The following is a 115,343-nucleotide window of genomic DNA, read 5'->3' on the forward strand; positions in this document are numbered from 1 at the left end:
CTGGAGAAAAACAAGACGAACAGCAGCATGCTCAAATCCGCCGTCAAATACTCCAGCACCAGCGCCAGCGTCCAATTGAAGCGGGGAAACGCCTGGGTCACGACCATTTCCCCGATCAGCGCCATGCGCAAGCAGAATACAAGGCAAAATAATCCGAAATAAAGCATAGCCAGCTCTTTGGTCCGTACGACAAACAGGCCGAGATGGTAAAGCCCCATGATCAGCAAGCAGCCGATCAGCAGCGTATCGAAGCCGACCGCCAGTTGCTTCGCTCTCGCCACCGATTCGAACAAGCCGAACTCGATCGGCTGCCGGATGCCGCCCTTCTCGTGCGAATAGTTCGATACTTGAAGAACCAGCACCAGTTCCTTCGTATGGGTGTGAGCTACGGCCAGCTGGGTTAAAAAATGAGGCTTCGATTCCAGCTCAGACTTGCTTGCGGTTCCGGCGGACGCGATTTCCTTTCCGTTCACCCAGAGCTTATAAGACGTATAGATCGGGGGCAGCCGCAGGGCGAGCACCCGCTCATCATCGGACAACAAAATCTCGAGGCGGTAGGTGGCGTAGCCTTCGCCCGTCAGCACCTTTCCGTCCTTCGTCGTGCCGTTCCATGAACCCGGAAGACTGGCGTAGCTTGGCGTACCGAAGCGTTCCGCCGCCAAGTCTTCGGGGGGCTTGAATTCGTTCCAGTAAAACTCCCACTCGCCGTTCAGCGGAAGATGCCCTTTCCGGTCCCAATCCCATCCCCGCAAATCCATTTCGCCCCGAACTGCCGTCGGCGAATTGCCGTAATTGAAGAACAATCGTTCTCCCGCAATCAGCCCCACGATCAAAAAAACGACAATGGTGAAAAATGCGGCAACCCGCCTCGATATTCGTTCCAGCGGCATGTGTTACCTCACGCTCCTCCGGCTTCGAGATACCGGCGGATGCCGCTTGCGATTCTTTCAGCCAATTTCGTTTGGTATTCTTGTTGACTTGATGATTGTTTAAAACTGATCGATTCGATCAATTGTGTATTCGCCCCTCAAGCGTTAAATCCTGCTTTTTCCAGACTCCGGTCTACCTATCTCTTCCCATTGTGCCTGAATTTGCCGAACTGAACAAGGGAGAAAATACTATAGTCTTTTCTGCCTATTCCAAGGTTGATCCTTGCCGCTTTCGATCCTATGTAAAACGGCCCGGCGTAATCCGCCAGGCCGGGTAACAGCTCGATGAAATGAAAATATGAAATATGATAGCTGACGCTCTGTCGTACATTCCATAGCTTGCTTATTTGGTTTGGTAAGATAAGGCGAAATCCAAGGTACCGCCGGAGCGGTCGATCAATATCAGGTCCGCTTTTCCATTGCCGTCGACATCCCGGACCATCAGATTAACACCTTTTCCCGGCGTCCCCCACGGCCCGAAGGTGGAAAGCAGCTTCCACTCCCGGTCCTCATCTCTAGCATAGACGGTGCAGCGCATCGTCTTCGGGTCCCAGCGAATCGCGTCTTCCCGGCCGTCCCCGTTGAAGTCCCCGAGCCGAATCAAGCCGTCTTCATTCGGGAGACCGAGGTCCACACGGGTCAGCTTCCATGTCATGTCGGCGGTATCCGGCTGAAGCTGAATGCCGCCCGAGGCGCCGTCTTTAGAGGCAAACAGCGCCGGGCCGCCCTCCATGCGCACCTGAAGCTCCTGATTCATTTCGCTTCGGAGCTTGTACGGTTTAATCGGCTTCATTTCCTTCCCTCGGATTCGCCAGCCGTAGAGCTGAAGCTTATCCTTCGTTAGTCCGGCAATAACCACTTCTCCGTTCGATAACGGGAGCGTGTATAAGGAACTCCAAGCTTTGGCTTCAATCTTCCAGCTCTGCGCCAGACGGAATTGCCGCCCGTCCGATACATAGCGGTCCAGGCGCCCGCTCGGATTCACCGTCCAGAAGCTGCACAGGCCTTCCGCATCTTTGCCGCTGACGGCGGCAACAGCCCCGTTCGCATATTCCGCCTGCCCCCATCGCACCGGAGCCGGCTGCGCCTCATTGCGCAGTCCCTTGAACCGGCCGGGAATTACGCTGATCTCCCCATTCGCGGTATTCCACTGCACTGTATCGGCTTGCCCGTCACCGTCAGCATCTTCGAGAAAAACGTTCTGTTTGCCGCCCGGCAGCAGCTTGACGCTCTGAGCAGGTGTGAACGGAACGTAGTCATGGATGGAGCGGAAGGCGTAGCCTTTCGCCCGAAGGCCGGTAATGAGCTTTTGCAGCACGCTCTTATTCTGCTCGGGGTATCGGAATTCCGGGACGCCGTCCCGCATAACCGGTTGCCCTTCCGGGTCCAGAACGGGGGTCAGGTATTTGAATTCGAGAAAAGGATGATAGAAAAAGGAAGCCACGTGATTCGATTGACCGACCCGGTCCACAATCATTTTCTCGTCTTTATTATAAGGGATGTAATCGTAAGGCGTCGGAACGTAAGCCGCGCCAAGCGTCGGACTGCCGTAGCCGGTATTGCGCTCATTCAGATAGAAGACCCCTTCGGCATTGCGGTGAGACTGCACCTCCGCCTGATAGTTCAGGCCGAAGTAAGAACGGAACACCCGATCCTGTTCGGGAGCGGTCCGGTAATGCGGCGCCTCCCAGAACTGCGGCTTCAGTCCCGCACGCTCGAATATCGCAATCCCCTCTTTTATACGCTGCTCCGCATACGATGTCTTCATCGTTTCTTCCACATCCGGCACTTGGAACTCGTTGCCGATTCCCGATTCGTGGTGGCCGTCATCGCGGCGCACGCTGCCGACTTGGTGCGTATAGCCGTGCATGCCGATGACCGCGCCGCTGTCCGAAGCCTGCTGGAGCACCTTGCGGAAAGCGGCCGTATACGGACTGCCCTCCTGGTCAAGCGGTACGTCGTACCGCGATCCGTCCGGCGGCAGATTGATCCAGCGTGGAATAACCGCGAGATGATACGCCACCTTCTGGTCGCGCAAATATTCCAGTACGGTTCTCAGCTTCCCAAGCTCCTCAAGCGAAGCATATTGTCCGCCGGGACCGATGTCCTCCAGACGCATCAAGACGAATTTGGACGTACGAGCCTCGCCTTCTACGGTAAAAATTCGATATGCCGATAGAAGCAGCGTAAGAGCGATTAAGGAAACAACAAAACGTAGCCATTTTGAATGGCGTAAATAGATCATCGGGTGTCAGGAGCTCCCTTCTGGCTGCGTAAAGCTACATCCGAATTGTACCAGATTTCCCGCCGGGCGAGTACGTTTTTTTTGTGGGAATAGGGATCAAAGCATGGCTTATTCACCATATTTTCCTTCCCTCCCTGCCGACGGACCTAAACGTATCTGCGCCACCCGAATCATATAAAAAATAAAAATTCCGAGAGAGGGGTGCTTTCGACGCATGGAAAATCAATTGAAAGCGATAACGAAAGAGCTGACGGACCTGCATAAGCGTTATGCCGGAATTTCCCTAAGCTTTGCTGCCCTTGAGCGGAAATTATCAGCCATGGAACACCGCATGACTACGCTCGAAACCGAGATTGCGAGCCAAGTCCCCTTTCTGCCGGAAGAATCCGGCGCGCCGGTCCATTAAAGGTCCTTAAAGCCGCTGTCTTCCATCCGTATCCTCATCCCGCCCATAAGCTCTTCACTCTATGTCGTCCGGAGGCTTGCGACTTAACCGCAAGCTTCCATGCGCGGCTCATCTCCCGGTTGCCTGTATACGTCGTTTCCCTCTGTAAAATCCGCTATCCAAGCCTTGGCATTTACTTCGCGTTTCGGCACGCTATATAATTGAATGGCCGCTTCTCCGCGCCTTGACCGGCCGGGAGATATCGTTTGGATGCCGGCTTGACGCTTACGCTCCGAAGCACCTGAACCCCGTTCGGATTACCTTTGGGCCTATTTTTAATCTGTTACGATGGGGGCAAGCATGGTATAATGAATCGAATGCGACAGGCAGGTGATATCAAAATATGCAAAAAATCCCAGTCATTCGTGACAAAAAAAGTTCTGACATCACCATCATCCCTTCCGATGAAGTCGTTAAAATCGAATGCGTACGGGATAAAGAATATATCATTCACACGGTTTCCGATAAATATTACTGGGCAGCGTCGCTGGAAGCTTTCGAAGAATGGCTGTATGAAGAAGGCTTTCGCCTGATCGACCAGATGAATGTGGTCAATATGAATCACGTAACGGAGTACGAGCCGCGCAAAGGAATCGTCACATTACAGCACGGTCCTACGCCCCATTATAAAACTGCTTCCGCTGCTTGGATTCACGGCGAGCACATTACAAACGTCATGAATCTTCTAGGAAAGATGAAGGATCTTGACAAAGGCATCATCGACGACGAAGCCGATCGAATTTTCGAGAACGTGTTAGCCCAGGAAGAGGACCATCGGTTCGCCCGTTCTTACGCAATGATCAAGGCGCTGTACGATAAGAAAAAGACCGAGCTGCTGCTTGAAGAAAGCGAGCTCCGCTATAAATCGCTGTTCGAGCACAATCCCGATCCGATCTGCTCGCTGAACCTGTCGGGCCTCATTACAAGCGTCAATCCTGCGATGTTCGACGTTACCGGCTATTCGGAAGCGGATTTGCTTCACCGCACGATCAATCCGTTGATTTTCCCGGAAGATTACACGCGGTGGCTCGATCACTTCGAGGAAACGCTCAACGGTATGACTCCTCATTATGAGATTACATTTGTGCGCAAGGACGGCAATCCGGTCGAGCTCAGCGTATTTAACTTTCCGATCTTCGTTAACAAACAAATCGCCGGCGTTTACATGATCGGCCAAGACATCAGCGAGCGCAAGCGGGCCGAGGAAATGATTCTCCGCTCCGAGAAGCTGTCGATCGTCGGTCAGTTGGCCGCCGGGGTCGCCCATGAAATCCGCAATCCGCTCACCTCGCTCAAAGGCTTCGTCCAACTGCTCCAGGGCAAGGTAAGCGGCTACGACAGTTACTTCGAAATTATGATCGACGAGCTGGAGCGGATCAACTTTATCGTCAGCGAATTTCTGGTCATCGCGAAGCCGCAGGTCGTCAAGTACCAGCCGAAGAACGCCTTCACCATTTTGGAAAATACGATTATGCTCCTCGGCTCTCAAGCGATGATCCATAACGTCGACATCGTTACGGAAGCGGACCCCGATCTTCCTGAAATCAATTGCGACGAAAATCAAATCAAGCAGGTATTTATCAACATTTTGAACAACTCTATCGATGCCATGCCGGAAGGCGGACAAATCCGCGCCGAATTCCGCAAAATGGAGGGTGGAAAGCTGCTGATGCGGTTTACCGATCAAGGCTGCGGCATTCCGGAAGACCGAATTCCCCGACTGGGGGAACCGTTCTATACGACGAAGGAGAAAGGTACCGGGCTCGGTCTGATGGTCACCTTTAAAATTATCGAAAATCACGGGGGCAGCATGAAGATAAGCAGCGAGCAGGGAAAAGGCACGACCGTAGACATCTATATGCAGGGCGTTCGAAAAATCCGGTCTTAGCAAGCGATACGGAAGCCCGATATAAGCAAACAGCCTTTCGAGTCCGATGTGGATTCGAAAGGCTGTTTTTTCGTTGTGCTGCGGCACCGCTTATTGTTTGAGCGTGGTAATGTATCGTTTGGCCAGCCCGCTTGGCGTATCGAACGCTTCATAAACACGAATGGTAAACGGATTTTCGAGCTGCTCCGTTTTGGCGTTGAAGGTCAAAATCTGCTTGCCCGTTGCCAGTTTATTCGGGCCGGTAAACGAGCCTTCTGCGGTGCCTAGAACGCGTCCTTTCGTATCTACCAGCTCCATATAAAGCTTGGAGAAATTTTGATCGACTACGACGTTGTCGCTCTGCTTTACTTCCAACGTAAACGAGATTTTATAGCTGTAAATCAACCCACCCATGCTGCCAGGAGTTGTAGCGGACAATGTCCAATCGACGATTTTCAGATCAAACGGGTACATGGCGAACGTATCCCCCTCCGCACCGCTGCTTGCGGCCGTCTGCAGGGATGCAATGGTGCTCGTGTAAGGAGCCGCGGATTGCGTATCCAAAAGCTTGATCGTCAGCTGCTTTCCGTCCTCCGTCTTCGGTACGTTGAACGAATAATTAACAATATAGCTCATGTTCGGGTTCAATGCAGCGGTGACCCCGGATTGCCGCGCTCCGGCATAAGCGGCTCCGTCGCTTCCGACAATCTCGGTCTGGAAAGCGGGTACTGGCACCGGCTTATCGCTCTTATTTGTGATCCGGAATTTGGCGACGACCGAATGAAAACCGTTGTCACTCTCATGAAGATGCATTTCCATCAGGGTTACTTCCGTATTGGCATCGATCATCTTATTCAACGGATCGAAGGCGATGGGGCTGCCGGTCCGGTAAGAAATCGCAGGCGCTGTATCCGTTTGCGCGCTACCCGGAACCGCAATCTGCACGCGGCCGACGTCGAACCCGGTTGCCGTAGTCGGCGCGCCCTGTCCTCCCCCCAAAACGAACGTTTCGGTCGTCGTCACGAATATGGAGGTCAACGTCACGTTGTTCTCGACCGGGACGGCGAAATGAATATATTTTTTCTCGCCGGCCTCGACCGTCACGGCACCTTGCTCCGTACGGCCGCCGGTATACGTCTTGCGGTCCGATTGGCCGTCGATGCGGAATTCGGGTATCGTCTCCCGCCCGACGCCCGGGTTTTCCACCAATAAGGTGACGAGCGCCACCGGCCCCGTTGCCGCTCCTGCCGCATTCGGCACCGCTGCCGGAGCCCCGGTGGGCGCGCCGGACGCTCCGCCAGGCGCAGCAGCGGCACCGTCCGGGGCTGCCACAGTCCCTCCCGCTTCCGGCGTGGATGCGCCACCGGAGGTTCCACCGGCCGCAGCTCCCGTGGAAGCCCCGCCGGACGCTCCCGCCGAAGCTCCGCCTGTCGCATACTGCACCTTGATCGCCGCAGGGGTATAGCGCAGGCTGGAATTTAAGCCCGGAATCGTAAACGCTTCTCCCCATCCCTTCGGCTCGGCGGCTTTATCCGCTCCTGCCGCCGATGCGTACCACACTTGCCTCCCGCCTAGCGGAATCGTTAGCAGGTTCGTTTCCTTTTTCGGATAAACATACTCATCCACATTGACGAAGGAGAGCTCCGACAGTTTAATCGACGGCGTGCCTTCGATGACGGTCATATAAACCAGCTCGCCGATTTCACCCGGCTCCAGCGCATTTTTGTTCGCAGCGCTCGCCTTCAGCGTATATTGAACTCCGTCCGTCGTGCGGACATGCAGCTGATGATCGGGAATCCGGGTCTTCTGCGTTCCCCCGTTATACAAACGAACGGATGCGCCTATGCGTGTGCCGCCGGCGGTCGTTTCTACCGCCAGACTTTTCACCGCGGCACGGATCGAATCCGTTAAGCCGAAGTTGCTCGGAGCGGCCACTGTCGCTGGGGCTGTATCGGCCGCCAGCGCCGGCAAGTTTGCCGGAAGGAGTGTCGTCCCGATTATGACGAAGGTCAGTGCTGTTTTCCAAGGTTGTTTCATCGATGATTCCTCCTTATGCCGTGGATCTTATTTTTTAGCCGGCTCTTGTGCCGCAGGAGAGGGCTGGCCTTGGGGGGCCGGTTTGGCCACCTCCACCTTCTGGCCGTCCTTCAGCTGATGCTGCCCGCTCGTTACGATTTGCTCTCCTTCTTTGACGCCCTCCAGTACTTCCTGATAAGCGTCGCTGATGCGTCCCAGCTTGATTTTACGCTTCTGGACCGTATCCCCCTGAAGCACGAACACGAACGAATTCGATTCTTCGCGGACAATGCTGAGCGTCGGAACGGCGGCAACCTGCTCCTCCGAATCGGTGGTGAGCTGAACTACGGCCCGGGTTCCCGGTTTCAGCTTTTGATCCGGATTCCGGACTTCCAACTCCAGAGAATACGACTTGGTCGCAGCGCTCATGACGTTCGATAAAAACGTAATTTTGGCCATTCCTTTCTCGGCCGGATTATCCGGGCTGTAGTAGGCAAGCTCCTGCTTGTTTCTGACCAGCTCATACGACGGCTCCGACAGCTCGACCTTCAGCTTGATCGGATCGATCTGCTGGACTTGCCCTATTTTGCCGTTAGGCGAAACGGTTCCGCCAAGCTCTATCGTATAATCCGTCAGCACCCCGCTGACAGGCGCTTTGACGTCATAATTCTCAAGCGACCGCTGCGCCTCCTCCAAGCTGATCCGCGAGGACTCCACCTCCGTCTGCTGGTCGGCCAGCGAATTCGTTTTGTCCAGAGCTGTCAGCTTGTTGCGCTGCGCCTGCACATCCATGCGGGCATTCTTCAGCGCCTGCTCGGCCTGTTCCACCTGGCGCTGCGTTGCTGCACCACCGTCAAAATCATTGCGCATTTTGTTGTAGTCTTTCTCAGCGTCGCTCGCCTTCTGCTCCGCCTTCGTAATCTCGTCCTGCAAATTGCGGCGGGAATTGGCGTTGTCCTCCACTGTTTTCGCAAGCGTCTGCTCCGAGCTCTTCACCTTGAGCTGGCTTTTTTTCAAGGACGATTCGGCCTCTCGATTATCGATTCGGAACAACACCTCGCCCGCCTGCACGACATCTCCGCGTTTCTTCAAGACTTGCGTAATCTGACCGCTCGCCTTCGGGATGACGTCCATGGCGGACATCCCCACCACCTCCGCCACCTGTTCGCGCGGATCGCTGATTTTGCGCTTAGCGACCGCCTCCGTCTTCACGGGACGGTTATCCATCTTGAGGTCAACCGTGGATTCTCCCTTGGCGCCCGGGGCCGAGCAGCCTGCCGCAAGCAGGGCGGCTGCTGCCAATAAGGCGAAGACCCGAAGCGTGAGGGCTTTCTTCATCGCAATGTCTTTTCTAACCTTTCTCATCTTTCCGTGCCTCCTCCTTCGTTACATCTCTATCGTCGCCGGTTTGGAACCGTCGTCTGGTTTTTTTCGGTTAAACCAACCGGAAATCCGGTTTTTCCAGCTTTCGATCATTTCATAGATGATCGGCACGACGACCAGCGTGAGAATGGTCGAAGTCGTCAAGCCGCCGATAACGACAACCGCAAGCCCTTTGGAAATCAAGGTGCCATGCGCAAATCCGAGCGCGAGCGGCAGCAGCGCCATGATCGTCGCCGCAGCGGTCATAATGATCGGACGCAAGCGGACCTTGCCCGCTTCCATCAGCGCGTGGCGCACCGTGTATCCTTCCTCCCGAAGCTGCTGCACCCGTTCAAGCAGCACGATAGCGTTCGTAACGACGATCCCGATCAGCATCATGAAGCCGATCATCGACGTAACGTTCAACGATTCCCTTGTCAGGAGCAGCGCCAGCAAACCGCCGATCGCTGCAAGCGGCAGCGAGAACAGAATGGCGAACGGCGCCGAGGCGTTGCCGAAGGCCAGCACCATGACCAGATATACGATAAATACCGCGACGGCCATCGCCATATACAGTTGGCCGAAGCTTTCGTCGGTGTCCCTGTTGACCCCTCCGAGCTCGCGTGTGACCCCCTCCGGAAGCTCTAGGGTCTTCAGAGCCTCGTTCACTTGGAGACTGACGCCGTTTTTATTCGGGCTATTGATTTTCGCCGTGATGGAAACCTCTTGCTTTTGGGTTTTCCGGGAGATGCTCGCCGGAGCGTCTACCTCGCGGATTTTAGCCACTTCGTTCAAGTAGACGGTACCCGTCTTCGTAGAAATCGGAAGCCGGCCAAGCTTCTCAAGCGTATCTTTATCCTTCTTGCTAAGAGAAACGGTCGTTTTGTACGTTACGTCGTCCAGCTTGATGTCGCCTAGCTGCTGCTTCTGAATCCAGCCCCGCGCCGTTTCGCGGATCGTGCTGACATCCAGGCCGTACGTACGCGCCTTTTTCTGGTCCACAACGATATCGACTACAGTTTTGGCGTCGCTTAACGCGTCCTTCACTTCGTAAAGCTCCGGGAATTCCGCCAGCTTCTTCTTGATAATCCCCGCTGCGGCAATCAAATCCTTCTGATTGTCTCCATACAGCGTATACCCGAAGTCGGTCGTAGACGGACCTCCGCCGCCGAGAGAAGAAGGAAGAACTTCGGAGCCTTTCGGCAGCTCGGCCAAAATCGCGTTCTTGAACTGATCCCTTACTTGATCGGGCTTCACGTTATCGTTCATTTCCACAAAGAGTTGGAACGCGTATGGCACCCGCTCGCTATTAGGCCCGTCTCCGCCGTTATACCCAACGAGCGCCTCCACGTAACGGAATACGGGATCGCCGTTGGAATCCTTACTCTCCATCAGCATTGCTTCCAGTTCCTTGGATTTGAGATCGGTCGCAGCGTAGGAGGTCTCGTAGGGAAGCTTCACGGTATAGTACATATTGCGCGGTTGAGCGCCGTCCGGAAAAAAGGCGATGGCCAAATTCGGCACGGTAATGACGATCGAAAGGATGAACAGAACGCCCGATATGAGCAACGACTTGATTCGGTGCGTCAAAGACCACTCCAGAATTGATTCGTACATCGAAGTGAATCGGCCGACTTTCGTTTCGTCGTGCGCTTTGAATTGCTTGCCCCGCAGCACCAGCAGCTTGGCGAGCATCGGAATGACGGTCAATGCCACCAATAATGAAGCCATCAAGGCAACGGCTATCGTAATGGCGAACGGCCGGAAAACTTCGCCGACGATTCCGCTGACCATCCCGATCGGAGCGAATACGGCCACGGTTGCAATCGTCGAGGACGTAATGGCCATGGCCACCTGTTTGGTCGCCATCAGGATGACCGATTCGTTGCGCTCCTGCGCTTTTTCCAGCGATGTGTAAATATTTTCGATTACGACGATCGAATCGTCCACGACCCGTCCGACGGCGATAAACATACCGCCTAGCGTCATCATGTTGAGCGTGATGTGTAAATACTGCAGCAGCATCAGCGTGATCAGCATGGACAACGGAATTGAGACGAGAACCACGAGCGTCATCCGGACATTGCGCAGGAAGATAAGAATCATGAGCGAAGCAAGCAGCGCGCCCATCACGCCTTCCCGCAGCATGCCGCTGATCGACTCCTTCACTTCGTCGGCCGTGTTAAAGATCGAGCGGAAGGTGACATTCGGCATCGTCGTCTTCCAATCGCTCATCAGCTTGTCGGCGGAATCCGAAAACTCCACCGCGTTCGCATCGCTTGTTTTAAACAAATGAATGCCGAGCGCTGCCTTGCCGTCGAGTCTGGCCATGTATTTGGAGTCCGTCACGGCGGAAACTTTCGCCACTTGAGACAAGAGGACCGTTCCGCCGGAGGTTGGGGTTAGCTCCAACTGCTCCAAAGCGTACAAGCTTTCCAAATCGCCGGATACGCGGGCCATCTTATCGTTACCGCTCAGCTCGACGGAGCCGATCGGGCCCTTGGACAGCGCGGATTCGATCGAAGCGGTCACCTGCGATGGCGTCAAGCCGAAGACGCTCAGCGCGTCGGCATTAAGCTGGATGTCCATCGTCGTTTCCCGGTTGCCGATGGCTGTGATATGGTCGATGCCTTTAATGCCTTCGAACCCCGGTTTGATCTTGTCCTTATACAGCTTGTCGAGCTCGGTTTGACTCACGCCTTCGTTCGCCGACACGACCAGATAATAGGCCGGCATCGACGAGAACCCGAACGTCATGGCCTTCGGCCTTTGCGCCGTAGAAGGCAAACTGACATCCTGGATCAAGTTTTCGACTTCCCGCTTTTTCTTGTCCAGGTCCACCCCATGCTTGAACATCACCGTGATGAAAGAATTGTTGTCGTTAGAGGTCGAAGTGAGCTGGTCAAGGTCCGGTATATTCGCCAGCTTATCTTCGATCGGCTTCGTCACGTTGTCCATCACATCTTTTGGCGATCCCGGGTAGGTGGTGCTGATGAAAACCGCAGGGAACGAGATGTTAGGGAAGTTCTCCTTCTTCAGCTTCATGGCCGAATACATCCCGCCGCCGAGCAGCATGGCGACGATGATGATAACTGCCGCGACGTTCTTCATCGAAAATTTAATCAGTCCGTTCATTCCACTCCTCGCTCCTTTATAAATGTCCATCCGATTCTGGAAAATACTTTACCTTGCAAATATGAACGGAGCGTGAACCGGACAAAAAAAAGATCAACCCGATTTGGATTGATCTTTCACGCTGTTATTTCTTGTCCGATGCGTGACGCTTGCCGGAGAAGCTGGGCAGCGTAACCGTAAAGACGGTGCCCTGCCCGGGCTTGCTGCGCACCTCGATCGTGCCGTGATGCAGATCGACGATTTTTTTCACGATGGCAAGTCCTAGTCCGCTGCCGCTTTTCTCCCGGTTCCTGGCCCGGTCAGCCTTATAAAACCGCTCAAAAATACGGGCCTGATCCTCCTCGGAGATCCCGATGCCCGTATCGCCGATCCGGACCTGAATCCGGTCGGTACCCGGAAGCAGCCGCACCCGCACCATGCCGCCCTCCGGCGTGAACTTCAAGCTGTTGGTGATCAGATTCATCCACACTTGACTGAGCTGATCCGCATCGGCATAAATTTTCGCCGCGGGCAGCGTTAAGTCGAGCTCCAGTTTTTTGGCCGACCAGATCGGTTCCGTGGCTACGATAACGCTGCGAAGCTGTTCGTCCAGCGCATACGTCGTCGGGTGAAACGGGTGATGTTCCGATTCAAGCGAAGCGAGCTTGAGCAAGTTCTCGCTGAGCCGGGACAACCGTTCCGCCTCCGTCTGAATGATCTCCAGGTATTGCCGGCGCTCCTCCTCCGACATCGCCTTTTCCCGCAGCAGCTTGGAAAATCCGGCGATCGACGTAAGCGGAGACTGAATCTCGTGCGAGACATTGGATACGAAATCCTGCCGCATCCGCTCCATCTGCTTCAGCTCTCCGGCCATCTCGGTGAAGCTTTGGGCAAGCTCGCCCAATTCGTCCTTACGAAACTTCCAATCGAAGCCGATATTGAAGTCGCCCTTGGCCATCCGCCTGGCCGCTCGGGTCATGCGCTTGATCGGTTTGACCAAATAACGGCCGGCCACCAGGATGAAGACGCTGCCGATAATCAGGGCGTTGATCAGCGAGATGTTCAAATAGCTGTTCAAGAGCCGGTCGGACTTGTTCGTGGCCGGCTGCAAGAACATGGCATACGAATGGCCTTGGATCTTCACCGGGTACCCCAGTACGCTGACGTCCATGCTCGATTCGTTCCAAAGCTGTTCCCCGCGCAGCACCTGAGCGATTTCCTGCGGAGTGATGGTCTTTCTCGTCTCGACATCGTTATATCCGTATATCGCTTCTTTGCCTGCCTCATCGTATACCCTGATGAAGAAAGGCTTGGCAAGCTTGCGGTTAAGCATATACGAGTCGAAATCGACGTTGTTCGTCGTCTCATAGGTTTCGATCAAATCTTGAGCTACCAGGGTCATGTCTTCCCGAAGCTGCGCGTTCAGCCTCTCCGAAAAAATAAGACCCATGATCACAAATGCCACGACCAATCCGAAGATGACCGCCGCCAAATAAACGAGCACCATCCGCGTGTAAAGCGTCTTGATCATCCGTTCACCTCAAGCTTGTAACCAAGTCCCCGGATGGTGCGGATGGAGAAGCTGTCCGTCTCGTCCGCAAACCGTTCCCGGAGCCGCTTAATATGTACGTCCACGGTACGGTCGTCCCCTTCGTAATCGTGCCCCCAGATTTGTTCGATGAGCTGGTTTCTTGTAAAAATTTGGTTCGGGTGGCTCGCCAGCTTGTAGAGCAGCTCGAATTCTTTGAGCGGAAGCATCAGCTTCTCGTCGCCTTTCAGAACCTCATGGCTTTTCTTATTCAGCTCGATCCGGCCGAATTGCACGGTATCCGACGCATAGATCCGGTACCGCTTCAGCAGCGCCTTCACCCGCATGACCAGCTCCAACGGATCGAACGGTTTGACCAAATAATCATCCGTTCCCAGTTCGAAGCCCTTGACCTTGTCTCCCGTTTCGCCCTTCGCGGTTACCATCAGCAGCGGAAGATCCACTTGCTGCATCCGAATATGACGACTCAGCTCCCAGCCGTCCATAAACGGCATCATAATGTCCAGGATGACCAGATCCACCCGGGTTTCCTGCAGCAGCTTCCAGGCGTCCTGCCCGTTCTCCGCCTCCAGCAGACGGTAGCCCTCCTCGCGCAGACTGACTCGGATCAGCTCCCGAATATGCCGGTCGTCATCCACGATCAATACGGTAATCATCTACAGTCCCCCCAAAAACCGATAAATCCGGTAAATCACAGTACCTTCATGATAATGGACCCGCAGGCCGTATTTCAAGCAAACTTACTTCTAAACAAAACTTAACAAATCGGCGGGACCGGCTAACGGTTTCTGGGGATAGCAAAAAAATCGTCCCTCCGGCCGCTGGGGACGGAGGAGGACGATCTTCAGGGTTAACGGGATTTACCGGTTCAACAAGCTGCCGACATAACGCAGCAGTTCATTGGCCGAGGCGGTCGTATAGCCATGCTCCTCAACAAGACGCTTGATGACCTCGTTGATTCGTTTCAGTTGATTCTCATCAGGGGTTTTCGTCGAAGTCGTAATTTTGACGATGTCCTTCAGATCGGCGAACAGCTTCTTCTCGATTGCTTCGCGCAGCCGCTCGTGGCTGCTGTAGTCGAACCGCTTCCCTTTGCGCGAATAGGAGGACATCCGGATCAATATTTCCTCGCGGAACGCTTTCTTCGCATTTTCCGAAATGCCGATCTGCTCTTCAATCGAACGCATCAGCCTCTCGTCCGGGTCCATCTCTTCGCCGGTCAGCGGGTCCTTGATTTTGGTCCAGTTGCAGTACGCCTCGATATTGTCGAGGTAGTTGTTGAACAGCGTCTTCGCCGACTCGTCGAACGAATAAACGAACGCTTTTTGCACCTCTTTCTTGGCCAGCTCGTCATACTCTTTGCGCGCGATGGAGATGAAGTTCAAGTACCGCTCCCGCTCCTCCTTCGTAATGGACGGGTGCTGGTCCAGACCGTCCTTGAGCGCTCGCAGCACATCCAACGCGTTGATAAATTCCAGACCTTGCCGGATCAGCGCGCTGGAAATCCGGTTGATGACATAGCGGGGATCGATTCCGCTCATGCCTTCCTCCAAATATTCGCTCTGCATCTCCTTCAAATCCGCTTCCTTATACCCTTCCACCTCTTCGCCGTCATACATGCGCATTTTTTTGACGAGATCCATCCCCTGCTTCTTGGATTCCTTCAACCGGGTCAAAATCGAGAAAATGGCCGCGGCCCTCAGCGAGTGAGGCGCAATGTGCACATGCTTCATGTCGCTTTGCTGAATCAGCTTGGCGTAAATCTTCTCTTCGTCCGACACCTTCAAATTGTATGGAATTGGCATAACGATCATCCGCGATTGGAGCGCCTCGTTCTTTTTATTGGCAATAAACGATTTATATTCGGATTCGTTCGTATGAGCAATAATGAGCTCGTCTGCCGAAATCAAAGCGAACCGTCCGGCTTTAAAATTGCCTTCCTGCGTGAGGGACAGCAGGTTCCACAGAAACTTCTCGTCGCATTTCAGCATTTCCTGAAACTCCATCAAGCCCCGGTTAGCCTTATTCAGCTCTCCGTCGAAACGGTAAGCCCGCGGATCGGATTCCGAGCCGTACTCGGTAATCGTGGAGAAATCGATACTCCCCGTCAGGTCGGCGATATCCTGCGATTTCGGATCGGACGGACTGAACGTCCCGATACCTACGCGGTTATCTTCGGACAGCAGCACGCGCTCTACCGGCACGTCTTCGATGCGTCCCTCGTAATCATCCCGCAGCCGGATTTGGCAGGAGGGGCACAGGTTGCCCTCGATCTTCACGCCGAATTCCTGCTCGACCTCGCTTCTCAGCTCATGTGGAATTAGATGCAAAGGCTCCTCGTGCATCGGGCAGCCTTTGATCGCATATACAGCGCCTTGATCCGTGCGCGAGAACTGCTCAAGCCCGCGCTTGAGTATTGTGACAATGGTCGATTTCCCGCCGCTGACCGGCCCCATCAAAAGCAAGATCCGCTTGCGGACATCCAACCGACGCGCCGCCGAATGGAAATATTCTTCCACCAGCTTCTCAATCGCAGAATCGAGCCCGAAAATCTCTTTTTCGAAAAAGTTATACTTTCGACGCCCATTTTCCTCCAGGATGCCGTGGGAGGCAATCATTTCGTACACCCGTGCATGCGCCGTCATAGCCAAATGCGGATGCCGGCGGAGCATCTCGATGTACTCGGCGAAGGTTCCCGTCCAGGCCAGCCTTTCGGTTTCCGTGCGATAGTCGGCGATTTTCTTGAATATATTCATGATCTTGACCTCCTACGTGTTTTGCGTTAAGCAAAACCGGCTTCGAAAGGATACGCGCTTCGAAACGATGCGTAACGCCGATAGCCGCCGCTTCCGGGCTTCGGCCCCGGCTTCTTCTTCGGATTTGAAGTGTAATAAATACCTATGCAGAAAGCAAAGGGAAGTTGACCGAAAATTTCTGACAAAATCGGAAAAGAAGCGCGTAGGCTTGTCCGGACGGAAAGACGAAAGGAAGGGCGTAACGGTGGGAATTTTTAGCGCAGCGGAGGCGCATACCGGGGTGCGGGAATATCCGGGGAGCCGTTACGGGCGCCCCTCGACTTGGAGGCGCCGGACAGCTTCTTTCCGCGCCCGATGCAATCTTGTTTTGATCGTCGTGAGCGGGAGCTTTAAATAGGAGGCGATTTCGCCGGGCTTCAGTTCGTATTTTGCCTTCAGCAGCAGCACATCCCGAAACGGCAAAGGCATCTCCAAAATTTTACCGAACATTTCGCGGCTGTCCTCACGCCTCAAATATTCCTCCTCCGCGGACGTATGGGCCTTCTCCGTCTCGATCCTGTCCACAACCGTAACTTTGCGAAAATAGGAGCTTCTCCGATAATCGAATACGGTATTGCGGGTGATCGTGAGCAGCCACGCCCGGACGGAGCCGTCGCCCCGAAACGAAGCGATTCGGCGGTAAGCCTTCAAAAATACATCCTGGGTAATATCGTCGGCCACATCGTGTTTACGCGTTAATCCATAGGCATAGCTCCATACCTCGCGGCGGTGCTGTTCCATCCATGATCTAAAGAGAGCCTCATCCTTGGAGGACGGGCGATTTTCCAAGTTACGACAATTGCTGATTTGTTCTAATTGTTGCGGCATCTCTATCCAAGCCTCCTCCGACAAACGAGCGCTTCCGGAGCGCTTTTTTTCTTTATTATGAACTCCATTACTTAACGATGAACTAAGAAAAGTTAACGAAATTCTTAAGATTTTCTATATAAAGACGAAAAAAAACGCGCCAACCCCTGCAGGCTCGACGCGTTTCATGAATATTTTCTTAAGAATTAGCCTTCTCTCCCAAGACATTCAGGCGCACCGTAAAGACGGTTCGCTCCTCGTCGCTGGATGCGGCAATGGTTCCTCCGTGCAGCTCGACGATACTTTTGGCGATCGCCAGGCCGATGCCGGAACCCCCGGTATACGTCGCACGGGATTTCTCCACGCGGTAAAACCGTTCGAAAATATGAGGCAGATCGGTTTGCGGGATCGTTTCGCCGTAATTGATGATCTGGATCACAGCTTCGTTCCCTTCCTTGAAGCCCAGCACCTCAAGATATTTCCCTTCGCTGCCGTACTTGATCGCATTGGAGATCAAATTCTCGAATACCCGCCGGAGCTTGTTGCCGTCGGCCATGACCAGCAGCTGCGGCTCGAAGAAGGTCATATGCTGCTCGATCCCGGCCTCCTGAAGCTGCAGCCGGAACTGCGCGAAAAGCTGACGCATCATTTCGACCAGATTGATCGGAGCCTTCTGGATTGTCGCCCCCGTAATATTGCTTAAGCGGGTATATTCGAACAAATCCTGAATCAATTGAAACATCCGTAGCGATTCCTCGTACGCCATGTTGACATAATAACGAAGTTCCACTTCGTCCCGGTAACGGTCCTGCTCGATCAGACCTAGATATCCGGTAATCGAAGTGAGCGGAGTCCGCAGATCGTGGGATACGTTTGTAATCAGTTCGTTCTTGGTGGACTCGGCCCGCCGTTCCTCGTCAATCGATGTCTTGAGCCGCTCGACGACCTGGTTGATGTTCCCCGCCAGTTGGCCCAGCTCGCCGATGGACTGCACAGGCACCTTATGATCGAAGTCGCCGTCGGCGATCCGCTGCACGTCCTCGATAATATGGATCAGGTATCTGTGGTAGCGGGCGTCTTTTTCCCGTTTGAAAAAATATAAAGCCGACAGCATAAACAGAGGCAGCGCCGTAAGATAGTAAATATCGGGGTAACCGATATAATAATTAATCCAAATAAACAGCGAAGTTAAAGACAGCTTGGAAAAATAAATCGACTTGGCGATCGTCGAAATGACCGCCAGCACGACCGCGGTCGTTAATACGCTCCAGAAGAGCGGCACCGCGACTCTCCAGTTAGTTCTCAATTTTATAGCCTACCCCCCACACGGTGTGAATCAGCTTTTCTCCCGCCATTTCCTTCTCCAGCTTCTCGCGCAGCCGGCTGATATGGACCGTGACGGAGTTGTTCGTCTCAAAATATTTTTCTTTCCAGATCAGCTCGAAAATTTCCTCCGATCCGAAAACCCGGCCCGGGTGGCTGGCAAGCAAAAATAAAATGCCAAATTCGATCGGCGTCAGCTTGATCGGGCGGTCGTCGATCGTAACGGCATGGTTGCGTTTATCGATTTGCATTGATTTGATCTTGATGATCCCCTCCGCATCCGGCTGAGCCGTCTGCGCACTGAAATACGACCGCCGCAGCAGCGACTTGACCCTTGCCACCAGCTCCAGCGGGTTGAAGGGCTTGCCCATATAATCATCGGCCCCCGTCATCAGGCCTAAAATTTTGTCCATATCCTCATCCTTGGCGCTCAGCATCAGGATCGGCGTCGTCTTGTCCTCGCGGATTTTGCGGCAAACCTCCATTCCGTCCAATTCGGGCATCATCACGTCCAAAATGACCAAATGGACGGTCTCCTCCTCAATCCGTCTTATGGCGTCGATTCCATTATGTTCCTTAATAACCTCGTAGCCTTCGTTTTTTAAATAAATTTCAAGCAAATTCGCGATTTTATGATCGTCGTCGACGATGAGGATGCGTTTGTTCATACAAGTCTACCTTCCTTAACCGGTTAGTTTAACGGCAGATTACCACGTTCCGGGAAGGAAATCAATGACTCGGCTTTCCTCGATGTCGTACGGCCATACATGTGTCTTCCCTTCAGCATGCTGCGGGCATATCGCTCCCCTCCCTCTCTGGCGGCAATAATCCGCTCGTCCCCGTCACGGTTAACAGATTCCATAGCAAAGCGCGCTTCTTTACTTTACCGCCTGTTCGTTAACCGAAAGCTAAGCAAAGCTTACGAAAAGGTTACGCTTCCTTGCTAAAATCTAACAATGCCCGACAGTCTTGATTCCTGAATCGTCCCGTTGTATGTTCATTCCTAAAGAACAAGAAAGCGATGTGATCGATTGGATGGGTTTTTCTATTAAAATCATTCGGCAAGAGGATCAAAAAACGGCGAACTGGTCGGGAGGGGCCACGACGCAAATGGCGATCTATCCGGAAGATGCGTCATACGAGCAGCGGAATTTCGACTGGCGAATCAGCAGGGCGGCGATTCATGCAGAGGAGTCCGTTTTCACGAGTCTGCCCGGTTACCAAAGATTGCTGATGGCAACGCAAGGTGAATTTGTGCTGGAGCACGAACAGTGGCATACGGCCGTGCTGAAGCCTTTTGATCAAGACCGCTTTGACGGGGCTTGGACGACCCGGTGCCGGGGAAAGGGGAACGACCTCAACGTAATGCTGGGGCCCGGCTACTCGGCCGAAATGCTGCCTGTTCTGGTCCGCGATAGTTACAGAGAAGACGTGCAGCGTTCGGGGCTAGCCGCGGATACGGTGAGCTACGAATGCATACATCCGGTTGACGGGGATGTGGAATTTTCATCAGGCGACGATTTGTCGATTGTATTGCGCCAGGGGGACTTGCTCATTTATAAAATCAACGGAAGGCCGGAGAAGCCGCTAGTATTCCGCTATGCGAAGGTTGGAGCTCCGGTTCATGTGGTGCGCATCACCATCTGCCAGGAAGCGGGCGGTGCAATATAAAAAACGACGGGGTCCCTGGTAAACAGGGACCTCCGCCATAAATTAACCCATTGCCGCAAACTTGATGCACACGGGCTTGGACACATCGAGTCTATTCCCTGTAGGAAGAAGCTTTCCGGTAGCCTCGTCCCGCGCGAACGTCACGATTTGATTCGAATCCCTGTTGGCTACGAGCAGGAAGCGTCCGTCCGGCGAGAGCGCGAAGTTCCGCGGATGTCCTCCAAGCGTCGAAGCATGCTCGACGAGCGTGAGTTTGCCGGTCGAGGAATCGATGGCATACACCGCGATGCTGTCATGTCCTCGATTGGAGCCGTACAGAAATTTGCCGTCCGGCGAGATATGAATATCGGCGCACGCACTATCCCCTTCATAAGAAGCGGGCAGCGTCGAAACGGTTTGGATTTCGCTGAGCTTACCATTCTCCTGATCGTAGGAGAATGCCGTGATCGTTGAGCTCAGCTCATTGATGACATAGCCGTAAGGCAGCGACGGATGAAAAACAAAATGCCGCGGTCCCGACCCGGGCGCTACCCGCACTTCGTCATGAAGAAGCAGTTGTCCGGGAGCGACGTCGAGCTTGTACGTAAAGACGCGATCCAGCCCCAGATCGCAGACGACGGCGTAACGGTTGGAACGGTCGACGAATACGGAATGCGCACGCGCCTGATTTTGCACAGGCAGGACGCTGGAGCCTTCGTGCCGGCGGATGTCCGCGGTCTTGCCGATGCGTCCGTCCTCTAGCAGCGGAGAAAGCCCAATCATGCCGCCGTGGTAGCTTGCCACCATAATGTATGTATGGGTGCGGTCCAAAGTAATATGACACGTAGTCGCCGGCACCGTCAGCTCCTTGCCGAGCAGCGACAGCTTGCCGGTTTCGGGATCGAATTCGTATGCCGCGGCAGCCCCGCAGCGTTTGCCTTCGGCATCGGTTCCCTCCGTTATGGCGTATAGCCTCGAGCGTTCAGCATTCACATCCAGAAACGTCGGATTCTGCAGCCCGGCCGCTTGATCGGTCAGCTCGAGACTTCCGGTATCGGGATCGAACCTGCAGGCGTACAAGCCCGGATCGGCCGCATCCGCATACGAGCCCAAAAAAGCGAAGATCTTCTTCTTGCTTTCCATCCAAACACCTCTCTATCTCATTCATGTCCTATAGGCATTATCGCAAATCCGCCGGTCTCAGGCAACCGGGCCGCATGTTAAAAAGGACCTCCGTAATGGAAGGTCCTGAGTTTGTTGAGAAACCCGCTTCGCGTAAAAATTCTCTGCATACGCCGGTGGGGTATATCCCTCCAGCCGCTCTTGAAACCCGTGAACTTGATTAGAATTGGCGGTATTTTCACGCATTTCAAAGGCGGACGTAAACTCTTACGGGATATACCCCACCTCTATTGGTCAGAGATTTTCTAATCCTAAGGCTTTTCAACAGCTTGAAGGACCTCCCATATTGGAAGGTCCTTGGAGTGTATACAAATGTCGCATCGTAGGGTGCATTGAGGCGCGCCCTGTCTTATAACGATTAATACTCGTTAGTACGCGCTGCTCGACTGCTCGCCTTTGACGATCGATACTCCGGAGCTGGAGCCAATCCGGGTAGCTCCCGCTTTAATCATCGCTTGGACATCCTCCAGGCTGCGCACGCCGCCGGACGCTTTTACTCCGATGTCCGGGCCAACCGTTTTGCGCATCAGCGCGATATCCTCTGCCGTAGCTCCGCCGGTCGAAAAGCCCGTCGACGTTTTCACGAAATCCGCGCCGGCCTTCACCGCCAAACGGCATGCCCGCTCCTTCTCTTCGTTGGTCAAGAGGCAGGTTTCGATGATGACCTTCGTCAGCGCCTTGCCTTTAGCCGCTTCGACGACGGCCCGGATGTCCTGTTCCACCAGGTCGTCCTGCTTATCCTTGAGTGCTCCGATATTGATTACCATGTCGACTTCCGTCGCTCCGGCAGCAATAGCTTCCCGGACTTCGAACGCCTTCACTTCCGGCATTGTCGCCCCTAGCGGAAAGCCGATGACCGTGCACACCTTCACGTCGGGCGTGTCCTTCAGAACTTCATAAGCTGTCTTCACCTGCGCCGGATTGACGCACACCGAGGCGAAACGATATTGCTTCGCTTCCTCCGCCAACCGAATCACCGCCTCACGGCTAGCATCGGCTTTTAATAAGGTATGGTCAATTAATCGGGCGATTTCGTTGTTTGTCATCTGCTTACTCCTCCGTTCGTTTTTCAACCCTCGAAACTACGTTTAATGAATTTCCGCGTGCACCAGAACCGGACGTTCCACTTTGCCGGAGGCGATAGTGTACGATTCGTAGATGCTCTCAATCACGTCATCTACCGTTTCGCGATTGCTGTGAATAGTAACAAGCGTATCTCCGGGCTTCACTTCGTCGCCGATTTTTTTGTGCAGCATCAGGCCGACGCTCAGATCGATCTCGGATTCCTTCGTTGCGCGTCCCGCGCCCAAGATCATCGCCGCGGTACCGATGCTGTCGGCGACGATCTCTGAGACATAGCCCGCTTCCTTCGCTTTCACCTCGATACGGTATGCGGCAGCCGGCAGCTTGGACGGGTCGTCTACAATCGACGCGTCTCCGCCCTGTGCGGCAATAAACGCTTTAAACGTCTCCAAGGCCCGGCCGCTGGAAATCGCTTCCTCCAGCTTGCTCCGCGCTTCGCTCACGCTAGAAGCCTGCTTTGCCAAATATACCATATGACTGCCGAGCGTCAAGCACAGTTCGTGCAAATCTTCGGGACCTTCACCGCGCAGCGTATCGATCGCTTCCTTCACTTCGAGCGCATTGCCGATCGCAAAGCCGAGCGGCTGATTCATATCGGAAATGACCGCCATCGTATTGCGTCCCACGTTGTTGCCGATGTCCACCATCGCCTTCGCCAGCTCCTTGGCGCTGTCCAAGTCTTTCATGAACGCACCGGCGCCCACTTTGACATCAAGTACGATAGCGTCGGAACCGGAGGCAATCTTTTTACTCATGATCGAGCTGGCCATCAGCGGGATGGAATTGACCGTCCCGGTCACATCGCGAAGCGCATAGATCTTTTTGTCCGCCGGGGTCAAGTTTCCTGTCGGTCCGGTCACCGCAACTTTCACTTCGTTCACTTGCTTGATAAACTGTTCGCTGCTGATTTCGGCCTGGAATCCCGGAATCGCTTCGAACTTGTCCACCGTGCCCCCGGTATGCCCAAGTCCGCGCCCGGACAGCTTTGCTACGGGAACGCCGACCGCGGCGACGAGCGGCGCAAGAACGATCGTCGTCGTATCGCCGACGCCTCCGGTGCTGTGCTTGTCCACCTTGATGCCTTCAATAGCGGACAGATCGATCGTATCCCCCGACGCCACCATAGCCATCGTCATATTCGCCGTCTCCATCGGAGTCATGCCGCGGAAGAAGGCTGTCATCAGAAACGAGGACATCTGGTAATCCGGGATCGTTCCGTTCGTATAGCCTTGCACAATGAAATCAATTTCCGTCTTGCTAAGCTCGTGACCATCACGCTTGCGGGCAATCAAATCAACCATTCTCATGTTTCTCGTCTCCCCGTGTTTAGTATAGTAATCGAATATTTTATAGGAACAGCCCGATGAGCGTGGCCGACAAAATCGAGGCCAGCGTCGAGCCGAGCAGCAGCTTCAAACCGAACTGCGCAGCCTCGTCTCCCCGTTTGTCGTTCAGCGCTTTCACCGCGCCGGTAATAATGCCGATAGAGCTGAAGTTCGCAAAGCTGACCAGGAATACCGAGACGATCCCGACCGTACGGGGCGACAATCCCGAAGCAATGTCTTTGAAGCTGAGCATCGCAACGAATTCGTTGGTCACAAGCTTCGTCGCCATGATGCCTCCCGCCTGTACGGCTTCGCTCCATGGAATGCCCATCAGGAACGCGACCGGTGCGAAAATATAGCCCAGCACGGATTGGAACGAAATGTGGAAGATCAGTTCGAATACATAGTTGATCATATTCATCAAAGCGATAAAACCGATCAGCATCGCACCCACGATAATCGCCACTTTGAAGCCGTCCATAATGCTTTCGCTGATCATCTGGAAGAACGATTCCTTCGGATGATGCTCCTCATCGGCCACAACCGTCGCCTGTTCTTCCTCCGGATCGAGCTTGTACGGGTTAATAATGTTGGCGATAATCAGTGCCGAGAAAATGTTCAGCACGATGGCGACCACGACGTACTTCGGTTCAAGCATCGTCATGTAGGCTCCGACGATCGAAATGCTGACCGCACTCATCGCTGATGTACAAAGTGTGTACAATCGCTGCTTCGTGACCTGGTTGAGCTGCTTCTTCGTTGTCAGAAACACTTCCGATTGACCAAGCAGCGCGGCGGAAACCGCCACATAGTTTTCCAGCCGGCCCATGCCGTTCAATTTGCTGAGCGCCAGCCCCACATATTTGATGACGAACGGCAGCACCTTCACATAGTTCAGGATGCCGATCAGAATCGAGATAAATATGATCGGCAGCAGCACGTTGATAAAGAAGGTCGAAGCGCCCTGATTTTCCAAGCCGCCGAATACGAAGTTGACACCGCCTACCCCGAATTCCATCAGCTTGCTGAACAGTCGGGAGACGAACGTGATCAGCTCCAGACCGATCTTCGTATTCAATATGATAAAGCTCAGCACAATTTGCGTAACGAGCATAGCCAGAATCGGTCTGCTGCGGATTCCTTTCCGGTTGTTGCTGAACAAATATCCCACCGCAAACACCAGCAGCAATCCGGCTACTACAAATAAAAATTTCATCGGAATTCCTCCAGCCTCGTCTAATTTGGCACTTTAAAGAGAAATGATTCGGTGATTGAAAGCGTTAGCAACGAATGCAAAAAAGCTTCAACATCGAACACGAAGATTAAACTACGGGTCTGTACGATGCTGTCATTTTAGCATTTCCTTTGCCATGAAGTTTTTATGTGCTTTAAATAGGATGTTGTTTCGAAGCGGCTTCGTTACAATTTAACTATAACAAGCGCTTGAACAAATGTAAATATATTATTGAACTTTTGTTCTTTCCAACAAAGCAATCTTGAACAATTTGTGGAATAACCTGTGTTTCCTATTGTTAGCCTTCTTGATTCCGGCTTAAAAGGTGCTGATTTCCCGATCATTTGTATAGTCAACCATTCACATTCGTTCTTCGTTCAGACAAAAAAAGAAACCATCAAGCTTGCGCCCGGATGGTTCCTTACCCTTTTATCAAGATGCCGAATCCGCTCAATTACGTTATCCTTCTTGCTCCAATAATATTTTGGCCGTGTACTGATCCGTTACCAGCACATTCGCATACTGTGCTTTCAATGCGCCGCGGATGCCCTCGACCTTTTTCAAGCCGCCTGCAATGAGAATCGATTGGTCTTTTGTCTTAAGCTCGTGCAGTTCGATCCCGATCGTGCGGGCATTCAGCGTCTCGTTGCAAATCTCGCCGTTTTTATCGAAGAACCGGGAAGCGATATCCCCTACCGCATGGTCGGCGATCAGCTGCATATCCTGTTCCGTGAAATAGCCGAGCTGGAACAGCAGCGAATCCGTCCGGGGCACGCCAACCGTGAACAAAGCGATATTCGCCTGCTTCCCCATGTCAAGCAGCTTCCGGATGTGGCGGTCCGCCTCAATCGCCTGTTTCACCACCACATGGTCGACGATAGCCGGCAGCGGTAGCTGGTAAGGCGTCGCATCGAATGCCATCCCGAACAAATGAAGCGTTTCCGAGGCGTATGTCTTCTTCTCGGAATGGCTGACGCCGCCTTTCAGTTGGACGATTCGGACGTCCTTCAGCGCTTTGTGCTCCAGATGCGTCGCCACCTGATAGATGGTCGTTCCCCAGATAGTGCCGATAATGTCGCCGTCCTGAACGATTTCCCTCAAATAGTCCGCCGTCATCTTGCCCAAATACTGCTTGATCACATGATCCTCGAACAACGGGATAGACGCGACCAGCGCCCGCTTCAGCCCGAACTTCTCTTCCAACTGCTCGCTCAGGATTTTCCGATCCTCGGTCGGGTCCGAGATGCGAATCTCAACGATTCCTTCCTCTTTCGCCTGCTGCAGTAGGCGGGAAACGGTCGGCCGCGAAACCTCCAGCTTGTTCGCGATATCCTGTTGACTGTAATCCAGCAAATAGTAAAGCTTGGCGGCCTCGATCATTTTTTTTAGCTTCTCTTGTTCCATAAAGACCCCGATCTCCATCCCTGAACACTTTACAATGTATTGTTACACAAATGTCCGCTGCACTGCAAGCGTTTTAGCTCAAAAATGCGGTATGATCCTTTCCTCCCTCCTCCCCTCCCAAGCTATGGTATAATAACCATACCATATCACCCCAAGAAAAAAGGAGGCGCGGCCCCTTGGCTATCAAAAGTGAAACGGAGCTGTACGCCCCCGTTAAAGCCTATTTGGAGCAGCTCGGTTACACGGTACGCGGCGAGGTGCGTCATTGCGATTTGGTCGCCATCCGCGGGGAGGAGCCTCCGGTCATCGTCGAATTGAAAAAAAGCTTCTCGATCCCGCTCCTGCTGCAAGCGATCGACCGTCTGCGGATCAGCCGCTTCGTATACGTCGCTTTCGAACGGCCAGCCAAAGGGCGCGCGCCGCACGGCGCTACCTGGCCGGAGCTCCGCAGGCTGTGCGGCATGCTTGGCCTCGGCATGATCGCCGTGCAATTCTATAAAACGCGCAAGCCGCGGGTCGAGGTCGAATGTCATCCGCTGGATGGTTCCGGGCTCGCCATGCCGCTTAAAATGCCAAGGCATAACAAATATGCAGCCGGCAAGCTGATGCAAGAATTTCAAGAACGCCGGGCCGATTATAACGTCGGCGGCAGCACCAAGCGAAAGCTCGTCACCGCTTACCGCGAAAAATCGCTTCATCTCGCGGCGCTGCTGCGCACCCATGGCCCCATGAGCCCCAAACAGCTGCGCGACCTGACGGGCAATGCTCAAGCCGCAGGCATGCTTCAGAAGAACGTGTACCTGTGGTTCGAACGCGTCGCCCGCGGCGTATACAAGCTCACCCCGCAGGGAGAAGCGGAGCTGCAAACTTTTGCTCATGTCGTAGAGGCTTACTTGCCGACCGCGGAGTCGGATACCGCCGAAGCTCCGCAAGTCCCAGTCCTACAAAATGCATAAATCGTTCAGGCAGCGGGTATGTATAGAGTGATACACTACCGTGCAGAAAGGACGTGCGCTATGAAACCGTTCGTTCGGGCTCTCTTCGCGTTATGTCTTGCTATGCTTGCTTGCATGTTATCACTTTTCACCCCTGCCCTATCATCGCCCGCGCAGGCCGCTTCTTCCATTCGCATCCCCGTGCTCAATTACCACAGCATTACCGTCGATCCCGGCAACCGGGCGACCATCGCCCCGGACAAATTCGAGGAACAGATGCGCTACTTGGCTGACGAAGGCTACACGACGCTTACGCTTCAGCAATTCACCGATATCCTCGAAGGCAAAGAAAAACCGCCGGAAAAACCGATCCTGCTCACGTTTGACGACGGCTATGCGGACAACTACGAACACGCTTATCCGCTGCTCAAAAAGTTAAAATTTAACGCCACATTATTCATGGTCCCGGGGTTTGTGGGCGACGGTTATTATTTGGATTGGGAGCAGGTCAAAGCGATGAAAGAAGCGGGTTGGGACATTCAGCCTCACAGCATGAGCCATCCGCACTTACCGAAGCTGAGCGCCAAGAAGCAAGCGGATGAAATTACCGAATCCAGGCGGTTGATCGAGGAACAGCTCGGCACGACAGCCGATATTTTTTGTTATCCGTATGGTGAGTTCAATCGTATGACTTTGAATCTTTTAAAAGAGAATAAGTTCCGGTATGCGTTCACCATCGATCAGGGGTGGGCTTCGTCCGAGCAGGACCCGCTAAAGCTGAAACGTCTGTTCGTCAACGGAGAAGCATCGATGAAAGCCTGGAAGCGGCTGCTGGAGGCGCCAAAATCCTAATATCTCCTTCATGATCGGGAAACAAACGCTAAGGACCAAAGCGATCCCCTTAACGGAGACGGCTTTGGTCCCTTTACTTATGCGGTGTGACTTAAACGAAGACTGCGGTATTCGTTTTCCTCTTCAAAAGCTCTTTATGAATCCAAATCGCCGCCTGCGAGCCCTCGCCCATCGCGATCGTGACCTGCTCCGAGTGCACTCCGATATCTCCTGCCGCCCAGACGCCGGGAACGTTCGTCATCTTGGTACGCGGGTCGGTGACGATATGACGGTTCTCTAGCCGCTCAATACCAAGCGCCACCGTCCATCCGGTATGCACTTCGTTGCCGCCAAAAGCGATAAATCCGCGCTCTCCCTCAATCGTCCGGCCATCCGACAAGCGTACCCCGTCGAACCGGGCATCCGGCCCGCCGAGCACCTCGGCGATTTCCGCTTCAACATGCGGTATGTCCGCTTCCTTCAACTTGTCCGCATGCCCGCTGCCCACCGCTTGCCGTTCGTGATTAACGTAAATAATCCGATCGGTCCAATAGCGCAAAGCAAGCGCCATTCCCGCTCCCGTATCCCCCGATCCCATCACAACGGTCCTCTTCCCGCCGACCTCGTAGCCGTCACAGTCGTGGCACACATACACGCTGATCCCAAGGCGTTCTTCCAGCCCGGGCAGAGGCGGGAAGCGGTCCAGTACGCCGGTTGCCGCGAGCAGCGTCTCGGTGTGGACGGCTCCGCCCCCATCGGCAAGCGCGATCTGAAAGCCGCGGCCGTTCCTTGCCGCCGCCACCACCTCATCACGGCGAAATTCCACCCCGAGCCGTTCGGCATGCGTCCGTCCGAGATGGCGGAGCTCTTGGCCGGAGACTCCATCGGGCCAACCGAGCACATTGTGGTAGCTTCGGCACAGCGTTGAGCGTCCTCGCCCTTTGTCGATCACCAGCACACGATGCCGGTACCGACCAAGCTGAATAGCCGCCTGCAAGCCGGCGATGCCCCCTCCGACGACGATGCAATCGTACATGATCTACGCCCCTTCGTTATTCGTTACCGTTAGCATCCCCCCACGGTCGCAGATTCCATTCCATCCGTTTCCTAAGCGGCACAAAAAAAGCTTCCCCTTCAATCAAGAGGAAGCTTTCATACCGGTGCGGGAGCCGCTTTCCGAGCCGGGACCGCGTACTGCCGGGACCTCACCCAGAGGCGGCTCTTCCTCCGCGCGTCGGCTCAGCAGCCAGACCAGCCCGATTTGCAGCACGGCCGCTGCCGCCAGCACCCAGGGAAGCACCTCGCTGCCTGCGGCGCTTGTAAGCCAGACAAGCAGGCCGATCGATACGACGCGGCCCGCATTCAAGAGCGTCTCGCGCATCACGACCGACTCGACGCGAAGCTGGCCTTTGAGCGGCAGCACGCCAATAAGGCGGTAATAGTACGAAGTAATCGTATTGCCCTGCAGCGGCGCACAGATAGAATAAATGATCATAAATGCGATAACGGTCCCAAGCGTCAGTTTCCACAAAATGAACGCCGTGCCGATTACGAACCCTATGGTCGAGATGAACATAAAGGCCTTCGCCTTGGATTCGGTGCCGTAACGGGAAATGAACATCCCCGTGCCGATGCCGAGACTGGCGTACAGTACCCCCAGATAGCCGACCAGATCCTCCCGGCCGACGATCTGGAAAAGCAAAATATTCGGCAAAAACAGCATCAGTCCCTGAAACAGCCCCATCACCAAAAAGGCGATTAGCGAATAAGTCCAATCCCGGTTTTTGCGCATCAGCAGGCCGACGTATTTCAGATAATACGCTTTATGGTGCGAAGCTTTCATCGGGATCTTGAAGCTGCCGAGCGCTGCCAGCAAAAACATGAGGAACGAGATGCCGAAAACGATCGTGTAGCCCTGCAAGCCCTCGAATTGCCGAATGAGAAATCCGGCCAAGGCCGGTCCGATCAGGCCGCCAAGCGTAAACGTTATCATATTAATCGCGAGAAAACGGATGCGGTTCCGGTCCGTCGTAACATCATACATCAAGGTCAAATAACCTACCCAATAAAACGAACTCGCGATGCCGTTCAGCACGGCAAAGAGCACATAATATCGAGCCACCAGTTCCCCGGAGAAGACAACGGACAAATAAAATAGCGCAATCATCGCAATGCCCAGCCGGTACGTCACCATGCGGTCCTTGCGCTTGATCATCCAGCCGCCGAGCGCGAATGCCAGCGGAGCCACCGCATAGTTAATCGCAAAGTATGCTCCATTAATTTCGAGGCTGTGGGTCAGCCGCCACAAGTACAGCGTCAAAAAGACGCCCGACATCGAAGCTCCGAACTGAAAGCAAAAATGAATAAAGAGCGAAGCGACGGCCTCGGCCGACAGCCTCTTTTCTTCCGGCACCGCTGTCTTCCGCGACTCCGCCCAATGCCTGACTGCTTCTCCGAGTCGTAACCCCATCCGAGCCTGGACCGCCTCTCCGGCAAACAGGAGGCGCCCATGTCCTCCGTTCGCTCAACATCGATTTTACGACCATTGTATCAGCGGGGACTACCGTTTGTGAAACCGCAAACAAGCGCGATTGCAAGCGTATACGGTCATTTTTCGCCAGCAGCGGAAGGAGGCCCCGGTCAACCTCCCGTTATTAGCCTTTTCCCCGTCCCTTGTCGGTTGGATGCACCGCTGTACCAGCCGCCGGTTTAATCCAGCTGAATTCCAAATCGCTCCGCCATGCCTTGCATTCCTTCCTGCGTGATTCGCACGGCCCGGCTTTGCTCCTCCCGGCGAAACCAATCCATCGCAAACATAAGCTCAGTTAGCCCTTGCCCAAGTGCACCGGCCAAATGGTGCTCGCGCTCCGTCCAATCGAGACAGCAGCGGGAGAAAGCCCGCCGCTTCTTGCGAAGCTGCGGCAAGTCCAAGCCAAGGTCCGCAAAAAAACGTTCGCCGGAAGCCGTAACGTGAAGCTGCAGCCCGTCTTTCTGCAAATGCCCTGCCCTTTGCAGCGATTCCGCAATACGTACCGCGGCTTCTCCTGCCAGATGGTCGTAGCACATCCGGGCGTGGCGCAGCTTTTTCATTTGGTCCGATTGCCGTAACGAGATGACTGGCACCGGCCCGGCAAACGAAAGCAGCTGCTCGATCATTTCCGCATCGCTCGCCTTCGCGATCCGGTAGTACCGGTGTCGACCGTGCTTTTCTACCGTTACAATTCCGAGCTCCGCCATTTTGGCCAAATGGAAGCTGGCGGTTTGCGGCGTAATTCCTGCTGCGGCTGCCAAGTCCCCAGCCGGATGGCAGCGGCCGTCCAACAAATGCAGCAGGATGGCCGCCCGGGACGGGTCGCTAATCAGCGAAGCGATGGATGATACATTCCGATTCAGACTCATCGTAGTCCTCCTTTTCATTGCATTCCACATTTCGATGATAATAGAAACGTCCATGAATTACAATGAGCTAGGAGCAGTTATCCCGAATTTCCTATCGGACTATGACAACCATCGGAGGTAATGAAGCATGAACACGAAAGGTTCCCCTACGGAAGCAAGCCATTTGAACATTCAGCCAAAAATTTTATACTACGGCATGCCCGTTATTCTCGCCACGACGCTGAACGAAGACGGTACGACCAACATCAGTCCCCTTTCCTCGTCTTGGGCGCTCGGACGATATCTGGTGCTCGGCATGGGCTTCGGCGGCCAAGGCATCGACAACCTGCAGCGGACACCGGAGCTGGTCGTCAACGTTCCTGACGCCGCGATGTGGCAGCAGGTCGAAAAGCTGGGCCCGCTCACCGGAAAACATCCGGTACCAGACTACAAAGCGCAGATGGGTTACCGCTACGAGCCGGATAAATTCACCGCCGCCGGGCTTACGCCGGTCGCTTCGCTCTCCGTTAAACCGCAGCGAATCGCGGAATGCCCGCTGCAAATCGAATGCACCGTCAAGAAGATCACGTTCCCGGATTATGCGCCGATGTTTGCCATCGTCGAAACCGAAGCGGTGCAAATCCACGCTCTCCCGGACATCGTGAAGAAGACGGGCAGCGATCATATCGACCCTTCGCGCTGGAACCCGCTGATCTACAACTTCCGCCATTACTTCGGGCTCGGCGATCGCCTGGGCAATAATTATCGCGCCGAAATATAGCACCAGCCATTCCGCCAAGCATACAAAAAAATCAAGGCACCACCCGCCAGGGCAGATGCCTTGATTTTTTAACCATCTTATTTCTTCAAGCTTTCCCAAGTTTGCTGGAATTCCGTCAGCATTTGATCCTTCGTTTTTTGCTTCGCGACATACGCCTGCATCGTGGAAGCAAACTTTTTGCTGGACGCTTCGCCGCCCGGGAATTTAAACCAGTTCCAGCTCAGCGTTTTGTTTTCTTTGCTGTATTTCATCAGATCGGCAGCCAATGGTCCAAGAATTTTCTCGTCGCCTTGAATGTTAGTGAAGGCCGGGATGAACTTGAATTCTTCCACCATGTACTTTTTGCCCATATCCGAAGTCACGAGCCAGTTCAGGAACTTCTTCGCTTCTTCTTTGTTCGGAGAATTTTTATTGATGACCCAGTTGTTCGGCACGCCGACCGGCAGCTTGTCGTTGGCTGCAGGATCGTCGGAGATCGGCATCGGCAGGAAGCCGACCTTCAGGTTCGGGTTCGTTTGCGTCAGCTGCAATTGCGTCCAGTTGCCCTGCTGCGTCATCGCCGCTTTGCCGGTAGCGAACTCGGTTACTTGCGTTTTATAGTCGGTTTGCAGCGGGTTCTTGTTGCCGTACTGGAGCTGCAGATCGAAAAGCTTCACCCAATTGTCGAACACCGGGTCGCCCGGAATTTTCGCCGTGCCTTTGTTCAGGCCGTCGATGAACGCGTTCGGGTCTTTCTGATAAGCGAACGGCAGGTTCACGAAGTGGTTGCCGAGCACCCACCATTCGGCGTAGCCGTTCACGAACGGCGTAACGCCTTTGGCTTGCAGCTTTTTCGCCGCGTCTTCAAGCTGCGTCAACGTTTTCGGCAGCTCGGTGATGCCGGCTTGGGCAAACAAGTCTTTGTTATACAGGAAGCCGTAGCCTTCCAGGTTAAGCGGCTGACCGTACAGCTTGCCGTCTTTGGTCATCGGCTCTTTGGAGACCGGCACCAGATCCTTCACCCAAGGCTGGTCGGACAGGTCTTCCAAATGCTCGATCCACTTGTCCAAATCGGAGAAGCCGCCGTTGTTGAAAATGTCCGGCTTGTCCCCGGAGTTGAATTTCGCCATCAGCGCCGCGCCGTAGTCCGCGCCGCCGCCGACCGTATCGATTTGGATTTTGACGCCCGGGTTTTGCTTCTCGTATTCGGCCGCCAGCTTGGCAAGCGGCTCCGCAATTTCGACCTTGAATTGGAACATTTTCAGTGTTACGGTTTTGCCTCCAGCGGCACCGCCGCCGGCGTTCGTTCCGCTTGGCGCTTCTTCTTTTTTCGCGCAGCCCGCGAGGAGCGACATCAGCATAATTGCTGCCATTCCGGCGCTCGCAACCTTGTTCATTTTCATGGTGTAACCTCCCTTATTTAATGCTGCTTTTTGTATCTGTTCGTTTCACTTGTATTGTATAAAATGCCCTGCCTTTCGAACACGTACTATATTGAACGAAAAGGTGGAACATTTTGAACAACCGCTTACATTACCATTTATTGTTAGCCTTTGACCGATCCGGCCGTAATCCCTTCGATAATAAACCGCTGCATCGCCAAGAAGAAGGCAACAATTGGAATGACGCCAAGTACGAGCGCGGCCAGCGCCATATCCCACTGCTTCGTATATTGGCCGAAGAACGAATACGTGGCCAGCGGAATCGTCCGCAGATCCGGGCTGTTCAGCACGAGCAGCGGCAGCAGGAAGTCGTTCCAAATCCACAAGCTGTTCAGCAGTATAATCGTGACGCTCATCGGCTTCAGAAGCGGAAAAATAATTTTCCAGAACACGCCGTAAGGCGTGCAGCCGTCCACGGTCGCGGATTCCTCGATTTCCCGGGGAATCGCCTTGACGAAGCCGTGATACAAGAATACGGTCATCGAAATCCCGAAGCCGAAGTAACAGAAGATCAGTCCGAGCTTGCTGTCCATCAAGCCGACCTCGCTTGCCACTTTGACGAGCGGGATCATGATCGATTGGAACGGGATAACCATCGCAGCCACGAAGGCGAGGAACAGCAGATTATTGAACTTCGACGGGAACCGCACCAGCCGGTAAGCGGCCATGGAGCCGATCACCACAAGCCCCAGGTTGCTGAAAACAGTAATAATCAGCGAGTTCGTAAATACTTTCGGAAATTTCATGATGCCCCATACTTTGACGTAGTTGTCGAAGTTGATCGATTTCGGCAAATTCGCCGAATTGACCAGCAGGTCGCCGAACGATTTCATCGAATTGACGATAACGAAATAGAACGGTACCAAGAAAAGCAGGGCAAGCACAATGGCTAACAGCTCCAGGGCGAAGGTACGCAGATTATAGCTTTTGGACGCTTCCATTATACTTCAACCTCCTTTTTCTTGGTGAGGGACACTTGAATGAGCGTAATCAACGCCACCACGATGAAGAAAATAAAGGCCTTCGCCGTTCCCAAGCCGTAGCGGTTGTTGCGGAACGCTTCTTCATAAATATTGAGCGCCACGGATTGCGTCGAGTTGAACGGTCCGCCCTGTGTCAAGGATACGTTCAGATCGTACATTTTGAACGCCCAGGAGATCGTCAGGAACAAGCACACGGTAACCGAAGGCATGATCATCGGGATCGTAATATGGCGCAGCGCCTGCCAGCGGGTGGCCCCGTCGATGGTCGCCGCTTCCGTCAGCTCCTTCGGCACGTTCGCCAAGCCGGCGATATAAATAACCATCAAGTAACCGGCCGTTTGCCATACGCTTACAATGATGAGTCCCCAGAATGCCGTCGGGGCATCTCCGAGCCACGGGAGCTGGAAGAAGGCGATTTGGGTCAGCTCGCCGATTGTCGAGAACCCTTTGATAAAAATAAACTGCCAGATGAACCCGAGCAGCAGTCCGCCGATGACGTTCGGCAGGAAGAAGACCGTCCGCAGCACGTTCCGCGTTTTGAGCGCCTGGGACAGCAGAAGCGCCAGCGAGAAGCCGAGCAGGTTCGCCAGAATGACGTTCGTCACGGTGAACCGCGTCGTAAACCAGAACGCTTTATGGAAATCTGTATCCGTCGTCAGGATTTGTTTGAAGTTGTCGAGGCCGATCCATTTGACGTTCGACGTGACCCCGTTCCATTCCGTGAACGAATAATACATGCTCATGAGAAACGGAACAAGGACAATGAGGCTGAAGAACAGAAAGGCCGGGCCGACAAAGACGGTTTGCTGGAGTATGCCGGATAGCCGCTGTTTCGCTTTCATGGATTTTCCCCCTTTATTTCTTACAATTCGCAGGCCAAGCTGAAAGTATACTCCCAGTATATAAGCCTCAAAAAGCAAAGGACACGCATTCTGGTGACGTATCAGGTGGAATTTATTGACCTCAACTGGTACAATAATGGCGCCGACATTTGCGTGGAGGGAATCGCGATGATCCGTAACAGCATCCGGAATAAACTGATTGTGTTTTTGCTTGCGGCCACCATACTGCCGATTTCCACTTCCATCGTCATGACGTACTATTTTACGAAGCAAAATATAACCCGGGAAACGATCCAGACGAATTCCAACTTGATCTATCAAGGCAAGACGAATATTATCAATTATTTGAACGGCATCAATCAGGCCTCGCTTACGGTGTATAACGACATTGATTTTTACGAGGCGATCGAAGCCGGGGCTGCCGATTACACGAGCCGCAACGAAATCGTCCGGGGTTTGCAGAGCATTGCCAACGCCGTGAAGGATATACAACAAGTATACTTGTATATCGCCGATACGGATAAATCGTACCTGTGGACGCAAGGGAATATCTACCGTAACGAAACGAGCGGGAAGAAATTCATTCCTCCGGTCAGCCAGACGGGGGATGTCACTTTGGAGCCGACGCACCCGAGCCATTTGTACGGAACGAGCGGCTTCGGTCCGGTGCCTCCGGCTCCCGCGATCAGCCTGCACCGGAAGGTTGTCAATGCCGTGACCATGAAAAACTTCGGCATTTTATCGATTGACTTTAACTTGAATATGCTCTCTTCCATCTGCGAGCAGCTTTATAAAAAAGGAGAAGAGCAGCTTTATATTTTGGACAAGCAAGGTCGGGTCGTGTACGGCCCCGGACCGGTCGGAATGCAGATCGACGAGCCTTGGGTGACCCATCTGCTCAGCTTATCCGAACCGAGCGGAAGCTTCGAAACGGACAGCAGCGAATTCAAGGGTATTCAAATGTACGAGCGCATGGCGACGCCTTATATGGAATGGACGCTCGTCAAGCGGATTCCGTACGACCGGCTGTACAGCAACGCCAGACAGCTGACCGAAATCAATACGCTGATTTTGATCGGATTCCTTGTGGTGGTCATTTCCGCCACGTTGTACATTTCGTTCCGCTTTACCGCGCCGATCAAAAAGCTGATCGGATATATCGGAAAAATTCAATCCGGCAACATGCAAGTCGATATTCACGTCAAAGGAAATGACGAGTTCGGCATTCTTGCGAATCGCTTCCGCATTATGATGCAGACGATCAACAACCTGATCACGCAGGAGTACAAGCTGGAGCTGGCCAACAAGACGAATCAGCTGAAGGCGCTGCAGGCGCAGATTAATCCGCACTTCCTGTACAACTCGCTGCAGTCGATTGGAACGCTTGCCCTGCAGCACGATGCGCCGCGGATTTATTCGCTTCTGTCGTCTCTGGCCAAAATGATGCGCTACAGCATGAATACCAGCGTCGCCATCGTTCCGTTTGACAGCGAGGTAAAGCATGTCCGCTCCTATATGGAGCTGCAGATGCAGCGCTTTGAACATCAATTAACCGTGGAGTACGACATTGACGCAGACACCCTTCAGGTCCCCGTGCCCAAGATGATCCTGCAGCCGATTGTGGAAAACTACTTTAAACACGGCTTCGATCCGGGACAAAACACGGGAAAATTGCTGATCGCAAGTAGCATCGCGGAAGACGGACGCATGGAAGTGACGGTGGCGGACAACGGGAAAGGGATGGCGGAGGAAGAGCTGCAGCGCCTGAAAGCGCGACTCGGTTCGCCGTCCGAGCATCTGCAGGAGGAAGACAGCATTGGTCTGATCAATGTGGTATCGCGTCTGCGGCTCTATTACAACCATGAAGCGGACATGAGGATCGAGCATCACAAGCCTTACGGAGTCAAGGTAACGATCCTTATGCCCATCCATATGAAGGAGAACGGGGAGCTATGAAAGCCATCATCGTCGATGATGAAAAGCACGTGCGGGAAGCGATCAAGCTGCTCGTCCGATGGAGCGACTTCGGCATCGATCAGGTGCTGGAAGCCCAGGACGGGCTGGACGCCGTCCGGCAAATCGAGGAGCATCGGCCGCAGCTTATCTTTACGGACATGATGATGCCCGTCAAGAGCGGCATGGAGCTGATGGAATGGCTGCAAAGCCAATACCCGTCCGGCAAAACGATCGTCATCAGCGGGCACGACGAATTCGAGCTTGTCCGGCACGCCGTTCAATACGGCGGCGTCGATTACATTCTAAAGCCCATCGATCACGAGCAATTGGCTGCCGCGGTGGAGAAGGCGGTATCCGCCATCCGGCGCGAAGAGTCGGATCGCCGCCTGCAGCAGGCGCGAAATATCGAGATGAATCAGCTGAAGCCGGTCTATTGGGACAAAATATTGTCCAACCTGCTGACCGAGCCGAAGCTGTATTCCCAGCACGCCAAAGCGCTGGACGCGGAATTCGGGCTCGTGCCTTCGGTAAAAGAGTGCCGGATCGCCATCTTGAGCCTGGATACGATGAGCCTCAGCTTCAAGGACAGGTTTATGGCCGATTACGAGCTGCTCTTTTTCTCGCTCACGAACATCTGCAACGAGCTGCTGGCCGCGCGCGCGTCCGGAGGCCCCCGGCAAGGCATCGCCTATCGGTATTGGAACAGCGACAGCGAAGCGATCCTGCTGCTCTATGGCGGGCTGGACCAGACGCAAGCATTGCTCGAACGCATTCGGGAAGGTATCCGGGACACGGTCCGCAACTGCTTCGATACCGGCGTCAGCCGGGTGCATCCGTTCCCCGAAGGACTGACGGCCGCGTATCTTGAAGCCAGGCAGGTGCTTCGCAGACGGAATCTGCTGATCCGGGAGAAGCGCACGCTGATCGCCGGACCCGCTGCGGCGGCGCCAAGCAGTCGACAGCTTTCGTTTACGGATTACGCCGAACCGATCCGGCTCTCGGTGCAGAGCGGCAGCGAGGAGCAGATCCGCCGCGCGGTCGCCGCGTGGTTCGCGGACGTGCGCAAGCTGGAGTATATCGACATGGAACAGTTGGAGCATTGGTGGCATGAATACAATGTCGTGCGCAGCCGCTGGCTGGCCGAGCTATTCGAGGGCGACGGACTCCGCGGCGAGGAGGAACACAGCGCGCCGTTCGTCGTTCCGCTGGACGAGGAAGGGTTTCTGTCCCTCGATCGCTGGGAGCAGCAGCTCGTCCGCAGCTTGTCCGAGCTCTCGCGGCTGCTTCTGTCGCATCAGCGGCAGGACAGCAACGTTATTTTTGAAATTGCCAAGTTTATTCAGAATCATTACCATCAGGACATTACATTGCAGGAAATCGCCAACCATTTTTATTTGAGCCGTGAATATATTTCCCGTAAGTTCAAGCAGGAATTTCATGTGAATTTATCCGATTACATCAGCGGCATCCGCATCGATAAAGCCAAGCTGCTGCTTTTGAACCCGAATCTTCGCATTTCCCAGATCGCCGCCATGGTCGGCTACGACGACGAGAAATATTTCAGCAAAGTGTTCAAGAAAACGGTTGGCGTCTCCCCTAACGAGTACAGGAAGGTGAACCAGCCATGAGTATGCAGATCGAGCCGGCGGGACAACCGTCCGCTCCGCGCAACGTCAAGCCGAGAAAACCGACGAAAAAAACGTATCTGATTCTGGCCCTGGTCTGGGCCGTGCTTGTCGGCTCGGGCGCATGGGGCGGCAAGCTTTATACCGATCATTTGAAGCGGCAGCTGAAAGAAGAGCTTGCCGTCCAAACGAATGAACAGCTTACCGCCGTGCAGGAGCAATACCAGAAGCAAATCGCTGAGCTCAAAGACAACATGACAGGCGAAATGGCCAAGCTGCAGACGAAGGTCGATGCGGTGAACGAGCTGCTCGCCTTTACCAAAGACAGCGCCAGCAGCAAGACGGACAACAGCAACCAGCTCTATACACAGCTCGCCGAAGTAAAGAAGAAGCTTGAAGACCTGAAAAAGCAGCTGGATGCGCTGCAATAGATTGCACGGACGAAAGGACAGTGAACTCCGAAAGCCATGATTCCGATTCAACATATTAACCGGACGATGCTGCTGGTGTGCGCGCCGTTTGTCGGATTGCTGCTGTTTCTGCTTATCACGGGCGTATCGGTCGAGCTTCCCTCATTCGCCGGAGCCCCCGACACTTCATGGAAGGTCGGCAATGACTGGCAGAACGTCCTTGCCAAGCTGGACAAAACAAAGGCCGACGCGGCGCAGACTCGTTCGACGATTGAGAAATACTACGAGCTATACTCCAAAAGCACGGCCGAAGCTGCTGCAATGACGCAAACGGCCGAATCGGCGGCTGCACGCCCGGCAGCCATCTTCGACTCGCGGATCGGCGCCAAGCTCGGCGGCAACGTCAACCGTGCCACGACAACGTCCAACGTCGATCTGAAATTATATACGTTTACGGAACCAAGATATAAAGGCTACGCGCTCAAAGTGGATCTGAAAACGGACAAAGGTATGAAGATGGTGCTGGGAAAAGATAAGGTCGGGGGCAGCGAAACGACGCTGGAAGCGGTACGCCGCTATGGCGCCGTCGCCGGGATCAACGCTGGAGGCTTCGCCGACGATGACAAAACCGGCAAGCGGTTCCCGCTGAGCACAACGGTGCTCGGAGGCAAGTACGTCTACGGCTTCGAGCCGACGTTCGAGGACTTGGCATTCATCGGGATTAGCACCGACCGGAAGCTGATCGGCGGCAAATTTTCGCGTCAGGAAGATTTGGACAAGCTGAAGCCGTCCTTCGGGGCGACGTTCGTGCCGATCCTGCTCCAGGACGGGAAGAAGCAGAACATACCGAATCAATGGCTGACCTCCCCGGCCCGCGCGCCGCGGACGATAGTCGGCAGCTTTAAGAACGATCAGCTGCTCTTTATGGTGACGGACGGCAACGACGAAAACGGCCGTTCCGGCGCTACGCTGCCGGAGCTTCAGGACAAGCTGGTCGCGCTCGGCGTCAAAGACGCCTACAATCTGGACGGGGGCGGATCGTCAAGCTTGATCTTTGACGGACAAGTGATCAACCGGCCGTCCGATTCCGGTGGTCGCCTGCGGCCGCTGGCGACGCACTTCTTGTTTTTCAAGTAAAATTCACATATTTAGCGTTTTCTTTTACCAATGGGTTGGTTATAATATAGGCGGGAGGTGCTGAGTAAATGTCAGTCACATTTTGGATCGTTATCACGGTTTTTCTTCTGTTCATTGTCTCGATGCTTACAGCCGCTTACAATGATGACAAAACCAAGGGACTTTAATCATACGCTTCCCTTCGCCTGCGGGTTGAGAGACGCGGCTTCCGGATCAATCAAGGTTACGTTACAGCACCTGATTGCATCTGCGGCCGGCACCTTTCAACCCGTTTTCATGCTACGCGGATACAATTTGTATCTCTCATTATAAAAAAATAGAACCATAGGTTAACGCGTGTCTTCGTTCTCCGCATCAGACTGCGAAGTCTGGTCAAGGGGGATCGGACTGCTGCCGAACTTTTGCCAATCGAGCGGATTGAGCCCAAGCTGCCTCATTACTTCACGGATCTCCAAATGTATAACGGTTTCATCTCCAGTAGTCATTGCGATTCGCTCCATCCTGACAAGTCCACCTTCTATATGGTTTTAGTATGATTTTGTATGAGCTTGACCGAAGAGTGTAACAATCCCTTACAGGCATTCTAGCACAGCAAGCGTTACAGAATGGTTACAAAATCAAAAGAATTCTTAATTTTTCTCCTAGCTTTATTAAATTTTGGCTAAACATTTGATATAATATCCAAAGACCTAGTCCTATTAGACTAATTTAAATGAAAATTTGAATCCCATAGGGGGACTTTGGACTTATGTCTTTTTTCATTTCCGCCGATTCTCTGATGTATTATGAACATTACGAGTGCCCCGCAAAGGGCGCGAAAACTTTGGTGATGATCCACGGCGCCGGATTGAACTCCACCTTCTGGCAGTCCATTGTCCCGCTTCTCGAATGGCGTTATTCGATCCTCTTGTACGATTTAAGCGGCCACGGACAAAGCAGTGAAGGACACGCGGACATTTCTTGGGAGCTGCTGACCGGAGAACTCCATGCCCTGCTGCGCTCACTGAGAGTGGACCGTGTCACCCTGCTGGGTCACGACTTCGGGGCGCACCTCGCCGTCCAGTTCGCATTGTCGTACGGCTCGATGGTTGAAAGCCTCATCCTGATTTCGCCATTCGCTCACCTGCCGCTTACTTCGCTTCATAAAGAATACAAGCTGCGAGCCTCTCTTGCCAAAAAAGCATCCCGTCAAACGCTCGGGGAAGCGATGGTGAAGCGTATGTCCGTCAAGCACCAGGATGCGGTCTTGACGCAGCGAATCGTGCAAGCCTTCGAACGGGTCCATTTCCCCACCTATGCTCAAATGGTGGAATTGGCGATCAAGCCCGTATTTCCGAAAGATTATCTCCTCCTCCAAAAGCCTGTACTGCTGCTCTCCGGCGAGCAGGACCCTGTCTTCACGCCGGCGCTGGCCGGTCTGACGCATGCGCAGTTGGAGACGACGGGCTTCTTGGTCGTCCCCGACGCCTCAAGCCTGGTGTTCGTCGATCAGCCGATTTATTCGGCCGACTGGATCGATGCCTTTAGCCGCAAGCCGCTTCCCGGACAACGGAATAACGCCATCAACCGCGAGCTGAGGCAGCACGTGCAGCAATTGACAAAGCAGGGCTACGAGCATTGGGGCGGCAATCGGATTCGCATCCGCTGCTTGGGCAAATTCGAGGTTTGCCTGAACGACCGGATTGTGCCGGGCGGCTGGAATACCCGGTACGCCAAAAGCCTGATGATCTATCTGGCCTTTCATCCGACCGCTACGCGGGAGCAGCTGTGCGAAGCTCTCTTCCCTGAAGTCGAGCACCCGAATGCGATGCGGAATTTGCGCGTCTACTTAAGCCATTTCTCCAAGCTGCTGGAGGCGAATGATGCGGAGAAGCCGTGCCTGACGATCGGAAGAGATGTCGTCAAGCTTCATTATCTTGTCGATTGCGATTTAATGGAGTTTTTGAACGATCTGCAGCAGGTCGCTGCAGAGCAGGATAGCGAGGTAAAATACGGGCTGTGCGAAGATTTGCTTAGCCGGCTCAGCGGCAAGCTCATGCCGGGGTGCTACGATCCTTTTGCCTTATCGTTGAAAGAAAAAGTCGAGCAGCTATGGGAGGGCATCACCTTGTGGGCAGCCGATTACTGTATGCAGACCGGAAAAGGCGGCCAAGCCGTTCCTTTTCTACTCAGCGGATTGCAGCACGGCTATGCGGATGAAACCTTGTATTATGACCGGTTGATCGCTATTTATCAGCAAAGCGGCAACACCAAAGAGCTGCGCAAATGGGTCCGTAAAAAAAGAAACAGCCTATCCACGCCCCCGGCGGAGGAAAAGCTTTAAACGGCTTCCAGCAGACGAAAAAGCACGGCCGGCGTCCCTTACGGAACGATCCGACCGTGCTCCTCCATTTGCGGGCTATATCTGCGCAGCCGCGCGGATTACCCTTTCAATTGATGCATCTCGCCGAGACATTCGGCGCAAATGTGTCTTTCCTTAAAATCGCTCACTTGCTCCATAGAGCCACAAAATACGCAGCGAGGACGATACCTCTCCAGAATGATATGATCACCGCTTACCAATATTTCAACAGGATCGCCTTCGTTCATTTGGTATCTTTTGCGCAGCGATTTCGGGAGTACAATTCTGCCGAGTTGGTCGACTTTTCTTACTACTCCTGCCGGTTTCATCATCAATTCACCTCACTTTCGCACGATTACACTTGCCCTCCATATAGTTCGACGCTGATGTTAAAATTCCTTCCCATAATTGCGAGTTTTCTCCGTTGATTTCTATGAGTGTCGCATTTTTGTAACGAATGGACCGCTTTTAGGACAATTCTGGAAATCCGGTCTGCCGTAGCGCTTCGAACAGGACGATCGCCGCGGCGTTGGACAAGTTCAGCGAACGAACGGCGTCCGTCATCGGCAGCCGCATAAGCGAGTCCGGATGCTCGGCCAAAATCTCCGGGGCAAGCCCTTTCGTCTCTTTACCGAATACCAGAAAATCGCCATCTTGAAATGTTAAATCCGTGTAAACTTTAGAGGCCTTCGTCGTGGCAAAAAAGAAACGGCCATCCTTGTATTTGTCCTTCACTTCCTGAAACGAATCGTGATACTCCAGTTTGACGGCGTGCCAATAGTCCAGCCCGGCCCGCTTGAGGGTCCGGTCGTCGGTATTGAAGCCGAGCGGACGAACCAAGTGCAGCCAAGTGCCGGTTGCGGCGCACGTTCTGGAGATATTCCCCGTATTGGCCGGAATTTCCGGCTCTACCAGTACGATATGAAAAGCCATGCTGCTCCGTTTTCCTCCTGTATGCCTCATTAATTTTACATACGTTTTACTTTTTTTTAATACGAAGATGATAGTGGCCTGAGATAATGGATTCATCCAAGCGACTACAAAGGAGACTATCCGAAATGATGAAGAAGAAAATTCTTGTCGTTGACGACGAACCTTCAATTTCGATGCTCATAGAATTCAACCTGAAGCTGGTCGGCTTCGAAGTGCATTGCGTCTATGACGGTGAAGCGGTATTCCAGGCGATCCAGCATTTCCGCCCCGATCTGATCGTACTCGACCTGATGCTGCCCAAGATGGACGGCATTCAAGTGTGCCGCAAGCTGCGCGGCCAAAACAATCTCGTGCCGATCATTATGCTGACGGCGATGCAGGACTTGTCCGACAAAATCGCCGGGCTCGATAACGGCGCCGATGATTATATGACGAAGCCTTTCAGCCCGCAAGAGCTGATCTCGCGGATTCAAGCGATCCTGCGCCGCATCCAGACCCTGCCTTCCACCAGTCCCAACACGCCGGTCTCCATCGGCCAGATCGTCATTCAGCCCGATCAGCGGGAAGTGAAGGTCAAGGGCCAGCCGATCGAGCTGACGCCCAAAGAATTCGATCTGCTGCTCTTCCTGTGCAAGCACCGCGGCAAAGTGCTCAGCCGCCAGCAGCTGCTGCACGGCGTCTGGGATTATCATTTCCTTGGCGATACGCGGATCGTCGATGTGCATATCAGCCATTTGCGCGACAAGATCGAGACCAACGCCCGCAACCCTGAATATATCGTAACCATTCGCAATGTCGGTTACAAGTTGGCCGAGCCTGCCATGAAAGAATCTTACGCTTAATATCCGATACAACGAGCGCCGCGCAAACCTGCTGCGGCGTTTGTGTTATATTCGCTCCTCACAAAAAGCAGCCTTCGCTCGGCTTCATGCCGTGGCGAAAGCTGCCGGACGGGTCCATTACCCGTTGCGTTTTTGGAAATCAACCATAAATTCGGCCAGCGCTGCGCAAGCCTCGTAAGGAACCGCATTGTAAGCGGAAGCGCGAATGCCTCCCACGCTGCGGTGACCGGCCAGACCGACGAAGTTGTTCTTCTCCGATTCCTTGACGAAGGCTTTCTCCAGCTCTTCGCTCGGCAGGCGGAACGTCACGTTCATGATCGAACGGCTGTCCGGGGCGATGTTTCCGGTATAGAATCCGCCCGATGCATCGATGACATCGTAGAGCAGCTTCGTTTTGGCGACGTTCTGCTTCTCCATCGCCTCTACCCCGCCGTTCTCCTTCACCCATTTCAGCATTAGGTTAACGACATAGATCGAATGTACGGGAGGCGTGTTATACAGCGACTGATTTTTGGCATGCGTCGTATAGCGCAGCATCACGGGAACATGCTTCGGCTCTTCCTGGAGCAGATCGTCGCGGATGACCGCAACGGTTACGCCGGCAGGGCCAAGGTTTTTTTGCGCCCCGGCATAGATCATTGCAAATTTATGGGCATCGATCGGACGGCTCAAAATGCCGCTGGTCATATCACCGATCAGCGGAATGTTTCCGGTTTCCGGAATGTCGGACCATTGCGAGCCTTCGATCGTATTGTTCGTAGTCATATGGACGTAAGCGGAATTCGGATCGATCCGAATATCTCCTGCTTTCGGCAAGCTTCTCCAGCTCGTTTCTTTGTTGGAGGCGGCGATGACCGCTTCCCCGACAATTTTGGCATCCTGATACGCCTTCTCGGAAAAGCTGCCCGTAACGAGGTAGCTCCCGACCTTGCCAGGCTTCAGGAAGTTGAGCGGAATCATTGAAAATTGCATGCTGGCGCCGCCGCCCAGAAACAACACTTGATAACCGGACGACAAACCGAGCAGTTCGAGCATCAGCTCTTGGGTTTCACGGTTCAGCGCTTCGTATTCCTTGCTGCGGTGGGAGATCTCCGTCAGCGACATGCCGATGCCGTTATAATCGACGAACGTTTCTTGGGCTTTCTGCAGCACTTCGAGCGGGAGCGCAGCCGGGCCGGGATTGAAGTTGTAAGCGCGCTTGGACATGTTTAAAACCCCTTCGCTTTTCATATGATATGGTTTATGATAGCAAAGGTTGCATTGCCGCATCAAGTGTAAGTTTCATGAACATCCGAAAGGAGAGAAGTCTCATATGGAATCGTCCGACCGCCTGTTCATTGCCGTCCCCGCTCCGCAACCCGTGATCGCCTCCGCCGAGGCTTGGGTCCTGCGACTGAAGGACCGGTTCGCCTTCGCCAGATGGGTCCATCCTCAGGATTTGCATCTTACTTTACAGTTTCTGGGCGACGTTGCCCGGGACCGGACCGATCGAATCGCGGAAGCGATCGGACAAGCGGCTGCGGGCACGGCTCCCTTCTCGCTTCATTTTCAAGGCTTGGGAGTGTTCGGCAAACCGAACGCCCCGTCAGTGCTATGGGTCGGGGTGCAGGGAGAAATGGAGAAATTAGGACAGCTTCAACGCCGGATCGAGGACGCGATGAAAACGCTGGGGTTCGCCGCGGAAAACCGTCCGTATAAACCGCATTTGACGCTGGCAAGAAAATTTACAGGTCCGGCGGGAAGTCATACCGATATGCTGGACGTTGCGCTGCCGGACGAATGGCAGACGCCGTGGCAGGTCAAGGAAACCGTGCTTTATCGCAGCCGCTTGGGCAGCCGTCCGATGTACGAGCGGATCGCCTCGTTTCCTCTAGGCTGAAAGAACGCGAACAATCGGTGAGCATGGCAGAGGCAAGGCAGCAGGACATCGTACCCTGAGGCGGGGCTAATCGCCGGTCAAGAGAGCGGCCTCGCCCGGCGGGACCGTCCCTTCGGGCGGAAGGATGATCTCCTCAATGGTCAAAAACTCCATGGCTTTCATCGGATTCATGCCTAGCTGACGCATCATATCTCGAATATCGAGCAATATGGTTTTGTCCATAGCTACCTCTCTCTCCAATGGTTATCCTCCGGGTCTCCCTTGTTCTATTTCTGTATTGTAACGGAATGTTCATCATTTTTGATAGTCTAAAATGGCTATTTTATCGACTCTAAAGAATTTTTTAGCGGGTCTGTCAAATCACGACAATAGGCGCACTTACGGAATATTTTGTCACTGGGCCTGGTCGTAAGTCACCGGTTGTCTCATCTTCAGCTGTACGACGATTTTGCGAAGCGACTCTTTGTTCAGGCCGAGCTCGTTCAGCTCCTGAATCAATTGAACCCATTCCTGGTCCAGCGTCTCGGGCTTGTCCCCCTGATCGTGCAAAATAAGCGTTTGTACGTTTACGCCGAGTACTGGCGCGAGCTTCCGTAGAAACTGGATGGATGGATTCGATTGCAAATCCCTTTCGATCGAACTCAAATAAGACTTGGCGACGCCGGCGCGGGCGGCAAGCTCCGTAAGCGACATGCGTTTTTGATGCCGAAGGGACTGAATTCGTGCCCCGATCATGATTAATTCCTCCTTAGTTTTCCCGAAGGCCGAGTTTTATAGTTCTAGTTCTAAATTCATACTAATTGTATCATATTTTGATACGATTTGTATCTTTATTTAAAAAATTTTATTATTTTTTGCCTATTGACCGCAACTTTTTTTTGAAATATGGTTCTTCACAAACTTTGCTACGTAATGTATAATCTAGTCAAGCTTGAATTCAACAGATTTCGACAAATGTGATACTGAGACTAGTACATCGGCAATGTTTTGGAGGGAAATGGAAATGGTCAGAATCGGGGACAAAATCGCTCTGCTCCGCGAAAAGCATGCGCTCACTCAGGAAGAGCTCTCCAGTAAAATCAACATTTCGCGCGCTTCGCTCTCGCATTACGAGAAAAACCGCAGGGAACCAGACTACGAAACCGTGGTCAAAATTGCAGATTTTTTCAAGGTATCCATCGATTACTTATTGGGAAGAACCGAGGACCCAAGAGTCGTACTGGAGCCGGAAGTACGGGCTTTCGTAGATAGTCTGGAGCTGTCCGACGAAAAGATTATCGACCGATTCTCCCTAACCGTAGACGGCACGAAACTGACTTTTGACGAGGCGAAGCGGTTCATCGCCTTCGTACGGGCCGAAAGATCGCTCAGATAACGCTGCGAGCCTCCCCTCCTGTTAAGCAAGCAGCCTAGCTCGATCCTCATTTCCATACAATCAGGTATACATGCGCCCCGCATTGGAAATAATGGGCAATTGGGCGTCCCACACGGTTCGCGGCGGCTCTTTTATCATGGCTGCGTGCGGCTGGGCGGTGCGGACGTTTGGACTGAGGGCAGCTCCCGGGCCGGATGATCACGCTCCGGACAACCCTTAAGCTCGTCCAAAAAACGGCTGATTTTATCAGGTCGAATCCCAAGCTGCTTCATGGTGATGCGAATATCAAGGGCAACGTTTCTGCTCATGACTCCAAATCTCTCCTGTACAAGGTTTGGGTATGAAAGCACCCTGCTTCAAATAGTATTTGGAAAATCAGGGATAAGTTGCAATGGCATCTTGTATACTTATTGTATCATAAAACGGATACAAAATGTAACCCGTTTTTTCGCTTTTCCTTGTCATTTGGTAACAAAATTCACCCAAAACAAGGAAGAACTATCCTTCACAAATGTCGATACGTAATGTATAATTTAATTACTTCCTAACACAGTCTGGGAGCTTGACCCTCCGTTACGGCCGTTCTTTATAGAAAACAGGGTCCGCTGTGACAAAAGAAGCAAACGCATTCAATATGGTCTGGGAAGTTTGCTCCTGAAACGGTTTTCTCCGGGTTGTTTTTTCGTTATCGTTTAGGTACAACGGCTCATTCGCGACAAATGAAAAGACCTAGCAACGAAACATTTCGTCCTATCCGGAGGACTATCGTATACTTAAGATGATCGGGGTGAGAACAGTTGGGGCAAATTGGAAACCGCATCGCTGCATTAAGGGAAAAGCAAGGATTGACTCAAGAAGAGCTGTCCTTGAAACTCGATATTTCCCGCGCCTCCCTCTCTCATTATGAGAAGAACCGCCGGGAACCCGACTACGATACCCTGGTGAAAATCGCCAATCATTTCAAAGTATCGATCGACTATTTGCTTGGCCGGACTCAGGACCCGGAGATGGTGCTGGATCAGCAGGTCAGACAATTCGTCGACAGTCTGGAGCTGTCGGACGAACGAATTTTGCAGCATTTTACGCTTACGATTGACGGAAAGCAGCTCACGCCGGAGGAAGCCAAGCGGTTCATCGCTTTTGTCCGCGCAGAGCGGTCCTTTTAAGCATTTTAAATAACGCCCCAGGCTAATGCCTGGGGCTCCGCTATGTTCCGCACGGCTATTCGTTCCCCCGCTTCGGACCCTTTAAAAAATATTCAATCACACTATTGGCCCATAGGTCGTAACCTTCATCGTTAGGATGCGTGGCATCGCTCAGCACTTGGTCGAGATTCATGTTCTTTTTAGCGAGAGTCTCGTTCATTTCCTTATAAATATCGATATATTCCCAGCCGTTTTGTTCGATAAACGCTTTGGTGCCTAGAATGTAATCCTCGTACGTATGCCCCGCCTTATTCTTCACTTCCCCGTGTCTTCTGGGGTTAGGAGACAATAAAACTATTCTGCTTCCCGGCAAGCCCTGCGTTAGCTGGTTCATAATCGTTGCAATATTTTTATTTGTCGTTTCGATCGGTATATTTTGCAGGTAATCGTTCAGCAAGCATGTCTCAAAAAGAACAACGGCTGGCTTTTGGCGAATAATACGGTCGGGAATTTGACGATCGATCATATTTTGGGTGGAAAAACCGTTAATTCCTCCGTTGCTGACTTGCAAGTCGCTTAGCCCCGGCTGTTTTTTCAAAGCCTGCGCCAGCTGACTGACCCAATTCTTCTCTTTCTGCGAGGCTCCCATGCCCCCTGTGACGCTGCTCCCCATCGTAGCTATCGACAAGGCTTTGTTTTGTGCCGCCTCGTATTCCAGCGTCTTGACCACGGGAGAAATTTGACGACAAGCGGTTCGATGGGCCAAAAAATAATCAGGATTGGTGCAGCCCGAGGAGTTATTCGTGTCTAACGGGGATATTCCGGCAAGCCATACGATGATTATACCTTTAATGAAATCCAGTAGATTCATTCTCCGACCTCCACTTCTCCTGTTGTTCTTTGGATCATTGTGGTTCCAGCTCTATACTAACATTAGCGATTATATGCGAATTTGTATATTCTCCCGTGCTTGCGCTGAAGCCGATCGCTCGTAATGGGTCCGTCCCATCGACCGATTCGGAAAGCACCTTCACCCGGTCCAGCAAGACGACCAGCTTTTCTCCGGTAAATTTTATTTCGACGTCGTGCCAATTGTAATCTTCCGTCTTCACCGTTTCAAACGAAGCTACTTTATTGGTAATGTTTCCTTTCACCAGGGCGATATAATTACTCGCCGGATCATTTAATTCGGGATTGTAAAAATTATCAAAAATAACCGCGTAGCCTTCCGCCGGCTCAAAGCCCAAATATCCTCCGGAAGGCACCGCTTCCGACGGTCCCGCCACCCATACAAAAGCAAGACCGTCCCCTCCCGTACCTCCACCAACCTTATAGCGGAAGGAGACCTTCCAATGGCCGGCCACATTCGCCTTCAACCACGCGGCTCCCGCCGAATTCGGATTGGGGGTCGTTAAAACCATCGTCCCTTCTCCCCGGAAGGCCGTTCCCCGATAGCTCCATAACCCGCTATCTTCCTTAAACGTATCCGTAATCAATCGAACAGGCGTCCCCGTATTCCTTGCTCCGGGCGAAACCGGCGTATCGTCGTATTTTAAGAGCGGTACATTCTGTCCTGACTCTTTCTGCGCAAATAATCCCATCATTAAAATCGTAATCGGGAACAAAAGGATCAGTTTTCGTCTCAAGTAGGTTTGCTCCATTCTGGTTGACGATGGCTTTATTTTTCAGTAGCCATATGCTTGCTCAAAATGTTCTCCCCGGCTTCCTCCGGAATATTTAATAGCTGCAATAAGCGCTTGGACTCCAGATAGAGTTTATGATTGTCCTTGGAAATTCGTAAGCAGGAGCAGACGAGCTCGTAATCGATATTCAAATATTCCGCAAGCCGCTTGTATATTTTCACATCGTAGGTTTTACTATCCTGGCATTCCGTGCAGACAAAGCTTACCGCGTAATTGGTCCCTTTCCCCGATTCCTCGTCCGTTTCAAAGAAAAACACTTTCTTGATCTGATTGCCGCAGGTACAAATCATATTCCATATCTCCTATGTACAACAGTATGCATTGATGTTCACTTAAATGCATAGCCGGACGATTTCCGTCCAGGTCGTACACAGCTCGACTGTGTTTTCTTCAAAAGCTCCGGTGCCGTTCTGGATTTCGATCAACTCAAGATCGGTCAGCGCGCGAATACTGTGTCTCGTTCCGGCCGGAATCCGAATGACGTCGCCTGCCTGAATCGGCTGAAGCCGCTCATCGAGAATCATTTCGCCCATACCGGAAAGCACGGTCAGCACTTCGTCATGCATGCGATGAACCTGATAGCTGTGATGCTTACCGGCCAAGATGCACAGCCTTCGGGTTACTGCCTTATGGTCGTTCTCGCCAAGAACGCAATCCAGGACTCTGTATTTTCCCCAGACCCTTTCCTCATACATGGGGGGCTGCTCAATCGATTTGATGATATCTTTGATCTTCGGAGTCGATTCCTTGCTCGCCACAAGAATTCCGTCCGGACTTGCGGCAACGACTACATCCGGCACATCCAGTACGGTAATGGGAATGTTCAGCTCGTTAACCAAGTGCGTATTTTGACTGGCGTCCGTCATGATTCCCGTGCCGATAATCGGCGTACTCATCTCTTCCGTCAGCGTATTCCAGGTACCCAGGTCCTTCCATACCCCGTCGTAGGACAGCATTGCGATATTTTTCGTTTTCTCGACAACTTCATAATCGAAGCTGATTTTGTCCATTTTCCCGTACTGCCGGGCCAATTCCTCATACTGGATAGGCAGGCCTTTTTTAATCAACAGCGTGATGAGGAAGTCGAGCTTAAACGCAAAGATCCCGCAATTCCAAAGAGCGGATTGGGCAATCAGCTCCTCCGCTTTGCTTTGCGTCGGCTTTTCTTGAAAGTTGGCCACTCTCATGAACGATTCGCTGCTGTCCGGGCTCGGCTCCGGTACGATATATCCGTATTTTTCAGACGGAAAAGTTGGCTTTACCCCCATAAGCGCCAAGTCCGCCTTCGATTCCCGCAGCACATGCTCCAGCTTTTTGATGTGCTCGAAGAACGGATCTTCCACATATGGATCGACAGGAAGAATCGCCACGCATTCCTCGAGACTTACGCTTTCCACGGAGTACAAGTAGACGGCAGCCAGGGCGATTGCCGGAAACGTATCGCGTCTCTCCGGCTCGATGATCAACGGAACCTGCTCGCCAATCTGGCTTTGCAAAATTTCCCGCTGCACCTTTCCCGTTGCTACGTAGGCGGACTGATCGATATCGGCGTTTTTCAGCTGCCGCCATACCCGCTCAACCATCGATTCGAGCTGCCCTTCGTCGTTGCGCAGTACCTTCAGAAATTGCTTCGATCTCGTATCGTTCGATAATGGCCACAGACGCTTGCCGGAGCCGCCGGACAATAAAATATATTTCATGAGATACACATCCTTTTCATGATATCGTTTTGTTCGCCCGCGGTTCGCAGCAATACCTCGTTCACGTGATTCGCCGCATGGCTCCACGTATATTTGGATAGCACAAAGTCGCGGCAGACCTCCGAAGTAGGCCATGTCTCCCGCTCCCGGTACAGACGAACCAGCCCTTCAGCAATGGCATCGGCGCTCGTATCCTTGAATAAAAACCGGGAATCGAACGGCGTCAAAATCTCCTTGTTCCCTCCGATGGGAGTCGCTACTACCGGTACTCCGCTGGCGAGAGCCTCTATGGTGATCAAGCCGAAGCCTTCCAGCGCCTGGGTGGGAACAACGAACAAATCCGAGGATTGATAATACAAGGGGAGCTGATCCTCCGGCACATACCCTAGCAAACGAACATGATCCTCAAGGCCGTATTCGCGGATTTTCTCCTTCAATTCGTCGGCAAGCGGCCCCCTTCCGCCGATGAGCAGGAGACTGTTCGGCTCCTCAAGCACAACCGTTTTCCAGGCTTCCAGCAAGTTGAGCAATCCCATCCGCTTGACCAAGCGTCTCACGGTCAATACGACAAAGCGGTCGGAAGGAATGTTCAGCTCGGCCCTTGTCTTCTGCCGATCGGAGGCCGGCTTGAAGTTATCGATATTGGTCGCTCCGGGTACAATTTCGATTTTATCCAGCGGAATACCGTACGACTCGTGTAAAATGTCCTTAAAAAATTGGCTCAATACAATAAAGCGGTCGCCAAGCCGGTATGTGCTCATCTCGATCTTCCGGGCCACCGAGTTTCTCAGCCGGTTGACCAAATCAAGCTTTTCCACGCCCAATTCGTTCGCCCATGGGCCGTGAAAGCTCATCACCACAGGAATATTCCGCTTCTTCGCTTCCAGAGCCGGGCCCAGAGCATACGGCGAGAAATGCGTGTAAAGCACATCGATCGGACGGCTGTTCATAATGGCCGCCGCTTTTTTTCGGAAGGCCCATTGCCGCATCAGCATCATCTTATGGGGCTGCGTGGCCTGGATGATTTTGATTCCTTGATGCACCGGCTGCTCCGGGCTGCTCACCATGGCTTCCAGATCGTGGATTTCGGAAAGCTTCTCGCATATCGAACGAAAATAAGTGTTTAGTCCTCCTGGCTGATACACGGGCCATCCCATTCCCGTTGCCAATATTCGTAATATTGACATGCTGATCCCCCTACCTTTATTCGGCAACTCCGCTATTTTGAACCCTTTTTAATTCATACAGCTTGATTTGCGTCAAATATTCGTAATAAGCCCACAGGGTCGCAACCGTGAGACCGGCCAGCCCTTTCTTGAACAGTCCGTGAACAAAATATTTTTGCCCGAAGCGCAGAACCGGGCGGAACAGCAGCCGCATCAGACTGAAACTTTGGTTGGCAGAAAGAGCTTTTTGCGCTTCCAAGGCGGTGTATTTATTAAACCGGATCACATGGTCATCGATGCTGCGGTAGCCGTCATGCCATAGGATTCCCGGCATAAATCCGATCTTGCGCCCTTCCGGTTCCGGTCCTTCGTGAACCTCCGTCTCTTTAATGGAGGTCACTTTCCGGTTATACATCCGCGGAAGATTCTCCCCTTTATCGAGCCATTTGCCCATAAAATTGCCGATCCGGTAGATGTTGTAAATATCGGCGTCGGCCGTTTTCCCTGCTTTCCATTGCTTAATGGAATTTTTCAGTTCCTCGTTCGCAAATTCATCCGTATCGATGAAAAAGATCCAGTCGTGGGTCGCCTTCTCCGCGGCAAAATTACGTTGTTTGGCAAAGCCGGGCCATGGATTGAAAAATACTTTGCAGCCTAAGCTTTCGGCGATTTCCACCGTCGCATCCTTGCTTCCCCCATCGACAACAACAATCTCATCCGCAAAATCCTGACATGAAACAACGGCTTTGGCGATTCGTTGCTCCTCGTTTTGAGCGATAATCGTAACCGATATGCGCTTGGCCTCGGAGTGGTCCATCTCCTGATTGACTCCTTTCTATTTAGGTAGCATTTGATTTGAGCCGTTGCGTGATTTTCTGCTTAAACCATAATAAATCGCCCTGTGTCGGGACAGGACGCGGCATCGGCACCTTCAAGCTGAGCGGGAATTGAAACATGATGAAGCAGAATCGGACAAAGGTTGCCGTTAACAGCGCACAAGCCGCTCCCGTCAAGCCGAAGCGCGGAACCAGGAAGATAAGCAGCGGAATGCTGATGGAGAGACCTATAGCTTGGAGAAGGGATACTTTGCCGGGTTTTCCCAAAGCCATGAAGGTTTGCGCCAATACCCAGACCGCACCGCTTAATGCCGTCTCAAGAAGCAAAATCCAAATAATACCGGTCGCTTCCCTATATTTCTCGCCATACAACAAGATGAGCGCCGTCGGCGAAATGACCATTAAAACCAAGGCAATGATGCAGGTGCCCGTCGAAGCGATCCGGAATACTTTCATCGTGAGCGAAATGGTCTCGTCCCTGCTCATGCCAGCAGCTTTAGGCAGCAGGACAATCGCAATGGCATTTTGAAAAATGCCGACCATCCGCGCAAGGCTTAAAGCAACCAAATAGAGCCCCAGGTCGGTCGGTGTCATTAACCGCACCATAACCACCTGGTCCATAAACAAAGTGAGCGTCGCCACAATATCGATCAAGTAGGAAGAAAGACCATACGTGATCAGTCTCTTGACCGACGAGACGATGCCTTTCAGCGAAGTTTTGTACATGCGAAACAGCTGATATACGGTATAAATCCCAACCGGCACATTGGGAAGAAAATACGATAAGGCCGAAGTGAACGGCGTCAGATGGCCCGTGAGCGCCAGCCCCAACAGCATGATCAGCGTCGCGACAACAGGCAAATATCGTCTTCGGTTAAATCCCTTGAAATCTTCGCGCCCCTGCATGACGGCGTTTAAATAGTTCGTAAAAAGTACGCTTGGCGCAAAAAACATCAAGATTTGTGCCAAAACCACCGTTTCATGCGAATAGGAGCTCAGCCAGACCGGAACAAACCAGATGCCTGCCGCCGTAATGAAGACGCTGGTTCCCAGATGAATCAGGCACGCGGTAAAAATAAAGTTTCCGGATTCCTGCGGATTTTTCTTCATGTTGTAGATCACGGAGGTTTGCAGGCCGAGCGTAAACAGTTGCCCGAGCAGCGACGGCCAGAGCATGATCGCCGATTGCTCCCCTCTCCCGACCGGGCCCAGGAAACGGGCGCAAATGATCCCCGTTCCGAGGTTTAGAAGAACGATAAACATGCTGGTCATGATGGTTCTTATCGTATTGGCCGCGCTTGATTTTTTACTCAACTTGTTCTGAAGACCGGTCCATATAGGGATGAACCTTTTCAACGCTTTTTCGGGTAATATAGACATGAGCCGCGACATCCTTTAATCTCCTTTAGTTGATGGTTCGGAGCCATTCCAGCCCATAGCAACGCAAAACCATATCAATACGCCTAGAATGGAATTGTAGCTGTTGGAGAAAAACAAATTGGTGAATGAGGCGGTCATGACGGCAATGCCGAATCGCGTATAGCTTCTCTCCCTTAAGCTCAACCCCTGTTGACTGCACAAACTTTTGAACAAGCTCCAAAGCCCATAGCAAAAAGCGGCAGTTCCAATCAGACCGTAGGTCATCATAATACTGCCTATCCCGCTATCGAATACGCCGGTTTCTTGGCTAAGCTCGCCGCCGTTCTGCAATCGCGTCGCCGTCCCTATGCCGCCCAATCCCAAGCCCTGCGGATTGCTAAGTAACATCGGCAGCAGTTGGTTGGTCAAATCCATCCTTTCGTTAAACGAATGATCGTTCTCCATATCGCCAAACGTGGCAAACCGGTTCATCAGCTCCTGTCCTTGCGGCACAACCAGCAAGCAGGCGTAAACGAACAGGACGAAGCCGGCGAGAATGCTAAACGATTTCAAGCGGTTCATTTCTTTCGAAATCGCGATAAAGACGATTAAGGCGACAGCCGCCAGTACCCAACCCGAACGCACCAAGGTCACAATCGAGCCCATCGCTACCAGCATGACGCCGAACCATCCGAAAGCCCCCCGCCATTTTTTGACCAGCAGCATCGCGGCAAGGGCCAACGAAAGATAGCTGCCTGCGGGACCCGGCGAGTTGAGCGTCGAAAATACCCGGATTTCAAATGGATTGGGCTTGCCGATCGACGTCATTCCCGAATAATCCATCCAAAACGCATCCCATGGCGGAACCGCAACAAATTGGATCAGCCCGTAGCAGGCGATGAAGATGGCGAGATGGACGAAGCTGATCATCCAGGCATCGCGATCTTGAACCGTCGGGCGGTAAGCTACGATATATGGCAGCCACAGCAAAGGCACAAGCGTATTGGCCAGGTCAAACAGACTGGCCGATCCGTTACGCGCAAGCCCGATGAGCAGCGCATATCCCATTGCCCCAAGCAGCCACAGCAGGCCCTTGCCCGCTTGCCCGGGAAAATCGCCCAGGGCGCGGACGATCGGGATGACCATAAGCAGGCTGACGAGGAGAGGAAGGACGCTGATCATCGACATCGAGTGGTAAGAGTCCGTCAGCCAATCGTAGATTCTTCGCATTTCGGGCGCCGTGACCCAGACAAACAGATTGTAAGGAAGAAACCACAGCGAATTATGCCATGCCAGCAGCAAAGCCGGAAAGACGACGAGCATGACGACAACCAGCTGCATCATGGAATCGCCGCTTTTTAATCCGATGGCATAGCCTAAATAACCTGCAAGCAACCAAGACAGAATGATTTTACCTATCCAATGGCCGTATAATTTGCCGCTTATTTTTAAGTATCCTGTTTTAAGCAATTGGCCGTTCCTCCTACAGTGTCTTTAAGACAGCGAAACGCCAACGGACTTTCTTTGGTTCGTGCTTTCGAGGAATGCGCGGTATTTCGTTTGGAGATGCTTGTCGAACTCGCTTTTAAACCGGTCGACGTTGAATTTGTCCGCGTGTGCCCGAATCAGCTCCGGGTTCCAGGTCATGCTCTCGCACTGCCTGACGGCATCAGCCAACGAAGCCGCATTCGGCTGCTCGAAATAGACGCCGTTGAGCGGCGGCCGAATCGTATCGAGCGCTCCGCCTCCCTTGTAGGCAATGACCGGTCGGCCCGCGGCATTGACTTCAAGCGGCGTAATGCCGAAGTCCTCTTCCCCGGGAAAAATAAACGCCCGGCACTGCGACATCAGCTTGGCGACTTCCTCGTCCTCCAACCGGCCCAAAAATTGTACGTTGCTTTTGGCCATGCCGCGAAGCCGCTCCAGATCGGGCCCACCGCCGACCACGTACAGCTTGGCGCCGAGTTGATTGAACGCCTCCACCGCCAGATCGATTCTTTTGTAAGGGATCAGTCGCGAAACGATCAAATAAAAATCTTCCACCTGCTCCGAGATCCGGTAACGCTCCGTTTCGACCGGGGGGAAAATAACGCTGGACTCTCTGTTGTAGCAGTGCTGAATTCGTTCTTTCACGACCGTGGAGTTCGCGATGTACTCGTTCACCCGGCCGGCCGTTTTTCGGTCCCAGTATTTCAAATATTTCACATAGAACCGCAGCCCGTTTTTGATGATAGGCGAATAGGATTCCCGCGAGATGTACGTTTCAAAATCCCACGCAAACCTCATCGGGGTATGGCAGTAGCAGAGATGGAACGTTTCTTTCGGAACCTTGATTCCTTTCACAAAAGCAAAGCTGGACGAGATGACGACATCGTATTCGCGAAAATCCATCTGCTGAAGAGCAATGGGATAGATGGGCAGCAGCTTCTTGAAATTGGCTTCGATCCCGGGAATCTTCTGGGCCCATGTTGTCCGAATGTCGGCGCCCTTCAAGTCGTGCATCATTTTGTCAAAATTGCTGGCTAACGTGTAGATCGGAGCTTCGGGATACATCTGATGCAAAACGGCAAGAACCCGCTCGGCTCCGCCCATCTGCGTCAACAGATCGTGAACAAGCGCTACTTTCAACTCCGAAGGCCTCCTTTATATTTTTATTCTTCCGCTGATGACTTGAGGATAGAACGACGTAATTTTTTGAACCGTATGTTCGATCAAGAAAAGCTCCTTCACCCGGCTCATGGCCTTCTCGCCCATTTCCTTGCGCTCTTCCGGGTGCTCGATCATCCATTGAATGGCTTCAATTAACCGCTCTGCTTTTCCCGGCGGAATGAGCAATCCCGTTTCTTCGTTCAGCACGATCTCCCTCGGCCCTCCCGCATTGGAAGCGATGACCGGGAGCCCGACCGCCATTCCTTCGACAATCACCTGACCGAAAGGCTCCGGTATGACGGACGTGTGAACCAGCAAATCCGCTTGACTCATCAATTGGGAAATATCGTTCACATGTCCCAGCATCTTGACGTTAAACAAGCCATGTTCACGTATATATTGGATGAGCTGCTGCTTGTAGACCGCATCCGCTTCAAAAAGCGCGTCGCCGGCGATCCAAAACTCGACATTCCGCTTGGCAAAGGACTTGGCGGCTTCCAGCAAAATATGCTGTCCTTTCCAATCGGCCAGCCTTCCGACCAGCAGAACGATAAAGCGGTCGTCCTTATCCTCAAGCTGCGGCTCGTTCATCCGCCCGATTTGACCGAAGTAAGAAGGGTAGGCAATGGTTTTTTTCTTGGTCGTCGCTTGCGACAAATTTAAGGTAGCCATCGTTGCATTGGAGTTGGCGATGACGCCGTCCGGCAAATATTTCACCAGCAGCTTCATAAAAAAAGCGACGATTTTTCGCAAATACGGCGCTTCGATGATGTCATGAATATGCCAAATGAGCGGTATTCCGGCCGACTTTGCGGCTACGGCACCATAGATGGCGGATTTAAGAGAATTCGTATGAACGCAGACCACTTTTTCTTCCCTAAGCACTCTGCCAACGGCTTTTCCGTATAAATAAGTTTTAATCGCAGAGCTGAATACTTGGAAATTAATTGTATTGCGATTTCTGTTTCTAACCTTCTCGTCCAAATGGATAATTCGAACGTCCATTCCTTTTTCTCTTAAACGTTCAGCGAGCGGTCCGTCCTCTGCCAACACGACTAACGGTTCTACGGTTTGATCAAGATTGGTTAGCAGATTAAACAGCGCCACTTCACCGCCACTCCATCTGGCAGTATGATCCAAGTAAGCTACGCGGTACATGCGACACATTAACCTCCCTTCTTACCTATAAAATTAGAATGAAAGACGACCCCACATCACTGAACCTTCTGCTCCCGGATGACCATCGGATAAAATTCGGTAATCCGTTTAACGGTAGATTCGATCAAGAAATGTTCCCGCACACGCGTCATGCCCAGTTCTCCCATATGCCTTCGTTCCTCAGGATGATCGATCATCCATTGAATGGCCTCGCTCAGCAGATCCGGCTGACCCGGCTGAATGAGCAGCCCGGTGACGTGCGGCACGACGATCTCGCGCGGCCCCCCTAAATCTGAGGCGATGACCGGCAGCCCGTTCGCCATTCCTTCCACAATGACCTGCCCGAACGGCTCCGGCATGATGGAAGTGTGGACCAACAGATCGGCTTGCTGCAGCAAAGACGGGATATGCTCGACGTGCCCAAGCATCATCACATTCGTTAAACCGTGATCCTCAATAAACTGCTGCAGCCGCTTTTTGTATCCGTCGTTGCCGAACAGGGCGTCGCCAGCCAGCCAAAACTGGACCTCCGGCTGTTCCTTAAACCGCTTCGCGGCATCGAGCAGGACATGCTGTCCTTTCCATTCGTCCAGCCGGCCTACGAGCAAAATGACAAACTGCTTCCGGTTCGGGGATTGACCGAGCATCGATCCGATCGGGCCGTTGTACGAAGAATAGGCAACCAGCGTTTTGACGCTTTGCGCTTCGGACAGATGCAGGGAAGACATGGTCGATTTGGAGTTGGCAATAATTCCGTTCGGCAGCAGCTTTGCCATGATGCGGATAAATTTGGCGATGATAGGGCGCAGGTACGGCTCCGCAATGTTATCCCGAATGTGCCAGACGAGAGGAATCATCGCGCTTTTGGCCGCGATTGCCCCATAGATGGCCGATTTCAACGAGTTCGTGTGCACGCACGATACTTTTTCCTTTTTCAGCAATTTGCCGATTTTCAACCCATACTGGAAAAATTCAAGAACGGAGACGAATAAGTGCATGTCCAGTTTGTTCCGATTCCGGTTCCTCGTTTTGTCTTTGAGCAGTATGACTCTAACGTCGATACCTTTTTCCCGCAGCTTTTCGGCCAGCGGTCCTTCCTCGGCAAGAATGACCAAAGGATGGACCGTTGAGTCCATATTCGTAAGAAGGTTGTACAGCGCGACTTCTCCTCCACTCCATCTGGCCGTATGATCCAAATAGGCAACCCGAAGCATGGCGATTTTTCCATCCTTTCTCCAGTAATACCACTCCACTTGAGACCTTCACGCATCATTTGTTTGTTTCGTTACGTGGCTTCCCAGATTCACTTGGCGCAACAACCATTGGATATCGTCACGAGTGATGAGCAGGCGTGGAATTGTAGTTTTTAATGTAAACTTGTATTGACTCAGTATGAAGACAAAGCGAATGCAGGTTGCGGTCAGCAGCGATATTCCGGTAAACAGCAAGCCATATCTGGGAACAAGCAACACCATAAGCACAATGCTCACGGAAAGACCGATCACTTGTTGAATCGAGCAAATGCCGGGTTTTCCGACAGACATAAAAGCTTGCGACAAGATTAGCGTCCCGCCTCCGATGACAACCTCCAGCAGCAGAATCCGAAATATGCTGACCGCTTCGTGATACTGCGAGCCGTACAACAAATTCAATACCAAAGGTCCGACAAACATAAAAAGAAGCGCCACGATCAAGGTGACGAATACGCTGATGCGGAACACTCTTTTGACGAGCTCAATCGCTTCCTCCTTTGGAAGGCCCGACGCTTTGGGGAATACGACTAAGGCCAACGAGGTTTGAATCACATTGACCACCTTGGCCAGACTGACCGCGACCAGATACAGCCCCAGATTAGAGGGGGACAGAAGCATGATGACGACGACCTGATCCATATACATGATCAACGTGCCCATCACATCTACGCCGGAAGACCGGAGGCTGTAGGAAACAAGATGGCTGACGGACTGCCTCATCTGTTTCAAGCGAGGAAGATACCGCCATAACAACCGCACCGTCAGCCCCAAGGTAATGGGAATGGTCGGCAGCGCATAAGCAACGGCTCCGCTGAAGGGCGTCAGCGTATTCGTGAAAATTAATACGAGAAGGATCAGCACGGTCCCGATATGGGGTAAAATACGCAATTTATTAAAAAGTGTAAATTCCCCCCTAGCCTGCAACACCGAGTTATTGATATATTCTAAAAGCAATACGGGCGAAGCCAACATAAACCATTGTGCGTATCGAACCACTTCCGGAGAATAGCCGTGCAGCCAATAAGGGATACCGATGAAGCCTATCAGCAAAGCCGCGCAGCCGGCCGCCAGACATAACAGCACTCCCGCTACGTACAGCCCGGGGGAATCCTCCTGGCGCTTCTTTAAATTGAACAACAGCGCGGAAGGAAGCCCCAGCATAAGCATACCGGCCAAAAAAATAAACCAGAGCGTCATCGCGGAAAGCTCGCCCTTGCCGACCGGACCGAGATATCTGGCCGTCAGAATGCCGGTGATCAAGTTCAACAGAAAGATCAGCATGGTCACAGTCACCGTGCTGATCGAGCTGGCCGTACTATCTTTTCTGGTAAACAGGCTTTTGACTAAGCCATATACGTTGGAAATATCCAATCCCTTGCGAAACAAGGACATGAAACTGTTCATTTTCTCTCCTCAATTCGTTCGATAGCCGGAAGAGGCTTCATCCCTAAAGCGGCGACAAACCATACAATGGCTGCTCCAATCCCTGACATTCTATTTTCGAATGTTAAGTAGCATACGGCACTGACCAAGACGCAAAGCGCCAGTCGAACGTATTTTTGATCGGCTTGACCGGCTGTTTTGTGCCATAGGAACAACTGTTTCGCATACAGCCAGATGGCTCTAAAAAACACAATGGCGCCAAAAATTCCGAAGGTCAAAAACAAAGCGAAAAAGCCGTTGTCGAAGTTTCCATACTGCCCCAATTGACCGCCATTTTCCAATTTCGTCCCTGTCCCTACGCTGCCCAGTCCTTCGCCGAACGGATTCCCAAGCAGCTTGGGAATCATATTGGCCGTGAATTCCATCCGGTCGTTATACGAATAGTCGTCATTGATATTGCCGAGCGATTGGAACCGTTCGACCAATTTGTCCCCGCCTGGAACGACCGGGATAAGACCAACGCCCAATATGGCAATCGCACAGATCAGCAACAAGCCTTGCGCGCGTCGTTTGGCATTGCTCAGCATCAGGTAGAGCAAGAGCGCCACCACCATCGTCACCCAGGACGCTCTAACCAACGTAATGATTAATCCCAAAGCCATCACAGGCACGCCAAGCCACCCCATAAAGCCCCGCCACTCTTTCTCGACCAGCATGGCCAGCAAAGCGACGGACATAAACATGCCCGCCGGACCCGGCGAGTTCAAGGAAGAAAAGACGCGGATTTCGTAAGGCAGAGGCAGCCCGTTCGTCGACATTTCCACTTCGTTCATCCAAAAAGCGTCCCAAGGCGGAACGACAAAAAATTGAATGATGCCGTAAACGGCCACCAGCAAAGCGATGTTCACAAACGATTTCATCCACAATCGGCGCTCCGCATATCCGTGGGAGCGGAGCTCGGCATACACCAAAAACAGCAGAGGGACAATATAATTCGCAAAATCGAACAGGCTGGCAAACCCGTTCCGTATCATCCCGATCGCAAGCCCGTAAATTAAGGCGATTAAAAACAAGATCAGTACGTTTCGGATCACGGGCGTCATCGCCCAGCGTCTCCGCAGAATCGGGATGACGACCGACAACGTGACCAGCAGCGGCAATACGCTAAACAAAGAAACCGGATGATATTCGTTGTGGTACCACTCGAACAACCTGCGTATTTCCGGGTTAACCGCCCATACGAACAAGATATAAGGGATTAGCCACTTCGAATCGGTCTCCGCCAAAATCAGGGCCGGAAAAAACACGGATAGGATGATCGTTAATTGAACGGCCAGTTGCTTCTCAAGGATCGAGCAAAAAAAGCCGACACCTACCGAAACGATGAAGGCAAGCCACATCCACACCGGAATATGCAACCATCCCGCGTTCTTTTGCAAAGGTATCTTCATACTGCTCCTTTTAAAACGTATCTACGTTTCTGATTCCATAAACACAAATCCGATTAAACGAGCGTTCACTTGCTCGTGATTTTTCTTCCATTTTCGCACTTCGTCCAATTTTACAGTTTTATGCCTTACGGCAAGCACCACGCCGTCGCACTGGGCCGCCAGCATCAAGCTGTCCGTCGTCCACTCCGCAGCGGGCGAATCGATAAATACGAGGTCGTATTCGCCGGCGAGCTGACGCAAGGTCAGCCCCAACGTTTCCGAGGCCAGCAGCTCCGTCGGGTGCAGTCCCGTAACTTCTCCCGCCGGAAGAATGCTTAGCCCCTCGATATGGGTACGCACGACGGCGTTTTTTAACGGAAGTTGTCCCGTCAAAAGGTTGGAAAGCCCTTCTTCGTTAGAGATGTGAAAATAGTGGTGCTGAACCGGTTCGCGAAGGTTGGCGTCGATCAGCAGAACCTGCTTGCCCGCTTGGGCGAAGGAGACGGCCAAGTTAGCCGTCAACTGCGATTTCCCTTCCCTGGGCTTGATTGAAGAAATCAAGATGATGTTCTTGGCTTCATTCGTGCGAAACGAATATTCCAGCTTCGTACGAATGGACTTGTAATCTTCGGAGGCTTGCGCCTTCGGATTCGTCAGCGTAATTAAAGCGGTATTAACTGAGCTTGGCATACGTCGGATCACCAACTTTTCGATTCATTGTTTTCGCTTCCCGCCGTTTCCAATCTTTCTTGGTCGTGACGGATACGTTGCCTAAGGGGATCAAGCCGAGCTCGGCTTCCAAGACAGCCGGGTTTTTGATCGTATCGTCAAGCGTTTCTCTTGCAATAATAAAACCTACCGACAGCAGCAGCGATACCACAAACGCTAACAGAACGTTGATCAGCAGCTTCGAAGCCGCCTTCGGCGCTTCGCCGTCCGCCGGCCCGTCCGGGAGAATGTAAATGTTGTGCACCTGCATAATGTTCGCAACCTGCGATTGGAACACTTTGGCGACGGCATTTACAATCTGATTGCCGTACTCATAAGAGTTTTGCGTAATGGAAATGGTCAGCAGCTGAGAGTCCTTGGATGAAGTCACCTTCAGCTTCTTGGACAAATCCTCGGAGGATAGCTTCAGATCGGGGTATTCGGATACCGTTTTGTTAAGCACCGTAGGAGATTTAATCAATTCCTTGAACGTGTTAATTAACAAGATGTTGGTATTGACCGCACCCAAGTCCAGCTTGTCTCCGCTGTTTACGATGAGCCTGACGGACGACTCGTAAGAAGGGGGAAGAACTTTATACGTGACATAGAACGAAGTCAAGCAAGCAATAAGCACAAATGAGACGATCCACAGCAGTTTCTTTCTCACTGCCTGGATATAATAAACAAAATCCATACCCTACCTCCGAATGTTAGCTCTTATATGACCTCGGACAAGGCTCGGAACTGATGGTTTTCTTGAGAATTTCCGATACCGATGCCCTCGTAATGATAACCAAGCTGGTTCATCATTCCGGCCGACAGGAAGTTTCTGGTATCGAGTACATATTTATGATTCATACGGTTACCCATATCGCTCCACTGCAGCAGAGCGTAATCTTCCCAATGCGTCAGCAGCACAATGGCATCCGACTGGTCGGCCACCTCTTCCGCGGCATGGCAATACGTTACTGCCAAGTTCGGGTTGAAGACATGGAACATCTCCATTCCCTGCGGATCATGCACCTTGACGCTCGCCCCTTGGTTGATCATGCCTCTGATGATGAAGCTTGCTTGCGTATGGCGCGTATCGTCTGTGTTGGGCTTGAATGTAAGGCCCAGAACGCCGATCGTCTTGCCGTAAAGCGTCCCTAACTTCTGCTTCACTTTTTCAACAATATACGCATGCATTTCCAAGTTCGATTCCATGGCGGCTTTCACCACATTGAGCTCGCGCCCGTGCTTCCGGCTGGCAGCCAAAAACTCCGCCGTATCTTTCGGGAAGCAGCTTCCGCTCCACCCGCTGGATACTTGCAAAAATTTGTTGCCGATCCGCGAATCCAAGCCCATGCCTTTGGATACCTCCAGCACGTTGGCCTGCATGGCCTCGCATAGACGGGCAACTTCGTTGATATAGCTGATTTTGACGGCCAAAAAGGCATTGGACGCGTATTTGATCATTTCGGCGCTGCGGGTATCCGTCTCAAAATAAACGGGCAGACCGCTCTCCCGCTGCGGGTTGAAGCCCAACTGGCGAATAATTTCGTAAGGCTGCTCCAGGTCGATGAGCTTGCTGTACAGCTCTCTCATGATCGTTCTTGCCCGTTCGTTCAAAGTCCCGATCACGATCCGGTCCGGCAAAAATACGTCTTCTACCGCATAGCCTTCTCTTAAAAATTCAGGATTGCTGATGACGCTGAAGTGGACGTTGCTTTTCAGCCCCGAATGCTCTTCGACGATGGCACTGACATGCTCGGCCGTTCCGACGGGAACAGTCGATTTATTGACAATGACCGTATAACCGTCAGGCTTTATGGTTTTGGCAATATTGATAGCCGCTCCTTCGATATATTTCAGATCGGCGCTCCCGTCCGGCCTTGACGGCGTACCTACGCCAATAAACACGACATCCGCTTCCGATACCGCATCGTACTCGACCGAAGCGTTCAGTGTAGTTCCGGCATACGTTTTAATCAAGGTGTCCAAGCCAGGCTCGAAGATCGGGCTCTTGCCTTCGTTAATCGCCTGCACCTTGGATTGATCGATATCGATGACGGTCGTCTGATAACCAAGCGCAGCAAAAGCCGCTCCGGTAACGCTGCCGACATAACCTGCTCCTATGCAAACAACTCTCATGGTTTGCCTCCTTATACGACGTTTTGTTTCATGTCAGCTTCATGCTTCGCCCGATAAGCGTCAATCGTTCGTAATAACCCCTCTTCCAATTCAATGATCGGTTCCCAATTCAGCAATCGCTTTGCTTTTTCGATGTTGGGACGGCGAACCTTCGGATCGTCTACGGGTAGCTGGTGGAACGTAATGTTACTGTCGGTATTGGCTAATTTCTTTATCAACTGGGCCACTTCGAGAATTTGGTACTCTTTCGGATTGCCGATGTTAATAATTTCGCCTGTAGCCAGATCGCTCTCCATCATCATTTGCAGACCGCGAATATTATCGTCTACATAACAAAAAGACCGGGTCTGCGTTCCGTCGCCATATACGGTCAAGTCTTCCCCGCGAATGGCCTGGGATACGAAATTCGAAATGACTCTTCCGTCATCGTTCCGCAAGCCGGCGGAATACGTATTGAAAATTCTCGCTACCTTCACTTCCACGCCATAGCGTTTATGGTATTCGTAGCAGTAAACCTCGCCGAGTCTCTTCGCTTCGTCATAGCAAGCGCGAGGGCCCCAAGTGTTCACATTGCCCCGGTATTCCTCAGGCTGAGGATGCACCTCCGGATCGCCGTAGGCTTCGCTGGTGCTCGTATACAGCATTTTCGCTTTCGTAGCCTTGGCCAGCTCCAGCATATTTTGAGTTCCCAGCGTATTCACCCGCATTGTGCCAATAGGATCGTTTTGGTAGAATTTGGGTGATGCAGGGGACGCTAAATGATAAATTTCGTCAACATGTCCGATTTTCCCAAGCTCTGCCGATACGTCTGCCGAAATATCCATTAATAAAAACTCAAAATTCGGATGGGTCAATTCCTGATGCAAATTCGAGATTAATCCGGTAGACAGCACATCGATGCCGATGACATGGTGGTTTTGCTCAAGCAAGCTCCGCGTAAGATGAGAGCCGAGAAAGCCGGCCGCCCCGGTGATGACAATTCTTTTCATGACAATTCTCCTATTCTTAATGAGTATTGCTCTTGATCATGACACGCAGCGTGCCGAAAATGATTTTGATATCCAACCAAAACGAAGCGCGTTTAATATAATACAGGTCATGGTGCAAATTTTCGTGAATCGGCGCTTTGCGGTCCTCGCTAATTTGCCAGAGCCCCGTAATTCCCGGTTTGACGGAGAAACGTCCGTTTTCTTTGTCCGTATAGTATTGTTCGACGATAGACTTCTGCTCGGGACGAGGACCGATAAAGCTCATATCCCCTTTTAAAATGTTAAACAGCTGCGGCAGCTCGTCGAGGCTTGTTTTGCGGATGAATCTTCCGACCTTGGTTATCCGGGGGTCCTGATCGTTCTCGGGAGACCTTCCTTCGCGGGCAACATGCGTATACATGGATCGGAACTTGTAAATGACAAAAGGCTTGCCGCCTTTCCCGATGCGGTTCTGCTTGAAAACGACCGGGCCCTCCGACTCTAGCTTGATGAGAATGGCAACCATGATCAAAACTGGGAGCAGAAATAGGATAAGGGCAATGCTTAAAATCAGATCGATCGCTGTCTTTACATACTTTACATACAAGTCGGACGACTTGGTTATATCGTCTTCCACCGAGTCTTGATAAGTCGCGGAGTCCAAGTAAAACCCTCCCTCCTTACTTAAACAACAATCTTTTCAATTTTTAAATCTTTGGCGATGTCCTGCAAATAGATCCCGAACTCTTCCTTCAGCTCCCGGTTTCTTAGCGCGTATTCGACGGTGGCTTTCAAAAAGCCAAGCTTGCTTCCTACGTCGTAAAGCGTTCCTTCATATATATAGCTGTAAATGGATTCCCGCACACTCAACTCTTTTAAAGCGTCTGTAAGTTGGATTTCCCCGCCAACGCCAGGCGCTGTATGTTCCAAAATATCAAAAATGGCCGGACTCAAAATATATCTTCCCGAAATCGCCAGATTCGAAGGCGGATCTTGCTTCGGCTTCTCGACGAGATTATGGACCAAATGCACGCGGTCCTCGATACGTTCCGAGACAACTACCCCGTAATTTTGTACTTCGCTCCAAGGCACTGGCTCGACGGCAATGACCGAACCGCCCGTTTCATTATACACATCTATCATTTGTTTCAAGCAAGGCACGCTATGATCGATAATCATATCGCCGAGCAGCACCGCAAAAGGCTCATCCGCAATAAACTTTCTTGCGCTCCAGATCGCATGGCCAAGGCCTAAAGCTTCTTTTTGCCTTACATAGTGAATATCTACCATATTCGTGATTTCTTTCACGATATGAAGAAGATCGTTCTTTTGTTTGCCTTCGAGAGTGATTTCAAGTTCAAAGTTTTTGTCAAAATGATCCTCGATCGACTTTTTGCTGCGTCCGGTCACGATGATGATATCTTCGATTCCCGACTGGATCGCTTCTTCTACGATATATTGAATGGTAGGTTTGTCGACGATAGGCAGCATTTCTTTGGGCATGGCTTTCGTTGCCGGTAAAAAACGGGTACCTAGGCCGGCAGCCGGAATAACAGCCTTTCTAACTTTTTTCATGAAATCCACTCCATTATTTTTATATTGAAAAAATGTTGCCCGAGGCATCTAACCTCTCCTCACGTCACACTCTCGACGATCTACGTCTAAGGTTGAGCCAACCCACAGCATGACCGAGTACCTCCGTTGATAACGGTAAGGAGATATCACCGAAAAATGAAAGCCGTTGAAAATGTTGATACGTATTGTAACATTTATGGTTCTAATTTATAATACATTTTGTATCAAGTCAATTGTTATTTTTTCACCATTTTCATGTTTTTATTTTGTTGAGGAGTGATTTCGATGCAATATGACACCAGGATTGCGGCTTTGCGGGATAAGAGCGGCTTCACGCAAGAGGAGCTGGCGGATCTGCTTGGAATATCGCGGGCGTCCTTGTCACACTATGAAAAAAACCGCAGAAAACCGGACTTTCAAACCTTGACAAGACTAGCGGATTTTTTTAAAGTAACAATAGATTACTTAATTGGGCGGCCTCCCCAGTGGTTTTTTCAAACCGAAATTCGGGAATTCGTCGATTGGAATCAGCTGGATAACGAAGAGATGTTTCGCTTGTTCGACCTGCGTTGGGATGGTCATCTTTTAACCGAAGCCGAGACCAAAAGAATGATTGACCTCGCGCTGCAACCGCGAGTCTTGAAGCAATGATACCGGCCATTCTGTTACACTTGTCGTCCATGTCCAACTCCATAAAAAAAAGGACGGGGAATATGTATCTACTAGCCGCTAAGACGATGATTCCGTTCTTGTTGCTCACTGGTCTGGTTACGAATTCTGAATTAAGCTCTCCTTCGATTATCGAAAAGCCGGCGCCCGAGCGAAAGGTCGCGTCCCTCTTGGGGGGCGGCAATTTCACCAACGAAGCGGCGCATTCTACGAACGACCTGACTTACATGCGCAAATTAAATATAAGCTGGGCACGGCTTAATCTATACCCGCAGTACTATTACAGCAAGCAGTCCCCTAAGACCGACTCGATTGAGAAAGTCATATCGGACATGTACAGCCATAAGATCACGCCCATGATTTTGTTCGAATATTACGGAAGCTACGAGAAAAAAGGCATTCCCATCGGAGATTATTCGAAATGGTTTTCCATTGGACAAGCCTATGCGGAAACTTATCGGCCGGGGGGAACGTGGGCTGCGGAGCGTGGCATCAAGGATTGGGGAGTTACGGTATTTTCTGCTTTTAACGAGCCCGATGTCGAAAGAACCATTCCTTACGAGAAATACTATCAGGCTTTAAAGGGATTAGCCGACGGCGTACATTCCGTCGATCCCGATCTCAAGGTCATTCCGGGCGGGTTCAGCTCTCAGAACGCTTTCTCCGACTGGTCCTTGAAAGGCTATGGTCCTGCCATCGCCGAGCTATTGAATAACGGGACCTTGGACGGACTAGACCTGCATACGTATTATGACGATAAATACGCTCCGATTTTGGGAACTTACAAGAACTCGGCGCAGAACAATTTTGACCAAATCAAAAAAAGGCTCGGCCTGACCCGGGATATTCATTTCTATTCGACGGAGTTCAATGTCAAGCAAAGCAAGCCGCCGCACAGCGCGCAAACGGAAGAATATTTGGCCAAGCAGTTTTTAACCGCCATTTGGGACAATCTTGGGGTTGTGAAGAACGACGGCCATACTCCCGCCACTCAATTCGCTATGCCGTGGAGTCTGCTGCAGACCGGACAAGAAGACAAGCTCTACGGGATGCGTACGGAGCACGAAGGGAGCGCTTCTCAGACCGTTTCCCGGACAAAGGTGCTGCAGCTGGTGACGGAAGTGACGGCAGACGCCTCGTTTGAATATCTCGATCCGAAGAAAAAGGGAGAATATGTTTTGACAAGCCCCGGCAAGAAAATATGGGTCTGGCAAAACGTTAAAGGCTGGAGCAACCGTACGGGACCTACTTATCAAATCGATAATATCCCTAGCGGAGCCAAAGAACTGGCCGTCTACCGGTGGAACGGGTTGAACGAAGTCATCCCTCTTGATGATGGCAAGCGCACGGTCACGTTGAACAATTTGAATCAAGACGAAACCTATATGTTTGTTGCGCGATAACCGCTTCATGAAGAAAACAGACGTCCTGAAAATCACTTTCATCATTTCAGAACGTCTGTTTTTACTTTTTTTGCTCACTCGCCCGGCTTCCGGTTCAGAATAGTTTGCACCGAGTCTCCGGCGGGTAAATTCACCTGAAATTCGGCCCAGGGCGAAGCTTTAACGTTCACCTGCTGAACGGCGTCGCGGTACGTCTCTCCCGGACCGATCCGTTCTCCGTGATAGTCACCTTTCGAGGGCATTTTCACCCGGACACGCACCGATTGCGGCGAATCTTCGAAATTGACGAAATTGACAAGCAGCTTATCGGAGGTTGCTCCGGAGCCGGGAAGCGGTGCCAAATAACTGGTGTCTACCGCACGTACATACACTTTTTTATCCTTGACTTCCGAATGGTTCATGATTTCAAAGCTGAGCGGTTTACCGTGGGTCGCATAAGCCAAGGCCAAACGTCTGAAGATCTTCACCCTGCTGTCCTGATTGCCGGGAAACGAATAACTGCTCGTAGCTGCCGGATCGTGTGATTTGAAGTCAAAATCATGGCGGAACAGTTCGTAGTTTTTATAGAATGCCGCGTGCTGGATAAAAATATCGCTGAAGCCGATATGGGCTCTTAAAATACGGTCGAATACGGCCGCTTGCTTCTGGCTGGCGCCATATGCGGGAGGGTCCAGATGGGTGTTGGTCGTTCCGACTTCCGTGTTAAGCATTTTTTTGGGAAGTCCGTCCTCATCCGAGCCTAATGTCCGCAGGTTTTCAACAAAGCTTCCTCCTTCGTTATCCGCATAAGACGTCCCATATGCATGACCGTTCGTAAGATCCGTAAGATCCTCCAGCTCTTTTCTTTGCAGCGAGTCCCGCTCCCAGCCGTACGGTTCGCCTCCCGTAGATTTATAAGACCATCCCGGTGAAACGATCTGCAGATGGGGACTGTAAATCGACCGGTGCTCGGACAGCCATTGGGCCACGGCGACATTGACAGCTTTGGAACGCTCAAACAAGCCGGGCTCATTATCCACCTCGTAATATTGAATGTACCGGCCATACTGCTTGAGAAAGTCCGTCAGCTTCGCTCCGGCGTCAGCCGGCAAGCCTCCGTCCGGGTCGAGCGTTATATTTTTGGTGTAGAGGTACAGCGCAACGGCACCTGTGTTGTACTCCTTTAACGTAGCATAGTAATTTTTCATGTCCGAACAAGAATTTCCGACATTCGAAAAGCATCCTGCGCGAACGATATTTCCACTATATGCGATACCGAGCCATTTTAGAACATAAGGCAAATGCCGCGTGGCCCCCGTATCGAAGTAATAATCGTTCGAAGCGACTCCGGTCCCCATTTGGATATAGCGGCCGTGCACCGGTTCATTGGCAGGCTCCGTCAGCGACTCCAGCTCCAAGTAGTCCCACGACCAATATAAGTGAGGGTCTTCTTTATTGGAACAATAAAGGCAGCGCTCGGCCCCCAGCCTAAGCTCGTTCTGCCCCTGCTTCAGCTGCTCCTTGGGAATATACAGCTCATAAAGCTTTTTATACTTATAAGGGCTCTTCTCGCCGATTCCGGCAATTTGGATCATACCGGACAACGTCCCGTTTGAGAAAACCGACATTTGAGGCACGGCTTTGGAGGCGGACAAAACCCTGAACTTAAAATTCACGCCATGCTCGGGAATTTGATTTAACGTATAACGAATGGATAAATTGCGTGTAATCGAGGCGTCCAACCCTGCGGGAAAATCGCTCCACACCGCTTGAGACGATCCTTGGTTCACCTGATACTGGAGCTTATCCACGGTCAGATTAGCGGCGAACTCCTGCTTCGAGTCGTCCTCCACCCCGATTCTCCAAATGCGGGGGTCTTGCTCGGGCCATTGCAGCGTAAATCCGGACAGCAGCAGCAATCCTGCAAGAATAAGCATGATGCCTGCTTTTTTTAACATGAATCCCTCCGTACGGTCCAAATTCGATTATAACTGAATATCAATATGCGCCGAGCCCATCGGGGCTTCGAAGAGATGATAGCTCTCGCGAACCTTCCGGCAGTCCGCCACATGCTTGATCAGCCATTTCCATGCGGATTCGGTTTCGGGCTCCAGATGAAGCTCCACATTATAGACAAGCTCCGAATCGTTCATTCGGTTCACGCCGTCAACCCGGCCTTCCAAAGCAACCACCTGATCCGATGTCGAAAGCTCGATTCCGATCACCAGCTCCGTTTGCAGCGGCAGCAGCAAGGCCGAAGCGAACGAAATTCGGTGTTCCTCCATCACAATAATACGAATAGGAGCAAATTTGGTAATAACCGGCGTGCGGTTTAATTGTTTAATGGTCATTAAAGCGTGGCCTGCAAATGACGGATCATCCATTTCAACAGCAGGATCGGCAAGTTCATCATTGGTAATCAATTCGGGCCCTCCTTCGCTTCTTGTGTTCACCTGATACAATTCGGATGAAGTTTTCCAGGTAACTGCTTATATAATTTAATTTATGTTACAATATGTATCGTTGTCAAGTTGATTATGAAAAAAGCCGCCGAAGAGTTTCCCGGCAGCTCGCAGCCTATAACGTTTGCACGACTTTCCACGTTTTTCCCCAATCCGTTGAAATTTGCAATTGATTGTTCAGCGAACGAAGCAATACATTTCCCAGTACAATTTTGGAAGCGTAATTGGATCGGCCGATGCCGGTCCCCAGTTTGATTTGAGACACCTCCAGCATGGTCAAGCTGGTATCCAGGGACGGATAATTTAAGAACGAGGCGCGGTTCATTTCGGTGCCCAGCTCGTAGATGGAAAAAGCGCTGTACTCTCCTTCAATCACAATCGGCGGCCCGGAATGCGGCCCGCGAACGGTATTATTTTCGAATGTAAATTGACTGGACTGGGCTCTTTGCTGCTTCAAGATCCCAAGCGCATCCGTGCCTGAATTGGCAAGAAACGAGCAGCCTCTGACCGCCATGTTTGTTTTATCGAAGGCCCGGAGTGCCCACACATGTTTATAGCCCTCAAAGTCAATTCCATCGAAGATGATATTCGCCGTTCCGCCGATCGCGCCGGTTACCAGATCTTTGCCTATCACCACGATTCCCAAATTATCGTCGGGCGCGGTCAGCCCGAAGCCGGCCGATAATTGTCCGCCCCAAAAGTGGAACCCGCCCGAAGCCGGAGAAATATGGACAGCCGCCTTCGTTCCGCCTAACCAACAGTTATAAAATTGAAGATCGTTGCCGCTTTGAAAGCCCGATCTCAAGTTCAAAGCAACCGTGTTCCAGTTATACTGCGCCCGCAGATTGAAAAAGACCGAGCCAAAGCAATTGTTGATCAAATCAAAGGCGATGGGAAATCCGTCCGACTGTACATTGCGCACCTCAAATTGGCGGATGCCGTTTAATTTCACGCCGGCGGTTACCCCCTGCGGCTGCTTCACAGGCCCAAGAAAATAAATGTCCCGGAGAAAACCTCCCAAACTTTGGTTATTCATATTGGCTCCGGGTCCTATCAAAATGCAGTCGTAGTCCGTGCTTAACGTTTTAATGACGGTATTGGTCCCCCCGGCTCCATAGATCATGACGTTGCTTCCCTTCGCGATCAACGGCCCCGAGGTCTGATAAGTTCCCGGAGGAACATAGCAGGGGAGCTTTTTCTGAATGGCTGCCGCAAACGCCGCATTGAGCGCGTTGGTCGAATCGTATTTCGCATTTTCTTCTATTGGAATTGCACCATAATCTCTCGCATTCACGATCATTGTCGTTACATCGCCCACCGTATGTTCCACTCCTTTTTTTCTGCTATTTTCATTCCGGTTCATTTTATTCTCGCTCTGGTCTTTTGGCTTGGACGATGCACTAGACTTGGCCGTATCCCACGACAAAAAGGAGCTGATCCAAAGTCTTTGCAGACCTTGAGGAACAGCCCCTGAAGGGTGATTACTTATAAACATTGAACTCATGAATAGACCAGAAAACGCCGGCTTGTCCGGTTTGAACGATTCTCACATATCTCGCGGTTTGCGGCGGGAAGCGAACCGTTGTCACAATGCTGCCTGCACCGGAGGCTATAGGCGCTCCCCACTGCTCTCCATCATTGGACACGTACACCTGATAGCCTCTGGGGAAGTCAAGCACGGAATTCCCCGCATCCAGCACGATTTTGGAAAATGTTTTCCGGGCCCCCATATCCACTTGGAAACTTTCGCCGCCTGCCTGACGCGCTCCCGTATCCCATCGGGTGAACATCTTATTGTCGATCGCAAATTGATGATTCGTGCCGCTTCCCGAGCTTTTCCAGCCATCCTTATCCAGCGAATCGCAAAATACGTAAAGATCATCCACGCTCCACGGGCTTCCGCCCGTATTGACGATTTTGATATACCTGGCCTTTTGTTGAGGCATCGTTATGGTCGTGATTGGGCCGCCTGTGCCCGATTGAACAGGATTCCCCCAAGCGGCGCCATCCGTCGATACGTACAAGCTGTAATTTTGCGGGTAAGCATTCGGCCCGCGGGAAGCGTCCAGCACGATTCGGTCAAACTTTTGCAGCTCTCCCATGTCTGCCACAATCGCTTGCGTTCCGGCGAATTCCAGGCTGTCGCTTTGCTCATGCAAGCCGGCCAACGATCTTCGTCCGGCATTTACCCCCGAGATGGTCCAGCCCGTTCGGTCTAACGAACTGCTGTACACATTCAATTCATGCACGGACCAGAACGTGGGACCTCTGCCGGTTTGGACGATTTTCAGATATCTGGCTGTCTGCGGAAAAGGAAGCTCCATCGTTGTTACAACGTTTCCCTCCCCTTGGGATACGGGCTCCCCCCAATTCCTGCCATCGCTCGAAACATACATTTCGTATTGGCGCGGGTAATCATGAGGCGAGGCTTCGGTGTCCAGCACCACTTTATCGAATGTCCGGTTCGACTGCATATCGATAATGAAGTATTGTCCCGCTTCCTGAGGAGCTCCCGTATCAAACCGCGTCACAGGCGAACCGTCCAGCATCTCCTGCCCGGTTGGCTTCCCCATCGAAGTCGTAACCGTCCAGTCGCTCCGGTCCAAAGCCACCGAAGACGAAGGAATGATTTCCATTGGCTGAGGGTGTCCGCCGGCCCCGTTCGTTCCGACAGCTTGAACGGCATAATAATATACGGTATCGTTTTTCACCGTTGTATCCTTGAAGGAATTGGCAGCCAGCCGGGCTGCGACAGCATCATAAGGTCCTTCCTGGGCCGTCGAACGCAGCACGTTGTAAGAAACGGCCCCTTCCGACTCCAGCCAAGTTAGCTCGACGCTTTTGTAGCCGACCGATTGGTTTAAAATCACGGGCGCCTCAGGAAGCGCGCTTCCTTTTTCATCCAATATATATTGCACCGATTCGCCGGGACCTAAATTGACCGATAAGCTTATGGCGGGGTTCGCAGCTAGGCCGGTGACATAAGTTCTGGCGGCTTCATATGTATCCCCTGCACCGATGCGGTCGCCCTCGTATACGGCTTGCTTAGGCATCACAATTCGGGCGCTGACGGTCTGCGGCGACGATTCGAAGTTCACAAAATTAACCAATATTTTGTTTGATGCTGCGCCGCTTCCGGGGAGCGGTTTTAACGTTGACGTATCGACTGCCCTGACATACACTTTTTTTCCTAAGAGCGAATCTCGGTTGTTGAGCGTATATGACAGCGGCTTTCCGTGCGTAGCGTAGGCGAGCGCAATTCTCCGCATCGTTTTCACACGGGAATCCTGCCCTTCGTCGTGGTAAAAAATTTCCGTCTTCGCCGGGTTATGCGTCTTCATGCTCGAAAAGTCCGTTTTGAATAAGGAGTAATCCTGAAAAAACGCCGCATGCTGCGTGAAATAGTCGGCGAATCCGACATGGGCTCTCGCATTGCGGTCAAACACGGCAGCTTTGCTGGCCGCGCCTTCTCCGACCACAGGGTCGGTCAAATCGTCCTTCGTGCCAAATTCGGTAGCGAACATCGGCTTCGCAAGACCGCTGGCTCCGACGCCCACCGATTTTATATTTTCCACGAGACTGCCGCCCGCGTTATTGGCATAGGAAGTCCCGTAGGCATGCCCGTTTGTGAAGTCCGTCAAGTCTTCGACGGCTTTTCTTTGCTTCGGGTCCCGCTCCCATCCGGCGGGAATGCCGCGTTTATCGTCGTAGGCCCATCCGGGAGAGACGATTTTCAGATGCGGGGCGAGCGCAGCGCGATGATTTTTCAACCACCGGGCAATTGCGATATCGACATCTCTGGAGCGGTTGAACAACCCCGGCTCGTTGTCGACCTCGTAAAACTGGATTTTCGAGCCGTAGCTTTTGAGATAGTCGGAAAGGACGTTTTGCGCCTCCGACGGAAGACTGCCGTCCGGATTGAGCGTAATGTTGCCGGTATAGAGATGCAGCGCAATCGCGCCGGTATTCAACTGGCGGAGCTTGTCCAAATAAGCGGACATGGCCGAACAGGAATTACCGACGTTCGAGGCGCATACCGTTCGAACGTAGTTGCCGCTATAAGCGATTCCTAGCCACTTGAGAATATAAGGCAGGTGATTGACCGCTCCCTCATCGTAATAAGCCTGATTATTTTTCACATTCGTACCGAGATGAACGTATGAGCCGTGAATCGGCTCCGCAGCCGGCTCTTCCAGCGCTTCCAGCTTCATGTAATCCCATACCCACCACAAATAAGGATCTTCGCTGGCCGAGCAGTACAGACACCGGCTGGCCTCCAAGGTAATCGTATTTTGCCCCGGCTGAAGCATCTCCTTGGGGATATACAATTCATAGACTTTATTGTAGGAGACAGCGCTTGTCGTCCCTCCTACCCCTGCAATTTGAATCATTCCCGCAAACATTTGATTGGAGTAAACAGCCAACTGCGGAACATACTTATGGGCGTCCAAAATGTTGAAGGAAAATTTAACGCCGTTGGGAGGAATTTGGGCTAGTGGATAAGCCAGCGTCATGACGGGGTTTTGGCTGCGGTTCAAGCCTTTCGGTATGTCGCTCCAATCCGTTCTGCTCCGCCAGTCTTCCGGAACCGGAACTTCCTTGGCGCTGCCTGCCGGATAGCCGGCAAATTCGGCGCTGGATTGATCCGCCTTTCCAATCATCCATAAGACTGAGTCAGCCGCACGGGCGACACTGCTTTCATGGGGCCCGAGGTACAAAAGAAACAGTGCAAGAAACAACAGAATCGGGAATTTAATCCGGTAAAAGTCCACCCCAAATTACCTCATTCCGATGTCATATTTTGTCGGTTTTTGCCTCCAATGGTTTCCATTTTACCATGTGGCTGGCAGCTGTCAACATCCGACAAAATGCATAGGAACAAGCTGCAAATGCACGACTTTACTCCTATCCGTTCGGTAACAAAGTGCGGCTTACAGCATATAAGCGCCGATAAAAAAAATCCTCGGATTCTCCAAATTCGGAAAATCCGAGGAAGGGATTACAAATGCCAATCGACATCGGTTTTAACGACCTTCGCCGGTACGCCGGCTACGACTGTACGCGGAGGTACATCGTGAGCCACGACGGAACCGGCGGCTACAATCGCGCCGTCGCCGATCGTAACGCCTTTCAAGATCGTGGCTTTGCACCCGATCCATACATGATCGCCGATGATGACCGGCTTCGTATTCGGCCGCCCGTCCATAATCGTATGGTAATCCGTGTCCATGATCGAAACGTCCCAGGAGATCGCGCAATGACTGCCGACACGGATATGTTGTTTGCACATGAATTCGGTTCTCCGGTTGATAAACGTTTTGTCACCAATTTCAACCGTCGCTCCGGGAGCGTCCAGGTAAAAGCCGACCCCCGCATGCAGCAGCACATGATTGCCTATGACGAGATTCGTATTTTTTAATTCCGAGCGGTGCACCTTTCCGCATACCCTGAACATTTTCCCGCATTTTTGCACATGTCTGCGAAACAATAATCCTAGAAAAAGTCTGTAAGCATATCGTACATACTCATAAAATGCCCGTTTTTCCTTGACATTCCCCATTGAATCAGTTCCCCGTATTATAAAATTTGTTTTGCTGTATAATGATACTTTTTGTATATTATATTATATTTTTGTTCCAAATTGTAGAGTTAATTTCGCCACACTTTGGCAGCACAAAAAAGGACCGGCTACGTTCATAGCGGTCCCTTGTTCCTATTCTATACCATGCAAGTTACACAAACCCGAGCCGTTCGTACGTTTTTCCAAGCACGCCCGCCGCATCGCCTTTGAGCCATTGATCAATGACAGTATAGTACACGGAGCGGAAATCGACCTGGTATTTCAGATCGCCGTTATCGAGATTCGTCAAGCTCGGCATTACGCCGTACAGTCCTCCCTTGATTTTGCCGCCGAGGATGAAGACAGGTGCCGCGGTTCCGTGGTCCGTGCCTCCGTTGCCGTTCTCTTTCACCCGTCGACCGAATTCCGAAAAAGCCATCGTCGCGACGCGATTCTCAAGACCTTGCGCTTCCAGATCCTCATAGAAGGCGCCGAGCGCTTCGTCCAGTTGCTTTAGCAGCCGCGCATGCAGCTCTTTCTCCTGAACGTGATCGTCGAAGCCGCCGAGCTGCAAATAAAAGACGCGCGTGCCGGAGTTGCCTGCGAGCATTTTGACGACAAGCTGAAGGTCTCTGGCAATGGCCGACTTCGGATATTCCACCTTAGCCTGGTATCCGCCCCCAAGCTGGTGCACCGCTTCGACGCTGTCATAAGCGTCCCGGCCGCGCTCGCAGGTTACGCGGATGACGGTACCTTGCCGCTTCGGGTCGTACATATCGAGGAACGCCTTGGCTAGCCGATTTTGCTCGGTCTTCGGCATTTTCGGGTCCAGGAAGGAGTACGTCTCCAGCGACTGGATCACCGGCACATTGACCGTTTCCGCTTGGAACGCCAACCCGCCCGCGCCGCTGCCGATCTGCAGCGCCTTCAGCGGATTGCCGTTCCGGCTTAACGACGTTGCCGCATACCGGCCGAGCCAGCCGGTGCGTCCCATCTTCTCCGGCTCCGCCGTCTGCCATATTTCCATGGAGCGAAAATGGGAATGGTCCGGCTTCGGGTAACCCACGCCCTGGACGATCGCGAGCTTGCCCCTTTGGTACAAACCGTGCAGCCGGGTCAGACTCGGGTGCAGCCCGACCTGATTGTCGATAGCCAGCACTTCGCTCTGCGTCAATCTCAGCGTCGGCCGTGCGTCGAAATAGCCGCCCACCCCGTAAGGGATAAGCGTATTGAGCCCGTCGTTGCCGCCCGACAGTTGAATGACGACGAGCACGGACGAATCGGAGCCGCCGTTATCCGCCTCTTGCGACCGGAGCGGCGAGCCGTTCTCGGCGAAGATCATCGGTCCCCCGAGTCCGAGCGTTGCCAGCAGAGCTGTGCCCTTGATTAGAAAATCTCTTCTCGTCAGCTTCATCGGCGTCACCCCTCCTATTTCATCTGCGCTTCCGGGCTGATCAGCACAAGCTGGAGCAGGCCCCGCATCCCGTTCGTCTTCTGGGCGGCATGGATGAACGTTTCATCCGCATAATTCGCCAGCACCGCAGACGTCTGCTCTCCCAGCTCCCGGACCCCGACGTTCAACCCGAACCGCTTCACCCACTGCTGCGGGGATGCGGAAGCCTCCAGCATGTAATCCTTCGCGCTAAAGTGGCCCTGGTTCAGCCGCTTGACGGCCGATTCCGCAAACTGGCAGCGCGCGAGCAGGTTGGCGGTTGTTAGCCAAGCCGTCCCGCCGCGCCAGCCGGCGACATTGGGCGGAAGATACAGCTCCTGTCCCATCTTGCGCAGCGCCTGCGCGTAGCCTCTGGCGATCGGCAGCTCCAGCGCTTTGGCGATGCCGGCAACGTATTCCGCCGGCGACTTGACCAGACCCCCTCGCAGCTCCGGCGCGTAGAAAGCATCGGAGAGAAAAAGCGACCGCAGCGTCTCGCCAATGTGGAAGCTTTTCGCGAACACCGCCGCCAGCCCGCTCACCCACTCATCCGACGGCTCGGCCGCCGCGAACCAAGTGAGCAGCTTTCGCGCTACCCAACGCGGGAGCGCTTGCTGCTCGAACAGCACCTCAACGAAGCCGTCCGCATCGAGAGGGCCGGTATGTCCGAGCACCGTCTTGGTCCCGCCATCATGCTGCTTGGCGTTGAAGTTGACTTGGTCTGTCTTTTTATCGTAGCTCCATCCGGTCAGCGCCCGCGCCGCTTCCTTCACGTCCTCTTCCGTATAATTTCCGATCCCGAGCGTGAACAGCTCCATCGCCTCTCGGGCGTAGTTTTCGTTCGGCTTGCCCTTGCGGCTGTAATTCGTATCCAAATACACCATCATCGCCGGATCTTTGCCAATCTCCCGCACCAGATCGCGAAAGCTGCCTAGCGCGTGACTGCGCAGCAGCTCGTTCTGCCGCACAATTAACGGCATCTCTCGGACCTTCTGGTATGAGGTGGTAAAATGGCCATGCCAGAACAGCGTCATTTTTTCGATTAAAGGAGCTTGCGTGTTGATCATCCGGTACAGCCAATAGGTCTGCTGATCGACGATCTGCTCTTGGTCCAGCGCTTTGCCGTCAGCGGTGATCCGCCCGATCGGCTCCGGCGAGAACATCCGGCCTGTCAGCGATTCTCCGGCGACGAGCCGCCGCACGGTCTCATCCTTCCCGAGCTGGACCGCCGCATTCACTTCGTCCCTCCCGGGAAAAAACGTCGCCCGGCTGAGCAAATGCGCCGCTTCCTTTTCCGTCCATTCTGCACTCATCTGTAGCACCGCCCTGCATGTCTTTATTCCTAATAATTGTTATTATATAGGACAAATGTTACAAAAGTATTTGCCTGATCATTCCAAATAAGAAAAAGCGCAAATAAAAAAACGCTTCAAATCGAAGCGTCCGTTCGGTACAATATAATGAAGTTTCGAATCCGCTTCGAATGCAAAGCGACTCGTCGGATTCGGCCGCAGCCAAGAGGTGATTCGCATGCGCTCTGATCTGATCATACGGGAACTGCCCATTGTCAAACAAGTGTTCCCTTATAAAGTACTGCCGCAAAAAAGTCCTTCCCAGTTTTATTCCCACTATCACGATGACGTGTTCGAGATTCTTCTGGTGCAGCAGGGGAGCGCCGAATTCCGCATAGGCGGGCAGCGGCTGACAGCCGTGCCCGGCGATATTTTCCTGATCAACGAGGGAGAAATTCACGAAGGCGGCACGCTGGACGACGGGGCGGAATACTGCGCGTTTCTGTTCGACCGGACCCGGATCGTTCATTCGCACGTCGCCCAATCGGATTACGCCGCCTCCTTAACCGAGCCGTTGTCCGTACCGGTGCATCTGCGCCCTGCCGACGCGCATTACGAACCCGTCGCAGCCCTGCTTCATCGCATTGCGGACGAGTACGACCGCAAGGAGACCGGCTTCGAGGTCGTCATCCAATCGTACATCACCGTGCTGATTACCGTGCTGACCCGTCTCTACGCAAGCCCCGGCCGCAGCGTTCAAGGAGAGGCCGCAGGCAAACGTAAGCTGGAGAAGCTGAAGGAAGTGCTCACCTTCGTCGAAACACATTACCGGGAAAAATTAACGATCGAGCGCGCCGCGCAAGTGGCCAACATGAGCAGCCATCACTTCTGCCGCGTATTCCGTGCAGCCGTCGGCAGAACGTTCATGGAATATGTCCACCTGCTGCGCATCAACAAGGCGGAAGAGCTCATCCGCGATACGGACTGGCCCATGACGACGATTGCCGAGGAAGTCGGCATTTGCGATGTGAATTATTTCGGGCGGCTATTTCGCAAATACAAGCGCTGCAGTCCGGCCCAGCTCCGCAAACACCGTTACGCCGGTCAGCCCCCGGGTTGACCGGCCTAAGCCTTCCGCTTTCCCCTATGTCACGATAAACGAAACTGCTCCAAGTCAGCGATATAGCCGGGAATACGCTCCTCCACCGCAGCTTTGTCGCCATAGCGCAGCATTGCTTCCTCCGTCATCTCGCGCTCCAGCAGCCCGATATGGTCGCAGGTCAGGTCCAGCAGCATCAGATATTGTTCCACGCGCAGCGCGTAGACCATCTCAGGATCGCCTTGCGCATACCCTTCGAGAACCCCGTCGGCGAACGCCCCGAGTAAAGGCCGGTACCGGTCGAACCGGTGACGCTCATACCGCGGAGAGCGGTGAAACGACGGAAACAACGTGTTGAAATTGTTCAACACGTTGCCGGTAAACGCGAAGCCGTCATAGACGATCGGCACCGGGTCGATTAAGCGAACCCCCGCTTCGCAAATAATGAGGTTTTCCGGCGAGACATCCCGGTTCGTCAAGCTTAATCTAGGCGTACGCCGCAAGCGGAACGGGACGATTTCTTCCAGCATTCGCTTCACGTCCACAGCTTCAATGCCATATCCCGCACGCTCCAGCCGTTCCCACGAGCCCAGATAACCCTCCGTATCCTCTACCCAATACGCGCGAAAATCCTGCTGATGATCGCCGGCCAATTTTCCGGCCTTCCAGTCCAGAAACCCGAATCCTTCCAGCTCAACGCTCACCTGATCCATATTCCGGAAAAATCGTCCGCACTGCGCTCCCCACCGGGCCGCTTCGGCTTCGTTCGCTGCTGCGAGCGACATGACGGGCCCGCTGTAGGTTTCGATCGTAAAGCTAAGCTCCGGACTTACATAATATGTATAATACTGAGGGCAAATGCCCTCGCTCACCCCGTTCGCCAACCGGTAGTATAATCCTCGGCCGCCATATTCGGCTCTCAGCTCCCGTTCGTTATACACAAACGGCTTCCCGTAGGAAAAAGGCTTCGGAAACCGCACCACCAAAGGTCCGGTTTCCGTCGTAGAGATCAGGTAAGCCTCATGCCATGCACCTTCCGCCAAATACGAGACCTGCAGCCCGTTTTTTCCGAGTCCGGCCAGTTGAAGCGCAGCTTCGATTCTTGCCTTGATTCCTACTTCCACTTTAGTTCCTCTCCTTACAGCCGGACCGGCTGCCCTTGCGCTGCGGATTCGTAGGCGGCAAGGGCAACGGCCGCGGCTTTCATCCCGTCTTCGCCCGTAATCGGGACCGGCTTGCCGTGACGCAGCGCCTCCACGAACGATTGCACCAAATACTCGTCCATATTGTCTCCCCAATAGCTCCACTCGCCTTTGCCTGCCTGAACGCTGTACACATCGTTTTTCTGGGCAAACGCATCGACGGAGAGCACTCCGCGCGTACCGACGATTTCCATCGTCACATCCCCCCACGTCGGGAAGCTCCGGTTGCGCGACCAGCTTGGGTCCAGAACGGCGAAAACGCCGTTATCGAACTTGACGTGCACCATACCGGCATCGTCGATATTTTGCTCCTGAAACACCGTCGTCGCATAGGCGTATACTTCCTGCACTTCCGCACCGAGAAACCAATGCATCAAGTCCATGACATGCACCGTATGGTCCAGCACTGCGCCACCGCCGGACAGCGCCTTATCGGCGAACCATCCGCCCGGAAAGCTGCCGCGGTTCGTGCCCTTGATCGCCACGATCTCACCGATCTCGCCGCGCTCGACCGCTTGCTTCGCTTGCATCACCGCAGGCAAATAGCGGCATGGAAAGGCGGTCATCAGTTGCACGCCGTTTTCCTTGCAGGCGGCAATCATCTCTTCCATCTCCCGCTTGGAGATGCCCAGCGGCTTCTCGCACAGGACGTGCTTCCCGGCTTGCGCCGCAGCGATGGTCAGTTCGGCATGCCGGACATTCTCCGAGCAGATGACGACGGCATCGAGATCCTTCGAAAGCAGCTCCCGGTAATCTTCAAAATAAGGGATACCGTGCTTCTCCGCCACGGCCTCCACGCGGGATTTCACTTCGTCTGCGATTCCTGCCACTTCGACCTCCGGCATGGAAACGAGCGAGTTCAAGTAGCTGAACGCATGACCGTGCGCGAAGCTGATCATTCCTATTTTTAATTTGTTCATCGTAGCGTTCCTCCTCACGTGGAATTAGAGATGCACGGCAGCGCCCGTTTTAGCGGATTCAATGGCGGCAAGCGCAATTTCAACCGCCTTGTACGCATCGTTCGGCGTCACGATCGACTCGCAGTTTTCGCGGATGCACCGGACGAAATGGCGCAACTCGTAATAATACGGATCGTGATAGCCCGGGCTGCCCGGCACTTCCACGGCGGCAGGGCCGTCCTGGCCCTCGGACGTCCGGACCATTTGCAGCGACTGCGCCTCCAGGCTGCTGTTGCGCACAATGCCATCCGCTCCGGCGATTTCCGCCTTTGTATGGAACGGTCCGGGATACCCCCAGAACGCTTCCAGATTGGCGACGGCCCCTTGCTCGAACACAAGCGTCGCCAGCGCATAATCCATCTCTTGATCGCGCCGGTTAAGCGCATACACGGACTTCACTTCGCCGAGCGCCCAGCGCATAAAGTCGATATCGTGAACCATCAGGTCGAGGATCACGCCGCCGCTTTGCTCGAAATTGCCGAACCATTCTTTCACCTTGGCCGGATGGCTGCCGGACCGTTTCGCATGCGCTACCCCGAGCTTGCCCAATTCTCCGGCCTCGACCTTCCGTTTGATGTCGGCATACTCCGGGAAGAAGCGGACGACATGGCCGACGAACAAACGGACGCCCGCCTGCTCGCAGGAGCGGATCATCTCCGCCGCATCCTCCAGCGTCAAAGCCATCGGCTTCTCGCACACGACATGCGCGCCAAGCGCCGCCGTTTTCACCGTATATTCTTTATGTAAATAAGTAGGCAGCGCAATGCTGACCAGATCGGGCTTAACGGCGGACATCATTTCTTCATAAGAAGCAAAAGCGCGGCAATTCGTTTCATCCGCCAACCGCTCGGCAAGATGAACCACGATATCGCATACTCCGACCAGCTCAACTTCAGGCATGGACGCATAATGGATAGCGTGAATCCGCCCCATTCCCCCGCAACCAACGACGACGACTTTCATGAATAACCCTCCTTGACGGTATTCCGAAGCTGTTCGGATGCTTCCGATTATACCCTACGGGAAGGGTGCCGTCTCGGCATGGAATTGCTCATTTTTAGCACGATATTGATCGTTTCTCTCAAAACGGCGAAAGAACGGGTCAAAAGCTTAAGGCTTCGTTCTTATATACGTCGGCGGGTGAACCTTGTCGATCAGCAGCAAACCGTCGAATTGTTCCCGTGGAATCATACTTTCCGGCATCATCCCCCAATCGAGCGAGACGCGGGGCTGGAACATCCATGAGGTGCCCTTCTTGTTTTTCCAATATTTCATGTCGACAAACGTATACGGATGTCCGGCTTGCTTCAAAATGTGCTCCATGCTGCCGGGCTCGTGCGTACCGATCTTGTACGCTTGTCCCATATTGTTGGCGGCCTCACCTTCATACATGTACAGGCCGATCACATAGCTTTGCTTCTTCAGCCTGTCGGGCATGAGCTCACCCATGAGCTTTACTCCGGAGTATGGAGAGTTCATGACCTGCGAATTGTTTTTGCGGATGTGGTCGTTATGCCCCCAGACGATGATTTTCTTGTTCGGGTATATATGATCTGCGAGCCAAGTCAAATTGTCTGCCATCATTTCGTCGCGAATGCGCATCGTTTGCAGAAAAGGCTCGTAATCCCCTTGCTCCGTAGCGGTGTTGCTGCGAATAACGGCCTCCGTGTACTCGTTCACAACACGAATCCGGTCGTCCATGACCCGCTGCGTCATTTCGAGTAAATGGCTGTTTTTCGGATACTGCGCTTGCAGCTCGGCCGCATGGTTCCCCAGAAAAGCTTTCATGTCCTCATACGTCTTGAGCAGTTGAGGCTTCGCTTGGGCGTAAGCGGCGGCATCCTTGCTCTCGCTCCAGTCGGCAAGCTCTTCCTCGGCTTTGACAAACGCATCGGCCAGCCCGGCATCCTTCGTTCCGATCCATTCCTTCATAAACGAAGCGTAAGGGAATTGAATCTGCATATCAAAGCCGCTGACCGCAAGCGGACGCTCCGTAGCCGTGCTTTGCTTAATATAGTCGAATAAAGGCAGCGTCTCCTTGCTCCACCATACCCCAAAGATCGCATCCTTCATCAGCTCTTCCGGCGTGCGGGCCTCGACTCGGGCATAAGCGCCTGCCGCATTCCCCATCCCCGATTCAAAGGCGATCACCTCAAAGCCTAGCTCCTCGTGCAAATATTGAATCAGCCTGGTTTTCACCTGATTGTACTCCGCGACGCCGTGGGAATTTTCCCCCAAATAAACGATCCGCTTATCCATCAATAAAGGCTTTAGAAAGGCTAAATCTTTCAATTGCCCTTTCTCAATCGAACCGTTCGATACCGTTTCCGGCTCAATCGATTCGAGCGCGTACGCATGAGACTTCACCCAATTCCCCCACGCGAGATTATAGTCTTCTACCGAGCCCCTAAGCGGAGCTTTCGCTTCCGTCGTTTCCTTGACTTCGGCATACGCTGCCTGAGGAATCAGGCAGGCGGCTGCCACCGCAGCAATAACGGCTTGCTTCATTGTCCATTTCAGCTTGTGCATCTTCGTTCTCCTTCTGTCCGGTACATTGTTGTAGAAACCGCCATTCGCCCTATGCGGTCACCCGGCTTCCATCCTATCAACCATAGGTTAAATTCGGAGAACGATTTTGTTTAAATTTTGGTTAAAAACTTATGCAAAAAAAGAAGCGCCTGCCTGGGGCAAGAAGCTTCTCCAAAGTATTGATAAAGCGGGGGTTTACAAAAATAATTCAATGGTTTTGGACCTGTTCATTCCTTCCTTCACTATACAATCTCACCTAAAATTTTTATGGGGAGTTCATTTTAAATATTCCTTGACACGAATATTCCCATTCAGGTATATTTGAATCACAGAATGAAAATTACCCTGAATAACGGAGAAGATTAAACAAGAAACTGTTACTACAGAGGTGAGCAGCATGTCATGCATAAGTCCGTAATGGACATAACGACGCTGAGCGCTTTAGCTGAACCGAATCGTATGAATATCGTTCAATTGTTGCGCGACGGTCCTTTGACCGTTGGCGAAATCGCCGATCGGCTAGGGCTTCGCCAACCGCAAGCGTCGAAGCATTTAAAAGTGCTTAGCGATAGCGGGATTGTGGAAGTACGCGTTGATGCGAATCGTCGGATCTACAAGCTCCGGTCCGAGCCCTTCCAAGCGATGGATTATTGGGTGCAGTCCTTCCGGCACATTATGGAAGATCGCTTTGATAACTTGGACAATTACTTGCGTGAACTGCAGAATAAGGAAAAACCATAACATCATTTAATTAGGAGGAGCAATTCCATGTCCAAAAACGAAATAATTTCGAGCGTAGAGAACGATCGCATCCTGGTGCTGGAGCGCGTATTCGATGCGCCGCGCGATCTCGTATTCCGGATGTTCAAGGAACCTGAGCACCTCAAGCGTTGGTGGGGACCGAAAGGCTGGGAGGTCCCGGTTTGTAACATCGATTTCCGTCCGGGAGGCGTGTGGCACTACTGCATGAAGTGCGTTGATCAGAATCAAGGCCAATTTTACGGCATGGAATCATGGGGGAAAGGCGTTTATAAGGAAATTGCCGAGCCGGAGACGATCGTCTACAACGATTACTTCTCGGATGCCGAAGGCAATATTAACGAGTCCATGCCAGCGACCCTAATCACGATGGAATTTATCGATCTGGGCGGTAAGACCAAATTGGTAAACCGTTCTGAATATGCGTCGGCAGAGGCCCTTAAAACCGTTATGGACATGGGTATGCTGCAAGGAATCACCGAAACCTGGAATCGTTTGGGCGAGCTGTTGGAGTCGCTTAAATAAAAGGCTTGTCCCGTATTCCATATGAGGAGTGTATAAATTATGATTAACAAAATTGGCCAAGTTATGCTGTATGTGAATAACCAAGACGCATCCAGAGATTTTTGGACAGAAAAGCTAGGTTTCGAGGTCATCGCGGAAGAAACCAATGGCCCGATGAGATGGATCGAAGTCGCTCCTAAGGGTGCAGCAACTAGCATTGTTCTTCATAGTAAAGAGTTCGTTGCCAAAATGAACCCTGACATGAATCTCGGAGCACCATCTATCATGTATTACACGGACAATTTCGATGCGTTGTACAGCGATTTGAAGAACAAAAACATCAAGGTCGGAAATATCGTGGAACTTCCCTTCGGCAGAGTCTTTAACTTTGCAGATAATGAAGAAAATTACTTTGCGGTATCGGAAAAGAAATAAGCTAGTTATAGCGCCTCCCTCGTAACCTCTATACCTCTTTCTCAACGCGAAGAAGCTCCCTGCCTGAGGCAAGGAGCTTCTTCGTTCGAATCTATACAATGAGGCCGAGGCTTACAGATCGAAGTACAAGGAGTACTCGTGCGGATGAATGCGGATCGATACCGCTTTAGCTTCATCGCGTTTCAGTGCAACGTAGTTGTCGATGAAGTCTTTGGAGAACACGCCGCCTTCGGTCAGGAACTCGCAGTCCGCTTCCAGAGCGTCGAGCGCTTCGTCCAGTGTACCCGGTACGCTACGGATTTCTTTCTTCTCTTCTTCCGGCAGCTCGTAGATGTTCTTGTCGAGCGGGCCGTAGCCGAGTGCGCTCGGATCGATTTTTTTCTTGATGCCGTCCAGACCTGCGAGCAGCATCGCTGCGAAAGACAGGTACGGGTTAGCCGTGGAGTCCGGCGTACGGAACTCGATACGGCAGCCTTTCGGCGTTACGGCAGCAACCGGAATACGAACGGCTGCGGAACGGTTGCCTTTGGAGAACACGAGGTTAACCGGCGCTTCGTAGCCAGGAACGAGACGTTTGAACGAGTTCGTGCTCGGGTTGGTCAAAGCGATCAGCGCCGGAGCATGGTACAGAATACCGCCGATGTAGTGCAGCGCCATTTCGCTCAGGTTAGCATAGCCGCCTTTTTCATAGAACAGCGGAGTGTCGCCGTTGAAAATCGATTGGTGAACGTGCATTCCGCTACCGTTGTCGCCGAACAGCGGCTTCGGCATGAAGGTTGCCACTTTACCGTATTGACGAGCGGTGTTTTGCACGATGTATTTATATTTCATCAAGTTGTCAGCTGTTTTGGTCAGCGTGTCGAAACGGAAGTTGATCTCGCCTTGACCCGCGGTAGCCACCTCATGGTGATGGCGCTCGATGCGGAGGCCGGATTCGATCAGCAGTCGGCACATTTCGCTGCGGATATCTTGCTGCGTATCTGTCGGACCAACCGGCACATAGCCGCCTTTGTGGCCGACTTTGAAGCCCAGGTTGCCGCCTTCTTCCTTGCGGTTCGTGTTCCAGTGCGCTTCTTCGGAATCTACGAAGTACGAGGAAGAGTTTTGCTTGCTTTCGAAGCGAACTTCGTCGAAGATAAAAAATTCGGATTCCGGTGCGAAAAATGCAGTCGTACCTACGCCGGATTTTTGCAGATATTCTTCAGCCTTCTGGGCGATGCTGCGCGGATCGCGCTCGTAGCGTTCGCCGTCAGGCGTATGGATGTTGCTCATGATAACCAGCGTCGGATGAGCGGTGAACGGATCAATGTAGCTGGTCTCCGGATCCGGCATCATAACCATGTCGGACTCCTCAATGCCTCTGAAACCGGGGATCGAAGAACCGTCGAACGCTACGCCGTTCACGAAAGTTTCTTCTTCTACCTCGGATGCCGGTAAAGAAATGTGATGTGCTCTGCCGTTCAGATCGACAAAACGGAAATCTACCCACTCGATGCCTTTTTCCTTGATGGTGTTTAATACGTTTTGTACTGACATTGACTCGCCAACCTCCTAATTTCCGAACATTCTCATCATTATGTTCGCTCATTGTTCAAGTTTTCGTTGATCATGGACTTATTATAAATCGGCATCGCAAGTATCGTCAATACTTATGTCAGGTATTTTTTACGAGAGTGTAAGGTATGCTTACACAAGGTCAAATTTCGTCACAAATTGGACAATAAAAAGGCTTGATTTCCTGTAAAACAGGAGAATCAAGCCTCTTCCGTTAAAGAACCTACCTTAAAAATACGATCATTACCGCGCCAGAGCCGCTTCTTTCTTCGTATCGAACCGTTTTCCGCAAAGCGGCGCCAATTGCTCCAAATCTAACATGAGTTTGGCGAATTGGTCCGGGAACAACGATTGCACGCCGTCTCCGGTCATCGAGTTGTCGGGGTCCGTATGCATTTCGACGATCAGGCCGTTCGCTCCGGCAGCGACGGAAGCTTTACACATCGGTTCCACCAGCTCACGGCGCCCCGTGCCGTGGCTCGGATCGGAAATGACCGGCAAATGGCTGAGCGTTTGCAGCGCAGGAATGGCCGCCAGGTCGAGCGTGTTTCTCGTGTAAGGTTCGAATGTTCGGATTCCGCGTTCGCAGAGCATGACGTTCGGATTGCCGCCCGCCAAGATGTACTCCGCCGCATTCAAAAATTCGTCGTACGTTGAACTGAAGCCGCGCTTGAGGAGCACCGGCGTTTGGATCGTACCCAGCTTGCGGAGCAGATCGAAGTTCTGCATGTTCCGGGTCCCGACCTGCAAAATATCGGCGTACTCGGCGCACACGTCAACGTACTCTGGAGTCATCACTTCCGTGATGGTCAGCAGTCCGTGCTTTTTGCCGGCTTCCGCCATCATCACCAGTCCCTCGACACCGACGCCCTGGAAGCTGTAAGGACCGGTTCTCGGCTTGAAGGCGCCGCCGCGCAGCACCTGGGCGCCGGAAGCTTTGACCAAGCGGGCGATTTCGTCAATTTGCTCCGGCGACTCGACCGCGCAAGGTCCGCCCATAATGACCAGCTCGTCGCCGCCAATCGATACGTCGCCGATTCGGATTACCGTATTGTCCGGGTGAAAATCGCGGCTTGCCAGCTTATACGATTTGGAGATTTTGACGACCTGCTCTACGCCGGACAACTGGCGAAGCTGCTCGGCCAGCGCCGGGGTCGCTTTGCCGATAATGCCGACGACCGTGCGGTCTACACCTTTGGACACATGGGCTGCTACCTCGTGCTTCTCGATATGATGAACGATTTCGGCAATGCGCTCTTCGGTAATTTTGTTGGATAAAATAACGATCATGACAATCCACGCTCCTCAAGGACATGTTCATACTTATACACTCATTTACTTAGACGCTTCGACGCTTATACGCTTTTAAGCATTAAAGTAACTATACAACGAGGAGCTGCTCCCCGTCAAGATCGAAGCAAAGAATATTTCTTCAGCCTTCGGACCCTGAGGAGAGCAGCGTCTCTTCCTTGCGCTTTCTACGCTTTTCCTTGCGATTGCCGTCATACCATTCCAGCAGCCATTTAATCGGATAAAAAACGATAAGCCCCAAGACGGCTCCGTCAATAACTCCGCCGACAAACAGCTTCAAGTTGAATTTGATAAACGTATCGAGCCAATCCGGCAGCACGGACAATAAATGCCCCTTGATGCCGCGCGGAAGCACCCAGCCTCCCACTTGCCGGTTCAGGAAGGACATCGGAATGTAGATCACTTTACCGAATACGAATCCGATCAAAGCCGCGGCCATGCTGGCCCGGAATACGTAGACCAAAGGAAAGATAAGAAAAAAAGCAAGCCCCGCCGTAGGCAGGGTAAACATTTCTACAAACAGACCAACGGAGAAGCCGAGCGCGACGATGGCCGGCCCTCCTTTGGCTCTGGTCAGCTGCAAATACTTGTATTTAAACCAACGGCCTACATTGCGAAGTTGAAAAGGTTTTTTGCCGGTTGCCTGTTTAGCCATGACTGTATGTCCCTTTCCTTCCGTGAGCAGCCTACTCCGCGCTTGCTTTTTGCTTGGCGACCGGGATTAAGCGGTCCATATTGACCGTGCGCCGCAGCTCCCAGGTCGCGGGATTGGCAGCATCGTATTGTTCCAGATACGCGATGACTTCCTTGGTGATTGGCGTGGGCGTCGAGGCCCCGGAGGTGACGCCTACGCGGCGTACCGGCTTCAGCCACTCGGGATTCAGCTCGGATAGGTCCGCGATGCGGTACGCCTTGACTCCCGCGATCTCCTCGGACACCTGCGCGAGACGGTTCGAATTGTTGCTTCGCGGGTCGCCGACGACGATGACGAGATCGGCTTCCTTCGCCTGCTCCGCGACCGCTTCCTGCCTGACTTGGGTGGCTAGACAAATCTCGTTATGAATCTCCGCGCGCGGGAACTTTTCCAGCAGCCGGTTCATAATGTGCTTGATATCCCACTGACTCATCGTCGTCTGGTTCGTAATCAGAATACGCTCCGACGCGACGTCAAGCTTGTCGATTTCTTCCGTATTCTCGATCAGATGCACGCGGTCCGGCGCGACACCCACGGCGCCTTCCGGCTCGGGGTGGCCTTTTTTGCCGATATAAATGATCGTATAGCCCTCGGCCGTCTTCTCGCGGATCAAATCATGCGTCTTCGTCACATCAGGGCATGTCGCGTCCACGACGGTCAAGCCCTTGTCGCGCGCTTTGCGGCGAACCTCGGGAGATACCCCGTGGGCGGTAAAAATAACCGTGCCCTTGTCCACCTGCTCCAAAATTTCCAGACGGTTCGGGCCGTCGAGCGTAATGACGCCTTCTTTTTCAAAATAGTCGGTGACATGCGCATTGTGCACGATCATGCCCAATATATATATGGGTCTCGGCAGATCCAAATTTTTGGCGGTCTGCATCGCCAGCGCCATCGCGTCGACGACGCCGTAGCAATAGCCGCGGGGAGATATTTTGATAACGTCCATGCTGCACCTGCCTGTCGAATTTTCCTTATTCCTTCATTATACCTGATTCCTCGGCCGGAGGGAATTGTCCCGGACCTGCGGCGTCTTGCTGCTCCATTCGGCTGCGATCGGCAGCCAGATGATGAAGGTCGTTCCCTCGTCTTTCCGCGTCTTGACTTCGACGGAGCCCTGATGCTCGTCGATAATCCATTTGGCGATGGACAGGCCCAGCCCCGTTCCGGACTTGCGGCCCCGCGACGGGTCCGCCCGGTAGAACCGCTCGAAGATAAGCGGAATCTCGGATTTGTCCATCCCGATGCCCGTATCCTCGATCCGGATCCCGATCTGTCCGCCGTGCCTCAAGGTATCGAGCCGGACGTGGCCCTGCTCCGTATACTTGAACGCATTTTCGAGGAAAATGAACAGCAGCTGTCTTAAATAATCTTCGTTGCCGTGGACGTAGACACCCTCGGCCGCCTTCGTCTGACCGACGATCCATTCGGCCGTTTTCGGCAGCAGCTGCGCTTTCCGCGCGATCTCATCGAGCAGCGGCTGCAGCTCGACTTCACCCTTGGTCATCTGGAACCCGGCGTCGGCGCGGGCCAGCGATAGCAAGTCGTTCACGAGCCGTGACATGCGCTCCGCTTCGCCGGAAATATCGTGCATCGCCTCCAGCGTCAACTCCATTTTCGCATTGTCCTGCTCTCCGGAGGTGAGCGCCGTTTGCTTCCACATTTTTTCCAGAAGCTCCATATTGCCGCGTATCGTTGTCAAGGGGGTCCGCAGCTCGTGCGACGCATCCGACACGAACCGGCGCTGCGCACCGTAGGCTTCTTCCAGCTCGGTGTAAGCGTTCTGCAGCCGTCCGAGCATGCCGTTAATCGTCTGCGTCAGCTCGCCGATCTCATCGTTCGGACCGGTGTATTCGATCCGCTTGTCCAAATCGATCCCTTTTTCGATCCGGTTCGTGGCCACGATGACCTGCTCGATCGGCCGAAGCGCTTTGCGCGCGAGAAACCAGCCAACCGAAGCGGCGATCAGCACGCTGATCAGCCCGATTACCGTCAAAACCAGGCGCAGGAGCGCAAGCAAGCTCTCGTACTGCTCAATCGAGTAAGCCGCCTGCATGACCCCTAATACATTGTTGGTATACTGCTGAACGAGAGGCACATAATACACCATGAACGAGTAGCCCTGAATGCTTACCTTTTCGAACTGACATTGGCCGTTCAGTATGCATTTGACCTTCTCGTCGGTCACGTCGGGAATTTTCATTCCCGTCTGCTCGGCATCGGGAAGACTGATGACTTCGCCGGTCACCAAATTCGTCACTTGATAAATGACGTTATTCGTTTTCGGCAAATCGCGAATGTTCGGAATGAGACTATATTGCCCCAGAGTATTTAACTGAGGCTTGATGCGGGAGGCCACCCCCCCTGCTTGCTGCTGGATTTCGGACTTTAAATTATCGTAGTAAATATAATGCAAAAACAAGTAAAGTCCCAACCCCAGCAGCAGCAGGGTCGCGGATAATATCGCCGTATACCAAAGGGTCAGGCGCAAGCGGATGGACATGTCAGCCTTCCCCTCTCAACACATAACCGGCGCCGCGAACGGTCTGAATCATCCGTTTGTGCCCATGCTCCTCCGTTTTTTGCCGTAAGAGAGCGATATAAACCTCCAGCACGTTCGATTCACCGCTATAATCGTAGCCCCAAATTTTCTCCATAATAACATCCCGTGAAAGAACCCTTCTCGGATTCTGCAAAAACAAATGCAGCAGCTCGAATTCCTTAGTCGTGAGCTCGATGAGCTGCCCGCCCCGGTACACCTCGCGCGTATCCAGATCCATAAAAGTGTCCTGGTACTGCAGCTTGTTGGAAGGCTGCTCCGTTTTGTCCGCCGCCTTGCGGCGCAGCAGCACGCGCACCCGGGCAAGCAGCTCCTCTAATGCAAACGGCTTCACAAGATAATCGTCCGCGCCCAGATCGAGCCCCTTCACCCGGTCGGACACTTCGTCCTTGGCCGTCAGCATGAGCACCGGCACATCCGAGCCGCCTTCGCGGATACGGCGCACGACTTCCCAGCCGTCGAGCTGCGGCATCATCACATCCAGGACGACCGTATCCGGCTCGTTCTCGAGAATTTGCTTTAATCCGTCCATCCCGTGGTTCGCCGTAAATACGGTATACCCTTCAAACGCCAAGCTTCGGCGCAGCATGGACGTAATTTTCTCATCGTCGTCAATCACTAGTATTTTCTCTCTCATAAAATCATATCCACCCGCCCTTCTTCACTTCTATTGTACCAAAATAATGTGGTTTGCAAAAAAAAGAAGCGGAGCTTTCGCAATCTTCCGCTCTGCTTCTTTTTTCATTATCGCATTATTGCTGATTCTGCGAGTCGATCGTGTTGCGGTCGCCGATGGTCACATCGATGTTGAGCTTTTTGCCGTCTCGCATGACGCCAAGCGTTGCCTTATCGCCGACTTTTAATTTTTTGATGCCCGTGCTGACGTCGTTAGTACTTTTAACCTTAGCCCCATTGACCTCAGTGATCACGTCGTAAGGACGAACGCCTGCTTTGAAGGCCGGACTTTTGCGGTCAACTTGATCGACCAAGGCCCCGTCGGTACTTTCAAGTTTTAGCTCGGAAACCCAGTCCTTGTCAATCGGTTTCATCGCAATGCCGATGTATGGAACCGGCTCTTTCGGAATTTTTACGTTGTTTTTCAGGTTATCCAGCACTGCGGATATCGTGCTTGTCGGAATCGCGAAGCCGATGCCCTGCGCTTGCGCGCTGACGGCCGTATTGATGCCGATGACCTCGCCGTTCAGATTCAGCAGCGGACCGCCGGAGTTCCCCGGGTTGATCGAAGCGTCGGTTTGCAGCAAATGTTTGTATTGGCGCGTACCGTTCTTATCCGGGATATCGATCGGACGCTCTTTGGCGCTCAACACCCCGACGGTTACCGTATGGTCGAAACCGTACGGGTTCCCGATGGCCACGACCCAGTCGCCCACGTTCAAGTTGTCTGCGCTGCCGATCGGGAGTGTCGGGAATTCTTCGCCGTTTTGCGGCTCGATCTTCAGTGCGGCCAAATCAAGATTGTAGTCGTTGCCAAGCAATTTGGCTTTGTACGGCTGATCTTTGCCTTGGAGGTACACGTTGATTTCGTCCGCGCCGTCAATTACGTGTTCGTTGGTCAAGATGTAGCCGGTCTTCTCGAAAATAAAGCCGGTCCCCATCCCGCCGGGCTGCAGCTGGCCGTCGTTGCTTTTCGGCTGCTGCTGGTTGCCGCCGAAATCGTCGCCGAAAAATTGGCGGAAGAACGGGTCGTCGTACAGCGGATTGCCGGAACGTCCGGTGCTTTTCGCCTTGACTTTCGTCTCGATCTTGACGACCGCCGGACTTGCCTGCTGCACGATCCCCGAAATGTTGGTCGGACGGGCCAGATCGAGCGAAGAAGGCTTCACGCTCCCGCTGTTGTTTGCCGGCGGTGCGCCCGCCGAGCTCTGGTTGCTGTTTCCGGTCATCACGCCTTGCGCGCCGGTAAACAGGTTCATTTTGTCCGAGGCGAACATCAGCGCGCCGACCACGACCACGCCGGCCATAAATGCGGCGAACATGCTGCGGAATCCGCTCGACTTCTTCGGCGCCGCGCCGAGCTGCCAATTCCCCATCGGGCCTTGCTGCTGCTCCCCGGAATTAAAACCGTACGGACGCAGCGGCTTCGGCGGCGTTACTTCCACCGGAGCGGAGCCTTGACTGTCGCTGACCGTCGTATCCGAAGTGCCGGATTTGTAAGGACCGTAGGAAAAGTAATGAGAGCTTTGCTCGTGGCTCGCTGCCGCTTCCTCTCGTCCGCTCGTTTGCCGGTTATCCCCGTCGGACTCGCTATGCTTCAACTCGTCGTTCGGGCGACGAAAAAGTTCGTTTTCATTGTTGTTATTATTGTTGTGATCCATAAGAAAAACCTCCATTTCGTATAAGGCTTCAGGATAATTGCTTTCTTGCCTTGTTGTTCATGTCTTTATATTGCACGCGCAACCTTAAAGAAACCTTAAAGAAAAATAAAATGGAGGTAAAATAAGAGAGGGCAACCCCCTAAGAAGAGCAACCCCCTAAATCCCCCTTAGTAAGGGGGACCCCAGGAGCTGCGCCCCTGGACCCGCAAGGTTGTCTGGGGAGTAAGTGCGCCGCATTTTCGTTACTATAGATGAAGGAACGCGTTTGTCCGGCGAGCCAAGGCTCGCCGGACACGCTTACATTTTGGCGTGGCAAAGTCCCGCGCAGCCGTGCGCTGATTGGAAGCGAGGACGGGCCTCGACCGCCGTCAGGCTGGTCGGGACCGGACAGTCGCGGTCCTTGCACGATGTATCGCTAGTGCTGGTGCGCCGCATGGAAGCGAGGACGCGACTCGACCGCCGTTAGGCTGGTCGGTCGCGGACTGTCGCGGTCCTTGCTCGACGTACCGCTGGTGCTGGTGCGCCGCATGGAAGCGAGGACGCGACTCGACCGCCGTCAGGCTGGTCGGTGGCGGACAGTCGCGGTCCTTGCACCGACGTATCGCTAGTGCTGGTGCGCCGCAGGGAAGCGAGGACGCACGTCGTCTGCCGTTAGGCAGGCGCGGGCGGACAGTCGCGATCCTTGCACCGACGTATCGCTAGTGCTGGTGCGCCGCATGGAAGCGAGGACGGGCCTCGACCGCCGTCAGGCTGGTCGGGACCGGACAGTCGCGGTCCTTGCACCAACGATCCGATTATGGCGACGTACTCCCTCCCTCGACAACCTTTCGTCGTCCAGGGGGCGAAACCCCTGGGGTCCCCCTTACTAAGGGGGATTTAGGGGGTTGTTCACCGCGGATACCCTCTTTCGACCTCCCGCAGCAGCGAAGCCGCCTGGTCCACCCACTTGTCCTCCACGGTGCCGTCTTTATCGAGCGGCTCCTGAAACTGATCCATTAACGCTCCATAAGTGCGAGCCTGCGCCTCTTGATCCAATCCTTCGTTATAGACATGCTTGAGCACGAACGGGGTACCGATTCGGACAAAAGCGTCCGTAGAATCCGTATCGCCATCCAGTACACCGCTTGTGACTTCAAAGGGGATGCGCAGCCACACTTTATGTCCCTCATCCAAATAGCGGTCAAAAGAACCGTGCTCATAATCCCAGTTGCCGCCCAAGGTGAATTCGTGCTCGTGCAGATAGCTTCGCACATGTTCAAAAGGCTCTTCCCGTCCTTGCAAAGTCGAATCTAAAGGAATCATCGGCATCTCCTCCAAAATAATGATCGCATCGACAAAATCACGCTTAGCATGTACCCGGCCAAGTAAAATTATGCCCAACAAGGATTCGTACGGCAAAAGAACACCGTCAGCATCATGAAGGTCTTTGTCGACATTACGTTTGTCGCCTTGATCTTTTCTTCTTTGGCTTCGCGCTGATTTACGGAAAAGATGCCGACAGGCTCATCGGAACGACCAGCTTTAGGATGGAAGCGGATTTGACACACATTAACTTCAAAATCATCACTCATGACACGTATTGGCTGTTTCAATGTGCGTTCGCTGGGCCTTATAACGGTCATTGTCTGGGGATTCGAGACGACCTGAATCGCTTCTCAAGTTAATTAACCGGCTCGTACCCATCAGCATCAGCCGGGATGAAGGCAGATATAGTAGTTTTATATTGAATTTTTTTCCATTAAATATTATAATATAGGGAAACCCACAATAAATTAACTCTATTTGCATTATCAAAGTTGTAATATTTATATTACGTTTTACCAAAGAACTTATCCCGGTTATTCCGCACAAATACTCAACTTGTTAAATCCCGTTGCGCTTAGTCTCAGTCTTAGCGCATGGTGATCCCTTAAACTGCTGCATCAACGTAACCGTGCGATTGCTTCTAACTAAAAAAAGAGCCATTCCATTCGAAAATGGAAGGCCCTCCCTTTATTTTTATTGCGTTATCATTTCGAATCAAAGGCGCTGCGCAATCCGTCTCCGATAAAGTTGAAGCACATGATCGTCAGGAAGATCATGAAGCCAGGGATGAACGGATACCAAGGCGCATTGCTCAAAATCGTCAAGCTTTGAGCACTTTGCAGCAAATTCCCCCAGCTCGCGGTAGGCGGCTGAATCCCCAGACCGAGAAAGCTGAGGCTGGACTCCGTCAAAATCATGCTGCCCATTTGCAGCGTCGCAGAGACAATGATCGGAGCTATAGCGTTGGGCAAAATATGCACGAAAATAATCCGGAAATCCGACATGCCGATCGTCCGCGCCGCATCGACGAACTCGCGGTTTTTGACCGAAAGGATTTGCCCTCGCAGCAGCCTCGCCTTGGACATCCAGCCGAAGGCGACGAACACGACGATAATATTGAATAGGCTCGGCTTCAGCACGGTAACGACCGTGATCAGAACGAAGAAGGTCGGAAACGATAGCAAAATATCGACGATCCGCATCAGGAAACTGTCGACTTTCCCGCCGTAATAACCGGCTAGCGAGCCTACGGTAATCCCGATCAGCAGGTTCAGGATAACGGAAAAAATCGCGACGGAGAGCGATACCCGGGCGCCGTACAGCACCCGGCTGAACAAATCCCGCCCTAAATCGTCGGTGCCGAACCAATGTGCAGCGCTCGGCGGCTTCAAACGGCTCATCAGATCCTGTTCCGCGGGATCATGAAGTGCTATAACGGGCGCAAACAGCGCGAGAACAATAAGTACCGCCATAATCCACAGGCTGACAAAAGCCAGCCGGTTAGCCTTGAATCGTTCCCAAGCCCGGCGTTTCGGTTTGGCGGCGGCCGCAGGAAGCTGGGCCTTATTCGTAGTTACGGCTTCATTCATGGATTATACCTTCGCCTCGCTTTTGCTGTAGCTAACCCGGGGATCCAGGATCGCATAAGATAGGTCGGCCAATATGCTGCCGAAGACATAGAGGAAAGCAGTCATTGTCGTAACGGCGAAGATGACCGGATAATCCCTCTGGAAAGCTGCTTCCGTGAACAGCCGGCCGATTCCGGGAATACTGAAGATCGTCTCGACAATAACGGAGCCCGCGAAGAAGCCGGGCAGCGATAGCCCGAACAGCGTTGCCAGCGGAATCAGCCCGTTGCGCAAGCCGTGCACGCTTAATATCCGTCCGCCGCGCAACCCTTTGGCTTTGGCCGTACGCATGTAATCCTGATTGATAACCTCCAGCATGCTGGAGCGAACATACCGGATCCAGACCGCCACTTCGGAGCAAGCAATCGTAAACACCGGCAAAATCAGGTGAAGCACCCGGTCCCCGAAGCCGGACGGCGCATTGATCGTCTGCATGCCGCCCGATGGCAGCCAGCCGAGCCGCACGGCGAAGAACATCATCAACAGGAGGCCGAGCCAAAACCCGGGCAGCGAAATGCCGACGAACGTAATGCCGGACACGAACTGATCGAGACGCGAATTCGCTTTAACCGCGCACAAAATGCCGAGCGGAATCGCTATGGCCAAGGCCAGAGCAAAGCTTGTGACCGTCAGCAGCAAGGTATTCGGCAGCCGGTCCCAGATCAATTCCGAGACCGGCTGGCTTTTTTGAAACGAGGTGCCGAAATCCCCTTGCGCCAGGTCGCTGATCCATTTCCAATACTGAATATATAACGGTTGATCCAAGCCGTAAGCTTTGATCATATTCTCTTTATCGATGGCCTTGATCGTCGGATCGTCGACGTATTGGGAGATCGGACTGCCCGGAGCCATATGAATAATGAGAAAAGAAATGATCGTAATGCCGATCAGAATCGGAATGGCGTTCAGCAAACGCCGAAGGGCATATCGGGCCACCGGATGTCACTTCTTTCATCATAATTTCGATCGTAATGATCAACGGATTTTCTTATTTCGTGAAGTACCACTTTTCAATTTCCTTCAAGGAGTCGCGGTTCGGATTAAAGCCTTCGAGATTGGCCGGATAAGCCATGGTAGACGTCGGCGAATAAAGGAACGTATACGGCTGGTCTTCCGCAATCAAAGCGTCGATTTTGGCCAGCAGCTCTTTCCGCTTGTTCATATCGAAGGTTTTCAAATCTTCGTCGATCAGCTTGTCAACCTCGGGATTTTTGTAAGAAATGTAGTTCGATCCCGTCTCCATCGCCGTGGAGTGCCAAATGCCTTGCGGGTTCGGGTCTCCCGAAATGCTCCAGCCATGGAAAATAGCAGTGAAGTTTTTGCCCATCCAGTTTTTCGTAAAAGCAGAACCCTCCACAATCCGAGGCTGAACGCTGATGCCAACTTTTTTCAACTGCTGCTGAATTACGGTCAGGGCCTTCTCACGAACCTTGTTCCCTTGAATCGTCTGCATTTCAAACTCGAACTTTTGGCCGTTTTTGTCCAAAATGCCGTCGCCGTCCGTATCTTTCCAGCCTGCATCGGCCAAAATCTTTTTCGCCTTTTCCGGATCGTACGGGAATTTCGGCACATTATCCGTGTACGACCAGTAGGAAGGAGACGTTTGGCTGTGTACGAGCTTTCCTTGTCCTTCGACGATGTTGTCTACGATACCTTGGCGATCGATCGCCATCGTAAGCGCCTGACGCACCGCTTTATCCTGGAACAGCGGATTGGTCAAATTCCAGGCGGCAAACATATAGGTCCCTGTGCCAATCCCTTTTTGCAGCTTGATTTTGCCCGACGTTTTGGCAAACTGCTCAATGGCCTGCAAATTGTCGGCTGGTACTACAATGGCGTTAATTTCTCCGGTTTGCAGCTGCGCCATCGTGGCGTTCGCATCCGGGATGATTTTCGCCGTTATTTTCTCGATGGCCGGTTTGCCGCCGAAATAGTTGTCGTTGCGAACGAAGCGCAAATATTGGCCTTGCTTCCACTCTTCCAGCTTGTACGGGCCCGATCCGACCGGCTGCTTCGCGAAGGTCGATTTTTCCATATCTTTGACGGCAACATCTTTCAGCAAATGCTGAGGCAAAATATTGTAAACGAGCATATCGATGTATCCGGCATGCGGCTCTTTGAACGTAAATTTAAGCGTCGTATCGTCCGTTTTCTCGATCTTTGCCAATTTCTCGAACGTTCCCTTGCGCGGGCCTTTGTAATCCGGATTAATCGGAATGTTGTATGTAAATACGACGTCGTCGGCCGTTACCGGCTTGCCGTCGCTAAACTTGGCGTCGTTGCGGATTTTAATCGTCATTTCCATCTTGTCTTGCGAGAACTCAGGCTGTCCGGCCGCCAAATTCGGAACGATTTCCTGCTTTTCATTGAAGCGGTACAACGAGCTGAACACCAAATCGATCACTTCGCTTGACGTCGTTGTCGTTGCCCAGAAGCGAATAAAGCCTTGCGGGTCCGCCAAGTAAGCGGTATTGATTTCGCCACCGTCCACCTTTTCTTTTTTGCCGGTGCTGGCTGCCGCCCCATCGGCCGGCTTCTCGCTTGTCGCGGGGGTTCCTCCGCCTCCGGACGTGCAGGCGCTGAGCAATAGCGCGGTGGACATCAACGTGGCAAGAGCGATATTTCCCGCTTTGCCGATTTTTTTGAACAACATGGCAAGTTCCCCTCTCTTTTAGATGCTTTCTGTAAACTGTTTATACGAAATGGCACGAGGCGTAATGCCCCGGCTCCACTTCCCGAAAGATAGGCTTCTCGATCCGGCAGCGCTCCGCAGCATGCGGACAACGCGGATGGAAAGCGCAGCCTGACGGCGGATTTGCCGCGTTCGGCACTTCTCCGCTTAAGATGATCCGTTCCCGCTTGCCGTCCACATCCGGCTCGGGCACGGACGATAAAAGCGCCTGAGTATATGGATGCTTCGGACTGCCGAACAACTGGTCCCGGCTGGCCAACTCGACAATTTGACCTAAATACATGACCGCGACCCGATCGGAAATATGTCTAACGACGCTAAGATTGTGCGAGATAAACAAGTACGACACTTTCGTCTGCGTCTGCAGTTCCTCCAGCAAGTTGACGATCTGCGCTTGAATCGAGACGTCGAGCGCCGAGACCGGCTCGTCCGCCACGATAAGCTTCGGACTTAACGAAATGGCACGGGCAATCGCGATACGCTGCCGCTGTCCGCCGGAAAATTCATGCGGGTACATGCCAACCGCATGAGACCTTAGTCCGACCGTATCCAAGAGCTGTTCCGCCCGCTTCATGGCCTCCGACCACTTCAAGCCGCCTTGGACCACAAGCGGCTCAGCAATTGCTTTGCCCACCGTGATTCTCGGATTTAACGAGGCATACGGGTCCTGGAAGACGCATTGCATTTCTTTCCGGATCGGCCGCAGCTGCCGTTGACTCCAATTGCCGATCGAAGTCCCGTTAAACAAGATTTCACCTTCGGTCAAATCAAGCAAGCGCAAAACCAACCGGCCGACCGTCGACTTGCCGCAGCCGGATTCGCCCACAATGCCCAGCGTTTCGCCTTTAAATACTGTAAAGCTGACATTGTCAACCGCTTTGACGGCTCCATTTTTTAAGCTGCCGCCGATGCCAAAATATTTTTTCAACCCTTTAATCTCTAGAAGCGGAGCCCCCACGTGTCGATCATCTCCCTCTAATCCGTACTAGATCAAAATGCAGCGAACTTGATGCCCCGCTCCGATCTCCCGCAGCTCGGGCTGCCGATCGCGGCATTCCGCTTTCGCCATCGGACAGCGCTCGGCAAACCGGCAGCCGGCCGGAAAAGCACCTGCGGGCGGAACGCTTCCCGGAATCGGAACCAGCGGCTCAATGGCCCCCTGCATGCGTGGCGTCGATTGGAGCAGGCCTTTCGTGTACGGATGTCTGGCATCTGTAAACAGCGTTCTTACGTCGGCCGTCTCGACGATTTGACCGGCATACATGACGATGACGCGTGTAGCCATTTCGGCGACAACGCCCAAGTCATGCGTGATGAACAGCACGGACATGTCGGTCTCGTGAAGCAGCTGCCGGATCAGGTCCAGCACCTGAGCCTGAATCGTCACATCCAAAGCCGTCGTCGGCTCGTCGGCAATAAGCAGCTCCGGCTTACAGGCCATCGCCATCGCCAGCATGACACGCTGCCGCATTCCGCCCGACAAGCGGTGCGGATATTCTTTCCGAATCCGTGAAGGCTCCGGAAATCCGACGCGCCGCAGCCAATCCTCCGCTATTGTAATCGCTTCCGATTTGCTTACGCCAAGATGCCGGGTAATCGCTTCGGTCATCTGCATCCCGATGGTAAGCACCGGATTCAGCGAGGTCATCGGCTCCTGGAAGATCATCGCGATTTGACGTCCGCGAACGCTCGACATCTCCCGATTGCTGAGGCCGACCAAATTTCGGCCGCCGAAACGAACCTCGCCGCCGGCAATCTCCCCTACCCGGGGAAGCAGCTGCATGATCGACAAGGAAGTCATGCTTTTGCCGCAGCCGGATTCTCCTACGAGCGCGACCACTTCGTTCGTTCCGATTGTAAAATCGATGCCGTCGACAACGGTCAATTCCCTCTTTTTGTCTTTAATTACCGTTCTGAGCGATTTCACTTCCAAAAGTGCCTCAGACAAAGGGATCACCTTCACTTCCACATTCATTGTGTCATAAAATTTCACTTCACTGGAATTATTTCGGCTGACAGCATCAAGTCCCATTATGAAGTTAATTGACCAAATTGTCATTAAAAATTTTAAAAAAAGTTACATTTTTTTTAAAAATGTTAACTAAATCATTGATTTTGCAGACAAAAAACGAGACGAAAAATCCAATTTTTTCGTCTCACAGGAAAATTATGTTTTTTTCAGGACCGCTGTCGAATTTTAGAACGCTCGAATGTCCGCCTTTTCCAGCCACGCGCCGATATCGCCGATAACCGACTCGACCGTACCTTCCGCAAACGGAGAAAGCAGCCCCGCCACCTCCACCAGCTCGCTGAACGAACGGCTGCCACCTTCCCGGCAAAGCCTTACGTAATCGTCCCAAGCCCGCTTGCTGTCGCTTTGTGCGCGGGACCAGAATTGGAGCGCGCAGATTTGCGCCAGCGTGTAGTCGATATAATAAAACGGCGTGCGAAAAATATGTCGCTGCTGATACCAATACCCGCCGCGATTCAGCAAATCGTTCTCCTCCAGCGCCAAATCCGGGCGATAGACCGATTCCAGCTCGCGCCACTTGGCTTTGCGCTCCGCCGGGGTCGCTTCCGGGTACTCGTACACGAAATGCTGGAATTCATCGACCGCGGTACCGTAAGGAATAAACAGAATGGCCGCGCTCAAATGCTCGTACTTGTATTTGTCCGTATCTTTGCGGAAAAACAGCTCCATCCAAGGCCAAGCAAAAAACTCCATGCTCATCGAATGAATCTCGCACGCCTCAAGCGTCGGATGCAAATACTCCGGCACCTCATGATGGCGGCTCATGTACTTCTGGAACGCATGTCCGGCTTCGTGCGTCAGCACATCGACATCCCCGCTCGTTCCGTTGAAATTGGAGAATATAAAAGGCACCTGCTCCGCCTTGATGTACGAGCAGTAGCCGCCGACCGCTTTGCCGGTTTTGCTGACGAGGTCCATCAGCCCGCGGTCCGTCATCATCCGGAAGAAAGCGTCGGTTTCCGGCGACAGTTCAGCGTACATCCGCTTGGCGTTGTCGACGATCCAATCCGCATCGCCTTGTGGCTTCGGGTTCCCCTTCGGAAACCGATACTTGGCGTCATAGTAAGCTAATCGGTCCACGCCAAGCATCTGCCGCTGCTGCTCTCGGATGCGCGAAGCAAGCGGCACCAGATGCTTCCGCACCTGCTCCCGGAAAACGGCAACATCGGCCGCGTCGTAATCCGAACGCTTCAGACGGTCGTATCCAAGCTGAACGAAGTTCGGATAGCCAAGCTTCCGGGCAATGCTCGTCCGCACCTGGACAAGCTTATCATAGATTTCGTCAAGAGCCGTCTCGTGCTCCGCAAAAAAAGCGTATCCCGCATCCAGGGCACGTTTGCGCGTCTCCCGGTCGGTAGACAGTGTGTATGGTGTGAGCTGAGCCAGATTGAGCTCGCGGCCATCAAACGAAATCGAGGCGGAAGCGGTCAGTTTAACATAGTCGGAGACAAGCTTGTTCTCCTGCCGAAGCTCGTCAATCACTTCAGGCGTGAACGTTTTTACGGTTCTTTCGGCAATCCGGAACAATTGCTTGCCCCATTTCTCCTCCAGCGCCGCGCGATAAGGCGATTCGGCCAATGCCGTATAATACTTCGAAATGAAGCCTTGATACACCGGCGTCTGCTGGTCGAAAAATTCCTGTTCCTCTTTATAAAACGGGTCGTTCGTATCGATGGTATGCCGAATTCGGGCGATCGCAGCCATCGAGTCGAAATGACTTCGAAGCTCGTTCATTCGAGTCAGGAGAGCCTGCTGCTCCTGCGGCGAACCTGCCTCGGAGAACTGCTGCAGCAATTCGTTCATCCGTTCCGTCAGCTGCTCCATATCCGGGCGTTCGTATACAAAATCTTCGAACTTCCTTGTCATTATCGTTTCATCCCTTTCCATATCTGTCGGCCGCATAACTGTTAACCTTTGTTAGAAACATAAAGGGACAGGCCGTTTTTGTCAATATGCGGAAACAAAAATAAGCCTCCGGCGCCAACAAACGGCGAACAGACGCTTTATGAGGTCCCTGGTCCCTATGATGTTAAATTTAATCACATTGATAGCAAGCGAAAAGAGGAAGCCTCGAAATTTCATTCGGGCCTCCTCCTCGGATCTGTTTACAGTTCCTTATTGTCTTGCCGATTCGCTGGCGCTCTCGCTCGGGTTGTTTTGAGCCGGCTGCTTCACGTTATTAGCCACAACCTCTTCGGAAAATTCCGTATCGGTCTTCAGGTTTTTATTAAAATTTAAATTTTGATTTTTATTTTTAGCCATCGCTATCACCTCCCCTGACATCCTTTATTATGGATTTCAAGGAGGGGCGTTATGCTTAGAAAATTTTTAAAACAGCAGCTCGCTTTTCAGTTGATTCCAGAGCGCTTGATTAATTTTTCCATCGCCTTTTTTTACCACGAAGACGTTCAACGTTTTTTTGCCCCACTCTTTGTAGACCTGATCCTTCGTCTCAAAATACAAGTCGATCCGGTTGCCCTTGATGGCACCGCCCGTATCCGCGACAACCCCGTAGCCGTAGCCGGGAATGTACAGCACCGTTCCGATCGGAAACACCTTCGGATCGGCGGCGATCGTGGAGAACGCTTCGACGTCGCGAGTAACCTTCATGCCGGAAAACGTGACTCCGTATTCGGGGTGTCCGGGATTTTTGCCCGTTGACTCCCGTCCGGCATAATATCCGGTTGCCGTCACCTCGACGGCTTTATAGTTGGATAAATCTTGTCCCTTGTGGGGAAACAGCTTGTAATTCATCGTTCGGCGGCCGCTTGCGGCAGATACAGGCTGGGAGTCGGGCTGCTTGACCTCCGGCTTGCTGACACCGGGCGAATGCAAGGATACGGGTAAAGCGGCGATGTGAAGCTCATTATTCGGCGCGGTAGACCGCTTGTAATCCTGTTGTTTTTCAAACCATATCAAGAAGGACAGCATCAACACGATGAACAAGATCCATTTGGCATGGCTTGCGGTTTTTGGTAGCATAAGCTTGGTTTAAACCTCCCCTTAATAGAAGAGGGTCTCCAACATTCGCAGGATCTATACACCGGTCTCCTGGAATCGCAAGCTGCCATGAATTATAAAATTTTGTTTAAAATTCAATAGTTTATCGATACATTATGTATTATTTTTATAAAGGAGGGATCGCAATATGGGAAGCTTGCGGTTCAATCAATTAGATTCGTTAAGAGGTTTGGCAGCGCTTACAGTTTTACTTCATCATCTTTTACTAGCGATGCCGCAAAAAAATGCATTCACCACAGCTCTTGAAGTCACTCCCGCCAGGTTGTTTGTAAACGGGCATGGAGCCGTCATTTTGTTTTTTCTGCTCAGCGGATTTGTGTTGTCGCTGCCGGTGCTAAACGGAAACGCCCCCCCTTATTTTTCATTCTTCATTAAAAGATTGTTCCGAATTTATGTTCCTTACTTAGTTACAATTTGTATCACAATTTATATTGCCATCTTTTTATATCAAGGTACTTTGCCTGAATTTAACTCCTTTATTAACCAATCGTGGAAGAATGCTTCCGATCCCTCGTTAATCACGGAACATATTTTATTCATCGGCAACCCTCATACGATTTCTTATAATCCCGTGATCTGGACGCTCATTCACGAGCTGCGCATCTCGATCGTCTTTCCGTTCGTGGTACTCATGGTCAAAAACCTAAACCCCCTCGCCTCGCTGATCGTTTGCTTCCTCCTTACTTCCATCGCCGGATTGGACGGTATGTTGTTAAACCTTTCGAGCAACGGGTACCACTCCAGCTACTTCGATTCCTTACATTATTTATCCATCTTTATCATCGGTTCGTTAATTGCCAAGCACAGAAAGCAGTTGATGGATTTATACCGTCACTCAAAAGCTACCTTGAAATGGACCGTGCTGGTCGCCGCATTGCTCTTTTATAATTACTCGGAAGTGCTCAATAAGGATTTCTTCAAAAGGGTGTTCGATACGCCCTATAATTTCTATTTATCCGAATACGGCATTGCCGTGGGCGCAGCCGTGTTCATTGTTGCTTCGCTCGCTTCCTCCAAGCTCTCCAGCGGGTTAACTCATCCCGGGTTCGTCTTTTTGGGCAAAATATCATATAGCTTATATTTAACTCATCTGGTGGTCATGTTAACGTTTGCGCATGCTTTACACGGGCGATTGTCCAACGTCATGATCCTGTCCATATCCTTTATAGGAGCGCTCATTGTAGCGGCAGTTTGCTGGTTTATGATTGAGCGACCTTCCATGCAGCTGGGAAAATATTTAACGCGGAACAAGCAAACCGCAGCCAACCAGCCTACAAACCCGCTTTGACAACAACTTCCCATGGTCAAATGCAAAAAGCCTGCCCCTTCAACAAGGAGCAGGCTCTTCGGCCATATCATATCGTATAACAGCTTACACTTGCTTGGTCCGAATCTCTTCCCGGATCATCTCGATGACGCTATCTACGCTGTGAGCGCCGAGGTCGCCTTGACCGCGCCTGCGGACGGAAGCGCCCGATGCTTGCACTTCGTTCTCGCCGACAACGAGCATGTACGGAATTTTCTCAAGCTGCGCTTCGCGAATTTTGTATCCGAGCTTCTCGTTGCGCAGGTCGGCTTCGACCCGGATACCGGCATTTTGCAGCTTCGCTTCGACTTCCTTGGCATACTCGTCGAAGTTGCCGGATACCGGAAGCACCTTCGCCTGTACCGGACACAGCCATGTCGGCAGCGCGCCGGCGAAGTTCTCAAGCAGGAATGCGGTCATCCGTTCCATGGTCGAAATAATGCCGCGGTGAATGACGACCGGGCGATGCTTCTGGCCGTCGGCTCCGACGTATTCCAGTTGGAAGCGCTCCGGCAGGAGGAAGTCGAGCTGCGCGGTCGACAGCGTCTCTTCTTTCTTGAGCGCGGTCTTGATCTGTACGTCCAGCTTCGGACCGTAGAAGGCCGCCTCGCCCTCCGCCTCGAAGAACGGCAGACCGAGCTCCTCGACCACCTCGCGAAGCATCCGCTGCGACATTTCCCACATTTCGTCGTTTTGGAAATATTTTTCCGTATCCTTCGGATCGCGGTACGACAGACGGAAACGGTATTCTTTAATGCCGAAGTCCTCATAAACTTGACGAATCAGGTTCACGACGCGAGCGAACTCTTCCTTGATTTGATCCGGACGGCAGAAAATATGCGCGTCATTCAGCGTCATCGCCCGGACGCGGTGCAGGCCGGTGAGCGCTCCGGACATCTCGTAACGGTGCATCGTGCCGAGCTCGGCGATCCGCACCGGCAGGTCGCGGTAGCTGCGCATGTCGCTCTTGTACACCATCATATGGTGCGGACAGTTCATCGGACGCAGTACAAGCTCCTCATTGTCCAATTCCATCTTAGGGAACATGTCTTCCTGATAATGCTCCCAGTGGCCGCTCGTTTTGTACAATTCCACGTTGGCAAGCACCGGTGTGTAGACGTGCTGGTAGCCGAGACGCTCCTCCAGATCGACGATATAACGCTCCAGGGTACGGCGTACTTTGGCGCCGTGCGGCAGCCAGATCGGAAGTCCTTGGCCGACTTCGCTGGAGAAAGTGAACATTTTCAGCTCTTTGCCGAGCTTGCGGTGGTCGCGTTTTTTCGCTTCCTCCAGCAAGTGCAAATGCTCGTCCAGCTCCGCTTTTTTCGGGAACGCCGTGCCGTAGATGCGCTGCAGCATTTTGTTCTTCGAATCGCCGCGCCAGTAAGCGCCCGCTACGCTGAGCAGCTTGAACGCTTTGATCCGCCCGGTGGACGGCAGGTGCGGCCCGCGGCACAGGTCGAAAAATTCGCCTTGGTCATAAATCGTAATGACCGAATCTTCCGGAAGGTCGCGGATCAGCTCCAGCTTGAGCGGGTCCTCCAGCTCGCCAAAAATGCTCAGCGCTTCCTCACGGCTGACTACCCGGCGACGGATCGGCAAGTTTTCCTGAACAATGCGTTCCATTTCTTTCTCGATTTTGCCCAGATCTTCCGGGGTAATCGACATTTCCATATCGATATCGTAATAGAACCCGTCTTCGATCACCGGTCCGATGCCGAGTTTGACGCTTTTATTGCCATACAGCCGTTTGATCGCCTGCGCCATCAAATGCGCCGTGCTGTGACGGTATACCTCCAGGCCTTCTTCGCTATCCAGCGTAACGATTTGCAGCGCGGCGTCTTCTTCCAGCGGCGTGTTCAAATCGACGAGTTTTCCGTTGAGTTTGCCTACGACGGCATTTTTTTTCAGACCCGAGCTGATCGACCCTGCGATCTCTTCCACCGTCGTTCCCTGCGGATATTCCTTCACCGCTCCGTCGGGAAAAGTTACTTTTACAGCCATGTCCACTACCTCCAATAATTGTAGGAAATACAAAAAGCGCATCATCCCGAAAGGGACGAGTGCGCTTAGCTCGTGGTTCCACCCTAATTCAATCCGCAGCTCTTCATTTCAACAAAAGGGCCAGGCTGCGAATCCTCAACTCATTCGGTAACGGGAATGATCCGGCGATTTATACTGCGCGTCTCCAATTCCACCAATCTAATCGGTTGGGGACGACGTTTTCCAAATCACGGCTACAAAGGGGTAACCGATTGACGTTCGCTGAAGGGGATTGCAGCCGGTTGTCCCCTCTCTCTGGACAGCACTTCAACCGATCGTGTCTTCGATCCTTGCCTTATCCCTTATTATATTCAGCCGCTGTCGAGCGGTCAAGGTTTTGGCATAACCGACAGTAGCCGCACAGCTCCACGCGATTCTCGAAAATTTGCCGGATCGTCTTGATTACTTGCAAATCCGGCTCGCGGGTGTGGATATAGATCTGCTGCGGAGATACCGTAATCAGCGTGCTGACAATCATATCCTCGAAATTCATATCCTTCTCAAGCGTTTCTACCGTCACAACGGCATCCGCATCGTTCGTTTCGATCTTCTCCAGATGCTCGCCAAGCAGCATAAACTCATTGCCGCCTTTATGAATAAGATGAACGAACGGAATTTTCGCTTCCTGAATATAGACGAAATATTGCAGCAGGGAAATGAATTCGCGATACTGCCGGTCCATGACGAATTCGTCGACGGCATATTCGACAACTTCGCGGAGCTCGTTCAAGTAATCCGGCGCCCGGAAGCGCAGAAAGCCGTCCAAATTCAGCTCCGTATGCTCTTCGATGTATTCGGTAAGCAGGGCGGTCAGCTTGTTTTTCCGCCGCAGGTACGCTTCATTCTTGTCCGATTTGACTGCCGCCGAATCGTCCCGCTCTCCCAGCATTTGGCTGCAATACCCCAGGATGCTGTCCGTCTCCTCGTCCTGCTTGTAATGAAACTCATGACGGATCATATAACGCAGCAGACGCTGCTCTTCTTCCGCCAATAAATAGTCCGCCACGGCGCCTGCTGCCGCTTCATATAGCGCGTAACCGTCGGCCTGCAGTTGAAAAGCCGGCATTACCGCGTTCACTTCGACTCGCTGCAGACCGTTCCGCCGGTCCAGAACGATCCGGATCTTGTTCTCCTTATGTAGCCGTTCGCCGAAAAGCTCGACAAGTTGCAACAGCCGGTCAGCCTGAGCTTCGGAGCGTTTCACCATTACGATCGTCAACAGCTTCATCCAGGGTCACACTCTCCTTTCGGGCCTTACGATTCCTTTAAAGTATATGGCTGGACCTTCGCAGATATACAAAGTACAGACACCCGGGATGTAGCAATAACTGTGAGGGGAATTCATCCGAAGCTTCTTTTATGGATACCAATTGTATTATTTAACACAATTATGATACAATATGTATCAGTGACAAAATATGATCCTGGGAGGTTTGCTATGCAGCATCTTCGCCAAAGGTTCAAATCGCCGGACGCGGACAAGCTAGTTCGTCTGCACAAAAATATTTACCTTAACCGCAACGATCCCAAATATCACGAAAAGGTGATCACGTATCTCGATCCACACTCTCCCGAGGCGCATTACAAGCTGGGACAATATTTCGAGAACAACGGCAATATCGGCAAAGCGCTAAAGCATTATAAAGAAGCGATGAGCACGTATCCTTCGCCGTATTATTTTCCCGCTTCCGGCTCGATCCGGCGGCTGACGAAGGAGAAAGCTCCCGCTGTACCTGTATCTCAAGCGGCCTCAGGCTCAACTGCACCACGAACAAAAAGCAAAGGCGCTGCCGCCGGTTTAAAAATGCTGCTGCTGGTGCTTCTGTTCATCAACGTGCTGCTGCTGGCCCTGCTGTACGGACCGACCGCCGTTTCGAAGGTCGTTTCGGCGTTTATGCCTTGGAGCGTCGGAAAAGAGGTAACGTACGAAAGCATCGAAACCGCTTACGTCCTGCATTTTCCTTATGGAGAGCCGCAAAAAACGGTAGAGGAGGCGCTTCATAAAAAAGCGCTGCAGCTTGCAAACGATCATCCGAAGCAAGCGATCGTCCTGTACGGCGTAGCTTCCGGCGTTCGAACCGCGGATAACCAAGCGGTGCCGCTAAGCGACGAGCAGCTTAAAACCAAGGCGTTTGTCGTGGCGGAATACAACCCGGCCGTCGATACTTCGGTCAAAATCCGGTTCCTTCAGCCGGAATTTCAAAAGCTCCGGACGACGGCCGGAGCCCAATTGATCCGGACGGCGCTTGAAGCTTACGCTTCGGATCACGGATCGATCCCCTCCTCCATTGAGCAGCTGTTTCAGCCTTATCCCAATAATTACGCCAGCTATATGCCTATAGAAACGATTAGCGGTTCGGCTCATGTCCGAACCGTTTTTGATGGGAGCGGCGGATGGGTATACGATGCCCGTGCCCAAGACCCTGCACATAGGTTTTACCCGAACGTCGCGTGGGAGGGCGCATCCGGGACGGCTGCCGCCTCCACAAGCCTTCCTTTCGAACCGGTGACGGTCACGATCGACAAAAGCGCTCACTTACTCCGGCTGAACGCAGGCCAGATGGTGCTCGCGGAGCTGCCTGTCGGACTTGGCGCCGACGGCCGAACTCCAGACGGCGTCTTGACCGTCCTCGAGCGGGTCCGCGAACCGCAAGGGAGCCGCCCGGGGGTATACGGCACCGCTGCCTTGGGGATGGGCGAGATCGCCATCCACGGCACAACTGACGAAGCATCGATCGGCGCGAACCGGTCGCTTGGCTGCATCCGCTTGACCAACGAGGCGATGTCCGCCCTGTACCCGTTCGTGCCGCGGGGCGCGCGCGTCGTCATCGGCAGCGGCGCAACGGGCGGAAGCGGAAGCGCCCCGGTTCTAGTCCAGCCGGAGCTGCTGCACCCGGGCAAGGGCGGCTTGGGCCGAGAGGCTGAAGAAACGGCGAAGCACCGTGTCTTTCAGTGGTTAGGCTAAGCGCAAAAAAGACGCTTGTCCTCGAACCGTATGGTCGAAGGAAAGCGTCTTTTGTTTTATGCTAGTTTTGCATAATGAAGTCTTTATGCACTTGAACCGTTTCGTCGTCGAAGCGGCGCAAAATCTCATAGCGCGTATTGCGCTGTGCGGGAATTTTGCCTGCTTCCCGGATAAGCTGCAGCGTCGAGCCGATGTTCACCTTGTGCGTCGTCCCTGCCGCGGATACGACGTTTTCTTCGATCATCGTCGAGCCGAAATCGTTGCAGCCGTAGTGCAGCGACAGCTTGCCGACCTCCGGTCCCATCGTTACCCAGGACGACTGGAAGTTCTTTATGTTGTCCAGCATGATGCGGCTGATCGCGACGTTTTTAAGGTAATCTTGCGGTCCCAGCTTCTCCGCCTTCAGATTCGTGTTGTCCGGTTGGAACGTCCAAGAGATGAAGGCCAGGA

Annotated in this window: 103 protein-coding genes (2 of these 103 running past the window's edge); 24 read left to right on the plus strand and 79 right to left on the minus strand. The window is 52.7% G+C overall.

Annotated features, from left to right (window positions below; all coding sequences use genetic code 11):
* Together PEL01S_RS05605 and PEL01S_RS05610 are read right to left on the minus strand one after the other, a co-directional pair.
* Window positions 1–890: the 5' end (the start) of an ATP-binding protein gene (locus PEL01S_RS05605; RefSeq protein WP_127459661.1), read on the minus strand. It extends 1,258 nt beyond the left edge of the window; only the first 890 of its 2,148 coding nucleotides appear in the window; it begins with the start codon at window positions 888–890; the stop codon falls past the left edge of the window.
* A 382-nt stretch (window positions 891–1,272) separates the two neighbouring features.
* Complete coding sequence (locus PEL01S_RS05610) at window positions 1,273–3,174, minus strand: DUF2334 domain-containing protein (protein WP_127459662.1); 1,902 nt, start codon at window positions 3,172–3,174, stop codon at window positions 1,273–1,275.
* Window positions 3,175–3,388: 214 nt separating this feature from the next.
* On the opposite strand from PEL01S_RS05610, the gene PEL01S_RS05615 reads away from it, so the two are divergent.
* The gene (locus tag PEL01S_RS05615) at window positions 3,389–3,580 is read left to right on the plus strand and encodes a hypothetical protein (protein ID WP_063181415.1); all 192 of its coding nucleotides are present in this window, start codon (window positions 3,389–3,391) and stop codon (window positions 3,578–3,580) included.
* 382 nt (window positions 3,581–3,962) lie between these two features.
* Window positions 3,963–5,507: an ATP-binding protein gene (locus PEL01S_RS05620; RefSeq protein ID WP_010502338.1), complete on the plus strand. Its 1,545-nt coding sequence runs from the start codon at window positions 3,963–3,965 to the stop codon at window positions 5,505–5,507.
* A 90-nt stretch (window positions 5,508–5,597) separates the two neighbouring features.
* On the opposite strand, the gene PEL01S_RS05625 is transcribed toward PEL01S_RS05620, so the two are convergent.
* The 9 genes from PEL01S_RS05625 to PEL01S_RS05665 form a co-directional block, all read right to left on the minus strand.
* Window positions 5,598–7,523 carry a Ku family protein gene (locus tag PEL01S_RS05625; RefSeq protein ID WP_127459663.1) on the minus strand — a complete coding sequence of 642 codons (1,926 nt, stop codon included), beginning with the start codon at window positions 7,521–7,523 and terminating at the stop codon, window positions 5,598–5,600.
* 27 nt (window positions 7,524–7,550) lie between these two features.
* Window positions 7,551–8,867 (minus strand): efflux RND transporter periplasmic adaptor subunit, encoded by a 1,317-nt coding sequence (locus tag PEL01S_RS05630; RefSeq protein ID WP_127459664.1) that lies wholly within the window; start codon window positions 8,865–8,867, stop codon window positions 7,551–7,553.
* Window positions 8,868–8,888: 21 nt separating this feature from the next.
* On the minus strand, window positions 8,889–11,999 hold the full coding sequence (locus PEL01S_RS05635; RefSeq protein ID WP_127459665.1) for an efflux RND transporter permease subunit: 3,111 nt from the start codon (window positions 11,997–11,999) through the stop codon (window positions 8,889–8,891).
* A gap of 124 nt (window positions 12,000–12,123) precedes the next feature.
* The gene (locus tag PEL01S_RS05640; protein WP_127459666.1) at window positions 12,124–13,509 is read right to left on the minus strand and encodes a sensor histidine kinase; all 1,386 of its coding nucleotides are present in this window, start codon (window positions 13,507–13,509) and stop codon (window positions 12,124–12,126) included.
* Window positions 13,506–14,183 (minus strand): response regulator transcription factor, encoded by a 678-nt coding sequence (locus tag PEL01S_RS05645; RefSeq protein WP_108534872.1) that lies wholly within the window; start codon window positions 14,181–14,183, stop codon window positions 13,506–13,508. The genes PEL01S_RS05640 and PEL01S_RS05645 overlap by 4 nt, the downstream gene beginning before the upstream one ends.
* A 204-nt stretch (window positions 14,184–14,387) precedes the next feature.
* Window positions 14,388–16,283, minus strand: coding sequence for a PrkA family serine protein kinase (locus PEL01S_RS05650; protein WP_063181399.1), 1,896 nt, complete (start codon window positions 16,281–16,283; stop codon window positions 14,388–14,390).
* A 303-nt stretch (window positions 16,284–16,586) separates the two neighbouring features.
* On the minus strand, window positions 16,587–17,150 hold the full coding sequence (locus PEL01S_RS05655) for an RNA polymerase sigma factor (RefSeq protein ID WP_063181397.1): 564 nt from the start codon (window positions 17,148–17,150) through the stop codon (window positions 16,587–16,589).
* 178 nt (window positions 17,151–17,328) lie between these two features.
* Window positions 17,329–18,435, minus strand: a complete 1,107-nt coding sequence (locus PEL01S_RS05660; protein WP_063181395.1) for a sensor histidine kinase — start codon at window positions 18,433–18,435, stop codon at window positions 17,329–17,331.
* Window positions 18,425–19,120 (minus strand): response regulator transcription factor, encoded by a 696-nt coding sequence (locus PEL01S_RS05665; RefSeq protein ID WP_063181394.1) that lies wholly within the window; start codon window positions 19,118–19,120, stop codon window positions 18,425–18,427. The genes PEL01S_RS05660 and PEL01S_RS05665 overlap by 11 nt, the downstream gene beginning before the upstream one ends.
* 367 nt (window positions 19,121–19,487) lie before the next feature.
* Between PEL01S_RS05665 and PEL01S_RS05670 the strand changes: the two genes are divergently transcribed.
* Entirely contained in the window at window positions 19,488–20,123 is a 636-nt protein-coding gene (locus PEL01S_RS05670; RefSeq protein WP_163767549.1) for a HutD/Ves family protein, read from the plus strand.
* A gap of 42 nt (window positions 20,124–20,165) precedes the next feature.
* Here PEL01S_RS05670 and PEL01S_RS05675 read toward each other — a convergent pair whose 3' ends face one another.
* The 5 genes from PEL01S_RS05675 to deoR form a co-directional block, all read right to left on the minus strand.
* Window positions 20,166–21,245, minus strand: a complete 1,080-nt coding sequence (locus PEL01S_RS05675; RefSeq protein WP_127459668.1) for a lactonase family protein — start codon at window positions 21,243–21,245, stop codon at window positions 20,166–20,168.
* A gap of 407 nt (window positions 21,246–21,652) precedes the next feature.
* Window positions 21,653–22,330, minus strand: a complete 678-nt coding sequence (gene deoC, locus PEL01S_RS05680; RefSeq protein ID WP_063181388.1) for a deoxyribose-phosphate aldolase — start codon at window positions 22,328–22,330, stop codon at window positions 21,653–21,655.
* 42 nt (window positions 22,331–22,372) lie between these two features.
* Complete coding sequence (locus tag PEL01S_RS05685; RefSeq protein WP_127459669.1) at window positions 22,373–23,674, minus strand: pyrimidine-nucleoside phosphorylase; 1,302 nt, start codon at window positions 23,672–23,674, stop codon at window positions 22,373–22,375.
* Between the two features lie 40 nt (window positions 23,675–23,714).
* Window positions 23,715–24,908 carry a NupC/NupG family nucleoside CNT transporter gene (locus PEL01S_RS05690; RefSeq protein ID WP_010496339.1) on the minus strand — a complete coding sequence of 398 codons (1,194 nt, stop codon included), beginning with the start codon at window positions 24,906–24,908 and terminating at the stop codon, window positions 23,715–23,717.
* A gap of 477 nt (window positions 24,909–25,385) precedes the next feature.
* Entirely contained in the window at window positions 25,386–26,330 is a 945-nt protein-coding gene (gene deoR, locus PEL01S_RS05695; RefSeq protein ID WP_063181384.1) for a DNA-binding transcriptional repressor DeoR, read from the minus strand.
* 176 nt (window positions 26,331–26,506) lie between these two features.
* Between deoR and PEL01S_RS05700 the strand changes: the two genes are divergently transcribed.
* The gene (locus PEL01S_RS05700; protein ID WP_127459670.1) at window positions 26,507–27,286 is read left to right on the plus strand and encodes a DUF2161 domain-containing phosphodiesterase; all 780 of its coding nucleotides are present in this window, start codon (window positions 26,507–26,509) and stop codon (window positions 27,284–27,286) included.
* 60 nt (window positions 27,287–27,346) lie between these two features.
* The gene (locus PEL01S_RS05705; protein WP_127459671.1) at window positions 27,347–28,117 is read left to right on the plus strand and encodes a polysaccharide deacetylase family protein; all 771 of its coding nucleotides are present in this window, start codon (window positions 27,347–27,349) and stop codon (window positions 28,115–28,117) included.
* A gap of 91 nt (window positions 28,118–28,208) precedes the next feature.
* Here the strand turns inward: PEL01S_RS05705 and PEL01S_RS05710 are convergent, their stop codons facing one another.
* The 3 genes from PEL01S_RS05710 to PEL01S_RS05720 all read right to left on the minus strand — a co-directional run bounded on the left by PEL01S_RS05710 (window position 28,209) and on the right by PEL01S_RS05720 (window position 31,489).
* Window positions 28,209–29,132: an NAD(P)/FAD-dependent oxidoreductase gene (locus PEL01S_RS05710; protein ID WP_127459672.1), complete on the minus strand. Its 924-nt coding sequence runs from the start codon at window positions 29,130–29,132 to the stop codon at window positions 28,209–28,211.
* A 102-nt stretch (window positions 29,133–29,234) separates the two neighbouring features.
* The gene (locus PEL01S_RS05715; RefSeq protein WP_127459673.1) at window positions 29,235–30,566 is read right to left on the minus strand and encodes an MFS transporter; all 1,332 of its coding nucleotides are present in this window, start codon (window positions 30,564–30,566) and stop codon (window positions 29,235–29,237) included.
* A 239-nt stretch (window positions 30,567–30,805) separates the two neighbouring features.
* Window positions 30,806–31,489 carry an ArsR/SmtB family transcription factor gene (locus PEL01S_RS05720; protein ID WP_239551049.1) on the minus strand — a complete coding sequence of 228 codons (684 nt, stop codon included), beginning with the start codon at window positions 31,487–31,489 and terminating at the stop codon, window positions 30,806–30,808.
* A gap of 133 nt (window positions 31,490–31,622) precedes the next feature.
* Here PEL01S_RS05720 and PEL01S_RS05725 point away from each other — a divergent pair, with 133 nt between their 5' ends.
* Complete coding sequence (locus PEL01S_RS05725; RefSeq protein WP_127459675.1) at window positions 31,623–32,255, plus strand: flavin reductase family protein; 633 nt, start codon at window positions 31,623–31,625, stop codon at window positions 32,253–32,255.
* Window positions 32,256–32,332: 77 nt separating this feature from the next.
* Here PEL01S_RS05725 and PEL01S_RS05730 read toward each other — a convergent pair whose 3' ends face one another.
* From PEL01S_RS05730 to PEL01S_RS05740, 3 genes are all read right to left on the minus strand, one after another.
* Complete coding sequence (locus PEL01S_RS05730; protein ID WP_371860682.1) at window positions 32,333–33,631, minus strand: ABC transporter substrate-binding protein; 1,299 nt, start codon at window positions 33,629–33,631, stop codon at window positions 32,333–32,335.
* A 149-nt stretch (window positions 33,632–33,780) separates the two neighbouring features.
* Window positions 33,781–34,617 carry a carbohydrate ABC transporter permease gene (locus PEL01S_RS05735; RefSeq protein WP_010496311.1) on the minus strand — a complete coding sequence of 279 codons (837 nt, stop codon included), beginning with the start codon at window positions 34,615–34,617 and terminating at the stop codon, window positions 33,781–33,783.
* Window positions 34,617–35,501 (minus strand): carbohydrate ABC transporter permease, encoded by an 885-nt coding sequence (locus PEL01S_RS05740; RefSeq protein WP_063181370.1) that lies wholly within the window; start codon window positions 35,499–35,501, stop codon window positions 34,617–34,619. The genes PEL01S_RS05735 and PEL01S_RS05740 overlap by 1 nt, the downstream gene beginning before the upstream one ends.
* A 105-nt stretch (window positions 35,502–35,606) precedes the next feature.
* On the opposite strand from PEL01S_RS05740, the gene PEL01S_RS05745 reads away from it, so the two are divergent.
* Genes PEL01S_RS05745 through PEL01S_RS05760 form a run of 4 tightly spaced genes read left to right on the plus strand, consistent with a single transcriptional unit; the run spans window position 35,607 to window position 40,629 of the window.
* A complete protein-coding gene (locus PEL01S_RS05745) occupies window positions 35,607–37,457 on the plus strand; it encodes a cache domain-containing sensor histidine kinase (protein WP_255320076.1) in 1,851 nt (616 codons plus the stop codon).
* Window positions 37,454–39,085 carry a response regulator gene (locus PEL01S_RS05750; RefSeq protein WP_127459677.1) on the plus strand — a complete coding sequence of 544 codons (1,632 nt, stop codon included), beginning with the start codon at window positions 37,454–37,456 and terminating at the stop codon, window positions 39,083–39,085. The genes PEL01S_RS05745 and PEL01S_RS05750 overlap by 4 nt, the downstream gene beginning before the upstream one ends.
* Window positions 39,082–39,513 (plus strand): PilN family protein, encoded by a 432-nt coding sequence (locus PEL01S_RS05755; RefSeq protein ID WP_063181365.1) that lies wholly within the window; start codon window positions 39,082–39,084, stop codon window positions 39,511–39,513. Before PEL01S_RS05750 ends, PEL01S_RS05755 begins: the two co-directional genes overlap by 4 nt.
* A gap of 36 nt (window positions 39,514–39,549) precedes the next feature.
* A complete protein-coding gene (locus tag PEL01S_RS05760; RefSeq protein WP_127459678.1) occupies window positions 39,550–40,629 on the plus strand; it encodes a phosphodiester glycosidase family protein in 1,080 nt (359 codons plus the stop codon).
* A gap of 329 nt (window positions 40,630–40,958) precedes the next feature.
* Here PEL01S_RS05760 and PEL01S_RS34360 read toward each other — a convergent pair whose 3' ends face one another.
* Entirely contained in the window at window positions 40,959–41,129 is a 171-nt protein-coding gene (locus tag PEL01S_RS34360; protein WP_010496301.1) for a hypothetical protein, read from the minus strand.
* Between the two features lie 248 nt (window positions 41,130–41,377).
* Between PEL01S_RS34360 and PEL01S_RS05765 the strand changes: the two genes are divergently transcribed.
* Complete coding sequence (locus PEL01S_RS05765) at window positions 41,378–42,952, plus strand: alpha/beta hydrolase (protein ID WP_127459679.1); 1,575 nt, start codon at window positions 41,378–41,380, stop codon at window positions 42,950–42,952.
* A 98-nt stretch (window positions 42,953–43,050) separates the two neighbouring features.
* On the opposite strand, the gene PEL01S_RS05770 is transcribed toward PEL01S_RS05765, so the two are convergent.
* Window positions 43,051–43,299 carry an AbrB/MazE/SpoVT family DNA-binding domain-containing protein gene (locus tag PEL01S_RS05770; protein ID WP_010496298.1) on the minus strand — a complete coding sequence of 83 codons (249 nt, stop codon included), beginning with the start codon at window positions 43,297–43,299 and terminating at the stop codon, window positions 43,051–43,053.
* A gap of 139 nt (window positions 43,300–43,438) precedes the next feature.
* Window positions 43,439–43,903, minus strand: a complete 465-nt coding sequence (gene trmL, locus PEL01S_RS05775; protein ID WP_063181354.1) for a tRNA (uridine(34)/cytosine(34)/5-carboxymethylaminomethyluridine(34)-2'-O)-methyltransferase TrmL — start codon at window positions 43,901–43,903, stop codon at window positions 43,439–43,441.
* A gap of 125 nt (window positions 43,904–44,028) precedes the next feature.
* Between trmL and PEL01S_RS05780 the strand changes: the two genes are divergently transcribed.
* A complete protein-coding gene (locus tag PEL01S_RS05780; RefSeq protein WP_025851217.1) occupies window positions 44,029–44,745 on the plus strand; it encodes a response regulator in 717 nt (238 codons plus the stop codon).
* A 117-nt stretch (window positions 44,746–44,862) separates the two neighbouring features.
* Here PEL01S_RS05780 and serC read toward each other — a convergent pair whose 3' ends face one another.
* Complete coding sequence (gene serC, locus PEL01S_RS05785; RefSeq protein ID WP_063181352.1) at window positions 44,863–45,951, minus strand: 3-phosphoserine/phosphohydroxythreonine transaminase; 1,089 nt, start codon at window positions 45,949–45,951, stop codon at window positions 44,863–44,865.
* Between the two features lie 106 nt (window positions 45,952–46,057).
* Between serC and thpR the strand changes: the two genes are divergently transcribed.
* Window positions 46,058–46,624 carry an RNA 2',3'-cyclic phosphodiesterase gene (gene thpR, locus PEL01S_RS05790; protein ID WP_063181350.1) on the plus strand — a complete coding sequence of 189 codons (567 nt, stop codon included), beginning with the start codon at window positions 46,058–46,060 and terminating at the stop codon, window positions 46,622–46,624.
* Window positions 46,625–46,690: 66 nt separating this feature from the next.
* Here the strand turns inward: thpR and PEL01S_RS34365 are convergent, their stop codons facing one another.
* Window positions 46,691–46,846 (minus strand): hypothetical protein, encoded by a 156-nt coding sequence (locus PEL01S_RS34365; protein WP_163767552.1) that lies wholly within the window; start codon window positions 46,844–46,846, stop codon window positions 46,691–46,693.
* Window positions 46,847–47,017: 171 nt separating this feature from the next.
* A complete protein-coding gene (locus tag PEL01S_RS05795; protein ID WP_063181348.1) occupies window positions 47,018–47,359 on the minus strand; it encodes an XRE family transcriptional regulator in 342 nt (113 codons plus the stop codon).
* 268 nt (window positions 47,360–47,627) lie between these two features.
* On the opposite strand from PEL01S_RS05795, the gene PEL01S_RS05800 reads away from it, so the two are divergent.
* Entirely contained in the window at window positions 47,628–47,999 is a 372-nt protein-coding gene (locus PEL01S_RS05800; RefSeq protein ID WP_063181346.1) for a helix-turn-helix domain-containing protein, read from the plus strand.
* A gap of 134 nt (window positions 48,000–48,133) precedes the next feature.
* On the opposite strand, the gene PEL01S_RS34370 is transcribed toward PEL01S_RS05800, so the two are convergent.
* The gene (locus tag PEL01S_RS34370; protein WP_157244055.1) at window positions 48,134–48,307 is read right to left on the minus strand and encodes a hypothetical protein; all 174 of its coding nucleotides are present in this window, start codon (window positions 48,305–48,307) and stop codon (window positions 48,134–48,136) included.
* A gap of 489 nt (window positions 48,308–48,796) precedes the next feature.
* On the opposite strand from PEL01S_RS34370, the gene PEL01S_RS05805 reads away from it, so the two are divergent.
* Window positions 48,797–49,165 carry a helix-turn-helix domain-containing protein gene (locus tag PEL01S_RS05805; protein ID WP_010496287.1) on the plus strand — a complete coding sequence of 123 codons (369 nt, stop codon included), beginning with the start codon at window positions 48,797–48,799 and terminating at the stop codon, window positions 49,163–49,165.
* A 55-nt stretch (window positions 49,166–49,220) separates the two neighbouring features.
* On the opposite strand, the gene PEL01S_RS05810 is transcribed toward PEL01S_RS05805, so the two are convergent.
* The 19 genes from PEL01S_RS05810 to galU are packed head-to-tail and all read right to left on the minus strand — an operon-like array spanning window position 49,221 to window position 69,165.
* A complete protein-coding gene (locus tag PEL01S_RS05810; RefSeq protein ID WP_127459680.1) occupies window positions 49,221–50,015 on the minus strand; it encodes an SGNH/GDSL hydrolase family protein in 795 nt (264 codons plus the stop codon).
* 34 nt (window positions 50,016–50,049) lie between these two features.
* The gene (locus tag PEL01S_RS05815; RefSeq protein WP_163767555.1) at window positions 50,050–50,790 is read right to left on the minus strand and encodes an L-type lectin family protein; all 741 of its coding nucleotides are present in this window, start codon (window positions 50,788–50,790) and stop codon (window positions 50,050–50,052) included.
* 32 nt (window positions 50,791–50,822) lie between these two features.
* Complete coding sequence (locus tag PEL01S_RS05820) at window positions 50,823–51,137, minus strand: hypothetical protein (protein WP_010496282.1); 315 nt, start codon at window positions 51,135–51,137, stop codon at window positions 50,823–50,825.
* A 42-nt stretch (window positions 51,138–51,179) separates the two neighbouring features.
* On the minus strand, window positions 51,180–52,547 hold the full coding sequence (locus tag PEL01S_RS05825) for a sugar phosphate nucleotidyltransferase (RefSeq protein WP_063181340.1): 1,368 nt from the start codon (window positions 52,545–52,547) through the stop codon (window positions 51,180–51,182).
* Complete coding sequence (locus tag PEL01S_RS05830) at window positions 52,544–53,734, minus strand: glycosyltransferase family 4 protein (RefSeq protein WP_223275481.1); 1,191 nt, start codon at window positions 53,732–53,734, stop codon at window positions 52,544–52,546. The genes PEL01S_RS05825 and PEL01S_RS05830 overlap by 4 nt, the downstream gene beginning before the upstream one ends.
* Before the next feature lie 16 nt (window positions 53,735–53,750).
* Window positions 53,751–54,530 (minus strand): glycosyltransferase family 2 protein, encoded by a 780-nt coding sequence (locus tag PEL01S_RS05835; RefSeq protein WP_063181336.1) that lies wholly within the window; start codon window positions 54,528–54,530, stop codon window positions 53,751–53,753.
* 22 nt (window positions 54,531–54,552) lie between these two features.
* A complete protein-coding gene (locus tag PEL01S_RS05840) occupies window positions 54,553–55,929 on the minus strand; it encodes a lipopolysaccharide biosynthesis protein (protein WP_063915676.1) in 1,377 nt (458 codons plus the stop codon).
* Window positions 55,930–55,944: 15 nt separating this feature from the next.
* Complete coding sequence (locus tag PEL01S_RS05845; protein ID WP_127459682.1) at window positions 55,945–57,378, minus strand: O-antigen ligase family protein; 1,434 nt, start codon at window positions 57,376–57,378, stop codon at window positions 55,945–55,947.
* 24 nt (window positions 57,379–57,402) lie between these two features.
* Window positions 57,403–58,536: a glycosyltransferase gene (locus PEL01S_RS05850; RefSeq protein WP_127459683.1), complete on the minus strand. Its 1,134-nt coding sequence runs from the start codon at window positions 58,534–58,536 to the stop codon at window positions 57,403–57,405.
* 15 nt (window positions 58,537–58,551) lie between these two features.
* On the minus strand, window positions 58,552–59,715 hold the full coding sequence (locus PEL01S_RS05855; RefSeq protein WP_063181328.1) for a glycosyltransferase family 4 protein: 1,164 nt from the start codon (window positions 59,713–59,715) through the stop codon (window positions 58,552–58,554).
* A gap of 56 nt (window positions 59,716–59,771) precedes the next feature.
* Complete coding sequence (locus PEL01S_RS05860; protein ID WP_127459684.1) at window positions 59,772–60,929, minus strand: glycosyltransferase family 4 protein; 1,158 nt, start codon at window positions 60,927–60,929, stop codon at window positions 59,772–59,774.
* Window positions 60,930–60,977: 48 nt separating this feature from the next.
* Window positions 60,978–62,372: an oligosaccharide flippase family protein gene (locus tag PEL01S_RS05865; protein ID WP_127459685.1), complete on the minus strand. Its 1,395-nt coding sequence runs from the start codon at window positions 62,370–62,372 to the stop codon at window positions 60,978–60,980.
* Window positions 62,369–63,802, minus strand: coding sequence for an O-antigen ligase family protein (locus PEL01S_RS05870; RefSeq protein WP_127459686.1), 1,434 nt, complete (start codon window positions 63,800–63,802; stop codon window positions 62,369–62,371). The genes PEL01S_RS05865 and PEL01S_RS05870 overlap by 4 nt, the downstream gene beginning before the upstream one ends.
* Window positions 63,803–63,823: 21 nt before the next feature.
* Window positions 63,824–64,471, minus strand: coding sequence for a CpsD/CapB family tyrosine-protein kinase (locus tag PEL01S_RS05875; RefSeq protein ID WP_127459687.1), 648 nt, complete (start codon window positions 64,469–64,471; stop codon window positions 63,824–63,826).
* Window positions 64,455–65,183, minus strand: coding sequence for a YveK family protein (locus tag PEL01S_RS05880; protein WP_127459688.1), 729 nt, complete (start codon window positions 65,181–65,183; stop codon window positions 64,455–64,457). Before PEL01S_RS05880 ends, PEL01S_RS05875 begins: the two co-directional genes overlap by 17 nt.
* A 23-nt stretch (window positions 65,184–65,206) precedes the next feature.
* Window positions 65,207–66,622, minus strand: a complete 1,416-nt coding sequence (locus tag PEL01S_RS05885; protein ID WP_108530529.1) for a UDP-glucose dehydrogenase family protein — start codon at window positions 66,620–66,622, stop codon at window positions 65,207–65,209.
* An 11-nt stretch (window positions 66,623–66,633) separates the two neighbouring features.
* Complete coding sequence (locus PEL01S_RS05890) at window positions 66,634–67,611, minus strand: UDP-glucuronic acid decarboxylase family protein (protein WP_127459689.1); 978 nt, start codon at window positions 67,609–67,611, stop codon at window positions 66,634–66,636.
* 16 nt (window positions 67,612–67,627) lie between these two features.
* Window positions 67,628–68,254 (minus strand): sugar transferase, encoded by a 627-nt coding sequence (locus PEL01S_RS05895; protein WP_127459690.1) that lies wholly within the window; start codon window positions 68,252–68,254, stop codon window positions 67,628–67,630.
* 20 nt (window positions 68,255–68,274) lie between these two features.
* Complete coding sequence (gene galU / locus PEL01S_RS05900) at window positions 68,275–69,165, minus strand: UTP--glucose-1-phosphate uridylyltransferase GalU (RefSeq protein ID WP_063182256.1); 891 nt, start codon at window positions 69,163–69,165, stop codon at window positions 68,275–68,277.
* A 285-nt stretch (window positions 69,166–69,450) separates the two neighbouring features.
* On the opposite strand from galU, the gene PEL01S_RS05905 reads away from it, so the two are divergent.
* Both PEL01S_RS05905 and PEL01S_RS05910 read left to right on the plus strand, forming a co-directional pair.
* Window positions 69,451–69,816, plus strand: coding sequence for a helix-turn-helix domain-containing protein (locus tag PEL01S_RS05905; protein ID WP_010496251.1), 366 nt, complete (start codon window positions 69,451–69,453; stop codon window positions 69,814–69,816).
* A gap of 62 nt (window positions 69,817–69,878) precedes the next feature.
* Window positions 69,879–71,237, plus strand: coding sequence for a glycoside hydrolase family protein (locus PEL01S_RS05910; protein ID WP_063181302.1), 1,359 nt, complete (start codon window positions 69,879–69,881; stop codon window positions 71,235–71,237).
* A gap of 74 nt (window positions 71,238–71,311) precedes the next feature.
* Here PEL01S_RS05910 and PEL01S_RS05915 read toward each other — a convergent pair whose 3' ends face one another.
* The 7 genes from PEL01S_RS05915 to PEL01S_RS05945 form a co-directional block, all read right to left on the minus strand.
* A complete protein-coding gene (locus PEL01S_RS05915) occupies window positions 71,312–73,174 on the minus strand; it encodes a polysaccharide lyase family protein (protein ID WP_127459691.1) in 1,863 nt (620 codons plus the stop codon).
* Between the two features lie 27 nt (window positions 73,175–73,201).
* Window positions 73,202–73,639 (minus strand): hypothetical protein, encoded by a 438-nt coding sequence (locus tag PEL01S_RS05920; RefSeq protein ID WP_127459692.1) that lies wholly within the window; start codon window positions 73,637–73,639, stop codon window positions 73,202–73,204.
* A gap of 154 nt (window positions 73,640–73,793) precedes the next feature.
* Complete coding sequence (locus tag PEL01S_RS05925; protein WP_163767558.1) at window positions 73,794–74,996, minus strand: glycosyl hydrolase family 28-related protein; 1,203 nt, start codon at window positions 74,994–74,996, stop codon at window positions 73,794–73,796.
* A 163-nt stretch (window positions 74,997–75,159) separates the two neighbouring features.
* On the minus strand, window positions 75,160–78,450 hold the full coding sequence (locus tag PEL01S_RS05930) for a discoidin domain-containing protein (protein ID WP_127459694.1): 3,291 nt from the start codon (window positions 78,448–78,450) through the stop codon (window positions 75,160–75,162).
* A 227-nt stretch (window positions 78,451–78,677) separates the two neighbouring features.
* A complete protein-coding gene (locus PEL01S_RS05935) occupies window positions 78,678–79,238 on the minus strand; it encodes an acyltransferase (RefSeq protein ID WP_174806904.1) in 561 nt (186 codons plus the stop codon).
* Window positions 79,239–79,410: 172 nt separating this feature from the next.
* On the minus strand, window positions 79,411–80,652 hold the full coding sequence (locus tag PEL01S_RS05940; protein WP_127459695.1) for a DUF1501 domain-containing protein: 1,242 nt from the start codon (window positions 80,650–80,652) through the stop codon (window positions 79,411–79,413).
* 14 nt (window positions 80,653–80,666) lie between these two features.
* On the minus strand, window positions 80,667–81,983 hold the full coding sequence (locus tag PEL01S_RS05945; RefSeq protein ID WP_127459696.1) for a DUF1800 domain-containing protein: 1,317 nt from the start codon (window positions 81,981–81,983) through the stop codon (window positions 80,667–80,669).
* 217 nt (window positions 81,984–82,200) lie between these two features.
* Here PEL01S_RS05945 and PEL01S_RS05950 point away from each other — a divergent pair, with 217 nt between their 5' ends.
* On the plus strand, window positions 82,201–83,082 hold the full coding sequence (locus PEL01S_RS05950) for an AraC family transcriptional regulator (RefSeq protein ID WP_127459697.1): 882 nt from the start codon (window positions 82,201–82,203) through the stop codon (window positions 83,080–83,082).
* A 29-nt stretch (window positions 83,083–83,111) separates the two neighbouring features.
* Here the strand turns inward: PEL01S_RS05950 and PEL01S_RS05955 are convergent, their stop codons facing one another.
* The 4 genes from PEL01S_RS05955 to PEL01S_RS05970 form a co-directional block, all read right to left on the minus strand.
* Window positions 83,112–84,185 (minus strand): hypothetical protein, encoded by a 1,074-nt coding sequence (locus PEL01S_RS05955; protein ID WP_255320077.1) that lies wholly within the window; start codon window positions 84,183–84,185, stop codon window positions 83,112–83,114.
* Between the two features lie 14 nt (window positions 84,186–84,199).
* Window positions 84,200–85,183, minus strand: a complete 984-nt coding sequence (locus tag PEL01S_RS05960; RefSeq protein WP_127459698.1) for a Gfo/Idh/MocA family protein — start codon at window positions 85,181–85,183, stop codon at window positions 84,200–84,202.
* 24 nt (window positions 85,184–85,207) lie between these two features.
* Window positions 85,208–86,185 carry a Gfo/Idh/MocA family protein gene (locus tag PEL01S_RS05965; RefSeq protein WP_127459699.1) on the minus strand — a complete coding sequence of 326 codons (978 nt, stop codon included), beginning with the start codon at window positions 86,183–86,185 and terminating at the stop codon, window positions 85,208–85,210.
* 147 nt (window positions 86,186–86,332) lie between these two features.
* Complete coding sequence (locus PEL01S_RS05970; protein WP_127459700.1) at window positions 86,333–87,751, minus strand: erythromycin esterase family protein; 1,419 nt, start codon at window positions 87,749–87,751, stop codon at window positions 86,333–86,335.
* Window positions 87,752–88,153: 402 nt separating this feature from the next.
* On the opposite strand from PEL01S_RS05970, the gene PEL01S_RS05975 reads away from it, so the two are divergent.
* From PEL01S_RS05975 to PEL01S_RS05985, 3 genes are read left to right on the plus strand one after another with little or no spacing between them, the layout of a single operon-like run.
* Window positions 88,154–88,492: an ArsR/SmtB family transcription factor gene (locus PEL01S_RS05975; protein ID WP_063181281.1), complete on the plus strand. Its 339-nt coding sequence runs from the start codon at window positions 88,154–88,156 to the stop codon at window positions 88,490–88,492.
* A gap of 27 nt (window positions 88,493–88,519) precedes the next feature.
* Complete coding sequence (locus PEL01S_RS05980) at window positions 88,520–89,035, plus strand: SRPBCC domain-containing protein (RefSeq protein WP_127459701.1); 516 nt, start codon at window positions 88,520–88,522, stop codon at window positions 89,033–89,035.
* Between the two features lie 39 nt (window positions 89,036–89,074).
* Window positions 89,075–89,449 (plus strand): VOC family protein, encoded by a 375-nt coding sequence (locus PEL01S_RS05985; protein ID WP_108530544.1) that lies wholly within the window; start codon window positions 89,075–89,077, stop codon window positions 89,447–89,449.
* A gap of 111 nt (window positions 89,450–89,560) precedes the next feature.
* Here PEL01S_RS05985 and glnA read toward each other — a convergent pair whose 3' ends face one another.
* From glnA to PEL01S_RS06020, 7 genes are all read right to left on the minus strand, one after another.
* A complete protein-coding gene (gene glnA / locus PEL01S_RS05990) occupies window positions 89,561–90,985 on the minus strand; it encodes a type I glutamate--ammonia ligase (RefSeq protein ID WP_063181275.1) in 1,425 nt (474 codons plus the stop codon).
* A 261-nt stretch (window positions 90,986–91,246) separates the two neighbouring features.
* Entirely contained in the window at window positions 91,247–92,293 is a 1,047-nt protein-coding gene (gene aroF / locus PEL01S_RS05995) for a 3-deoxy-7-phosphoheptulonate synthase (RefSeq protein WP_063181273.1), read from the minus strand.
* A 142-nt stretch (window positions 92,294–92,435) separates the two neighbouring features.
* On the minus strand, window positions 92,436–92,969 hold the full coding sequence (locus PEL01S_RS06000) for a DUF2062 domain-containing protein (RefSeq protein ID WP_010496218.1): 534 nt from the start codon (window positions 92,967–92,969) through the stop codon (window positions 92,436–92,438).
* A 31-nt stretch (window positions 92,970–93,000) separates the two neighbouring features.
* The gene (locus PEL01S_RS06005; protein ID WP_063181271.1) at window positions 93,001–93,954 is read right to left on the minus strand and encodes a 4-hydroxy-3-methylbut-2-enyl diphosphate reductase; all 954 of its coding nucleotides are present in this window, start codon (window positions 93,952–93,954) and stop codon (window positions 93,001–93,003) included.
* Between the two features lie 36 nt (window positions 93,955–93,990).
* Complete coding sequence (locus PEL01S_RS06010; RefSeq protein ID WP_127459702.1) at window positions 93,991–95,508, minus strand: sensor histidine kinase; 1,518 nt, start codon at window positions 95,506–95,508, stop codon at window positions 93,991–93,993.
* Between the two features lies 1 nt (window position 95,509).
* On the minus strand, window positions 95,510–96,202 hold the full coding sequence (locus tag PEL01S_RS06015) for a response regulator transcription factor (protein ID WP_029191570.1): 693 nt from the start codon (window positions 96,200–96,202) through the stop codon (window positions 95,510–95,512).
* 115 nt (window positions 96,203–96,317) lie between these two features.
* The gene (locus PEL01S_RS06020) at window positions 96,318–97,901 is read right to left on the minus strand and encodes a S1C family serine protease (protein ID WP_174806905.1); all 1,584 of its coding nucleotides are present in this window, start codon (window positions 97,899–97,901) and stop codon (window positions 96,318–96,320) included.
* Window positions 97,902–98,166: 265 nt separating this feature from the next.
* Here PEL01S_RS06020 and PEL01S_RS06025 point away from each other — a divergent pair, with 265 nt between their 5' ends.
* On the plus strand, window positions 98,167–98,367 hold the full coding sequence (locus PEL01S_RS06025; RefSeq protein WP_127459704.1) for a hypothetical protein: 201 nt from the start codon (window positions 98,167–98,169) through the stop codon (window positions 98,365–98,367).
* Window positions 98,368–98,789: 422 nt separating this feature from the next.
* Here the strand turns inward: PEL01S_RS06025 and PEL01S_RS06030 are convergent, their stop codons facing one another.
* The 10 genes from PEL01S_RS06030 to PEL01S_RS06070 all read right to left on the minus strand — a co-directional run bounded on the left by PEL01S_RS06030 (window position 98,790) and on the right by PEL01S_RS06070 (window position 108,540).
* Window positions 98,790–99,203: a YugN family protein gene (locus PEL01S_RS06030; RefSeq protein ID WP_127459705.1), complete on the minus strand. Its 414-nt coding sequence runs from the start codon at window positions 99,201–99,203 to the stop codon at window positions 98,790–98,792.
* A 68-nt stretch (window positions 99,204–99,271) separates the two neighbouring features.
* Window positions 99,272–99,472, minus strand: coding sequence for a hypothetical protein (locus PEL01S_RS06035; RefSeq protein ID WP_127459706.1), 201 nt, complete (start codon window positions 99,470–99,472; stop codon window positions 99,272–99,274).
* A gap of 438 nt (window positions 99,473–99,910) precedes the next feature.
* The gene (gene opp4C / locus PEL01S_RS06040) at window positions 99,911–100,795 is read right to left on the minus strand and encodes an oligopeptide ABC transporter permease (RefSeq protein ID WP_063181265.1); all 885 of its coding nucleotides are present in this window, start codon (window positions 100,793–100,795) and stop codon (window positions 99,911–99,913) included.
* Window positions 100,796–100,798: 3 nt separating this feature from the next.
* Window positions 100,799–101,770 (minus strand): ABC transporter permease, encoded by a 972-nt coding sequence (locus PEL01S_RS06045; RefSeq protein ID WP_108530472.1) that lies wholly within the window; start codon window positions 101,768–101,770, stop codon window positions 100,799–100,801.
* A gap of 52 nt (window positions 101,771–101,822) precedes the next feature.
* Window positions 101,823–103,487 carry a peptide-binding protein gene (locus tag PEL01S_RS06050; RefSeq protein WP_127459707.1) on the minus strand — a complete coding sequence of 555 codons (1,665 nt, stop codon included), beginning with the start codon at window positions 103,485–103,487 and terminating at the stop codon, window positions 101,823–101,825.
* 40 nt (window positions 103,488–103,527) lie between these two features.
* Window positions 103,528–104,484 (minus strand): ABC transporter ATP-binding protein, encoded by a 957-nt coding sequence (locus PEL01S_RS06055; protein ID WP_127459708.1) that lies wholly within the window; start codon window positions 104,482–104,484, stop codon window positions 103,528–103,530.
* Window positions 104,485–104,511: 27 nt separating this feature from the next.
* Window positions 104,512–105,501 (minus strand): ABC transporter ATP-binding protein, encoded by a 990-nt coding sequence (locus PEL01S_RS06060; protein ID WP_082866925.1) that lies wholly within the window; start codon window positions 105,499–105,501, stop codon window positions 104,512–104,514.
* 222 nt (window positions 105,502–105,723) lie between these two features.
* Complete coding sequence (locus PEL01S_RS06065; RefSeq protein ID WP_164824246.1) at window positions 105,724–107,424, minus strand: M3 family oligoendopeptidase; 1,701 nt, start codon at window positions 107,422–107,424, stop codon at window positions 105,724–105,726.
* Between the two features lie 249 nt (window positions 107,425–107,673).
* Complete coding sequence (locus PEL01S_RS34375) at window positions 107,674–107,820, minus strand: hypothetical protein (RefSeq protein WP_164824247.1); 147 nt, start codon at window positions 107,818–107,820, stop codon at window positions 107,674–107,676.
* 66 nt (window positions 107,821–107,886) lie between these two features.
* Window positions 107,887–108,540 (minus strand): 3D domain-containing protein, encoded by a 654-nt coding sequence (locus PEL01S_RS06070; RefSeq protein WP_127459710.1) that lies wholly within the window; start codon window positions 108,538–108,540, stop codon window positions 107,887–107,889.
* 175 nt (window positions 108,541–108,715) lie between these two features.
* Between PEL01S_RS06070 and PEL01S_RS06075 the strand changes: the two genes are divergently transcribed.
* A complete protein-coding gene (locus tag PEL01S_RS06075) occupies window positions 108,716–109,867 on the plus strand; it encodes an acyltransferase family protein (protein ID WP_204343629.1) in 1,152 nt (383 codons plus the stop codon).
* Between the two features lie 84 nt (window positions 109,868–109,951).
* On the opposite strand, the gene thrS is transcribed toward PEL01S_RS06075, so the two are convergent.
* Both thrS and ytxC read right to left on the minus strand, forming a co-directional pair.
* Window positions 109,952–111,889 carry a threonine--tRNA ligase gene (gene thrS / locus PEL01S_RS06080; RefSeq protein WP_063181247.1) on the minus strand — a complete coding sequence of 646 codons (1,938 nt, stop codon included), beginning with the start codon at window positions 111,887–111,889 and terminating at the stop codon, window positions 109,952–109,954.
* Between the two features lie 334 nt (window positions 111,890–112,223).
* On the minus strand, window positions 112,224–113,156 hold the full coding sequence (gene ytxC / locus PEL01S_RS06085; protein WP_063181245.1) for a putative sporulation protein YtxC: 933 nt from the start codon (window positions 113,154–113,156) through the stop codon (window positions 112,224–112,226).
* 210 nt (window positions 113,157–113,366) lie between these two features.
* Here ytxC and PEL01S_RS06090 point away from each other — a divergent pair, with 210 nt between their 5' ends.
* A complete protein-coding gene (locus PEL01S_RS06090; RefSeq protein ID WP_163768160.1) occupies window positions 113,367–114,893 on the plus strand; it encodes a L,D-transpeptidase family protein in 1,527 nt (508 codons plus the stop codon).
* A gap of 61 nt (window positions 114,894–114,954) precedes the next feature.
* Here PEL01S_RS06090 and mqnC read toward each other — a convergent pair whose 3' ends face one another.
* Window positions 114,955–115,343, minus strand: the 3' portion of a protein-coding gene (mqnC, locus tag PEL01S_RS06095) for a cyclic dehypoxanthinyl futalosine synthase (protein WP_010497982.1). Its footprint extends 751 nt past the window's final position; the window shows 389 of its 1,140 coding nt (coding positions 752–1,140); the start codon falls outside the window, past its right edge; the stop codon is at window positions 114,955–114,957.

Origin of the sequence: Paenibacillus elgii NBRC 100335, from assembly GCF_004000865.1 — a bacterium.
Classification (GTDB): domain Bacteria; phylum Bacillota; class Bacilli; order Paenibacillales; family NBRC-103111; genus Paenibacillus_G; species Paenibacillus_G elgii.

What these genes read in the sequence shown, in the direction of transcription:
- PEL01S_RS05780 (WP_025851217.1), top strand. Translation starts at nt 44,029, where the DNA reads ATGATGAAGAAGAAAATTCTTGTCGTTGACGACGAACCTTCAATTTCG.
- PEL01S_RS34370 (WP_157244055.1), bottom strand. Translation starts at nt 48,307, where the DNA reads ATGAGCAGAAACGTTGCCCTTGATATTCGCATCACCATGAAGCAGCTT.
- PEL01S_RS05960 (WP_127459698.1), bottom strand. Translation starts at nt 85,183, where the DNA reads ATGAACAAATTAAAAATAGGAATGATCAGCTTCGCGCACGGTCATGCG.
- PEL01S_RS05670 (WP_163767549.1), top strand. Translation starts at nt 19,488, where the DNA reads ATGGGTTTTTCTATTAAAATCATTCGGCAAGAGGATCAAAAAACGGCG.
- ytxC (WP_063181245.1), bottom strand. Translation starts at nt 113,156, where the DNA reads ATGAAGCTGTTGACGATCGTAATGGTGAAACGCTCCGAAGCTCAGGCT.
- PEL01S_RS05715 (WP_127459673.1), bottom strand. Translation starts at nt 30,566, where the DNA reads ATGGGGTTACGACTCGGAGAAGCAGTCAGGCATTGGGCGGAGTCGCGG.
- galU (WP_063182256.1), bottom strand. Translation starts at nt 69,165, where the DNA reads ATGAAAAAAGTTAGAAAGGCTGTTATTCCGGCTGCCGGCCTAGGTACC.
- aroF (WP_063181273.1), bottom strand. Translation starts at nt 92,293, where the DNA reads ATGATCGTTATTTTATCCAACAAAATTACCGAAGAGCGCATTGCCGAA.
- PEL01S_RS05705 (WP_127459671.1), top strand. Translation starts at nt 27,347, where the DNA reads ATGAAACCGTTCGTTCGGGCTCTCTTCGCGTTATGTCTTGCTATGCTT.
- PEL01S_RS06030 (WP_127459705.1), bottom strand. Translation starts at nt 99,203, where the DNA reads ATGATTCCTTTAGATTCGACTTTGCAAGGACGGGAAGAGCCTTTTGAA.
- PEL01S_RS06050 (WP_127459707.1), bottom strand. Translation starts at nt 103,487, where the DNA reads ATGTTGTTCAAAAAAATCGGCAAAGCGGGAAATATCGCTCTTGCCACG.
- glnA (WP_063181275.1), bottom strand. Translation starts at nt 90,985, where the DNA reads ATGTCAGTACAAAACGTATTAAACACCATCAAGGAAAAAGGCATCGAG.
- PEL01S_RS05810 (WP_127459680.1), bottom strand. Translation starts at nt 50,015, where the DNA reads ATGAATCTACTGGATTTCATTAAAGGTATAATCATCGTATGGCTTGCC.
- PEL01S_RS05875 (WP_127459687.1), bottom strand. Translation starts at nt 64,471, where the DNA reads ATGCCAAGCTCAGTTAATACCGCTTTAATTACGCTGACGAATCCGAAG.
- PEL01S_RS34365 (WP_163767552.1), bottom strand. Translation starts at nt 46,846, where the DNA reads ATGGACAAAACCATATTGCTCGATATTCGAGATATGATGCGTCAGCTA.
- PEL01S_RS05825 (WP_063181340.1), bottom strand. Translation starts at nt 52,547, where the DNA reads ATGAAATATATTTTATTGTCCGGCGGCTCCGGCAAGCGTCTGTGGCCA.
- PEL01S_RS05645 (WP_108534872.1), bottom strand. Translation starts at nt 14,183, where the DNA reads ATGATTACCGTATTGATCGTGGATGACGACCGGCATATTCGGGAGCTG.
- PEL01S_RS05840 (WP_063915676.1), bottom strand. Translation starts at nt 55,929, where the DNA reads ATGTCTATATTACCCGAAAAAGCGTTGAAAAGGTTCATCCCTATATGG.
- PEL01S_RS05865 (WP_127459685.1), bottom strand. Translation starts at nt 62,372, where the DNA reads ATGAACAGTTTCATGTCCTTGTTTCGCAAGGGATTGGATATTTCCAAC.
- serC (WP_063181352.1), bottom strand. Translation starts at nt 45,951, where the DNA reads ATGTCCAAGCGCGCTTACAACTTCAATCCCGGCCCGGCTGCGCTCCCG.
- PEL01S_RS06060 (WP_082866925.1), bottom strand. Translation starts at nt 105,501, where the DNA reads ATGAATGTGGAAGTGAAGGTGATCCCTTTGTCTGAGGCACTTTTGGAA.
- PEL01S_RS05980 (WP_127459701.1), top strand. Translation starts at nt 88,520, where the DNA reads ATGTCCAAAAACGAAATAATTTCGAGCGTAGAGAACGATCGCATCCTG.
- PEL01S_RS05710 (WP_127459672.1), bottom strand. Translation starts at nt 29,132, where the DNA reads ATGTACGATTGCATCGTCGTCGGAGGGGGCATCGCCGGCTTGCAGGCG.
- PEL01S_RS05945 (WP_127459696.1), bottom strand. Translation starts at nt 81,983, where the DNA reads ATGAGTGCAGAATGGACGGAAAAGGAAGCGGCGCATTTGCTCAGCCGG.
- PEL01S_RS05635 (WP_127459665.1), bottom strand. Translation starts at nt 11,999, where the DNA reads ATGAACGGACTGATTAAATTTTCGATGAAGAACGTCGCGGCAGTTATC.
- PEL01S_RS05935 (WP_174806904.1), bottom strand. Translation starts at nt 79,238, where the DNA reads ATGGGGAATGTCAAGGAAAAACGGGCATTTTATGAGTATGTACGATAT.
- thpR (WP_063181350.1), top strand. Translation starts at nt 46,058, where the DNA reads ATGGAATCGTCCGACCGCCTGTTCATTGCCGTCCCCGCTCCGCAACCC.
- PEL01S_RS05905 (WP_010496251.1), top strand. Translation starts at nt 69,451, where the DNA reads ATGCAATATGACACCAGGATTGCGGCTTTGCGGGATAAGAGCGGCTTC.
- PEL01S_RS06000 (WP_010496218.1), bottom strand. Translation starts at nt 92,969, where the DNA reads ATGGCTAAACAGGCAACCGGCAAAAAACCTTTTCAACTTCGCAATGTA.
- PEL01S_RS05970 (WP_127459700.1), bottom strand. Translation starts at nt 87,751, where the DNA reads ATGCACAAGCTGAAATGGACAATGAAGCAAGCCGTTATTGCTGCGGTG.
- deoC (WP_063181388.1), bottom strand. Translation starts at nt 22,330, where the DNA reads ATGACAAACAACGAAATCGCCCGATTAATTGACCATACCTTATTAAAA.
- PEL01S_RS05885 (WP_108530529.1), bottom strand. Translation starts at nt 66,622, where the DNA reads ATGAGAGTTGTTTGCATAGGAGCAGGTTATGTCGGCAGCGTTACCGGA.
- PEL01S_RS05610 (WP_127459662.1), bottom strand. Translation starts at nt 3,174, where the DNA reads ATGATCTATTTACGCCATTCAAAATGGCTACGTTTTGTTGTTTCCTTA.
- opp4C (WP_063181265.1), bottom strand. Translation starts at nt 100,795, where the DNA reads ATGAATGAAGCCGTAACTACGAATAAGGCCCAGCTTCCTGCGGCCGCC.
- PEL01S_RS05910 (WP_063181302.1), top strand. Translation starts at nt 69,879, where the DNA reads ATGTATCTACTAGCCGCTAAGACGATGATTCCGTTCTTGTTGCTCACT.
- PEL01S_RS05985 (WP_108530544.1), top strand. Translation starts at nt 89,075, where the DNA reads ATGATTAACAAAATTGGCCAAGTTATGCTGTATGTGAATAACCAAGAC.
- thrS (WP_063181247.1), bottom strand. Translation starts at nt 111,889, where the DNA reads ATGGCTGTAAAAGTAACTTTTCCCGACGGAGCGGTGAAGGAATATCCG.
- trmL (WP_063181354.1), bottom strand. Translation starts at nt 43,903, where the DNA reads ATGGCTTTTCATATCGTACTGGTAGAGCCGGAAATTCCGGCCAATACG.
- PEL01S_RS05755 (WP_063181365.1), top strand. Translation starts at nt 39,082, where the DNA reads ATGAGTATGCAGATCGAGCCGGCGGGACAACCGTCCGCTCCGCGCAAC.
- PEL01S_RS05760 (WP_127459678.1), top strand. Translation starts at nt 39,550, where the DNA reads ATGATTCCGATTCAACATATTAACCGGACGATGCTGCTGGTGTGCGCG.
- PEL01S_RS06020 (WP_174806905.1), bottom strand. Translation starts at nt 97,901, where the DNA reads ATGGATCACAACAATAATAACAACAATGAAAACGAACTTTTTCGTCGC.
- PEL01S_RS05795 (WP_063181348.1), bottom strand. Translation starts at nt 47,359, where the DNA reads ATGATCGGGGCACGAATTCAGTCCCTTCGGCATCAAAAACGCATGTCG.
- PEL01S_RS05685 (WP_127459669.1), bottom strand. Translation starts at nt 23,674, where the DNA reads ATGAGAATGGTTGATTTGATTGCCCGCAAGCGTGATGGTCACGAGCTT.
- PEL01S_RS05665 (WP_063181394.1), bottom strand. Translation starts at nt 19,120, where the DNA reads ATGAACAAACGCATCCTCATCGTCGACGACGATCATAAAATCGCGAAT.
- PEL01S_RS05860 (WP_127459684.1), bottom strand. Translation starts at nt 60,929, where the DNA reads ATGCTTCGGGTTGCCTATTTGGATCATACGGCCAGATGGAGTGGAGGA.
- PEL01S_RS05675 (WP_127459668.1), bottom strand. Translation starts at nt 21,245, where the DNA reads ATGGAAAGCAAGAAGAAGATCTTCGCTTTTTTGGGCTCGTATGCGGAT.
- PEL01S_RS06035 (WP_127459706.1), bottom strand. Translation starts at nt 99,472, where the DNA reads ATGAGTGATGATTTTGAAGTTAATGTGTGTCAAATCCGCTTCCATCCT.
- PEL01S_RS05965 (WP_127459699.1), bottom strand. Translation starts at nt 86,185, where the DNA reads ATGAAAGTCGTCGTCGTTGGTTGCGGGGGAATGGGGCGGATTCACGCT.
- PEL01S_RS05855 (WP_063181328.1), bottom strand. Translation starts at nt 59,715, where the DNA reads ATGTACCGCGTAGCTTACTTGGATCATACTGCCAGATGGAGTGGCGGT.
- PEL01S_RS06090 (WP_163768160.1), top strand. Translation starts at nt 113,367, where the DNA reads ATGCAGCATCTTCGCCAAAGGTTCAAATCGCCGGACGCGGACAAGCTA.
- PEL01S_RS05690 (WP_010496339.1), bottom strand. Translation starts at nt 24,908, where the DNA reads ATGAAATTTTTATTTGTAGTAGCCGGATTGCTGCTGGTGTTTGCGGTG.
- PEL01S_RS34360 (WP_010496301.1), bottom strand. Translation starts at nt 41,129, where the DNA reads ATGGAGCGAATCGCAATGACTACTGGAGATGAAACCGTTATACATTTG.
- PEL01S_RS06065 (WP_164824246.1), bottom strand. Translation starts at nt 107,424, where the DNA reads ATGACAAGGAAGTTCGAAGATTTTGTATACGAACGCCCGGATATGGAG.
- PEL01S_RS05750 (WP_127459677.1), top strand. Translation starts at nt 37,454, where the DNA reads ATGAAAGCCATCATCGTCGATGATGAAAAGCACGTGCGGGAAGCGATC.
- PEL01S_RS05730 (WP_371860682.1), bottom strand. Translation starts at nt 33,631, where the DNA reads ATGAACAAGGTTGCGAGCGCCGGAATGGCAGCAATTATGCTGATGTCG.
- PEL01S_RS06010 (WP_127459702.1), bottom strand. Translation starts at nt 95,508, where the DNA reads ATGTCCATCCGCTTGCGCCTGACCCTTTGGTATACGGCGATATTATCC.
- PEL01S_RS05655 (WP_063181397.1), bottom strand. Translation starts at nt 17,150, where the DNA reads ATGCCGCAACAATTAGAACAAATCAGCAATTGTCGTAACTTGGAAAAT.
- PEL01S_RS05620 (WP_010502338.1), top strand. Translation starts at nt 3,963, where the DNA reads ATGCAAAAAATCCCAGTCATTCGTGACAAAAAAAGTTCTGACATCACC.
- PEL01S_RS05650 (WP_063181399.1), bottom strand. Translation starts at nt 16,283, where the DNA reads ATGAATATATTCAAGAAAATCGCCGACTATCGCACGGAAACCGAAAGG.
- PEL01S_RS05630 (WP_127459664.1), bottom strand. Translation starts at nt 8,867, where the DNA reads ATGAGAAAGGTTAGAAAAGACATTGCGATGAAGAAAGCCCTCACGCTT.
- PEL01S_RS05880 (WP_127459688.1), bottom strand. Translation starts at nt 65,183, where the DNA reads ATGGATTTTGTTTATTATATCCAGGCAGTGAGAAAGAAACTGCTGTGG.
- PEL01S_RS05835 (WP_063181336.1), bottom strand. Translation starts at nt 54,530, where the DNA reads ATGGACCACTCCGAGGCCAAGCGCATATCGGTTACGATTATCGCTCAA.
- PEL01S_RS05975 (WP_063181281.1), top strand. Translation starts at nt 88,154, where the DNA reads ATGCATAAGTCCGTAATGGACATAACGACGCTGAGCGCTTTAGCTGAA.
- PEL01S_RS05915 (WP_127459691.1), bottom strand. Translation starts at nt 73,174, where the DNA reads ATGTTAAAAAAAGCAGGCATCATGCTTATTCTTGCAGGATTGCTGCTG.
- PEL01S_RS05820 (WP_010496282.1), bottom strand. Translation starts at nt 51,137, where the DNA reads ATGATTTGTACCTGCGGCAATCAGATCAAGAAAGTGTTTTTCTTTGAA.
- PEL01S_RS05615 (WP_063181415.1), top strand. Translation starts at nt 3,389, where the DNA reads ATGGAAAATCAATTGAAAGCGATAACGAAAGAGCTGACGGACCTGCAT.
- PEL01S_RS05740 (WP_063181370.1), bottom strand. Translation starts at nt 35,501, where the DNA reads ATGAAAGCGAAACAGCGGCTATCCGGCATACTCCAGCAAACCGTCTTT.
- PEL01S_RS05800 (WP_063181346.1), top strand. Translation starts at nt 47,628, where the DNA reads ATGGTCAGAATCGGGGACAAAATCGCTCTGCTCCGCGAAAAGCATGCG.
- PEL01S_RS05950 (WP_127459697.1), top strand. Translation starts at nt 82,201, where the DNA reads ATGCGCTCTGATCTGATCATACGGGAACTGCCCATTGTCAAACAAGTG.
- PEL01S_RS05770 (WP_010496298.1), bottom strand. Translation starts at nt 43,299, where the DNA reads ATGAAACCGGCAGGAGTAGTAAGAAAAGTCGACCAACTCGGCAGAATT.
- PEL01S_RS06015 (WP_029191570.1), bottom strand. Translation starts at nt 96,202, where the DNA reads ATGAGAGAGAAAATACTAGTGATTGACGACGATGAGAAAATTACGTCC.
- PEL01S_RS05765 (WP_127459679.1), top strand. Translation starts at nt 41,378, where the DNA reads ATGTCTTTTTTCATTTCCGCCGATTCTCTGATGTATTATGAACATTAC.
- PEL01S_RS06070 (WP_127459710.1), bottom strand. Translation starts at nt 108,540, where the DNA reads ATGCTACCAAAAACCGCAAGCCATGCCAAATGGATCTTGTTCATCGTG.
- PEL01S_RS05735 (WP_010496311.1), bottom strand. Translation starts at nt 34,617, where the DNA reads ATGGAAGCGTCCAAAAGCTATAATCTGCGTACCTTCGCCCTGGAGCTG.
- PEL01S_RS05625 (WP_127459663.1), bottom strand. Translation starts at nt 7,523, where the DNA reads ATGAAACAACCTTGGAAAACAGCACTGACCTTCGTCATAATCGGGACG.
- PEL01S_RS06005 (WP_063181271.1), bottom strand. Translation starts at nt 93,954, where the DNA reads ATGGACGTTATCAAAATATCTCCCCGCGGCTATTGCTACGGCGTCGTC.
- PEL01S_RS05640 (WP_127459666.1), bottom strand. Translation starts at nt 13,509, where the DNA reads ATGATCAAGACGCTTTACACGCGGATGGTGCTCGTTTATTTGGCGGCG.
- PEL01S_RS34375 (WP_164824247.1), bottom strand. Translation starts at nt 107,820, where the DNA reads ATGGCTAAAAATAAAAATCAAAATTTAAATTTTAATAAAAACCTGAAG.
- PEL01S_RS05940 (WP_127459695.1), bottom strand. Translation starts at nt 80,652, where the DNA reads ATGAAGCTGACGAGAAGAGATTTTCTAATCAAGGGCACAGCTCTGCTG.
- PEL01S_RS05830 (WP_223275481.1), bottom strand. Translation starts at nt 53,734, where the DNA reads ATGTCAATATTACGAATATTGGCAACGGGAATGGGATGGCCCGTGTAT.
- PEL01S_RS05890 (WP_127459689.1), bottom strand. Translation starts at nt 67,611, where the DNA reads ATGAAAAGAATTGTCATCACCGGGGCGGCCGGCTTTCTCGGCTCTCAT.
- deoR (WP_063181384.1), bottom strand. Translation starts at nt 26,330, where the DNA reads ATGGAACAAGAGAAGCTAAAAAAAATGATCGAGGCCGCCAAGCTTTAC.
- PEL01S_RS05870 (WP_127459686.1), bottom strand. Translation starts at nt 63,802, where the DNA reads ATGAAGATACCTTTGCAAAAGAACGCGGGATGGTTGCATATTCCGGTG.
- PEL01S_RS05725 (WP_127459675.1), top strand. Translation starts at nt 31,623, where the DNA reads ATGAACACGAAAGGTTCCCCTACGGAAGCAAGCCATTTGAACATTCAG.